The organism is Paracoccus indicus, from assembly GCF_003056335.1.
GTDB lineage: Bacteria > Pseudomonadota > Alphaproteobacteria > Rhodobacterales > Rhodobacteraceae > Paracoccus > Paracoccus indicus.
In genome coordinates this window covers 1-112979 of the sequence record NZ_PYWA01000009.1, presented here as the reverse complement: position 1 = coordinate 112979, position 112979 = coordinate 1, and the positions used below count along the sequence as shown (strand labels likewise).

At 65.4% G+C, this 112979-nt stretch carries 106 protein-coding genes, 4 tRNA genes, 2 pseudogenes and 1 other annotated feature (1 of these 113 running past the window's edge); of the genes and pseudogenes, 64 read left to right on the top strand and 48 right to left on the bottom strand.

What is annotated here, in order from left to right; translation table 11 throughout:
- From DDE75_RS14770 to DDE75_RS17355, 11 genes are all read right to left on the bottom strand, one after another.
- A protein-coding gene (locus tag DDE75_RS14770; protein ID WP_108503150.1) for a SixA phosphatase family protein crosses the window boundary here: on the bottom strand, positions 1-324 show its 5' portion. Its footprint begins 195 nt before the window's first position; the window shows 324 of its 519 coding nt (coding positions 1-324); the start codon lies at positions 322-324; the stop codon falls past the left edge of the window.
- Between the two features lie 119 nt (positions 325-443).
- Positions 444-1343 carry an acetylglutamate kinase gene (gene argB, locus DDE75_RS14765; protein WP_108503149.1) on the bottom strand — a complete coding sequence of 300 codons (900 nt, stop codon included), beginning with the start codon at positions 1341-1343 and terminating at the stop codon, positions 444-446.
- 62 nt (positions 1344-1405) lie between these two features.
- Positions 1406-2056, bottom strand: a complete 651-nt coding sequence (gene yihA / locus DDE75_RS14760; protein WP_108503148.1) for a ribosome biogenesis GTP-binding protein YihA/YsxC — start codon at positions 2054-2056, stop codon at positions 1406-1408.
- Complete coding sequence (locus DDE75_RS14755) at positions 2053-2814, bottom strand: MOSC domain-containing protein (protein ID WP_108503147.1); 762 nt, start codon at positions 2812-2814, stop codon at positions 2053-2055. Before DDE75_RS14755 ends, yihA begins: the two co-directional genes overlap by 4 nt.
- Positions 2811-4658, bottom strand: coding sequence for a membrane protein insertase YidC (yidC, locus tag DDE75_RS14750; protein ID WP_108503146.1), 1848 nt, complete (start codon positions 4656-4658; stop codon positions 2811-2813). Before yidC ends, DDE75_RS14755 begins: the two co-directional genes overlap by 4 nt.
- Positions 4659-4793: 135 nt before the next feature.
- Positions 4794-6134 carry an EAL domain-containing protein gene (locus DDE75_RS14745; protein WP_108503145.1) on the bottom strand — a complete coding sequence of 447 codons (1341 nt, stop codon included), beginning with the start codon at positions 6132-6134 and terminating at the stop codon, positions 4794-4796.
- Between the two features lie 58 nt (positions 6135-6192).
- The gene (gene ttcA, locus DDE75_RS14740) at positions 6193-7080 is read right to left on the bottom strand and encodes a tRNA 2-thiocytidine(32) synthetase TtcA (protein WP_108503144.1); all 888 of its coding nucleotides are present in this window, start codon (positions 7078-7080) and stop codon (positions 6193-6195) included.
- A gap of 10 nt (positions 7081-7090) precedes the next feature.
- Positions 7091-7345 (bottom strand): membrane protein insertion efficiency factor YidD, encoded by a 255-nt coding sequence (gene yidD, locus DDE75_RS14735; RefSeq protein WP_108503143.1) that lies wholly within the window; start codon positions 7343-7345, stop codon positions 7091-7093.
- Entirely contained in the window at positions 7342-7752 is a 411-nt protein-coding gene (rnpA, locus tag DDE75_RS14730; RefSeq protein WP_108503190.1) for a ribonuclease P protein component, read from the bottom strand. Before rnpA ends, yidD begins: the two co-directional genes overlap by 4 nt.
- Positions 7753-7794: 42 nt before the next feature.
- Complete coding sequence (gene rpmH / locus DDE75_RS14725; protein ID WP_072295533.1) at positions 7795-7929, bottom strand: 50S ribosomal protein L34; 135 nt, start codon at positions 7927-7929, stop codon at positions 7795-7797.
- 38 nt (positions 7930-7967) lie between these two features.
- Positions 7968-8246, bottom strand: coding sequence for a hypothetical protein (locus DDE75_RS17355; RefSeq protein WP_162799059.1), 279 nt, complete (start codon positions 8244-8246; stop codon positions 7968-7970).
- On the opposite strand from DDE75_RS17355, the gene DDE75_RS14720 reads away from it, so the two are divergent.
- From DDE75_RS14720 to DDE75_RS14700, 5 genes are all read left to right on the top strand, one after another.
- A complete protein-coding gene (locus DDE75_RS14720) occupies positions 8191-9603 on the top strand; it encodes a sensor histidine kinase (protein WP_108503142.1) in 1413 nt (470 codons plus the stop codon). The two genes, DDE75_RS17355 and DDE75_RS14720, sit on opposite strands and share 56 nt — an antisense overlap.
- Positions 9604-9687: 84 nt before the next feature.
- A tRNA-Arg gene (locus tag DDE75_RS14715) sits at positions 9688-9764 on the top strand.
- A gap of 122 nt (positions 9765-9886) precedes the next feature.
- Positions 9887-9963: transfer RNA gene (locus DDE75_RS14710), tRNA-Arg, on the top strand.
- A gap of 189 nt (positions 9964-10152) precedes the next feature.
- Positions 10153-11247, top strand: a complete 1095-nt coding sequence (locus DDE75_RS14705; RefSeq protein ID WP_211659365.1) for a GSCFA domain-containing protein — start codon at positions 10153-10155, stop codon at positions 11245-11247.
- A complete protein-coding gene (locus DDE75_RS14700) occupies positions 11231-11974 on the top strand; it encodes a hypothetical protein (RefSeq protein ID WP_108503140.1) in 744 nt (247 codons plus the stop codon). The genes DDE75_RS14705 and DDE75_RS14700 overlap by 17 nt, the downstream gene beginning before the upstream one ends.
- A 44-nt stretch (positions 11975-12018) precedes the next feature.
- Here the strand turns inward: DDE75_RS14700 and opgC are convergent, their stop codons facing one another.
- The 8 genes from opgC to DDE75_RS14660 form a co-directional block, all read right to left on the bottom strand.
- Complete coding sequence (opgC, locus tag DDE75_RS14695; protein WP_108503139.1) at positions 12019-13161, bottom strand: OpgC domain-containing protein; 1143 nt, start codon at positions 13159-13161, stop codon at positions 12019-12021.
- A complete protein-coding gene (mdoH, locus tag DDE75_RS14690) occupies positions 13158-15251 on the bottom strand; it encodes a glucans biosynthesis glucosyltransferase MdoH (protein WP_108503138.1) in 2094 nt (697 codons plus the stop codon). Before mdoH ends, opgC begins: the two co-directional genes overlap by 4 nt.
- Positions 15227-16795, bottom strand: a complete 1569-nt coding sequence (locus DDE75_RS14685; protein ID WP_108503137.1) for an OpgD/OpgG family glucan biosynthesis protein — start codon at positions 16793-16795, stop codon at positions 15227-15229. The genes mdoH and DDE75_RS14685 overlap by 25 nt, the downstream gene beginning before the upstream one ends.
- A 130-nt stretch (positions 16796-16925) precedes the next feature.
- Entirely contained in the window at positions 16926-19172 is a 2247-nt protein-coding gene (ptsP, locus tag DDE75_RS14680) for a phosphoenolpyruvate--protein phosphotransferase (RefSeq protein WP_108503189.1), read from the bottom strand.
- 67 nt (positions 19173-19239) lie between these two features.
- The gene (locus DDE75_RS14675; RefSeq protein WP_108503136.1) at positions 19240-20496 is read right to left on the bottom strand and encodes an aspartate kinase; all 1257 of its coding nucleotides are present in this window, start codon (positions 20494-20496) and stop codon (positions 19240-19242) included.
- A gap of 84 nt (positions 20497-20580) precedes the next feature.
- Positions 20581-20988, bottom strand: a complete 408-nt coding sequence (locus tag DDE75_RS14670; protein WP_108503135.1) for a DUF1178 family protein — start codon at positions 20986-20988, stop codon at positions 20581-20583.
- 35 nt (positions 20989-21023) lie between these two features.
- On the bottom strand, positions 21024-22226 hold the full coding sequence (locus tag DDE75_RS14665) for a 3-deoxy-D-manno-octulosonic acid transferase (RefSeq protein WP_108503134.1): 1203 nt from the start codon (positions 22224-22226) through the stop codon (positions 21024-21026).
- A 27-nt stretch (positions 22227-22253) separates the two neighbouring features.
- Positions 22254-22327 (bottom strand) — tRNA-Cys (locus DDE75_RS14660).
- A gap of 149 nt (positions 22328-22476) precedes the next feature.
- Here DDE75_RS14660 and DDE75_RS14655 point away from each other — a divergent pair.
- The 3 genes from DDE75_RS14655 to DDE75_RS14645 are packed head-to-tail and all read left to right on the top strand — an operon-like array spanning position 22477 to position 25084.
- Positions 22477-23130, top strand: coding sequence for a protein-L-isoaspartate O-methyltransferase family protein (locus tag DDE75_RS14655; protein WP_108503133.1), 654 nt, complete (start codon positions 22477-22479; stop codon positions 23128-23130).
- Positions 23127-24512, top strand: coding sequence for a TolC family outer membrane protein (locus tag DDE75_RS14650; RefSeq protein ID WP_245894763.1), 1386 nt, complete (start codon positions 23127-23129; stop codon positions 24510-24512). The genes DDE75_RS14655 and DDE75_RS14650 overlap by 4 nt, the downstream gene beginning before the upstream one ends.
- Before the next feature lie 23 nt (positions 24513-24535).
- Positions 24536-25084 carry a hypothetical protein gene (locus tag DDE75_RS14645; RefSeq protein WP_108503131.1) on the top strand — a complete coding sequence of 183 codons (549 nt, stop codon included), beginning with the start codon at positions 24536-24538 and terminating at the stop codon, positions 25082-25084.
- 10 nt (positions 25085-25094) lie between these two features.
- Here the strand turns inward: DDE75_RS14645 and DDE75_RS14640 are convergent, their stop codons facing one another.
- The 3 genes from DDE75_RS14640 to surE are packed head-to-tail and all read right to left on the bottom strand — an operon-like array spanning position 25095 to position 27709.
- Positions 25095-26201 carry a LysM peptidoglycan-binding domain-containing protein gene (locus DDE75_RS14640; RefSeq protein WP_108503130.1) on the bottom strand — a complete coding sequence of 369 codons (1107 nt, stop codon included), beginning with the start codon at positions 26199-26201 and terminating at the stop codon, positions 25095-25097.
- 36 nt (positions 26202-26237) lie between these two features.
- Positions 26238-26894, bottom strand: a complete 657-nt coding sequence (locus tag DDE75_RS14635; protein ID WP_108503129.1) for a protein-L-isoaspartate(D-aspartate) O-methyltransferase — start codon at positions 26892-26894, stop codon at positions 26238-26240.
- A complete protein-coding gene (gene surE / locus DDE75_RS14630) occupies positions 26891-27709 on the bottom strand; it encodes a 5'/3'-nucleotidase SurE (protein WP_108503128.1) in 819 nt (272 codons plus the stop codon). The genes DDE75_RS14635 and surE overlap by 4 nt, the downstream gene beginning before the upstream one ends.
- 207 nt (positions 27710-27916) lie before the next feature.
- On the opposite strand from surE, the gene DDE75_RS14625 reads away from it, so the two are divergent.
- On the top strand, positions 27917-28831 hold the full coding sequence (locus DDE75_RS14625) for a sulfite exporter TauE/SafE family protein (RefSeq protein ID WP_108503127.1): 915 nt from the start codon (positions 27917-27919) through the stop codon (positions 28829-28831).
- Positions 28831-29712: a TIGR02186 family protein gene (locus DDE75_RS14620; protein WP_108503126.1), complete on the top strand. Its 882-nt coding sequence runs from the start codon at positions 28831-28833 to the stop codon at positions 29710-29712. Before DDE75_RS14625 ends, DDE75_RS14620 begins: the two co-directional genes overlap by 1 nt.
- Before the next feature lie 118 nt (positions 29713-29830).
- On the opposite strand, the gene DDE75_RS14615 is transcribed toward DDE75_RS14620, so the two are convergent.
- Positions 29831-30787: an L-malyl-CoA/beta-methylmalyl-CoA lyase gene (locus tag DDE75_RS14615; RefSeq protein WP_108503125.1), complete on the bottom strand. Its 957-nt coding sequence runs from the start codon at positions 30785-30787 to the stop codon at positions 29831-29833.
- Between the two features lie 167 nt (positions 30788-30954).
- On the opposite strand from DDE75_RS14615, the gene DDE75_RS14610 reads away from it, so the two are divergent.
- Positions 30955-31815, top strand: coding sequence for a D-amino-acid transaminase (locus DDE75_RS14610; RefSeq protein WP_108503124.1), 861 nt, complete (start codon positions 30955-30957; stop codon positions 31813-31815).
- A gap of 76 nt (positions 31816-31891) precedes the next feature.
- Here the strand turns inward: DDE75_RS14610 and DDE75_RS14605 are convergent, their stop codons facing one another.
- Positions 31892-32632, bottom strand: a complete 741-nt coding sequence (locus DDE75_RS14605; RefSeq protein ID WP_108503123.1) for an N-formylglutamate amidohydrolase — start codon at positions 32630-32632, stop codon at positions 31892-31894.
- A 114-nt stretch (positions 32633-32746) separates the two neighbouring features.
- Between DDE75_RS14605 and pyk the strand changes: the two genes are divergently transcribed.
- From pyk to DDE75_RS14560, 9 genes are all read left to right on the top strand, one after another.
- Positions 32747-34192 (top strand): pyruvate kinase, encoded by a 1446-nt coding sequence (gene pyk, locus DDE75_RS14600; protein WP_108503188.1) that lies wholly within the window; start codon positions 32747-32749, stop codon positions 34190-34192.
- On the top strand, positions 34192-34422 hold the full coding sequence (locus DDE75_RS14595; protein WP_162799061.1) for a hypothetical protein: 231 nt from the start codon (positions 34192-34194) through the stop codon (positions 34420-34422). The genes pyk and DDE75_RS14595 overlap by 1 nt, the downstream gene beginning before the upstream one ends.
- Before the next feature lie 113 nt (positions 34423-34535).
- On the top strand, positions 34536-34736 hold the full coding sequence (gene rpmI, locus DDE75_RS14590; RefSeq protein ID WP_108503187.1) for a 50S ribosomal protein L35: 201 nt from the start codon (positions 34536-34538) through the stop codon (positions 34734-34736).
- Between the two features lie 15 nt (positions 34737-34751).
- A complete protein-coding gene (gene rplT, locus DDE75_RS14585) occupies positions 34752-35111 on the top strand; it encodes a 50S ribosomal protein L20 (RefSeq protein ID WP_108503121.1) in 360 nt (119 codons plus the stop codon).
- A gap of 124 nt (positions 35112-35235) precedes the next feature.
- Positions 35236-36333, top strand: coding sequence for a calcium:cation antiporter (locus DDE75_RS14580; protein WP_108503120.1), 1098 nt, complete (start codon positions 35236-35238; stop codon positions 36331-36333).
- A complete protein-coding gene (locus DDE75_RS14575; RefSeq protein ID WP_108503119.1) occupies positions 36333-37673 on the top strand; it encodes a cytochrome P450 in 1341 nt (446 codons plus the stop codon). The genes DDE75_RS14580 and DDE75_RS14575 overlap by 1 nt, the downstream gene beginning before the upstream one ends.
- Positions 37674-37745: 72 nt before the next feature.
- Entirely contained in the window at positions 37746-39152 is a 1407-nt protein-coding gene (locus DDE75_RS14570; protein WP_108503118.1) for an alanine/glycine:cation symporter family protein, read from the top strand.
- Between the two features lie 85 nt (positions 39153-39237).
- Positions 39238-40320 carry a phenylalanine--tRNA ligase subunit alpha gene (gene pheS / locus DDE75_RS14565; protein WP_108503117.1) on the top strand — a complete coding sequence of 361 codons (1083 nt, stop codon included), beginning with the start codon at positions 39238-39240 and terminating at the stop codon, positions 40318-40320.
- Complete coding sequence (locus DDE75_RS14560) at positions 40317-40607, top strand: YrhK family protein (protein WP_108503116.1); 291 nt, start codon at positions 40317-40319, stop codon at positions 40605-40607. The genes pheS and DDE75_RS14560 overlap by 4 nt, the downstream gene beginning before the upstream one ends.
- Positions 40608-40612: 5 nt before the next feature.
- Here the strand turns inward: DDE75_RS14560 and DDE75_RS14555 are convergent, their stop codons facing one another.
- The gene (locus DDE75_RS14555) at positions 40613-40912 is read right to left on the bottom strand and encodes a TM2 domain-containing protein (protein ID WP_108503115.1); all 300 of its coding nucleotides are present in this window, start codon (positions 40910-40912) and stop codon (positions 40613-40615) included.
- A gap of 224 nt (positions 40913-41136) precedes the next feature.
- Here DDE75_RS14555 and pheT point away from each other — a divergent pair, with 224 nt between their 5' ends.
- Positions 41137-43524, top strand: coding sequence for a phenylalanine--tRNA ligase subunit beta (gene pheT / locus DDE75_RS14550; RefSeq protein ID WP_108503114.1), 2388 nt, complete (start codon positions 41137-41139; stop codon positions 43522-43524).
- Positions 43525-43545: 21 nt separating this feature from the next.
- Here pheT and oiaX read toward each other — a convergent pair whose 3' ends face one another.
- Together oiaX and DDE75_RS14540 are read right to left on the bottom strand one after the other, a co-directional pair.
- On the bottom strand, positions 43546-44799 hold the full coding sequence (gene oiaX, locus DDE75_RS14545) for a 3-oxo-isoapionate-4-phosphate decarboxylase OiaX (protein WP_211659364.1): 1254 nt from the start codon (positions 44797-44799) through the stop codon (positions 43546-43548).
- A complete protein-coding gene (locus DDE75_RS14540) occupies positions 44796-46175 on the bottom strand; it encodes a four-carbon acid sugar kinase family protein (RefSeq protein ID WP_211659363.1) in 1380 nt (459 codons plus the stop codon). Before DDE75_RS14540 ends, oiaX begins: the two co-directional genes overlap by 4 nt.
- A gap of 89 nt (positions 46176-46264) precedes the next feature.
- Between DDE75_RS14540 and DDE75_RS14535 the strand changes: the two genes are divergently transcribed.
- From DDE75_RS14535 to DDE75_RS14480, 12 genes are all read left to right on the top strand, one after another.
- Positions 46265-47095 (top strand): phosphogluconate dehydrogenase C-terminal domain-containing protein, encoded by an 831-nt coding sequence (locus DDE75_RS14535; RefSeq protein ID WP_108503111.1) that lies wholly within the window; start codon positions 46265-46267, stop codon positions 47093-47095.
- Positions 47096-47161: 66 nt separating this feature from the next.
- Positions 47162-48139, top strand: a complete 978-nt coding sequence (locus DDE75_RS14530) for a TRAP transporter substrate-binding protein (RefSeq protein ID WP_108503110.1) — start codon at positions 47162-47164, stop codon at positions 48137-48139.
- 51 nt (positions 48140-48190) lie between these two features.
- Entirely contained in the window at positions 48191-48667 is a 477-nt protein-coding gene (locus DDE75_RS14525; RefSeq protein WP_108503109.1) for a TRAP transporter small permease, read from the top strand.
- Positions 48664-49941: a TRAP transporter large permease gene (locus tag DDE75_RS14520; protein ID WP_108503108.1), complete on the top strand. Its 1278-nt coding sequence runs from the start codon at positions 48664-48666 to the stop codon at positions 49939-49941. Before DDE75_RS14525 ends, DDE75_RS14520 begins: the two co-directional genes overlap by 4 nt.
- Positions 49942-50046: 105 nt before the next feature.
- A complete protein-coding gene (locus DDE75_RS14515; protein ID WP_108503107.1) occupies positions 50047-50988 on the top strand; it encodes a D-ribose ABC transporter substrate-binding protein in 942 nt (313 codons plus the stop codon).
- Positions 50989-51051: 63 nt separating this feature from the next.
- Positions 51052-51681: a DUF2291 family protein gene (locus DDE75_RS14510; RefSeq protein WP_108503186.1), complete on the top strand. Its 630-nt coding sequence runs from the start codon at positions 51052-51054 to the stop codon at positions 51679-51681.
- Complete coding sequence (locus tag DDE75_RS14505; protein WP_108503106.1) at positions 51678-53201, top strand: sugar ABC transporter ATP-binding protein; 1524 nt, start codon at positions 51678-51680, stop codon at positions 53199-53201. Before DDE75_RS14510 ends, DDE75_RS14505 begins: the two co-directional genes overlap by 4 nt.
- Positions 53198-54259, top strand: coding sequence for an ABC transporter permease (locus DDE75_RS14500; protein WP_108503105.1), 1062 nt, complete (start codon positions 53198-53200; stop codon positions 54257-54259). The genes DDE75_RS14505 and DDE75_RS14500 overlap by 4 nt, the downstream gene beginning before the upstream one ends.
- Before the next feature lie 4 nt (positions 54260-54263).
- Entirely contained in the window at positions 54264-55286 is a 1023-nt protein-coding gene (locus DDE75_RS14495; protein WP_108503104.1) for a Gfo/Idh/MocA family protein, read from the top strand.
- Positions 55286-57055: a D-apionate lactonase family protein gene (locus DDE75_RS14490; RefSeq protein ID WP_418304190.1), complete on the top strand. Its 1770-nt coding sequence runs from the start codon at positions 55286-55288 to the stop codon at positions 57053-57055. The genes DDE75_RS14495 and DDE75_RS14490 overlap by 1 nt, the downstream gene beginning before the upstream one ends.
- A gap of 23 nt (positions 57056-57078) precedes the next feature.
- A complete protein-coding gene (locus DDE75_RS14485) occupies positions 57079-57804 on the top strand; it encodes a transcriptional regulator NanR (RefSeq protein ID WP_108503103.1) in 726 nt (241 codons plus the stop codon).
- 24 nt (positions 57805-57828) lie between these two features.
- Positions 57829-58686 (top strand): exonuclease domain-containing protein, encoded by an 858-nt coding sequence (locus DDE75_RS14480; RefSeq protein WP_245894762.1) that lies wholly within the window; start codon positions 57829-57831, stop codon positions 58684-58686.
- An 8-nt stretch (positions 58687-58694) separates the two neighbouring features.
- Here DDE75_RS14480 and DDE75_RS14475 read toward each other — a convergent pair.
- Both DDE75_RS14475 and DDE75_RS14470 read right to left on the bottom strand, forming a co-directional pair.
- Positions 58695-58768 (bottom strand) — tRNA-Gly (locus DDE75_RS14475).
- 45 nt (positions 58769-58813) lie between these two features.
- Positions 58814-59266 carry a nucleoside deaminase gene (locus tag DDE75_RS14470; protein WP_108503101.1) on the bottom strand — a complete coding sequence of 151 codons (453 nt, stop codon included), beginning with the start codon at positions 59264-59266 and terminating at the stop codon, positions 58814-58816.
- Between the two features lie 118 nt (positions 59267-59384).
- Here DDE75_RS14470 and DDE75_RS14465 point away from each other — a divergent pair, with 118 nt between their 5' ends.
- Positions 59385-60923, top strand: coding sequence for a pseudouridine synthase (locus DDE75_RS14465; RefSeq protein ID WP_108503100.1), 1539 nt, complete (start codon positions 59385-59387; stop codon positions 60921-60923).
- Positions 60924-60956: 33 nt separating this feature from the next.
- Here DDE75_RS14465 and hemP read toward each other — a convergent pair whose 3' ends face one another.
- Both hemP and DDE75_RS14455 read right to left on the bottom strand, forming a co-directional pair.
- On the bottom strand, positions 60957-61136 hold the full coding sequence (gene hemP, locus DDE75_RS14460; RefSeq protein ID WP_108503099.1) for a hemin uptake protein HemP: 180 nt from the start codon (positions 61134-61136) through the stop codon (positions 60957-60959).
- A gap of 139 nt (positions 61137-61275) precedes the next feature.
- Positions 61276-62259 (bottom strand): zinc ABC transporter substrate-binding protein, encoded by a 984-nt coding sequence (locus tag DDE75_RS14455; protein WP_108503185.1) that lies wholly within the window; start codon positions 62257-62259, stop codon positions 61276-61278.
- A gap of 111 nt (positions 62260-62370) precedes the next feature.
- Between DDE75_RS14455 and DDE75_RS14450 the strand changes: the two genes are divergently transcribed.
- The 4 genes from DDE75_RS14450 to DDE75_RS14435 all read left to right on the top strand — a co-directional run bounded on the left by DDE75_RS14450 (position 62371) and on the right by DDE75_RS14435 (position 64832).
- Entirely contained in the window at positions 62371-62874 is a 504-nt protein-coding gene (locus tag DDE75_RS14450; protein ID WP_108503098.1) for a Fur family transcriptional regulator, read from the top strand.
- A 14-nt stretch (positions 62875-62888) separates the two neighbouring features.
- Positions 62889-63629 (top strand): metal ABC transporter ATP-binding protein, encoded by a 741-nt coding sequence (locus DDE75_RS14445; RefSeq protein WP_108503184.1) that lies wholly within the window; start codon positions 62889-62891, stop codon positions 63627-63629.
- Positions 63630-63646: 17 nt separating this feature from the next.
- Positions 63647-64429 carry a metal ABC transporter permease gene (locus DDE75_RS14440; RefSeq protein WP_108503097.1) on the top strand — a complete coding sequence of 261 codons (783 nt, stop codon included), beginning with the start codon at positions 63647-63649 and terminating at the stop codon, positions 64427-64429.
- A 199-nt stretch (positions 64430-64628) separates the two neighbouring features.
- On the top strand, positions 64629-64832 hold the full coding sequence (locus tag DDE75_RS14435; protein WP_028725626.1) for a hypothetical protein: 204 nt from the start codon (positions 64629-64631) through the stop codon (positions 64830-64832).
- A 145-nt stretch (positions 64833-64977) separates the two neighbouring features.
- On the opposite strand, the gene DDE75_RS14430 is transcribed toward DDE75_RS14435, so the two are convergent.
- The 3 genes from DDE75_RS14430 to DDE75_RS14420 all read right to left on the bottom strand — a co-directional run bounded on the left by DDE75_RS14430 (position 64978) and on the right by DDE75_RS14420 (position 68547).
- Complete coding sequence (locus DDE75_RS14430) at positions 64978-65634, bottom strand: YjbF family lipoprotein (protein WP_108503096.1); 657 nt, start codon at positions 65632-65634, stop codon at positions 64978-64980.
- Complete coding sequence (locus DDE75_RS14425; RefSeq protein WP_108503183.1) at positions 65631-67838, bottom strand: YjbH domain-containing protein; 2208 nt, start codon at positions 67836-67838, stop codon at positions 65631-65633. The genes DDE75_RS14430 and DDE75_RS14425 overlap by 4 nt, the downstream gene beginning before the upstream one ends.
- Before the next feature lie 139 nt (positions 67839-67977).
- Positions 67978-68547: a COG3650 family protein gene (locus DDE75_RS14420; protein WP_162799060.1), complete on the bottom strand. Its 570-nt coding sequence runs from the start codon at positions 68545-68547 to the stop codon at positions 67978-67980.
- A gap of 318 nt (positions 68548-68865) precedes the next feature.
- On the opposite strand from DDE75_RS14420, the gene DDE75_RS14415 reads away from it, so the two are divergent.
- Positions 68866-69939 (top strand): sensor histidine kinase, encoded by a 1074-nt coding sequence (locus DDE75_RS14415; protein WP_211659361.1) that lies wholly within the window; start codon positions 68866-68868, stop codon positions 69937-69939.
- Here DDE75_RS14415 and DDE75_RS14410 read toward each other — a convergent pair.
- Entirely contained in the window at positions 69936-71318 is a 1383-nt protein-coding gene (locus DDE75_RS14410; protein ID WP_108503181.1) for an L-serine ammonia-lyase, read from the bottom strand. The two genes, DDE75_RS14415 and DDE75_RS14410, sit on opposite strands and share 4 nt — an antisense overlap.
- 241 nt (positions 71319-71559) lie before the next feature.
- On the opposite strand from DDE75_RS14410, the gene dusB reads away from it, so the two are divergent.
- From dusB to hflX, 9 genes are all read left to right on the top strand, one after another.
- Positions 71560-72576 (top strand): tRNA dihydrouridine synthase DusB, encoded by a 1017-nt coding sequence (gene dusB / locus DDE75_RS14405; protein WP_108503094.1) that lies wholly within the window; start codon positions 71560-71562, stop codon positions 72574-72576.
- Positions 72573-73685, top strand: coding sequence for a two-component system sensor histidine kinase NtrB (locus DDE75_RS14400; protein ID WP_108503093.1), 1113 nt, complete (start codon positions 72573-72575; stop codon positions 73683-73685). Before dusB ends, DDE75_RS14400 begins: the two co-directional genes overlap by 4 nt.
- A gap of 11 nt (positions 73686-73696) precedes the next feature.
- Positions 73697-75145: a response regulator gene (locus DDE75_RS14395; RefSeq protein WP_108503092.1), complete on the top strand. Its 1449-nt coding sequence runs from the start codon at positions 73697-73699 to the stop codon at positions 75143-75145.
- A gap of 74 nt (positions 75146-75219) precedes the next feature.
- The gene (locus DDE75_RS14390) at positions 75220-77478 is read left to right on the top strand and encodes a sensor histidine kinase NtrY-like (RefSeq protein WP_108503091.1); all 2259 of its coding nucleotides are present in this window, start codon (positions 75220-75222) and stop codon (positions 77476-77478) included.
- A complete protein-coding gene (gene ntrX, locus DDE75_RS14385) occupies positions 77475-78866 on the top strand; it encodes a nitrogen assimilation response regulator NtrX (protein ID WP_108503090.1) in 1392 nt (463 codons plus the stop codon). Before DDE75_RS14390 ends, ntrX begins: the two co-directional genes overlap by 4 nt.
- Positions 78867-78954: 88 nt before the next feature.
- Positions 78955-80331, top strand: coding sequence for a Trk system potassium transporter TrkA (gene trkA / locus DDE75_RS14380; protein WP_108503089.1), 1377 nt, complete (start codon positions 78955-78957; stop codon positions 80329-80331).
- A gap of 9 nt (positions 80332-80340) precedes the next feature.
- Entirely contained in the window at positions 80341-81972 is a 1632-nt protein-coding gene (locus DDE75_RS14375; RefSeq protein ID WP_245894761.1) for a potassium transporter TrkG, read from the top strand.
- Between the two features lie 118 nt (positions 81973-82090).
- Positions 82091-82324, top strand: a complete 234-nt coding sequence (hfq, locus tag DDE75_RS14370) for an RNA chaperone Hfq (protein WP_020949330.1) — start codon at positions 82091-82093, stop codon at positions 82322-82324.
- Positions 82325-83722, top strand: coding sequence for a GTPase HflX (hflX, locus tag DDE75_RS14365; protein WP_108503088.1), 1398 nt, complete (start codon positions 82325-82327; stop codon positions 83720-83722).
- Between the two features lie 105 nt (positions 83723-83827).
- Here the strand turns inward: hflX and DDE75_RS14360 are convergent, their stop codons facing one another.
- From DDE75_RS14360 to DDE75_RS14310, 11 genes are all read right to left on the bottom strand, one after another.
- Positions 83828-84739 carry a carbohydrate kinase family protein gene (locus DDE75_RS14360; RefSeq protein WP_108503087.1) on the bottom strand — a complete coding sequence of 304 codons (912 nt, stop codon included), beginning with the start codon at positions 84737-84739 and terminating at the stop codon, positions 83828-83830.
- Positions 84740-84751: 12 nt separating this feature from the next.
- Complete coding sequence (locus DDE75_RS14355; RefSeq protein WP_108503086.1) at positions 84752-85915, bottom strand: TFIIB-type zinc ribbon-containing protein; 1164 nt, start codon at positions 85913-85915, stop codon at positions 84752-84754.
- Between the two features lie 4 nt (positions 85916-85919).
- Positions 85920-87023, bottom strand: a complete 1104-nt coding sequence (locus DDE75_RS14350; protein WP_108503085.1) for an SPFH domain-containing protein — start codon at positions 87021-87023, stop codon at positions 85920-85922.
- 33 nt (positions 87024-87056) lie between these two features.
- Positions 87057-88082 (bottom strand): DUF2927 domain-containing protein, encoded by a 1026-nt coding sequence (locus DDE75_RS14345; RefSeq protein WP_108503084.1) that lies wholly within the window; start codon positions 88080-88082, stop codon positions 87057-87059.
- A complete protein-coding gene (locus tag DDE75_RS14340; RefSeq protein ID WP_108503083.1) occupies positions 88079-89263 on the bottom strand; it encodes a toxic anion resistance protein in 1185 nt (394 codons plus the stop codon). Before DDE75_RS14340 ends, DDE75_RS14345 begins: the two co-directional genes overlap by 4 nt.
- Positions 89264-89439: 176 nt before the next feature.
- The gene (locus tag DDE75_RS14335) at positions 89440-91626 is read right to left on the bottom strand and encodes a 3-hydroxyacyl-CoA dehydrogenase NAD-binding domain-containing protein (protein WP_108503082.1); all 2187 of its coding nucleotides are present in this window, start codon (positions 91624-91626) and stop codon (positions 89440-89442) included.
- Positions 91627-91637: 11 nt separating this feature from the next.
- On the bottom strand, positions 91638-92849 hold the full coding sequence (locus tag DDE75_RS14330; RefSeq protein WP_108503081.1) for an acetyl-CoA C-acetyltransferase: 1212 nt from the start codon (positions 92847-92849) through the stop codon (positions 91638-91640).
- Positions 92846-93487 carry a glutathione S-transferase family protein gene (locus DDE75_RS14325; RefSeq protein WP_108503080.1) on the bottom strand — a complete coding sequence of 214 codons (642 nt, stop codon included), beginning with the start codon at positions 93485-93487 and terminating at the stop codon, positions 92846-92848. The genes DDE75_RS14330 and DDE75_RS14325 overlap by 4 nt, the downstream gene beginning before the upstream one ends.
- A gap of 276 nt (positions 93488-93763) precedes the next feature.
- Entirely contained in the window at positions 93764-95542 is a 1779-nt protein-coding gene (locus DDE75_RS14320; protein ID WP_108503079.1) for an acyl-CoA dehydrogenase C-terminal domain-containing protein, read from the bottom strand.
- A gap of 4 nt (positions 95543-95546) precedes the next feature.
- Positions 95547-95945 (bottom strand): MerR family transcriptional regulator, encoded by a 399-nt coding sequence (locus DDE75_RS14315; protein WP_108503078.1) that lies wholly within the window; start codon positions 95943-95945, stop codon positions 95547-95549.
- A 113-nt stretch (positions 95946-96058) separates the two neighbouring features.
- Positions 96059-96436 (bottom strand): MerR family transcriptional regulator, encoded by a 378-nt coding sequence (locus DDE75_RS14310; protein WP_108503077.1) that lies wholly within the window; start codon positions 96434-96436, stop codon positions 96059-96061.
- Positions 96437-96578: 142 nt separating this feature from the next.
- Between DDE75_RS14310 and DDE75_RS14305 the strand changes: the two genes are divergently transcribed.
- The 3 genes from DDE75_RS14305 to DDE75_RS14295 are packed head-to-tail and all read left to right on the top strand — an operon-like array spanning position 96579 to position 98867.
- Positions 96579-97019 (top strand): PaaI family thioesterase, encoded by a 441-nt coding sequence (locus DDE75_RS14305; RefSeq protein WP_108503076.1) that lies wholly within the window; start codon positions 96579-96581, stop codon positions 97017-97019.
- A gap of 2 nt (positions 97020-97021) precedes the next feature.
- Positions 97022-97522, top strand: a complete 501-nt coding sequence (locus tag DDE75_RS14300) for a PaaI family thioesterase (RefSeq protein WP_108503075.1) — start codon at positions 97022-97024, stop codon at positions 97520-97522.
- 1 nt (position 97523) lies between these two features.
- Positions 97524-98867 carry an MATE family efflux transporter gene (locus DDE75_RS14295; RefSeq protein ID WP_108503074.1) on the top strand — a complete coding sequence of 448 codons (1344 nt, stop codon included), beginning with the start codon at positions 97524-97526 and terminating at the stop codon, positions 98865-98867.
- Here DDE75_RS14295 and DDE75_RS14290 read toward each other — a convergent pair whose 3' ends face one another.
- Positions 98868-99182 carry a DUF1476 domain-containing protein gene (locus DDE75_RS14290; protein WP_108503073.1) on the bottom strand — a complete coding sequence of 105 codons (315 nt, stop codon included), beginning with the start codon at positions 99180-99182 and terminating at the stop codon, positions 98868-98870. It lies immediately after the preceding gene.
- Positions 99183-99315: 133 nt separating this feature from the next.
- On the opposite strand from DDE75_RS14290, the gene purC reads away from it, so the two are divergent.
- From purC to DDE75_RS14240, 10 genes and pseudogenes are all read left to right on the top strand, one after another.
- Positions 99316-100077 (top strand): phosphoribosylaminoimidazolesuccinocarboxamide synthase, encoded by a 762-nt coding sequence (purC, locus tag DDE75_RS14285; protein ID WP_108503072.1) that lies wholly within the window; start codon positions 99316-99318, stop codon positions 100075-100077.
- A 14-nt stretch (positions 100078-100091) separates the two neighbouring features.
- Complete coding sequence (gene purS, locus DDE75_RS14280) at positions 100092-100331, top strand: phosphoribosylformylglycinamidine synthase subunit PurS (RefSeq protein WP_072295419.1); 240 nt, start codon at positions 100092-100094, stop codon at positions 100329-100331.
- Positions 100332-100428: 97 nt separating this feature from the next.
- Entirely contained in the window at positions 100429-101223 is a 795-nt protein-coding gene (locus DDE75_RS14275) for an ABC transporter ATP-binding protein (RefSeq protein ID WP_162799064.1), read from the top strand.
- Between the two features lie 35 nt (positions 101224-101258).
- On the top strand, positions 101259-101993 hold the full coding sequence (locus DDE75_RS14270) for a transporter substrate-binding domain-containing protein (RefSeq protein WP_108503070.1): 735 nt from the start codon (positions 101259-101261) through the stop codon (positions 101991-101993).
- A gap of 50 nt (positions 101994-102043) precedes the next feature.
- Positions 102044-102910 carry an ABC transporter permease gene (locus tag DDE75_RS14265; RefSeq protein ID WP_108503069.1) on the top strand — a complete coding sequence of 289 codons (867 nt, stop codon included), beginning with the start codon at positions 102044-102046 and terminating at the stop codon, positions 102908-102910.
- The gene (locus tag DDE75_RS14260; RefSeq protein WP_108503068.1) at positions 102907-103731 is read left to right on the top strand and encodes an ABC transporter permease; all 825 of its coding nucleotides are present in this window, start codon (positions 102907-102909) and stop codon (positions 103729-103731) included. The genes DDE75_RS14265 and DDE75_RS14260 overlap by 4 nt, the downstream gene beginning before the upstream one ends.
- A gap of 5 nt (positions 103732-103736) precedes the next feature.
- The gene (locus tag DDE75_RS14255) at positions 103737-105071 is read left to right on the top strand and encodes a glutamine synthetase family protein (protein ID WP_108503179.1); all 1335 of its coding nucleotides are present in this window, start codon (positions 103737-103739) and stop codon (positions 105069-105071) included.
- A gap of 934 nt (positions 105072-106005) precedes the next feature.
- Positions 106006-106428, top strand: coding sequence for a hypothetical protein (locus DDE75_RS14245; RefSeq protein WP_108503066.1), 423 nt, complete (start codon positions 106006-106008; stop codon positions 106426-106428).
- Positions 106416-106997, top strand: coding sequence for a DUF6634 family protein (locus DDE75_RS17875; protein WP_418304189.1), 582 nt, complete (start codon positions 106416-106418; stop codon positions 106995-106997). Before DDE75_RS14245 ends, DDE75_RS17875 begins: the two co-directional genes overlap by 13 nt.
- Before the next feature lie 299 nt (positions 106998-107296).
- Positions 107297-107813, top strand: a pseudogene (locus DDE75_RS14240) (transposase); the annotation flags it as partial.
- Between the two features lie 528 nt (positions 107814-108341).
- On the opposite strand, the gene DDE75_RS14230 reads toward DDE75_RS14240, so the two are convergent.
- Positions 108342-108833, bottom strand: a complete 492-nt coding sequence (locus tag DDE75_RS14230; RefSeq protein ID WP_108503064.1) for a GNAT family N-acetyltransferase — start codon at positions 108831-108833, stop codon at positions 108342-108344.
- 342 nt (positions 108834-109175) lie between these two features.
- Between DDE75_RS14230 and DDE75_RS14225 the strand changes: the two genes are divergently transcribed.
- The 3 genes and pseudogenes from DDE75_RS14225 to DDE75_RS14215 all read left to right on the top strand — a co-directional run.
- Positions 109176-109586, top strand: coding sequence for a VOC family protein (locus tag DDE75_RS14225; protein WP_108503063.1), 411 nt, complete (start codon positions 109176-109178; stop codon positions 109584-109586).
- Positions 109587-109973: 387 nt separating this feature from the next.
- On the top strand, positions 109974-112163 hold the full coding sequence (locus DDE75_RS14220; RefSeq protein WP_108503062.1) for an AAA family ATPase: 2190 nt from the start codon (positions 109974-109976) through the stop codon (positions 112161-112163).
- Between the two features lie 288 nt (positions 112164-112451).
- Positions 112452-112979, top strand: a pseudogene (locus tag DDE75_RS14215) (transposase); the annotation flags it as partial.
- Positions 112775-112891 (top strand) — a sequence feature (AL1L pseudoknot). Its footprint overlaps the pseudogene before it by 117 nt.

Below are 112979 nucleotides of genomic sequence, written 5' to 3'. Positions count from 1 at the left end.
CACCGTGGGCTGCGTCGCTGTGCGCAGAACCGACAGCATCTTGTCGGGCCCGGCCTGATAGAGCGCACGTTCGATGCGGACCTGCGGTCGCACCTCAAGCGCGGCGGCGGCGACGACGTTCCAGGTTTCCTGCGTGCGCGCCGCCGACGAGCACAGCACCTCTTCGGGTTCATAGCCGCGGCTGGCCATCCAGTCGCCCAAGGCCAGCGCCGAACGGCGCCCCCGGTCGTTCAGCGGGCGATCGTGATCGTCCAGCGTCGGGTCGTCCCAGGCCGATTTGGCATGGCGGGTCAGGATCAGGCGTCGATGTCCAAGTGGGGTCATGGGGTGCGGCCTCTTGCTGCCATGCTGTCAGTCTTGGCAGACTGCCACAGGATTTGTGGATACGGCAAGCAAATCAAGGTTGTCGCGGAAAACCCGCGACAACCCGCCTTGCACGCGGACTAGAGGCCCGGATCGACCTGACGCAGACCGCGCGGAACGACGCGCGGCTCGGTCTTGCGGATCAGCGAGCCTGCGCCATGTTCGGTGAACAGCTCCAGCAGGCAGGCGTTGGGCACCCGGCCATCCAGGATGACCACGGCGCGTACGCCTTTTTCGATGGCCTGCAGGGCGGTTTCGGTCTTGGGGATCATGCCTCCCGCGATCTGGCCGTCGGCGATCATCGCGCGGACCTGATCGGGATGCAGCTGGGTCACGACCTCTCCGCTGGCGTCCTTGACGCCCGCGACATCGGTCAGCAGCAGCAGGCGGTCGGCCTGCAGCGCACCCGCGATGGCACCTGCGGCGGTATCGCCGTTGACGTTGAAGGTCTCATTGTCCTCCATCCCCGTCGCCACGGGGGCGATGACCGGGATCATGCCGGCGCCATAGAGGTCGCGGATGATCTGGACGTTCATCTCGATCGGGCGGCCAACAAAGCCCAGTTCGGGGTCGTCGACCTCGCAGACCATCATGTCGTCGTCCTTGCCGGAAATCCCGACCGCGCGACCGCCCGCGTCGTTGATGGCCTGAACGATGCGCTTGTTGACCAGCCCCGACAGCACCATCTCCACCACCTCGACGGTTTCCTTGGTGGTGACGCGCTTGCCGCGGACGAATTTGCTCTCGATGCCCAAGCGGTCCAGCAGATCGTTGATCATCGGGCCGCCGCCATGACAGACGATGGGGTTCATGCCGACCTGCTTCATCAGCACGATGTCGCGGGCGAATTCGGCCATGGCCTCATCGTCGCCCATCGCGTTGCCGCCGAATTTGACCACGACGACCGAATTCGAATAGCGCTGCAGATAGGGCAGGGCTTCGGACAGGGTACGAGCGGTGGCGATCCAGTCACGGTTCATGTTCTGCTTTCTCATCCTCAAGATCCTTGGGCGACGGTCGGACCCTATGGCGCAAGGCCGGGTCAGTCCAGTCCGGCGATGATGGTGCGCAAGGTGGCGATGCCCTCGTTCTTCTCCGAGGATGTCACGACCAGTTCGGGATAGGCGGCGGGGTGCTTCTGCAATTCCTCGGCCACCTGGGCCAGAACGGGCTTCAGCGCGTTCGGACCCAGCTTGTCGGTCTTGGTCATCACCACCTGGAAGGGCACGGCCGAACGGTCCAGCAGCTTCATGATCTCGTGGTCGACTTCCTTGATGCCGTGGCGGGCATCGATCAGGCAGAAGGCACGCTTGAGCGTCTGGCGACCGGCCAGATAGGTCTTTAGAAGCGCCTGCCACTTGGCCACGATCGCCAGGGGGGCCTTGGCATAGCCATAGCCTGGAAGGTCGACCAGGTAGGAATGTTCGCCAAGCGTGAAATAGTTGATTTCCTGCGTGCGGCCCGGCGTGTTCGAGGCGCGGGCCAGCCCCTTGCGACCGGTCAGGGCATTGATCAAGCTGGATTTGCCGACGTTGCTGCGGCCCGCGAAGCAGACCTCGGGGCGGGTGGCGGGGGGCAGGCCGTCCATGTGGACGACGCCCTTCAGGAAATCGACGGGACCGGCGAACAGCAGGCGCGCGGCTTCGGCTGCGGCGGGGTCGGGGGCGGCGGCGACGGGGAAATTGACTTTCATGGGGTGATCCGGTCCTGGAGGCGGATCGCGCCGCCCGTGACGACTTCGGCAAAGACGCCGAAATCCGTATGTCCGTAATGGCGCTGCAAAGCGTCGATCATGTCAAGATCGACGCGCCCCGTGGCCGTGTCGGCGTTGGTGGCGGTGCAGCGGCCGATATGGTCGGTGATGCGCAGCTCGGCCTCTCCGATATGGATGATCTGGCCGATCAGGCTGCGTTCGTGAAAGGGTGCCCATCCCTCGACCCAGAGGTTGCCGCGCCAGCGGTGGGTGCCAAGGCCCAGGCCGGTCCTGGCCGAAAGATCCGCAAGGCTGTCCAGCGACAGGATCGAGATCCAGGGCCATTTCTGGTCGGTCCAGATGGCAGCGCCGCGCACCAGGCGGGTCGGCTGCGGGGCATCGGCGGGCCAGAGCGGACGCAGCCAGGCGACCAGCGCGTCGCTGTCGGTTTCGGGGTCGATGGTGATGGGTGTCTGGCGCGGATGGGACAGGGTCAGCCTGTCGCCCTCCCAACCGCCGGTGACGGCCTGCAGATCGGGGCAGACGGCCCCGCGCAGGAAGCAGGATTTGGGCAGCCAGCGGTCCGGCTGCCCCTCCGATTGGCTGGCGAGCGCGTGACGCTCGCCGTTTTCGGTCAGCACCGCATAGCTACGGTCGCCGGGCAGGCGGCGTGCCGCCTGCAGGGTCACGCCGTCCAGCCCCTCACCACCGACCGATTTGATCGGGTGGCGGCGGATCAGGGCCAGACGCGCGGTCACTTTCCTTTGCCCTTGGCGCCCTTCGCAGAGATCTTGGGCATCGAGGACTTGATGTTGCCGAACAGGTCCGGACGGTGCCCGTGCATCGACATGATCGTGTACTGCTGCAGGATCGTGATCGTGTTGTTGGTGATCCAGTAGAGCACCAGCCCCGAGGCGAAGCCGCCCAGCATGAACATGAAGACCCACGGCATCCAGGCAAAGATCATCTTCTGCGCCGGATCGGCGGGTGCCGGGTTCAGGCGCTGCTGCATCCACATGCTGATGCCCAGCAGGATCGCCAGCGCCGGCAGCGACAGCGAGTGCAGCAGCGTGCCCTGCGCCGGTGCCGCATAGGGCAGCAGGCCGAACAGGTTCAGCAGGCTGGAGGGATCGGGCGCGGAAAGGTCGCGGATCCAGCCGAAGAAGGGCGCGTGGCGCAGCTCGATGGTGACGAAGATCACCTTGTAGAGCGAGAAGAAGATCGGGATCTGCAGCAGCACGGGCAGACAGCCCGCTGCGGGGTTCACCTTCTCGCGCTTGTACAGCTCCATCGTTTCCTTCTGGAACTTCATGCGGTCGTCGCCGGTGCGTTCCTTCAGTTCCTGGATCTGCGGCTGCAATTCCTTCATCTTCGCCATCGAGATGTAGGATTTGCGCGCGAGCGGGAAGACCAGCGTCTTCAGGACGAAGGTCAGCGCGATGATGGCCAGACCCATGTTGCCGATGATGGCATGCAGCCAGTGCAGCAGGCGGAAGATCGGCTTGGTCAGGAAGTAGAACCAGCCCCAATCGATCGAATCGACCAGACCCTTGATGCCGACGCCGTCCTCATAGCCCTTCAGGACTTCCCAGACCTTGGCGCCCGCGAAGAGATAGCTGTCGGCAGTGACCTGCGTGCCCGGCGCGACGGTTTGCATCGGGAAGCGGGCTTCCGTCTGATAGATGTCGGCGCCATCGGCGTATTTCACGACGGCGGTGAAGGCCTGCCCGGGGGCGGGGGCCAGCGTCGTCATCCAGTACTTGTCGGTGAAGCCCACCCAGCCATCCGAGGCGACATCGAAGACTTGCGCGCGGCCCTCGCGGGCGATGGGGTCCAGATCGGCGATGTTCTTGTATTTTTCCTCGATCAGCGTGCCGTCATGCATGCCGACGACGCCTTCGTGCAGGACGAAGAAGTTCTGCGTGTCGGGGCGGCCGTGGCGGGCGATGATGCCATAGGGCGCGGCCACGAAATCCGCGTCGCCATCGTTCTGCAGGCTCTGCGAGACGGTGAACAGGTAGTTGTCATCAAGGCTGAAGGTGCGGCGGAAGATCTGGCCCGCGCCGTTGTCCCAAGCCAGCGTCACCGGCTGGCCGGGGGCCAGGGTCTCGCCCGATTCCTGCGTCCAGACGGTGGTCGGGTTCGGGACCAGCGCGGGATCGGTGCCGGGGCCGGGGGTCCAGCCATAGACGGTGTAATAGGGTTTGGTCACGCCCGTATCGATATTGGCATCCGCCGTCGCCGAGGAGGGCGACAGCAGCCGCACGTCGGGCGAATTCTCGTCCAGCGTTTCCTGGTAGCGCGTCAGCAGCAGGTCGTCGATGCGACCGCCAGCCAGCGAGATCGAGCCTTCCAGTGCCGGCGACTCGATCTGGATGCGGCCCGCGGGCTGCGCCTGATCGGCAAGATCGGCCGGGGCGGCGGTGGTCGTGCCTGCGGGGGCATCCGCCGTCAGGGGCTGACCGCCCACCGATTGTTCGGCCAGGGGCTGGCCCGAAGGTTGGTCGGATACGGGTTCCGGAGCGAAGACCGTATACCAGACCAGGATCACCAGAAACGACAGGACCGTCGCCAGGATCAGATTGCGGTTGTTGTCTTCCATTCCCTCACCACTGTCATCACGTCAGTCGCGCCGGTTCAACAGAACGGACCCCGAAAGGTCAAGCGGATTTGGCCGAATGGGCAGGAATGCTTGGGGTAACGGGCGGATCGGGGCCGTTGTCGGCCGATCGGACCCTCAGCCGCGGCGTGCGATGCTGGGCAGATCGGCCGCGGCGGCGCTGTGACGACGCAGGAAATCCATGGTGGCGGACAGCGGCATGGGGCGGGCGATGGCATAGCCCTGCACCTCGTCGCAGCCCATCTGGGCCAGGAAGGCGTGTTCCTCGCGGGTTTCGACGCCTTCACCCAGGGCCGCGATGCCAAGCCGTTCCGCCAGCGCCAGGATGGCCAGGATCATCCGCTGCTGACCGGGATCGATGTCGCAACCGGTGACGAAGCTGCGGTCCAGCTTGATGCGATGGATGCCGAACTGGCGGATCGCATCCAGACTGGCATAGCCCGTGCCGAAATCGTCCAAGTCGATGTGGCAACCCGCCTTCGACAGCTTGCGCAGGTTGACGCGGACATCGGCGTTGCTTGTGACTGGGCCGACGCTTTCCAGAACCTCGATCACCAGGCGGTCGGGGCGGATCTCGTGGCGGTCCAGCTCCCACAGCAGGCAATCGGCAAAGCCGCGTTCGGACAGTTCCGTGTTCGAGATGTTGACCGAAACCGTGGGCACGTCGAAACCGGCGCCGTCCCATTCCTTCAACGCCATCAGCGATTGGGTCAGCATGGCCTGGGTCAGGGCGGTGTGATCGGCCTCGGACATCTGGGGCATGAAGACGCCGGGCGCCAGGATGCCGCGCGCGGGATGGTTCCAGCGGGCCAGGGCCTCGAAGCCGGTGATGGCGCCCGAATGACAGCAGACCTGTGGCTGGAACCAGGCCTCGACCTGATCGGCATTGATGGCATCGCTGATGGTGGCGACCAGTGGCGCCCCTGCCAGCGTGGTGTCGTAGGGATAAAGCCGCAGCCGTCCAAGATCGCTGTCCGACGTGGCCTGCAGACGTTGGCGGGCGTTGTCGATCAGCGTCTCGATGTCGGGAAGATCGGGGCCGGGCAGGTGGTCACGCGCCAAGTTGGGGCCCGTCAGGCATCCGCCATCGGCATGGACCAGCGCCCCGCTGATCACCGGCGTCAACGTCTGCCCTGCGATCGAGATCTGCGCCTGACCCTTGCGGTGCAGCCTGTGGGCGACCTGCATCGCATCGCGTTCGGTGCGGTTGCGCAGCACGAAGGCGAACAGCCCCGGCGACAGCACCCGCACCGGATCGTAGGGGCGCACGGCGCGGCCCAAGGTCATCGACAGCTGGACCAGCAGATGGCTCATGGCGGCCTTGTCCAGGGTGCGTGACAGCAGTTCGGTGTTTTCAAGCTGAAGCAGCAGGACGCTGCGGGAAAGGTCGCGGGCCTGATCTGGACGGCCCAGCAACCTGAGGATCGGAGCGAAGAGACGCGTTACATTCTTGGACATGCCGGACCTTTCACGGAATCACCGTGGTCCGTCCTAATCCCGAAAGCTTTGCGTTCCGTTAAAGTTCCTGTTCCGACGCGCGCAGATCGGGAACGGCGTCCCCCTCGGGGGTGTTCATGCCGGGAACCAGTGCCGCGAAATCGAACAGTTTGGGGTCCAGCAGATGCGAGGGGCGCACGTTCATCAGCGACCGGAACATCACCTGACGGCGACCGGGGGTCCGCGCCTCCCATTCGTCCAGCAGGCGCTTGACCTGAACCCGCTGCAGCCCTTCCTGGCTGCCGCAGAGATCGCAGGGGATGATAGGATAGTTCATCGCCTTCGAGAACCGCTCGCAATCGGCCTCGGCCACATAGGCCAAGGGGCGCAGCAGGGTCAGGTCGCCCTCTTCGTTCAGCAGCTTGGGCGGCATGGTGGCCAGCCTTCCGCCGTGGAAGAGGTTCATGAAGAAGGTTTCCAGGATGTCGTCGCGGTGATGGCCCAGCACCACGGCGGAACACCCTTCCTCGCGCGCGATGCGATAGAGATTGCCGCGACGCAGGCGCGAACACATGGCGCAATAGGTTCGCCCCGCGGGCGTCTTGTCCTTCACGATGGAATAGGTGTCGCGGTATTCGATGCGATGTTCGACGCCGCGGGCCTTCAGGAACTCCGGCAGCACCGTGGCAGGGAAGTTCGGCTGGCCCTGATCCAGGTTGCAGGCCAGCAGATCGACCGGCAGCAGGCCGCGCCACTTCAATTCGTGCAGGATGGCCAGCAGCGCATAGCTGTCCTTGCCACCCGACAGGCAGACCAGCCAGCGATCGCCGGGGCGGATCATGCCGTAATCCTCGATCGCGGCGCGGGTCTCGCGAACCATGCGCTTGCGCAGCTTGCGGAATTCCGTCGAGGTGGGGGCGCCCGCGAAAAGCGGGTGGATGTCCGTGTCGTCCAGTTCGTCCAGCATGATGGCCCCCTTAGTGGTCGCAGTCGTGAGTGCAGGTGGTGTCGGTTCCCGGCACCGGGTCGAAGCCCGATCCGCCCCAGGGATGGCACCGCCCGATGCGGCGCAGCATCAGCCAGGTGCCACGAAACGGCCCGTGATGCTCCAGCGCCTGCAGGGCATAGGCCGAACAGGTCGGCTGGAACCGGCAGCCGTGCCCGACCCAGGGCGATGCGACCAGCCGATAGGCCCGAACCGGCAAGGCCAGAACCCGAGCCAGCGGTCTCACTTGTGGACCTTGCGCATGGCGCGGGCGAAATCCTCGCAGAGCTGGGTGAAATCCAGACTGGCGGTGGCACCGGGGCGGCCGACCAGCACATAGTCCCACCCCGACTGTGCCGTCTGCGGCATGGTCAGGCGGGCGATCTCGCGCAGGCGACGCTTGGCACGGTTGCGGGCCACTGCATTGCCGACCTTCTTGGAACAGGTGAAGCCGATCCGCGCCGGGCCGTCGTCGTCGCGGCGCCGGGCCTGCAGCAGAAATCCGGGCATCGCCTGTCGACGTGCCTTGGCGGCTGCCAGGAAATCGGCGCGCTTGCCGATCACGGGGGGCATCTTGAAGCCGTCGGCCACGCGAAATGCCGCCCCGCCGGCATCCGTGGGCTGAGTGTCAGCAGGATGGGGCAGTGGCGGCATGTCGAAAGCCTTCATGTGGCAGCGTAAAGCTGCCGGGCGCTATCAAGCCGACAGGCTCTTGCGGCCTTTGGCGCGGCGTGCGTTCAGAATGCGACGGCCGCCTTTGGTGGCCATGCGTGCGCGAAAGCCGTGACGGCGCGCACGAACAAGGTTCGAAGGTTGGAAGGTGCGCTTCATATTCAGTCTCCGGGTCGTATCTTGCGGGTGGCATCAAGTCAGGGCAGGGTAGCAGGATACTGCCCCGCGCGACGGCGCTGGTTGTTCGAAGCCCGCTCATTAGGGGACAAGTACGCCTGCGTCAACCGATTCCGGCAGCAATCGACCGCATCTTCGCGCGAACGCGCAAGATGGAACCATGTCCCGATCACATTCGTTTGATCGACTGAAACACCATTCGTCGGCTGACAAGTTGCACCGGCACAACCATATCCGGAAACCATGCGACTGAACACGATCTCTGGCCGATTCGCCGCGTTGACGATGATGTTCGTCATCTTGGCGGAATTGTTCATCCTTTTGCCATCGCTGGCGTCCTTCCGGCTGGACTACCTCGAATCGCGGTTGGAGCGTGCGCAGATCGCAAGTCTGGCGCTGCTGGCGACGGACGAGTCGCTGGCCGCAGATCTCGAGACTGAACTGCTGCAGAACGCCGATGTCTTCAACGTGGTCCTGCGCCGAAACGACATTCGCCAGCTTGTCCTGTCGTCCCCCATTCCCGGCCCCATCGCGGCCACATACGATTTGCGCGAAGATGGTGTCCTACAGACGATCGACGATTCGCTGGCCACGCTGGTCAGCAGGCAGAATCACGTCGTCCGCGTGATCGGCGCGCCGGTCAACCAGGCCGGCCAGTTGATCGAGATCACGATGCAGACCGCTCCCCTGCGGGAAGCGATGGTGGATTACGGTCTGCGTCTTCTGGGGGTCTCGGCGGCCTTTTCGATCCTGACGGCGGTGCTGCTGTTCCTGGCGGCGCAGCGGCTGATCCTTGTGCCCATGCGGCGCGTCATCAGCCATATGTCTGCCTATGCCAGCGCCCCCGAGGATGCGCGACACATCATCATCCCCGGCGCGCGCCTCGAGGAACTGCGCGAGGCCGAGGACGCGCTGCGGTCGATGCAGCAGACGGTGACCTCGTCCCTGAAGCAGAAGGAACGCATGGCCCAGCTAGGACAGGCCGTCGCCAAGATCAGCCACGATCTGCGCAATATCCTGACCACCGCCCAGATCTTCGCCGACCGGCTGGAGGACAGCGCCGATCCCAAGGTGCGGCGTGCCGCGCCCAAGCTGGTGAACTCGATCACCCGTGCGGTGAACCTCTGCGAGACCACGCTGGCCTTCGGCAAGGCCGAGGAGCCTGCGCCCACCCTGTCGCGCTTCAACCTGCACCAGCTGGCAACCGAGGTGATCGAGGCCGAGGTTCTGGCCGCCGAGGCTGCCGGACAGGTCGATTTCCTGTCCGACATCCCCGCCACGCTGATCATCCGCGCCGACCGCGATCAGCTGTATCGCGTGCTGTCCAACCTGATGCGCAATGCCCGCCAGGCGATCGAGGCCACCGGCAAGCCCGGCACGGTCGAGGTCGGCGCGGGCGAAAACGACACCGACTGGTGGATTCGCGTGGGCGACAGCGGTCCCGGGCTGCCGGACAAGGCCAAGGAATACCTGTTCAAGCCCTTCACCGGCAGCACGCGTCGCGGCGGCACCGGGCTGGGCCTGACCATTGCCGCCGATCTGGTACGCGGCCATGGCGGCACGTTGGAGCTGTTGCGCAGCGATGCCGAGGGCAGCCAGTTCTGTATCCAGATCCCCCGCGGCACGGCGCAATCCGAACCGCGTCAGACCGCCTGAAACAGTTTTTTGACAAAGAGGCGGTTTTTTTGGTTTTCATCCCTTGCACCCCCCGAACACTGCCGCTATTCACCCCGTCATGTTGCACCCGTAGCTCAGCTGGATAGAGCACCAGACTACGAATCTGGGGGCCGGGCGTTCGAATCGCTCCGGGTGCACCATTTCCCATCTCCGCAATTTCCCCCTCTGGGGTCATCTGCCGCAAACGCCCGCCGCCATTTGGCCGCGAGCGTTTTTCGTCTCTTGCATCCTGCGGCGACGGGAGCTATGCAGCGCGCAGGTTGCACCCGTAGCTCAGCTGGATAGAGCACCAGACTACGAATCTGGGGGCCGGGCGTTCGAATCGCTCCGGGTGCACCATTTTTCACACATCATCAGATCGCGGCCGGATGAATTTCCGGGCAGTCGTTTGCGATGTCGCCCTTTCGCGACAGTTGGCGGCAAAAGTTTATCCTTAAGGTTGTAGCAATCTTGAAACGGGTCAGACCCCGTGGAAAATCTGACATACAGGTTTTTCATGCCGTGACGGCACAGGATAAGGGTCTCAGCATGTCCTCGGTCAATCCTTACAGCAGGTTGCCCCGTCGTGCCTATTGGCGGACCTCGGTCGCGCGGGCCGCCAGAACCGGAACGGTGCTGCCAGGCCTTTGGACGCCCAAGTTCAGCCTGACGCGTGATGATCCGATCCTGACCGCAGGGTCCTGCTTTGCCCAGCATATCAGCCGCGCACTGGTGCAGGCAGGCTTCACCTGGCGACAGGCCGAACGCCCGCCCCATGGGCTGAACGACAAGACCGCCCGAGACTTCGGCTATGGCATCTTCTCGTTTCGGACAGGCAACATCTATACCACGCGCATGCTGGCCCAGCTGCTGGATTGGACCTTGGAACCCGACAGCCAGGACCATGAGACGTGGGCCGATGGCGACACGCATCTGGACCCGATCCGGCCGCAGATCGAACCCGGCGGTTTCGAGACCATCGAAGAGCTGTTCATGGCGCGCAGGGCCACGCTGTCGGCCATCCGCCGGGGCGTGCAGGAAAGCAGCGTCTTCATCTTCACCCTTGGCTTGACCGAAGGGTGGATGAACTGCCGGACCGGGTTGCGCTATGCCGCCTGCCCGGGGACGATGGGCGGGCAGTTCGATGCCGAACTGCATCGGTTCGAAAATCTGCAGTATCCCGACATCCTGAACGATCTGGACAAGATCCGCACGCAGCTGCGCCAGATCAATCCTGCCATCAGGATGCTGCTGACCGTCTCGCCCGTGCCGCTGGCTGCCACGGCGGCAGCGGACAGCCATGTCCTGACCGCCACGACCCATTCGAAATCGGTCCTGCGCGCTGCGGCGGGGCATTTCCAGTCCCTGCACCCCGATGTCGACTATTTTCCTTCGTACGAGATCGTCACCAACCCCGGCTTGAACCGGCAGATGTTTCAGGATGACCGCCGTTCGGTGACGGCGGATGGGGTCGATTACGTCATGCAGCATTTTCTGCAGGGCCTCGGTATCGATGGGCCCACGGTCGATCTTCCCGACCTGCAGGACAGCCGCATTCAGGATGCCGTCGCCAAGGCGACCGAAGCCCAGGACATCATCTGCGAGGAAATCGCTCTGGACCGCTTCAATGAAGACCGTGATTGAAGCTGCGCTGGTCGGCGATTCGCATGCTTCGGTGATGATCAAGAGCGGCGAGGCACGAGGGTTGGAATTTCGCCGTGCCATCGCAGCGGCCGCGCCCAACTTCATCGGCGCCGAATTCACCACTGCTCAGGATGGCAGGACCCGTTTCCAGATTTCATCCTTGCGCCAGGACGAGGCCTTGTTCGGTGCCGAGCGGACCGAACGTTTTGCCCGCAAGGCAGCCAAGCTGGACGTGCTTTTCCGGCAGGCCTTCGATCTGCGATTGCCGATCTATGCCAATGTCGGAATGACCGCGATCCATTTCGTGCGCGATCTGACCACGGCGGCCCAGGCAAACGGTCAGGACGGAACATTGATCTCGGCCAGGATCGCACGCGCCGCGGCTCGTGATTACATCGCCGGCTACCTGCGTTTCTATGGCACGCTGGTGCGAATGGCGCCGCAGGTCACCTGCGTCTTCGGGCCGACGCGTTTCCTGCCCGAAAACCGCCATATCTGGATGGCCTATGACCAGGTGATGGCCGGGCACCTGGCCGATATGGGCATCCGTATCCTTGACCTGCGTTCAGCCTTCGGGGGCGACGACCTGCTGCTGGATCGCCGCTACTACAAGGATCCGGGCGATGATCTGGTGCATGCCAACGACCGATGGGGGCTGGAGGTGGTTCAGGCAATTCGCAAAGATCTGGCCGAAGCGGCGCAATCCATGGCGACAGACCACATCTGATTGCCGCCTTGCAGGACTTGCCAGAAAGGTGGCGGTAATACCGGTCAGGCAGCTGTGGCAGGCAGCTTGCGGCGGGCCTTGCGGGCGCGCTGCCAAGGCGCGCCGTACTCCAGCCAAAGGGCCGATGCCCACCAGAGCGTCAGGCAGGCCCACAGATCGATGGCCAGCCTTGCCCCGGCAGATTTGCCCTCGGGGTTCATCTGGAAGGCGTCGCCCGCTACCGAAAGCAGCACGCAGATGGCAAAGGACCACAGGCCGCCGCGCCCGATCTGTTGGAAGGCTACGCCCAGTCTGCTGGCCGAGAGCCACTCCATCGGTCGGGCCAGCGGAACGGCGACCAGCCAAGCGGCCGCGACGATGGCCAGATAGCGGGTGCCGTCCAGGTTCCACTTGTCGACCTCGCCGTAAAGCGTCTTCATGGCGGCACGCAGCGCAAGGGCCGGTTCGCCGATCCGCGCGGCGATGACGATGGTGCAGCCGAAGACGAACATGCCAAGGGCGATGGCCGTCAGGATGTGTCGATAGGGGTGAAGGCGGGGCATCAGGTCCTGTCGGAACAGGCCCATCGCCGTGCCGGTGAAGAACAGCATCTGCCAGCCGAAGGGGTTGAACAGGAAGCCGTTGCGGCTGCTGAAGGTGGGGATCAGCGCGTTCAGCTGCGGGGCGAACCACCACAGCAGGACCGAACCCACGGCGACCAGCAGCGGCCAGCGCATCATCAGCGGCACGACCGCGATCGACGAGGCGATCAGCACCACATAGACTGCCAGCACGTCGATGATGTTGGGCTGCAGCCACATCGAGCCGACACCGGCGATGTAGAACAGCGGGTTCTCGACGATCCAGATGGCGTATTGGTTCCAGATGGCGGTATGCGGCCGCCCCGAAGCCCAAAGGGCCGCAGACAGCGCCGCCATGACCAGCGCGCCCAGAACCATGGCCCGCCAGACCTCGAAGCTGCGGCGGGCGAAGCGGCGGCGGGCGGCGGGGCGACCCTCCTTCGCCTCGACGCTGCGCCAGACCATGCCGACCAGGAAGCCGGACAGCAGGACGAACAGTTCGGAGGCATCGAAGATCGAGAAATTGGGCAGGGTGACAGACCGCAGGACCGACAGCGGCATGTGGTTCACCATGATGCTGAGCAGGGCATAGCCCCGCAGCATGTCAAGCGTGATCAGGCGTTTCATGCGGGTAGGCTGCTCCAACGGGTCAGCAGGGCCGGGTCCAGGACCATGGCATCGGTTTCGGCGCGGTCCATGTCGTCCAGCGCCTGCCCACGGGTGGCGGCATGGGCGATCTTGGCCTCGGCGGTGACGCGGGCAAGGCGCAAGCCGCGGGGCTGGCTGTCGGGCAGTTCGTCCAGCATGGCGATGTGCCGGTCCAGCGCGTGGCGGTCCGATGCCAGCCGCAGCAGGCTGTCGCGACCGGTCACGGGTGCCGGCAGGCGGCGGGTGATGCTGGCCGCCTCGGTCAGGATGGCGGGGGGATTGCGTTCCTCGGGGGTCAGCAGCAGGCCGCGCATCCGGGCCCAACGCCCGAACAACGGGCTGGCCGACAGCCGCGAGGTCAACGGCGACAGGATCAGCCCCGCCAGAATGGGCGACAGCCAGATCAGCTGCTCGGGCGAGAATGTGGCCAGAACGATCAGCGTCCCCAGACCCAAGGCGACATGCGCCCAGTGGTGGCGCAGCACCACGCCCCAGCCCGGCATGTGCCCGGCGCGGACCTGCGCATCCCAGCCACTGTCGCGGCCGCTGAGGATCTCGAAGATCTGGCGGGTCTGAACCAGCATCTGGACAGGCGCGATCAGCGCCGACAGGATGGTTTCGAACAGCGCGCTGGCCAGCACTCGCTTGCGGCCACCCGCCTGCTGGGCAAGGGGCCGAGAGAACGCGCGGAAGGTCGCGATGAACTTGGGCAGCAGCAGCAGCGTCATGGCGGCCACGAACAGCCACAGCATGCGCTGGCTGTCGAAGACCGGCCATTCCGGGAACAGCTGGTACGAATTCGGGAAGTATTCCGGCGTCGACAGCAGCACTGTCGCCGACAGGGCCAGACCGACAAGGATCAGCGCCAGCCACAGCGGGCTCATCATGAAGCCCATGATGCCGATGAAGAAATGTGCCCGGCTGATGCCGCGCAGGCCGCGCATGCCGAAAAGGCGGCTGTGCTGCAGGTTGCCCTGCGCCCAACGCCGTTCGCGGGCGGCCATGTCCAGCAGGGTCGGCGGGCAACCTTCGAAGCTGCCGCGCAGATCGTGGTCCAGCCGCACCTTCCAGCCGGCGCGGCAAAGGGCGGCGGCCTCGACGAAGTCATGCGAGAGGATGGTGCCGCCGAAGGGGGGCTTGCCGGACAGGCGGGGCAGACCGCAGGCCTGCACGAAGGCCTCGACCCGGATCATCGCGTTGTGACCCCAATAATTTCCGGTATCGCCCGACCATGCCGAGACGCCGCGCGCGATCATCGGGCCATAGATGCGGCCCGCGAATTGCGTCAGCCGCGCGAAGATCGTTTCGCCGCCGACCAGCATCGGCATGGTCTGGATCAAGCCCATGCGCGGATCGGCGTTCATGCGCGCCGACATGTGGCGGACCGTGTCGCCCGCGATGACGCTGTCGGCGTCCAGAACGACCATCTGGTCGTAGCGGCCACCCCAGTTGCGGACGAATTCGGCCACATTGCCGGATTTGCGATCCTCGTTCGACAGGCGGCGGCGATACCAGATCGGCAGAGGCGACATCTGCCGGGCCTGATGGACCACCAGTGTCTCGTTCACGGCGATCTCGGGGTCGCGGGTGTCCGAGAGGATGAAGATCTCGGTCCGGTCGGCCATGCCCTCGGCCTGCAGCTGGTTGGCAAGGGCCACCAGCAGGCCGGTGCTGATGGCGACATCCTCGTGATAGATCGGCATGACGATGACGACGCGGGCGTCGTTCGGGCCTTCCGGCGTGGTCAACCGCGGTGCGAACAGCCCGGCCAGCACGCCGCAGAAGGAAAAGCCGACCCATGCGAAGGTGGGTGTGAACAGCACCAGAAGCGCGATCTGCATGACCGTCGGGTCATCGCCGAAGGCCGTCAGCATCTGCGTGAAACCGATGATGGCAATGACCAGCGCGCCGCCGAAGGTCAGCAGCCGCGCCATCCAGGTGCGCAGGTTGTTCATCTGTCGGGCGGGGCCACCCTTGGGCATGGCCTTGAAGTCCTGCACGGGCATCTGCAGGGGGGCCAGGGGCGGGACGCTGCGGGTCACGTTCATGCCGTCCAACGGGTCAACCATGTTTCGCTGAGGGCGACGCCATCCTCGGTCGTCAGCTTGGCCTGAAGTTCCGCGACCTGTTCACGGCCGGGTTCGAATTCAAAGGCCAGCCGCAGGACGTTTTGTTCGACCAGCGGCTTCAGATAGGCATGCACGATCCGCCCGGTCGAGGATTGGACCTGGAACTGGGGCAGCGTTTCGCGGAACAGGCCCAGATCGAAGTCGATGATGAAGCTGCGCGTGGTTTCCACGTTGATCGATCGTCCCGACCGCACCTGACGGACCTTGGCCAACGGCAGATCGCTGGGGGGCAGGGCGGCAAACGACAGGCGATAGCGGAATTCATGCCGCTGCCCGCGAACCAGCGGGTCCTTGGGGGCCCAATAGCTGACGATATTGTCGTTGAACTCGTTTTCCACCGGGATCTCGACCAGGCGGACCTCGCCCTCGCCCCAGTCGCCCTCGGGCTGGATCCAGGCCGAGGGGCGCATGTGATACATCGCCTCGGCGTCCTGATAGGTCTCGAAGTCGCGGGCGCGCTGGACCAGACCGAAGCCCTTGGGGTCCTTGTCCACGAAGCCCGAAATCTGCAGCGTGCGCGGCGCCATCAGGCCGCGCCACAGCGATTGGCCGGCGCCGGTCTGCATCTGCAACCCGTCGCTGTCGTGACAGGCGGGGCGGTAATCATCGACCGCGCGGCGGCTTGCCGGGCTGAACCAGAACATCGAGGTCAAGGGCGCGATGCCCGTCTCGCGCAGATCGACACGTGGGAACAACGCCATGCGCGTGCGCACCATCGTCACGGCACCGGGGGTCACGTCGAACTGGAAGGCCGCCGTGGCCGATTTGCTGTCCAAGACGGCATGGATGCGGACGGTATCGGCATGCTGTTCGGGTTCATGGATCCAGAAATCGGTGAACAGCGGGAATTCCTCGCCGTCGGGGCTGCCGGTCTTGATGGCCAGCCCGCGCGCTGACAGACCATAGAGCGTGTTGCGCGCCACGGCCCGGAAATAGCTTGCCCCCTGGAAGACCAGGAATTCATCCATCACGCCGGGGCGGTTCAGGAAGGTGCGGACGCGAAAGCCCGACCAGCCCATGTTGCCCACGGTTTCCAGATCGGCGCCCTCCGGGAAATGCGAGGGATCGAACTCCAGCATGGAAGGATCGAAGGGGATCGGCTGCGGCATCCCGCCCCGTACCAGGTTGATCTGCACGGGTTCGTAGAAGATCATCCCCGGCGACAGCAGGTCGATCCCGAAGCGGTCGCTTTCAGCCCAGGGATCGCGATCGCGCTTGAAGCGGATGGCGCGATACTTGTCGTAGTTCAGGTCCGCGAAGCTGCCCACCAACTCCGAGACGGGCTGCTTGTAGACCCGCGTCGCCCGATCCTCGGCGATCTTGGCCAAGGTTTCAAAGCTGAAGGCCTCGGGCTTGGCGGGGCCGAAGGCCTGGGCGTCCTTCGCGGGTTGGCCCTTGGGGTCCTGTGCCTGAGCCGGGACCGCCATCAGCGACCCGCCGGCAGCCATCGCGGTGGCAGCATTCAGAAATTGACGACGCTTCATATCGGGGGATATCTCAAGAAAACCGTGTGATCATAGGGTGCCTGCGCGATTGCGGCAAGCATGGGCTGGTCCGGCGCGACGTATCGGCTGATACGCGCCATCTGGGCAACCCGCAAAACTGCGGTTTGGTTCACTGTTTAGCCAGCCATGCCGTGACCGGACCGCGAACGCTGTTCAAACCTTGGGCTTCTGCCTCGGCGATGACCTGCTGCAGTTCGGTGATGGACACCCGGCGGATCAGGTGCTTGACCGGCCCGATCGAGGCAGGGCGCATCGACAGGCGGCGGATGCCGAGGGCGGCGAAGGTCAGTGCCTCGATCGGGCGGCCCGCATCCTCGCCGCAGAAGGATACCGGCACGCGGGCTTCCTCGCATCGCGCGATGATCTGGCGCAGCAGTGCCAGGAAGGACACGTTCAGCGTGTCATAGCGCCGCCGCACCCGTTCGTTTTCGCGGTCCGCCGCGAAGAAGAACTGCTTCAGGTCGTTGCCGCCGATGGAGACGAAATCGCACATCTCGAAGAAGCGCTTGGGGGCGAAGGCCAGCGAGGGCGTTTCCAGCATGGCGCCCACGCGGATGTCGGTGGGCATCTGGTGACCAAGGCGCTGTTCGCGGGCCAGTTCCTGCATCAGGATTCGGTGCGCGGCCTCGTATTCGATGATGTCGGCGACAAAGGGGAACATGACGTGCAGGGGCCGCCCCACCGCCGCACGGATCAGCGCCTGCAGCTGCATGCGCAACACGCCGCGCTTGTCCAGGCCCACGCGGATCGCCCGCCAGCCCATCGCCGGGTTCGGTTCGTCCTGCGGCTTCATGTAGGGCAGCACCTTGTCCGACCCGATGTCCAGCGTGCGGAACATGATCGGCTTGCCTTGGGCGTTATCCATGACGCGGCCATAAAGACCCGCCAGCTCGGCCCGGCGGGGCACATGGTTGCGGATCAGGAACTGCAACTCGGTCCGGAAGAGGCCCACGCCTTCCGCGCCCGACCCTTCCAGCGAGGGCAGGTCGGCCATCAGGCCGGCGTTCATGTACATCTGCACCGTGGTGCCGCAGGTGCCGGTGGCGGGCAGGTTGCGCAGGCTGGCATAGCGGTCCTGCGCCTCGGCCTGCATGGCGATCTTGTCCTGAAAGGCCTTGGCGACCGATTCCTCGGGGCGCAGGTGGACGATGCCCTGATCGCCGTCGATCAGGATGGGGTCGCCGTTCAGCGCCTCGGTCGTGATGCGGGTGGCGTGGATGACCAGCGGAATTGCCAGCGCGCGGGCCACGATGGCGGCGTGGCTGCCGACCGAGCCTTCCTCCAGCACGACGCCCTTCAGGCGGCGACCGTATTCCAGCAGTTCCGCCGGGCCGATGTTGCGGGCGACCAGGATCGGGTTGTCCGGCATCTCGGCACCCGTATCGCTGCCCTGACCGGTCAGGATGCGCAGCAGGCGGTTCGACAGGTCGTCCAGATCATGCAGCCGGTCGCGCAGATAGGGGTCGGCGGCCATCTCCAGTCGCGCGCGGGCGGCGGATTGCTCCTTCTCGACGGCGGCTTCGGCCGAGAGGCCAAGGCGAATATCCTCGGCCATGCGCTTCAGCCAGCTGCGCGAATGGGCGAACATGCGGTATGTTTCCAGCACGGCGGTATGTTCACCGTCGCCGTCCATGTCGGCTGCCGCCACCATCGTATCGACGCGGCTGCGCAGCTTGTCCACGCCCTCGTGCAGGCGGGCCAGTTCGGTTTCCGGATCGTCGCCCACGGGGTTCGCGATCACGACGCGGGGCTCGTGCAGCCAGACGCAGCCGATGGCGGCGCCTTCCTGACCGGTCGCGCCACGGATCATCAGCGGGAAGCGATGGGCCAGCGGCATGCTGTCGGCATTGCTGCCCTGGAAGGCGCCCAGCTCGGTCATCTCGGCCAGGACCATGGCGACGACTTCCAGGCCGTAGACCTCGTCCTCGGTGAACTGGCGGGCGGTGGAACATTGCACCACCAGCACGCCAAGCCGTTCACCGACCCGCTGGATCGGGACGCCCAGAAAGGCGGGAAAGACCTCTTCGCCGGTCTCGGGCATGAAGCGGAAGCCCGCGGCCGAGGGCGCATCGGCGGTATTCACATGACGACCGGTGCGGGCGACGCGGCCCACCAGACCCTCGCCAAGGCGCAGGCGGGTCTGGTGGACGGCTTCGGGGCGCAGACCCTCGGTCGCGCAAAGTTCCAACGTGTCGGCATCGCGGAACAGATAGATGGAACAGACCTGCGTGCCCATCGAATCGGCGATGTGATGGGTGATCTGGTCCAGCCGGTCCTGCCCGCCACCGGCTGCGGCAAGAATTTCCTTCAGCCGCCGCAGCAGCTTGCGCGAGTCGCTGTCCGTGCGATCCTGCATCGCATGTCCGCCTTGTGCCTTGCGCATCAGCCCCGCCCGAGCGGGCGAGGCCCCAGTCGAACGGGCCTTATGCCTGTTCCAGTTCAAAGGCATCATGCAGTGCCTGCACGGCCAGTTCCATATATTTGCGGTCGATCAGCACCGAAATCTTGATTTCGGAGGTGGCGATGACCTTGATGTTGACGTTGTCATCAGCCAGCGCCTTGAACATGCGAGCGGCGACGCCCGTGTGGCTGCGCATCCCGATGCCGACGACGCTGACCTTGGCGACCTCGGTGTCGATGTTCAGATCGTCATAGCTGATGGTGCCGGCGGCGCGGGCCTCTTCCATGGCCTTCTTGGCGCGTTCGACCTGGTTGATCGGAACCGAGAAGGTCATGTCGGTCACCGAACCCGGGTGATCGTCGTAATCCTTTTCCGAGATGTTCTGGACGATCATGTCCACGTTCACGCCAGCATCGGCCAGGGGCGCGAAGATCGCGGCAGAGATGCCGGGGCGGTCCTCGACCGTGACCAGGGTGATCTTGGCTTCGTCGCGCGACGAGGCGATGCCATTAACGACTTTCGATTCCATGATTTCATCCTCATCGCAGATCAGCGTGCCCGAATTGTCGTCCGTATCCTCGAACGAGGAGAGGACGCGCAGCCGGACCTTGTAACGCATGGCCAGTTCGACCGAACGGGTCTGCAGCACCTTGGCACCAAGGCTGGCCAGCTCCAACATCTCCTCGAAGGCGATGCGGTCCAGCTTGCGGGCCTTCGAGGTGATGCGCGGGTCGGTAGTATAGACGCCGTCCACATCGGTATAGATGTCGCAACGCTCGGCGCCGAAGGCGGCGGCGAAGGCCACGGCGGTCGTGTCGCTGCCACCACGGCCAAGCGTGGTGATGCGTCCGTCGGGGGCGACGCCCTGGAAGCCCGCCACGACGGCGACCTTGAAGCCCTCGGCGAACTTCTGGTCAAGGTTGTCGCGCGGAATATCCACGAAGCGGGCGGCGGAATGCGCGGCGGTCGTGTTGATCGGCACCTGCCAGCCCTGCCAGCTGCGCGCCGGAACGCCCATCTCCTGCAGGGTCAGGGCCATCAGACCGGCGGTGACATTCTCGCCCGAGCTGACGATGGCGTCGTATTCGCGCGCATCGAACAGCGGCGAGGTCTGTTCGACCCATCCCACCAGCTCGTTGGTCTTCCCAGACATGGCGCTGACGATGACGATGACGTCATAGCCGCGGTCGACCTCGCGCTGCACCTTGCGGGCGGCGTTCTTGATCCGGTCCAGATCGGCCACAGACGTGCCGCCGAATTTCATCACCAGAAGCGGCATGTTCGGGCCCCCAGCCAAAGGTTGTTTGTCGGCGGGGCTTGTATGGGTGGAAAGGCGAAAGGGCAAGGCCCAGTTCGCGCAAGATCAGTTCGCCTTCTGCCGCGGCAGGAAGGGCAGCGGGGCAATGGGGACGCCATCCTCGATCAGCTTTCGGGCGTCCTCGATGCGGGCCTCGCCGTGGATGGCGCGTTCGGGGCGCTGGCCCTGATGCATGGCGCGGGCTTCCTTGACGAAGTTGCTGCCGACGTAATCCGAGGTCGACTCGACATGGCGTCGCAGCTTTTCCAGTGCTGTCTCGGCGGGCGATGCGGGGGCGCTGATGGGGCGGGGTTCTGACACGGCGGGGGCCATCAGCGTCTTGTCGACATCGGTCGATCCGCAGCTGGTGCATGCCACCTGGCCCGCCGCACGCATGGCGTCATAGCCGTCCGAGGAGCGGAACCAGCTGTCGAAAACATGTCCGTTGGCGCAGCGCAAAGCATAGCGGATCATCGCAGGGCCTCTTGTGTCATGCCGTCTATATCGGGTCAGGCGGGCCGCTGTGCAAGTTCGGCCAGTGCGGCGACAAGTCCCGCCGGATCGCCCGCCCGTGCCAGCAGCAGGTCGCGTGCCGCCCGGCCCATGCGCTGCGCCTGGGCTGGGTCGCGGGTCAGGCGCAGAATTTGGTCGGCCATATCGTCGGCGGTCACGGCGCTTGCCGCCCCCGCCGCCTGCAAGGCGGCCAGTGATTCCACGAAATTGCCGATATGGGGGCCGTGCAGCAGCGCGCAGCCACGTCCCGCCGGTTCCCAGGGCGTGTGGCCGCCGTGATCCTGCAGCGATCCACCGATGATGCAGATGCCGGCGGCGGCATACCAGCGCGGCATCTCGCCCAGGGTATCGGCCAGCAGCACGCCACCGGCGGGGGGCAGGTCGGCCCCCGCGCTGCGCCGCAGAACCGGCAGGCCGCGCGCGGCGATCAGACCCGCGATGGCCTCGCCCCGATCCGGATGGCGCGGCGCAAGGATCAGCCTCAGGTCCGGGCATTCGGCCCGCGCCGCCAGGAAGGCATCGAGGATCGGCGCATCCTCGCCCTCATGGGTCGAGGCGGCCAGAGCCGTCGTCCCCCGCATTGCATCGGGCGCTGGCAAGGGCACCGAGGCCGGGTCCAGCAGCTTCAGGTCCAGCCGCGGCAGCAGCGCCGAGGCATGCAGCCCAAGGTTCAGCAGGCGCGCCTCGCTGGCCTGATCCTGCGCCGACAGCGCGTCGATGCGGCCCAGCATGGGGCGGATGATGCGCGGGAATCGCCCCCAGGTTCCGGCGGAACGCTCGGACAGGCGTGCCCCGATCAGCGCCTGCGCGACGCCGCGTTCGGCCAGCAGGCGTGACCGCAGCGGCCAGAACTCGGCCTCGATGCTGATGGCAAGGCGGGGGCGGCAGGCGTTTAGGAAACGGTCCAGCGATCCCGGCAGGTCCAGCGGTGCGAAAATCGCGGGCAGGCCCCAGCCCGCCGCAAGGTCGCGCCCCGTTTCGCTGTTGGCGGTGATCTGCACGGAATGGTCACGAGCCAGCAGCTCGATCACCTGCCGCGCGGATGTCAGCTCGCCCACGGATGCGCCATGCACCCAGATGTCGGCGGGGCGGGGCCGGGCACCGCAGGCCAGCCGTTCGCGCAGGGCATCCGAACCGCCCAGACCGGCGCGCAACCGCAGCGCAGCTTCGGCGATGCGGGTCGTTGCGGCATAGATCATGGAAAGCACCCTCGGCTGGGGTCGAAGTGGAGGTGGGTACCGGAATCGAACCGGTCTTCACGGATTTGCAATCCGGTGCGTAACCTCTCCGCCAACCCACCGCCGTCGAGAGTGGGCATGGCTTAATGGATTGCGCGGCGCCTTGCAAGACGCGATCTGGATCATGCTGCAACGCGTCATGTCCGGCGTTGCCCAGATCGGCCAAACATGGCAATAAGCGCTCAAAGAGGTCGAGCAGAGGTTCCCCGACATGAGCGATTTCGCCGCCCGGCGCACGATGATGGTGGACACGCAGGTCCGTCCCAGTGACGTGACCAAATTCCCGGTGATCGATGCGATGCTGGACATCCCGCGCGAGGAATTCGTCCCCGCCAGCCGCCGCGCCGTCGCCTATTCCGGTGAAAACCTGGACATCGGCAACGGTCGCGTCCTGCTGGAGCCGCGCACCCTGGCCAAGATGGTCGACGCGCTGGACATCCAGCCCGACGAACTGGTGCTGGATCTGGGCTGCGGCTACGGCTATTCCGCCGCCGTCGTCTCGCGGATGGCCCAGGCCGTCGTTGCCATCGAGGACGACGAGGAACTGGCCACCGAGGCCGAGGCGCGCCTTTCGGCCACCGGCATGCACAATGTCGCCGTCCTGAAGGCAGATCTGACCGAAGGATGCGCCAAGCAGGGCCCCTATGACGTGATTCTGATCGAAGGCGCGGTCGAGGAGGTTCCCCCCGCCATTCTGGATCAGCTGCGCGACGGTGGCCGCATCGCGGCGCTGTTCCGCGAAGGCAACCTGGGCGTGGCCCGCATCGGCCACCGGCTGAACGGCCGTGTCACCTGGCGCTATGCCTTCAACGCGAATGCGCCGATGCTGCGGGGCTTCGAACGCGCGCGCGGGTTCACGCTGTGAGGGTGCTGGCCCGCCTTGCCGGCGTCGCGCTGCTGGGGCTGGTGACCGCCTTGCCCGCGCGGGCCGAATCGCTGGCCGATACCATGGTCGCGGCCTATCGCCACTCGGCCCTGATCGAACAGAACCGCGCCGTGCTGCGGGCCGCCGATGAAGACGTCGCCGCAGCCGTTGCCGCCCTGCGTCCGGTGGTCGAATGGGTCGCCCAATACGGTGCGACCCGCGACGAGGGTTCCACGACCCGCCGCTCGACCTCGCTCAGCATCGATGCGTCGCTGACGCTCTATGATTTCGGGCGTTCGCAGTTGGCCATCGACGGTGCCAAGGAAACGGTGCTGGCCACGCGGCAGGCTTTGGTGGCGATCGAACAGCAGGTGTTGCTGGACGCGGCACTGGCCTATTTCAACGTGCGCGAGGCGATCCAGCAGGTCGCGTTGCAGCAGAACTCGGTCGAGGTTCTGACGCGCGAACGTCAGGCGGCGCAGGACCGATTCGACGTGGGCGAGATCACCGTGACCGACGTCGCCCTGGCCGATGCCCAGCTGGCCGAGACCCGTGCCAGCCTGGCCGCCGCGAACGGCGACCTGGAGGTTCAGCGCGAGGCCTATCTGGCCGCGACGGGCAAGCTGCCCGGCACGCTGTCGGCGCCGCCGCCGCTGCCCAAGCTGCCCGCCAATCTGAACGAGGCGCGTGCCATCGCGCAGCGTAGCCACCCTTCGGTCCTGCAGGCACAGCGTCAGGCCGCCGCCGCCGAAATTGGCGTGGCCGCCGCCGCAGCCGAACGCAATCCGACACTGTCGGGCACTGCCAGCGTCGGCGTCAGTCGTCAGCCGCAGACCGTGTTGAACGGCAATTACGGCAGCACGAACAGCGCCAGCGTCGGGCTGCGGCTGGATCAGACGATCTATTCGGGTGGCCGCCTGTCCGCCTCGCATCGCAAGGCGATGGCGGAACGCGATCAGGCGCGTTCGTCGCTGCTGAACACATCGCGCCAGGTCAGCCAGAGCGTGGGCGAAACCTGGGCGAACATCGCCGTGGCGCGCGCCCAGATCACCGCGATTGCCCAGCAGATCAGCGCGGCGCAGCAAGCCTATGACGGCGTGCGCGAGGAAGCGCTGCTGGGGGCCCGCACGACGCTGGACGTGCTGGACGCGGAACAATCGCTGCTGCAGGCGCGGGCCGATCGGATCACGGCTGAATCCAACCTGCAGTTAGCGCATTATCAACTTCTGGCTGCTATGGGTCTGTTGACGGTAGAAAACCTGAAACTGGGAATTCCGACCTATGACCCATCGCAATACTACAATGCCGTGCGCAATGCGCCGGCCACCAGCAAGCAGGGCGAAAGCCTTGATCGCGTGCTGCGCGCCATTGGCCGCAACTGACACGCCGACCGGCGGTTTGCGGCATGGCTAGGCCGCGCCGCAAACCCGCCCCGGTCCCCGCGCTACGCCTGTCGCGCAAACGTCGCAGCAATCGATCCAGCCGTGCCCAGATCACGCCGCCACCCACCGATGCCGCGCGGCTGCGTGCCGAAATCGGCACCACGGTCCGCAGCATCCGCGAGATGATCGATGCCGACGCTTCGGTGTTCTCGGCGGCAGACGTGCCCGCTGCGGTGATCGCACCACAGGCCCCGCGAAGCCCCAAGTTGATCCGCATCTGGCAGGCATTCCGCGCACCTGTTCAGGTCCAGCCACAGCCGATCGTGGCGGCGCAGCCCGATCCGATGATCGATGCCGCATTCGCCCTGCAGGAACCGGTCCCGCTGCCGCCCCCGACGGCACAGGACGTTGCGCAGATCGTGATGGAACATCCCGCCCTGCAACACCACCTGCATGATGCCGTGCAGCAGCAGCTGGAGGGCGAGATGGGGCAGCGTTTCTCGGCAAACCTGCGGGCTGTGATCCGCGCGCAAGTGGCCATGGCGGTCGAGGATCAGATGGCGGCCATCTGAGCGCTCGCCTTCAGTTCAGCATCTTTTCGGGGTCCACGCTTTCAAAGCCGCGACGGACCTCGAAGTGGACGAAGCCGTCGTCGCCCGCCTTGCCAAGGCTCTGGCCTGCGCTGACGCTGTCGCCCTTGGCGACGTCGACGCCCTCCAGCCCGGTATAGACGGTCATCAGATCGCCTTCGTGCCGGACCACGATGATCGGCACACCGGATGTGTCGCGCGTGATCGCCGCAACGCTGCCCGCGCCCGCCGCCGTCACCGGCGTTCCGGACGGGGCGGCAATGTCGATGCCGTCGTTGCGGCCCTTTTCATAGACGCGGATGATGGACCCGGACACGGGCATCCGCAGCGGTCCCCCGCCGGATGCCGCCGTCCGCGTGGCCCCCAGGTCGGTGGTCGGCGCCTTGGGTGCGGGATCGGCGGCAGGTGCCGTCGTCTCATCGGGCAAGGGGGTGGCGGCGGATGGCGGCTTGGGCGTGGGGCTGCCGGTGCCCGGCACGGTGGTCGCCAAGGCATCGGGTTTCTGGCCGGGCTTCGGCACGATCAGCCGCTGCCCCACGCGCAGGTCCATATTCGCGGGCAGCCCGTTCCAGGCGGCCAAGTCCTGCACCGTCACATCGTATTTGCGCGCGATGGACCAGGCAGTCTCGCCCGAGACCACGACATGTTCCGAAGGCGTCTGCGGCGAAGGCGTGGCGGCTTGGGTCTTGGCCCCCTTGGCGAAGGGATCGGTGACGATGGCCGCGATGCCGCCGGGCTTCGCCACGGTGCCGGGGGCCACCTTGGTGGGCAGGACCAGCACCGCCCCGCTGCGCAGGGGGGCGTCGGCGGGCAGCGCGTTATGGGACGCCAGTTGACCCGCATCCAGCCCCAGGCGGGCGGCGACCGACGCGGGCGTGTCGCCGGCCTGCGCGACGGCCACCTGCCCGTTGGCGAAAGTGATGACGCCGCGGTTGTCGGGCTGGGGGCGGGGGGCTGCCTGCGCTGCGGCGGGTGCGGTATCCAGCCCGCCTTTCATCCAGCCACGCAGGTCGGGGTCGAACCCGCCCTGCGTTCCGCAGGAAGCCAGCGCCAGCGATGCGATCAGACCGCCTGCGACGCGAAACGAGCCATTGTTCATCTTGATATCCTCAGCCTGCCTGTAATCGGCCGGGGGTCATGTCTGGCCCAACCCCTCGACCAGCGGAACGAACCGGACCTGCCGCAATTCGTCGTAATCGAAGCCGGTTTCGGACCGGCTGACGCGGATCAATGTCTGGACCGCATCCGACTGACCGACAGGCACCACCATGATACCGCCGATCTTCAGCTGTGCCAACAAGGGGCCGGGCGGATCCTCGGCGGCGGCGGTCACAAGAATGCGGTCGAATGGCGCCTGATCGGGCAGGCCACGCGATCCGTCACCCACCTGCGCGATGATGTTGTAGAGGCCCAGCTGACGGAAGGTGGCCTCGGCTTCCTGCACAAGACGGCGGTGGCGGTCTACGGTATAGACGCGGCGGCACAGCCCCGAGAGGATCGCCGCCTGATAGCCCGAGCCTGTGCCCACCTCCAGCACCGTATCGCGCGGGCCGACCGACAGCGCCTGCGTCATCAGGCCGACCACCGAGGGTTGGCTGATCGTCTGGCCGCAGGGGATGGGCAGGGGGGTGTCCTCATAGGCGCGGTCGGCGAACTGGCCGCGCACGAACAGTCCGCGGTCGATCCCCTCCATCGCTTCCAGCACGCGGGGATCGGTGACCCCCCGGGTGCGCAACTGGAACAGGAAACGCATCTTGCGTTCGGCGGGGCTCTCCTCGGGCTCGTCGTTCATTCGGCGGCCTCATGGGGCAGGGTCAGGTCGTTCAGCGCCGTTCCCAGATCCGCCAGCGAATCATGGCAGGTCAGATCGGCGCGCATCGGCGTGACCGAGACATAGCCCTGAAGGTTCACCGCGACATCGGTGCCGTCCTGCGCGGGCGCCTGCTGCGATCCGCCCGCGACCCACATGAAGCGCCGTCCGTTCGGCGCGGTCTGCGGCACGACGCCGAAGCGGCTGCCCTTGCGCTTGCCCTGACGCGCGACGCGGATGCCTTGGACATCGGCGGCGGCGACGGGCGGAAAGTTGATGTTGTAGAACAGCCGGAAATCCGCGTCCGAGGTCCAGTCACCGTGATCCAGCAGCCGCCGGATCACCGCCGCGCCATGCAGGCGGGCGGCCTCGAAGGGATCGGCCAGCTTTGCGGTCTGCGGTCCGAGGTATTGCGAAAGGGCGATGGCGGGCAGGCCCTGCAGGGCGGCCTCCATCGCGCCGCCGATGGTGCCGGAATACATCGCGTTCTCGCCTGCATTGTTGCCGCGGTTGACGCCTGACAGCACCAGGTCGGGCAGGGCGTCGGCCATGATGTCGCCCACCGCCGCCAGCACGCAATCGGCCGGGCTGCCCTCGGCGGCGAAGCGGCGCGGGGCCAGTTCGGCGATCATCGTGGGATGGGCATAGCTGATACAATGGCCGACGCCCGATTGCTCGAACGCGGGGGCCACGGTCCAGACCTGCCCGTCGGGTCCGGCAAGCTGCGTCGCGATCTGGTGCAGCACCTCGAGGCCCGGTGCGTTGATGCCGTCGTCATTGGTGATGAGAATACGCATCCTGCCCCCTTTGCGATCAGGCCCTGCAGTTCCGGCACCGGCAGGTTTCTGCCGGCGCACGCGGAAGTGACCTTGTCTTTGCTTAGCCGTCGCATGAACGCGCTTCAACCCGAACATGCGCAACCGTGACCGTTGCGGACCGAAAGCGGTTTGACCTGACATGCGGGGCGTAGCATGCTTGCCCTAACGAAACGGGCCGCGACGCGTATGCAGATATACCTTCCCATCGCCGAGGTCTCGGTCAACGCCTTCACCCTGATGGGTCTTGGCGGCCTTGTCGGCGTCATGAGCGGGTTGTTCGGCGTCGGCGGCGGCTTCCTGATCACGCCGCTGCTGTTCTTCATCGGCATTCCTCCCACCATTGCCGTCGCGACAGGGGCCAATCAGGTCGTGGCATCATCCGTGTCGGGTGTCCTGGCGCATATGAAGCGCAAGACGGTCGATTTCCGCATGGGGGGCGTCCTGCTGGCCGGGGGGCTGATCGGATCGGGACTGGGTGTGCTGGTCTTCAACATCCTGCAGCGGCTGGGCCAGGTCGAGCTGGTCGTCCAGCTGTGCTATGTCGTCTTCCTCGGCCTGATCGGCGGGATGATGCTGCAGGAAAGCCTGCGCGCCCTGCGGCGGTCCCGCCAGGCGACCGGCCGTCGACGGTTGCATCAGCACAATTGGGTCCACCGCCTGCCGTTCAAGATCAAGTTCCGCACCTCGGGGCTCTATATCAGCGTCATCCCGCCGCTGCTGGTCGGGGTGGCCGTGGGTGTGCTGGCGGCGATCATGGGGGTCGGCGGCGGCTTCATCATGGTGCCCGCGATGATCTATCTGCTGGGGATGCCGACCAAGGTGGTGGTGGGGACGTCGCTGTTCCAGATCACCTTCGTGACGGCCTTCACCACGCTGATGCATGCGGTCAGCTACAACACCGTGGACGTGATGCTGGCGCTGCTGCTGATCATCGGGGGGGTCATCGGGGCGCAGATCGGCACAACTCTGGGGGCGAAACTGCGGGCCGAACAGTTGCGCATCCTGCTGGCGCTTCTGGTGCTGGCGGTCTGCGCCAAGCTGGCGCTGGACCTGTTCCTGACGCCCGAGGATGTCTATTCCATCGTGACACGGGCGCGCTGATGACCAGACACCCATGGATTGCCGCCCTGTTCGTCACCCTGCTGCTGCCGACGGCGGTCGCGGCGCAATCGCGCGGGTCGCTGGTGCCACCGGATGAAACGACGGTGGATTACCCGCTGTTCCCGAACCCCGGCCGCCCCCGCAGTGCCATTCCCGAAAACCAGTCCAGCCCGGCCGAACAGGTCGTCGCGGGCCTTTCGGACAACTCCGTCGCCATCACCACCAGCTTCGACGGGTCCGAGATCCTGATCTATGGCGCCGTCCGGCGCGAGGTTCCCATCCCCGACGGGGAATTGGACGTGATCGTCACGATCGAGGCCCCCTCGCAGCCCATGACCATCTGGCGCAAGCAGCGGCGCTTCGGCATCTGGGTCAATACCGAGCGGGTCGAGGTCGGCGCCGCGCCCAGCTATTACGCCGTCGCCAGCACGGGGCCCTTGGATCAGATCCTGCTGCCGGGATGGGACAGCCGCTATCGCATTTCGCTGCCGCAGGCTTTGCGCGCCTTCGAGGGCGCGCCCGACGTTGCCGATGCCCCGGCCTTCACGCAGGCGATGGTGCGGCTGCGTCAGGCCGACGGCCACTTCCGCCTGGACGAGGGCGGGATCGAGCTGGCTGAGGACACGCTGTTCCGCGCCGACATCCGCCTGCCCGCCAACCTGCTGGAGGGCGACTACAAGACCCGCATCTTCCTGCTGCGCGACGGGCAGGTGATCGACGTCCATCGCGCCGCCATCGAGGTGCGCAAGGTCGGTCTGGAACGCTGGCTCTATAACCTGGCCTTCGATCAGCCGCTGATCTACGGGCTGATGTCGCTGGCAGTGGCGGTCTTTGCGGGATGGGGGGCCTCGGCCGCCTTCCGCAAGCTGCGGCGGGCCTGATAGGGGCAGCCGATCCGGGGGCTGGAAATGCGACAGGCCCTGCGACGGTTCGCAGGGCCTGCTCCTCCCCCTTGGTGCGGACCCGACCCCTCCACTGGTCGGTTCCGCGGGGTGTTCCTCAGCCGGCGATCAGTTCGGCCTGACGGACGATGACCTCGGCCTGCTTGATCGAGGCGATGTCGACCAGACGTCCCTTGTACACGGTCGCACCCGCGCCGTCACGTTTTGCCTGCTCCATCGCGGCAAGAATTTCGCGGGCCTCGGTGACGGCGGTCTGATCGGGTGAGAAGACCATGTTGCACAGATCGATCTGGCTGGGGTGGATGGCCCATTTGCCGACCATGCCAAGCGTGGCCGAGCGACGCGCCTGCGCGATGAAGCCCTCCTGATCGCTGAAATCGCCATAGGGACCATCGACCGGCAGCAACCCATGCGTCCGGCAGGCGGCGACAATGGCCGTCTGCGCCCAATGCCAGGGATCGGGCCAGTATTTCTGGCCGTCGCGCACCATGTAGTAATTTTCCTGCGTGCCGCCGATGCCGGTGGTGGCCATGCCCATGGATGCCGCGAAATCGGCGGCGCCGAGGCTGATGGCCTGCATGCGCGGGGATGCGGCGGCGATCTCCTCGACATGGCAGATGCCTGCGGCGGATTCGATGATCACCTCGAAGGCGATGGGTTTCGTGCGACCCTTGGCGCGTTCGACGGCGGTGACCAACGCATCGACGGCATAGATATCCGAGGCGTTCCCGACCTTGGGGATCATGATCTGGTCCAGCCGGTCGCCCGCCTGTTCCAGCAGATCGACCACGTCGCGATACCAATATGGCGTGTCCAGCCCGTTAATGCGCACCGACAGCGTCTTGGTCCCCCAATCCACATCGCCGATGGCCTGAATGATATTGGAACGGGCGCGGTCCTTGTCGTCGGGGGCGACCGAATCTTCCAGATCCAGATTGATCACGTCGGCGGCAGACTTGGCCATCTTCTCGAACAGCGCCTCGCGCGATCCGGGGCCGAAAAGCTGGCAGCGGTTCAGGCGGGCAGGGGGCAGCGGTTGGGAACGAAAGCTCATGCGCGGGTCCAGTTCGGAAAGATTCGGGCCTGAGTTGGTAATAATCTTTCGCTGCGACTGCATCAAGGGTTTTCCTGCGCTGCGGCAAAGCGCCTGCGATGTGCTTGACGGATGGGGCGTTTGGGCGCAGGACCGCCCGCAAGTTGCGACGCCTCAGGAGGGAACAGATGACGCGGACGGTTTATGTGAATGGCGACTATGTGGCCGAGGATCAGGCGACGGTTTCGGTCTTTGATCGCGGCTTCCTGATGGCGGACGGCGTCTATGAGGTCGTCAGCGTCCTGGGCGGCAAGCTGATCGATTTCGACGGCCACATGGTGCGCCTGAAGCGGTCGCTGTCGGAACTGGCCATCTCCAACCCGCTGGATGACGCCGCCTACCTGGAGGCGCATCGCAAGCTGATCGCGGAAAACGGCATCACCGACGGGATGATCTATCTGCAGGTCACGCGCGGCAACCCGGGCGATCGCGATTTCGCCTATCCGTCCGCCGATACCGCGCCGACGGTGGTGATGTTCACGCAGTCCAAGCCCGGCCTGGCCGATGCCCCCGCCGCCAAGACCGGCTGGAAGGTGATCAGCGTCGAGGATCTGCGTTGGGGTCGTCGCGACATCAAGACGGTACAGCTGCTCTACCCCTCGATGGCCAAGATGGAGGCGAAGGCGCGCGGTGCCGACGATGCCTGGATGGTCGAGGATGGCCGCGTGACCGAAGGCACCAGCAACAACGCCTATATCGTCAAGAACGGCACGATCATCACGCGTGAGCTGAGCCATGAAATCCTGCATGGGATCACCCGCGCTGCCGTGCTGCGCTTTGCCGCCGAGGCGCAGATGAAAGTCGAGGAGCGGTCCTTCACGATCGCCGAGGCGCAGGAGGCGGATGAGGCCTTCGTCACCTCGGCCTCGGCCTTCGTGATGCCGGTGGTGCAGATCGACGGTGCGACGGTCGGAGACGGGTCGGTCGGACCGGTCGCGGCACGTCTGCGCGAGATCTATCTGGAAGAGACGATGAAGACCGCCGTCTGATTTATGATCTGATTTGCGTCCCGCGACGCCGGGGGGCTGCTGATCCCCCGGACCCCCCGCAGGGCGCTCTTGTGGGTCAGAGACCGCTGGCCGCCAATGTCGCGGCGATGACCGGCGCAAGGCGCCTTGCCCATTCGGCCTGACCCTCGGGCGTGGCTATCAGGTCGTTCCTGACCTCGATCAGCATGTTGGGGCGGTTGTGCGACAGGGCGTGGCGGTCGATCGAATCGCCCTGAAGATGGCCGGTATAGGGCTGGTTTTCCCCCGTCACCCACCCTTGGTCGCGACAGGCCTGCACCATCGCCGGGCCAAGCCGCGCATCGCGGTGCGAATAGAGGATGCCGACCTGCCAGGGACGCGGCGGCCTGCCGCGCAGTTGCGGCGTGAAGCTGTGGATGGCGCAGATGCAGCGGTCGGGGTGGCGGTCGGCCAGTTCGCCCAAGGCCGCGTGGTAGGGGCGGTGCAGCCGCGCCAGGCGGCGTTCGCGTTCGGCCTGATCGGCGTGCTTGTTGGCCGGAATGACCGTGCCGTCGTAGAGCCGCATCAGCAGGGTCGGGTCGTCCTCGCCCCGGTTGGGGTCGATCACGAGGCGCGAGAAATGCGACAGGATCGCGGGGGCGTCCATGATCCGCGCCAGCTGCCGTGTCAGCCCCGCAGCCCCCACGTCGAAGGCGATATGGCGGGCCATGTCGGCCGGCGCGATGCCCAGATCGCCCCCCGACACCCAATCCGGGACATGATTCGCGGCATGATCGCAGGTGATCAGCCAGCGGGAGGGGCGTGTCGCGCCTTCGATCTGGAAGGGTGGGTGCGTCATTGTCCGGTCATCACTGTTGCTGCAGGTTGTCTACGACGAATGCCCGGCAGAGGCCAGTTGCCGCCCCGCGGCAATTGCGGCATAGATAGCGCTAAATCAAGATAGGGTGGGATGATGAGACGACATCGCAACGTGAAGATCGTGGCAACCCTTGGACCGGCATCTTCGACCAAGGAAGTGATCCGCGACCTGTTCGAGGCGGGGGCCGACGTGTTCCGCCTGAACATGAGCCATGGCAGCCATGACGACCATCGGGAACGGTACAACACCATCCGCGAGATCGAGGCCGAGACCGGACGCCCGATCGCCATTCTTGCAGACCTTCAGGGTCCCAAGCTGCGCGTCGGCCCCTTCGGTTCGGGACCCCAGGATCTGGAGGTGGGCGACAAGTTCCGCTTCGATCTGGAAGATGCTCCGGGCGACAAGACCCGTGTCATGCTGCCCCACCCGGAAATCTTCGCCGCCCTGATCGAAGGCAGCGAACTGCTGGTCAACGACGGCAAGATCCGTCTGACCGTCGAAAGCTGCGGTCCCGATTTCGCCGAATGCGTGGTCACGGTCGCGGGCACCATTTCGGACCGCAAGGGTGTGAACGTCCCCGACGTCGTGCTGCCGCTGGCCGCGCTGTCGGACAAGGACCGCGCCGACCTGGAGTTCGCCTGCGAGCTGGGCGTCGACTGGCTGGCGTTGTCCTTCGTACAGCGTGCCGAGGACGTCGAAGAGGCCATCACCCTTGCCAAGGGTCGGGCCGCCGTTCTTTCTAAGATCGAGAAGCCCGCCGCCGTGCGCGCCTTCGACGAGATCCTGAAGGTCTCGGACGGGATCATGGTCGCGCGTGGCGATCTGGGGGTCGAACTGCCGGTCTATTCCGTGCCGCCGATCCAGAAGCGCCTGGTGCGCCTGTGCCGCAGCGCCGCCAAGCCGGTGATCGTCGCGACCCAGATGCTGGAATCGATGATCGACAGCCCGATGCCGACCCGTGCCGAGGTCAGCGACGTCGCCAACGCCATCTACGAAGGTGCCGACGCAGTCATGCTGTCAGCCGAAAGCGCCGCCGGCGGCTTCCCGATCGAGGCCGTGCAGACGATGGACAACGTCGCCCGCTCGGTCGAGGCGGACAAGAACTATCGCTCGATCATCGAGGCGGCCCGCAACGCCAGCCTGTCCTCGGTCCCCGATGCCATTGTGACCGCCGCGCGCGAGATCGCGGAAACCACGGATGTGGCGGCGATCTGCGCCTTCACCCAATCGGGCAAGACGGTCAGCCTGGTGGCGCGCGAACGCCCCCGCGTGCCGATCATCGCGCTCAGCCCGCTGGAATCGGTGACGCGCCGGATGTGCCTGACCTGGGGGACGCATTGCGTCATCACCCCGCGCCTCAGCCGGTTCAAGGAAGCCGTGGTCAATGCGACCCGCGCCGCACGCGACCACAAGTTCGCCGATGAAACGCGGCAGGTCGTCGTCATCGCGGGCGTGCCCTTCAACGTCGCGGGCAGCACGAACATCATCCGGATCGCGCCCTGTGACGACCGGCTGATCTTCGCCTCGGACGCCGAATGATGCTGGCGGCGGATCTTCTGCTGCTGGGCGGCATCCTGCTGTGCCTGCTGTCGGTGGTTCTGGCCGTCGTGCAGCTGGCGCGCACGCAGGCGCCGCGTGCCGCGATCCTGGTCTTCATGGCCGGGATCGTGGTTCTGGTGCTTGGGGCCTCGGTCGATCCCGACCCCTTCCACCCCGATGATGTCGTCTCGGCGTTCCATCGCGTGACGGGATTGGCCCTGGGCGGCTGATCGGGGGTTGCCAACTTGGGGGCGTCGTCCTATACGGCGCCCTTCCTTACACATGCGGCCGGCCGATCCTGGCATTGCCGAGTCGCATGATCACTCTGACGAAGGAGACGAAAATGCCGAAGATGAAGACCAAGTCGGCCGCGAAAAAGCGGTTCTCGATGACGGCCTCGGGCAAGGTCAAGGCAGCTCAGGCCGGCAAACGCCACGGCATGATCAAGCGCACGACCAAGTTCATCCGCGACGCTCGCGGGACGACGGTGCTCTGCGAAGCAGACGCCAAGATCGTCAAGAAATACATGCCCTACGCTCGCTGATCAGGAGAACCCCATATGTCCCGCGTTAAATCCGGCAAGGTTACCCACGCCCGCCACAAGAAAGTCCTCGATCAAGCCAAGGGCTACTACGGCGCACGGTCGCGCAACTTCCGCACCGCCACCCAGGCCGTCGACAAGGCGAACCAATACGCCACCCGCGACCGCAAGAACCGTAAGCGCAACTTCCGCGCCCTGTGGATCCAGCGCATCAACGCCGCCGTCCGCTTGGTCGACGCCGAGATGACCTATTCGCGCTTCATCAACCTGCTGTCGAAAGCCGGCATCGAGGTTGACCGCAAGGTGCTGGCCGATCTGGCCGTGAACGAGCCCGACGCATTCGCCGCGATCGTGAACCAAGCCAAGACCGCTGCCTGATCCTTCGGGGCAGCAGACGACCTTGAAAGGCCCGTCCCCGCGCAGGGGGCGGGCCTTTTTCGTGCCGCGAACGTGATGGGCCGTGCAGATTGTCCGGGTCGGACCGCCCGCGTATCTTCCCCGCATGAGAACCCTGAACAAGCTGTCGCGGGAAACCGCGATCCTGGCCGTGATCGCCACATTGGCGGTCTTCAACCTGTTCGGCCATGGCGCGCTGGCCCCCGCAGCCGGGATCGGCGGCGCATTGTCCTTCCTGTGGCTGATGGGGGTGATGGTCTGGGGCGCATCCGCCGTCGTCCGCCACGCCGAGGCCTTGGCCGAACGCCTTGGCGAACCCTATGGCACGCTGATCCTGACGCTGGCCGTCGTCTGCATCGAGGTCGCCCTGATCGGCTCGGTGATGCTGTCGGGCGATGGCGGCCCGACCCTGGCCCGCGACACGATGTTCGCCGTGGTGATGATCGTGCTGAACGGGTTGGTGGGGCTGTCGTTGCTGCTGGGCGCGCTGCGGCATGGCGAACAGAGCTATAATTTCGCGGGCGCATCCTCTTTCCTGACGGTGCTGGTGCCCTTGGCGGTCTTTGCGCTGGTGCTGCCGGATTATACCATCTCGAGTCGTGACGGCAGCTTCACGGGCGGGCAGGCGCTGTTCTTTTCCATCGTGACCTTTGCATTGTATCTGGTCTTCCTGTCCATCCAGACCGTGCGCCACCGCGGCTTCTTCACCGAGCCCGAGGACCCGCCCGTCATCCGCCACGGCCATGTCCGCTATGCCACATGGGCGCATGGGCTGCTGCTGATCGCGACCCTGCTGCCCATCGTGCTGCTGTCCAAGAAGATGGCGGGCTTCGTCGACCACGGCATCAACGCCATGTCGCTGCCTGCGGCACTTGGCGGCGTTGTCATCGCCACCATCGTTCTGGCATCAGAGGGCATGTCGGCGGTCCGTGCCGCCCTGTCGAACCGCCTGCAACGTGCGGTGAACCTCTGCCTTGGGGCGGCGTTGTCCACCATCGGGCTGACGGTTCCGGCGGTGCTGATCATCGGCATGGCGACGGGGCAGGGGGTGATCCTTGGCCTTGGGCCGCAGATGCAGGTGCTGCTGGCGCTGACGCTGCTGACCTGCGTGCAGACCTTCGGCGCGCGCCGGACCAATGTTCTGCATGGCGCCGTCCACCTGGTGCTGTTCCTGGCCTATTTGGCCCTGATCCTGGAGCCGTGATGACAACCGAACCCGTCAAGGTGCCGCTGGCCGTCCGCCCCCTGGGGGCAATCGGCACGGTGATGACCGCCCGCCGCAACTTGTTGGAGCTGATCCCCGCCATCGCGGTCCGCCAGCCCATCGTCTCGGGCAAGACGGGGCTGCGCTGGCACATGGTCATGGACCCCGGCGCGCTGCGTCACATCCTGAAGGACCGGGTCGAGGACTACCCGAAGTCCGTGACGACCAAGCTGATCCTGGAACCCGCCATCGGCAGCAGCATGTTCGTGGCCGAAGGCGCGCATTGGCGCTGGCAGCGCCGCGCCGCCGCCCCCGCATTCGCCCATCGCCACGTCGAGGCGCTTGGCCCCGTCATGACCGCCGCCGCCGAGGCATCCTGCCGCCGCCTGAGCGCCGCGCAGGGGCCGGTCGATCTGTTCGAGGAAACCGTCGCAGCGACTTTCGAGGTGATCTCTGACGTCACATTTTCCGGCGACGGGATGTTCGACCGCGATCACGTCCACAAGTCCATCGACGCCTATATCGCGCAGACGGCCAAGGTATCATTGATGGATGTGCTGGGCCTGCCCGCATGGCTGCCGCGTCCGGGGCGGCTGTTCGCGGGGCCGGGGCTGAAGCGCATGAAGGCGGTGGCGGATCAGGCCATTGCCGCCCGCGCGAAGGCGCCCAAGGATGGCGCGCCCGATCTTCTGGACCTGCTGCTGGACGCAGAGGACCCCGAGACTGGCCGCGCCATGAACCGCGACGAGCTGCGCGACAACCTCTTGACCTTCATCGTGGCGGGGCATGAAACCACCGCACTGACCCTGGGCTGGGCGCTGTATCTGATGGCCTTCGACCCCGCCATCCAGGAACGCGCAGCCTCCGAGGCCCGCGCCGTTCTGGGCGACCGCGCCGCCACCGCCGCCGACTACGGGCAGTTGCCCCTGATCCAGCGCATCGTGAACGAGACGCTGCGCCTCTATCCGCCCGCCGCCTTCCTGTCGCGGACCGCGCAGGCGCCGGACACGCTCTGCGGACGGCAGGTCAAGCCCGGCGACACGGTGATGATCCCGGTCTATGCGCTGCACCGCCATCACCTGCTGTGGGACCGGCCCGATGCCTTCGCCCCCGACCGCTTCCTGACCACGCCCGACCGCTATGCCTTCCTGCCCTTCGGGGCAGGGCCGCGCATCTGCATCGGCGCCAGCTTCGCCCTGCAAGAGGCGGTGATCATCCTCTCGACCCTGCTGGCCCGCTTCCGGTTCAAATCCGTTCCGGGCCGCGATCCGCGCCCTCAAATGATCCTGACACTGCGCCCCGAGGGCGGGGTCTGGCTGCAGGCCGAACCCCGCCGCTGACCAGGCCGAACCTTGCGTCTGCTCACATGAGTGTTACAGACTGCGCAAAGTTTTAGCAGTCTGGGGACCGTGATGAACGCCATCATCGACTTTCTGAACAACATCTTCTGGGGTTACGTCCTGATCTACGGCCTGCTGGCCGTCGGTCTCTATTTCACCTTCCGCCTCGGGCTGCTGCAGTTCGTGCATTTCGCCGAGATGTGGCGCTGCATCCGCGGTTCGGACGAAACCGACCGCAACGGCATCTCGCCGTTCCAGGCGCTCTCGGTCTCGCTGGCCAGCCGCGTGGGCACCGGCAACATCGCGGGCGTCGCCGTGGCGCTGACGCTTGGCGGGCCGGGGGCGATCTTCTGGATGTGGATGGTGGCGCTGGTCGGCATGGCCACGGCCTATGCGGAATCAACGTTGGCCCAGCTTTACAAAGTGCATGGCAGCGACGGCATGTACCGTGGCGGTCCGGCCTATTACATCTCGCGCGGGCTCAGGATGAACTGGCTGGCTGGGCTCTTCGCGGTGTCGCTGATCATCTCGTTCGGGCTGGTCTTCAACGCGGTCCAGGCCAATTCGATCGCGCAGGCGGTGGACGTGGCCTTCGGCATCAGCCCCGCGCTGGTCGGCGTGATCGTCGCGGTCCTTTCGGGCGTCATCATCTTCGGCGGCATTCCCCAGATCGCGCGCACCGCACAGATGGTGGTCCCGGCGATGGCGGGCCTGTACCTGCTGGCGGCGATCATCGTTCTGGCGATGAACCTGCCCGCCGTGCCGGGCATCCTGTCGGGCATCGTGAAATCCGCCTTCGGCCTGCAAGAGGCTGTCGGCGGCGTGACCGGCGGCGTCATGGCGGCGGCGATGAACGGCATCAAGCGCGGCCTTTTCTCGAACGAGGCGGGCATGGGGTCCGCCCCCAACATCGCGGCCGTGGCCGTTCCCGCACCGCATCACCCGTCAAGCCAGGGCTTCGTGCAGGCGCTTGGCGTATTCATCGACACCATCCTGGTCTGCACGGCGACGGCGGTGATGATCCTGCTGGCCGATGTCATGCCCTCGCAGGAACTGACGGGCGTAAACCTGACGCAGGCGGCGCTGGCCGATCACTTCGGCGGCTTCGGGCATATCTTCGTGGCGGTGGCGATCTTCTTCTTCGCCTTCACCTCGATCATCGGGAACTACAGCTATGCCGAAAATGCCCTGTCCTTCCTGGGCGCGGGCAAGCCGGGCATCCTGGTCCTGCGTCTGGCGGCGCTGGCCATGGTGATCTGGGGATCGCTGCAGGCCGTCACCACGGTCTTCAACTTTGCCGATGCCAGCATGGGGCTGATGGCCACCATCAACCTGATCGCCATCGTCGCGCTGTCGGGCACGGTCGCGCATGTCACGCGCGACTATCTTCGCCAGCGCAAGGCCGGCAAGGAGCCCGAATTCCACATCGCCGACCACCCCGGCATCGCGCCGGGCGTCAAGGGCGACATCTGGAACTGAGCGAACTTGGGTCGCGCGGGTTGGCCAAGGCTTCCCCCGCGCGGCCCTGCGTGCTAACGCGTGGCCAACTGGAATGAGGCCCCCGATGGACGATCTGACCCCGCTGCGCCAGCTTTGGCTTGACCGCATCAACTCTGCCACCGATCCCGCCGCCATCGAGGAGGTGCGTCTTGCCGCCCTTGGCAAGAAGGGCGAGATCAGCCTGAAGATGCGCGAACTGGGCAAGATGACGCCCGAGGAACGCCAGACCATCGGCCGCAGCCTGAACGAGCTGCGCGACGAGATCGACGCCGCCCTGCGCGCCCGCAAGCTGTCGCTGGAAGATGCCGCCTTGGAAGCGCGACTGGCCGAGGAATGGCTGGATGTCACCCTGCCGGGCCGCCCGCGTCCCCGCGGCACCATCCACCCGATCAGCCAGGTCACCGAGGAAATCACCGAGATCTTCGCCGACATGGGCTTTGCCGTGGCCGAAGGCCCGCAGGTCGAAAGCGACTGGTACAACTTCGACGCGCTGAACATCGCGCCCGAACATCCCGCGCGTCAGGAACACGACACCTTCTTCATGCACCGCGAGCCGGGCGACGACCGCCCGCCGCATGTGCTGCGCACCCATACCAGCCCCGTGCAGATCCGCGCCATGCAGGATCAGGGCGCGCCGATCCGCGTCATCGCGCCGGGCCGCGTCTATCGCATGGACATGGACCAGACGCATACGCCGATGTTCCACCAGATCGAGGGGCTGGCCATCGGTCGCGACATCAGCATGGCGCAGCTGAAATGGACGCTGGAGGAATTCTGCCGCGCCTTCTTCGAGGTCGACGAGGTCGAGCTGCGCTTCCGCGCCAGCCACTTCCCCTTCACCGAACCCTCGGCCGAGGTGGACATCCGCTGTTCTTGGGAAGGTGGTCAGCTGAAGGTCGGCCAGGGCGATTCCTGGTTGGAGATCCTGGGATCCGGCATGGTGCATCCGCATGTGCTGCGGTCGGCTGGCATCAATCCCGACGAATGGCAGGGCTTTGCCTTCGGCATCGGCATCGACCGCCTGGCGATGCTGAAATACGGCATCCCCGACCTGCGCGCCTTCTTCGAAAGCGACCTGCGCTGGCTGCGCAACTATGGCTTTGCGGCCGGTGACACGCCCAGCCTGTCGGGTGGTCTGTCCGCATGAGCCTCTGGGGCGGCATCTTCCAGCATCACCGGCGCGAGGCATCCGATGCAACGCGCCGCACCTATGCCCGGTTCGAGATCGCCCATACCATCGTCGATTTCGGAGCGGCGCTCTGCTTCATCATCGGTTCGATCATGTTCTTTTCGGACGCATGGCAGACACCGGCGACATGGTTCTTCACCATCGGCTCGTTCCTCTTCGCGGCAAAGCCGACGCTGAAGCTGTGGCGGGAAATCAAGCTCTATCACATGGGCAAGACCGAGAAGCTGGCCGACCGCATCGGCTGAAGCGCTCAGGCCAAGCGGCGCCTGATGTCGTTCTTGTCGCGGTCGATCATGCCGGGGATCAGGAACAGGTCGATCACGCACCAGAGCGCGACGAAGGCCACCGGGATCCAGCCGATCAGGATCGGCGTCATCAACCAGCCCAGGCCCCATGTGACCAGCATCAGCAGCCCGCTGATCCAGCGGCCCAGATACATGCGGTGCACGCCGAACCCCCACAGGAAGATCAGCAGCAGATAGGCCACGAAGGGCGATTTCGCCTCGTTCGCGACGCGCTGTTCGATCAGAAGCTGTCGGTCGGTCTGCATCCTGTGTCGGCCTTTCTCATGGCGGGCCCAAAGCGACCCCCTTATCAGTTAGGCGCGAAACGCCGCCGCACAAGGTCCCTCGGACTGTGCCAAGGGCCGCGGAACCCGCCGATGGGGGCAAAAAACCACGATCCGTCTTGACCCTTGGCCCCTTGCGCGGTTCAAGGCTGCAAACCCATCCCCGCCACATGCCTGCGCGGGCCGGAACCCGGAAAGCCACAGTCATGAAGTTCACCCTGTCCTGGCTCAGAGAGCACCTCGAGACCACCGCCACCGTCGATCAGATCGCCGAGGCGTTGACCGACATGGGGCTGGAGGTCGAAGAGATCGTCGACCCCGCTGCCAAGCTGGGCAGCTTCACGCTGGCGCGGGTCGAACATGCCGAACAGCATCCCGACGCCGACCGGTTGCGCGTCTGCCGCGTGATGACGGATGAGGGCGAAAAGCAGATCGTCTGCGGCGCACCCAACGCACGGGCGGGCATCACGGTGGTTCTGGCCAAGCCGGGCGATTACGTGCCGGGTCTGGATGTCACCCTCAGCGTCGGCAAGATCCGCGGCGTGGAAAGCCACGGCATGATGGCATCCGAGCGCGAGATGGAGCTGTCGGACGAACATGACGGCATCATCGAGCTGCCCTCGGGCGAGGTCGGCCAGCGCTATGTCGACTGGCTGGCGCAGAACGCGCCCGACAAGATCGACCCGATGATCGACATCGCCATCACCCCGAACCGCCCCGATGCGCTTGGGGTCCATGGCATCGCCCGCGATCTGGCGGCGCGGGGCCTGGGCGTCCTGAAGCCGGTCAAGCAGGCCAATGTCACCGCCGGTTTCGACTGCCCCATCAGCGTGACCATCGCCGATGAGGTGGCCGCCAAGGCACCCTTCTTCGCGGGCCGCATGGTGCGCGGCATCAAGAACGGTCCCAGCCCCGAATGGCTGCGCAAGCGCCTTACCGCCATCGGCCTGCGCCCGATCAACACGCTGGTGGACATCACCAATTACTTCACCTTCGACCTGAACCGCCCGCTGCATGTCTTCGACGCGGCCAGGGTTTCGGGCAATCTGACCCTGCGCGGCGCGCGTGCGGGCGAGGAGCTGGTGGCGCTGGACGACAAGACCTATGCCCTGCCCGAAGGCGCCGTCGTCATCTGCGACGACAAGGGCGTGGAAAGCATCGCCGGCATCATGGGCGGCGCGGCCTCGGGCGCGCAGGACGACACCGTCGACGTCTTCATCGAGGCGGCCTATTTCGATCCCATCGCCACCGCCACGGCCGGCCGCGCGCTGAAGATCAACAGCGACGCCCGCTATCGCTTCGAACGCGGCATCGACCCTGCCTTCACGCTGCACGGGCTGGACCTGGCCACTCAGATGGTCCTGGACCTCTGCGGGGGCGAGGCTTCGACGGTCGTGACGGCAGGCCAGATGCCGCAGCCGGACCGCGCCTATCGCCTGGACCCGGCGCGCACCACCCGCCTGATCGGCATGGACATCCCCGAGGACCAGCAGCGCGCCACGCTGGAGGCGCTTGGCTTCCGGTTGGAAGGCGACATGGCGCATGTGCCGTCCTGGCGTCCCGACGTCTTGGGCGAGGCCGATCTGATCGAGGAGATCGCCCGCATCGTCAGCCTGTCCAAGCTGCAGGGCAAGCCGCTGGCGCGTCCGCAGGCCGGTGTTCCCAAGCCCGTGCTGACCCCCTTGCAGATGCGCGAACGGACCGCGCGGCGCATGGCGGCATCGCTTGGCTACAACGAATGCGTGACCTACAGCTTCATCGACCAGCCCTCGGCGGCGCTGTTCGGGGGCGGGCAGGACGCCGTTCGGGTCGAAAACCCCATCAGCAGTGAAATGTCGCACCTGCGTCCCGACCTGCTGCCCGGCCTGCTGGCCGCTGCCGCCCGCAACCAGGCACGCGGGGCCGCCGATCTGGCCCTGTTCGAGATGGGCCCCGTCTTCACCGGCGGCGAGCCGGGCGATCAGGCCATGCGTATCACCGGCCTGCTGGTCGGTCATAACGCCGTCCGCGATCCCTATGGCAGCCGCCGCAAGGTGGATCTCTATGACGCCAAGGCCGATGTCGAGGCGATCCTGCAGGCTATCGGCGCCCCCGCCAAGGCCCAGATCAACCGCAAGCTGGACGTATGGTGGCATCCGGGTCGCGCGGGCAATATCGCGCTTGGCCCGAACGTGCTGGCGACCTTCGGCGAGGTTCACCCCCGCGTCCTGCGCGAGATGGGCGTCAAGGGACCGGCGGTCGCCTTCACGGTGAACCTGGCCGCGGTGCCCTTCCCCAAGACGCGCACGACAACCCGTCCGGCGCTGGACGCCGCGGGCCTGCAGGCCGTCGACCGCGATTTCGCCTTCGTGGTCGATCCCAAGGTCGAGGCGCTGACCCTGGTCAATGCCGCGGCAGGGGCCGACAAGGCGCTGATCCAGTCGGTCTCGGTCTTCGACCAGTTCACGGGGCTGGAAGATGGCCGCAAGTCCATCGCCATCACCGTGCGCCTGCAGCCGCGCGACAAGACCCTGACCGACGCCGATATCGAGGCGGTCGCCGCCAAGGTCATCGAAAAGGTCCAGAAGGCCACCGGCGGCACGCTGCGCGCCTGATGCAACCGACGGGGCTGCCCTTCAGGGGCGGCCCCATTTTTCATAGGCGGCCCTGAAATCGGGGTCCTCGGCGGCGGCCTGCTGGATTGTCAGCCCCGCTTGGGCCGCCTGCCATGCATGCCGGATCGATCTGACGCCCGCAGCGGGACCGTTCGGATGGCCGTGGATGCCGCCTCCGCCCAGATACATCAGGTCCAGCGTCTGGCCGGTGCGCCGCCATGTCTCGAAGGCCTGTCCGCCCCATTGCCCCGAGCAGACGACCGGCAGGGGGCGGTCGGCATCGCTAAAGATCGGGCGGCTGACATCGGCGAAGGATTGCACGAAGCTGTCGTCGGGTTCCCAGTATTTCGCGCCGATGCCGTTGATCTGGAACTGATCGAGGCCCAGCAGCCGCCAGATCTGCTGATAGGGGCCGAAGTCGTATCCCAGCCCCGGGTGGCGGGTCAGCAGGTCCCACCCGTTGCGATGTGCATGCAGGCACAGCTGCGACCGTTTGCGCAAGAAGCTGAAGCCTCCGTGCCCGACCGAGTTGATGTTGACGACCGCCGCATTGCCGCCCTGCGCCACGACGTGATCATGGTTGCGCATCATCACGTCGGGATCGGCGGATGAGATGCCAAAGGCATACATCACCTTCTTGCCCGTGCGGTCGGCGTGGTCGCGGATCACCGGCATGATCGCATCGACGCGGGCCTTCAGCGGGGCATAGGCGGGCGACATCATCTTTTCATCGTCCTTGATGAAATCGACGCCCGCCTCGCAGAGCATCCTGACGACCTGCGCGGTGTCTTCGGGCGACAGCCCGAGCGAGGGCTTGATGATCGAGGCGATCATCGGCCCCTGCGGCACGCCCATCAGTCGGCGCGAGCCTTCGATGCCGAACTGCGGGCCGGGGTGGCAGGCGAACGCTTGCGGCAGGTCCAGTCCCACGACGCGGATGCCGGTCAGGCCGCGCATGGCGAAGACCCCGCCGGTGGTGACGGTTATCAGGGCCGCGATGTCGGTGCCGATCGACTCCAGCGGATAGGCGATGGTGGCGCGGGCGCGGCGGAACGGGCCGGTGATGCCCGCCCCTTGCGGGATCGCGGGCTGGTCGTGATCGGGCAGGGGGGTGAGGCTTTCGACGCGGGCTGCGTGGCGGGCGCGCAGGGCTTCGGTCTCGCCGGGAAGCTCGGTGAAGGTGCCGGTGGACTGATCGGCGGCGATCTTGGCGGCGATGGCCTCGGGGTCGCCCGGCGTTTCGATCAGATAGGTGACGCGGATCATCTGGGTCATGCCTGGGCCTTTCGGGTCGTGTCGCGGGGGCCGCCGCCGTCGCGGATCCAGCCGAAGTAGTCCTGCGACCCCATCTGGCCGCCTTTCAAGGCGATCTCCAAGCCGTCATGGGTGCCGTCGCCATAGGCCTGGCACAGCGCCGCGCCGGGAATGGTGGGGGCCTTGGCGACCAGCGCCGACAGCCCAAGCTGGCGCATGGCATGGCCCGAACTGTCGCCACCGGAAATCACCGCGCGCCTGATGCCCGATCCGCGCAAGGTGGCGTCAAGGATGCGGCCAAGGGCCTGCCCGATGCGGCGGTTGGCGATTTCCGGGTCCATGCCGCTGGCAGCCAAGGCATCGCGGAAGGCGGCCACCTGCGGTCCCTGATGACCAGTGGCGGAATGCACCAGCGGGCTGAGGCCATCAGCCGCAGCCTGCAATGCGGCGCGGGTTGCACGGGCTTCCTCGGCCGCCAGATCGGCGTCGGATCCGCAGGCAGCGCGGGCATCGAAGGGGATCATCGCAAAGCCGTTCTGCCCCGCCCAGTCCAACTGCGCCGCCGTCACCGGCGACACCGATCCTGACACGGCGGCGATCCGGTCAACCCTGCCTGCCGATGCGGGGGGCGGGGCCGGTGGGATCATCCCAATGTTCTGCCAATGCCGGACCAGCGCATATTCGATGCCCTGGCTGCCCGCGACCAGCCCCATCCGGTCGCGGTTATCCCAGATCAGGCGGCCTGCGGCAGCCTCGGATGCGGGCTCCATGCTGTCGATGGAGAGGATGCGCGCGCCTTGGGCAATCAGCGCATCGAGGCGGGGCTGGGGGTCGGCCAGCGCCTCGAGGTCGATCAGGCCCATGGGCAGATCGGTTTGGGCGGACAGATGGCGCAGCAGGTCGGATTCGGTCATTGGCGTGACGGGGTGATGGGCCATGACCGGATGACGGTCCAACCGGAAGACCCCATCGGGCGTACCCGCAAACAGATGCCCGAACGCCTGAAAGCGCCGCATCTGAGGGGCCGCCGTCAGCAGCGGCACGGCCTGCGAGGGGCGGACGCGCAGCCCCGCCTCGATCGCAGCGCCGATGGATCCGCTGTTCGGGGCCGAATCGAAGGTCGAACAGATCTTGTAATGCAGCAGGTCGGGGGACAGCCCGTCCAGCACGGCGAACAGATCGGGCAGGTGGTCCCGCATCCAGTCGGGGCCGTGCGCGCGTGCCGTGGTGGCGATGCCGATGCCCCGCGCATCGGTGAAGCGGTCCAGCAGAGCCCTGGACGGCACATCCGTGAACAGGACCGAGGCGATACCTGCGAATTGCAGAACCTCCATCACGGCGGCGGAGCCGGTGAAATCGTCGCCCAGCCATGCGACCAGCGGCGTGTTTTTTCGCATATGCCCCCCGAGCCATGCTTGACATGATGCCATTATTATCATCTCATCATACCAGTTAAAGCAAGATCTGATTCCGATGGGGGGATGACATGACAAAAGTGGCGCTGTTCGGGGCTGGCGGGAAAATGGGCGTGCGCCTGGCCACCAACCTGGCCAAGACCGACTTCCGGGTGGCCCATGTCGAGGCCAGCCCGATCGGTCGCGACCGCCTGAAATCGGAAACCGGTCTGGATTGCGTGGCGCAGGACGCCGCGCTGCAGGATGCGCAGGTGGTCATTCTGGCGGTGCCCGATACCGTGATCGGCAAGGTCGCCGCGCAGGTGGTGCCGACGCTGGCACCCGGCACGATGGTCGTCGTGCTGGATGCAGCGGCACCATTTGCGGGCCATCTGCCGGAGCGCGACGACATCACCTACTTCGTGACCCATCCCTGTCATCCGCCCATCTTCAACGACGAATCCACCCCCGAGGGCCGCGCCGACCATTTCGGCGGGGTGGCGGCGCAGCAGGGCGTGGTCAACGCGCTGATGCAGGGCCCGCGCGAACACTACGAGTTGGGTGACCGGATCGCCCGCGCCATCTATGCCCCCGTCGCCCGCACCTATGAGGTCACCGTCAAGCAGATGGCCATGCTGGAGCCGGGCCTGTCGGAAACCGTCTGCGCCTCGCTGCTGACCGTCATGCGCGAGGCGATGGATGAAACCGTCCGCCGCAGCGGTGTCAGCCATGAATGCGCCCGCGACTTCCTGCTGGGGCACATGAACATCCTTGGCGCGGTGATCTTCGAGGAACGCCAGGGCGCGTTTTCCGACGCCTGCAACAAGGCCATCGAGTTCGGCGTGCCGATGCTGATGCGCGACGACTGGAAGCGCGTCTTCGAATGGGACGAGATCGAGGCCAGCATCCATCGCATCACCTGACGACCAACCCGGCGCCCGCGGGAGGGCGCGCGCCGGGTCTTATCATCCAAGGGGGGAAACACCGACATGACCAGATACGCCAGCCTCGGCCTTGCCATGGCCGCCATGATTGCCGCCATCCCGATGGGGGCGCAGGCGCGCACGATGAACATGGCCTTCACGCCGCCCGCCGACAGCCACTACGGCGATGCGGGCCGCGCCTTCGCCGAAAAGATCGCCGAACTCTCGGATGGCGAATTCGAGGTTGCCCTGCGTCCGGCGGGTGCCCTTGGCGGCGAACGCGACGTGATCGAGGGGCTGCAGATCGGCACGGTGGAACTGACAATTTCGTCCACAGGCCCCATCGGGAATTTTGTGCCAGCCGTCTATGCGCTGGATTTCCCGTTCCTGTTCAAGGATTACGACAGCGCCCACCAGGTCCTGGACGGAGAGATCGGGCAGGATATCCTTGACCAGTTCAGCGATCACGGGTTGGTCGGTCTGGCCTGGGCCGAAAACGGGTTCCGGCATGTGACGAACTCGATCCGGCCCATTGAGACGCCCGAGGACCTTGAGGGGCTGAAGCTGCGCACCATGGAGAACGAGGTTCATATCGCCGCCTTCGAGGCCGCCGGTGCCGCCCCCACCCCCATGAGCTGGACCGAGGTTCTGACATCGCTGCAACAGGGCACGATCGACGGGCAGGAAAACCCCATCACCATCGTCACGGCGAACAACATGTGGGAAATCCAAGACAACATCACGCTGACGGGCCATGTCTATTCGCCCGCCGTCGTCGCCATGTCCGCGATCCATTACGATGCGCTGACCCCCGAACAGCAGGGCTGGTTCCGCGAGGCCGCCCATGCCGCGGCCGAGGCATCCCGTGCCACCGTCGCCAAGAACGAGGTCGAGGGCATCGCGCTGATGAAGGAAAACGGCATGAACGTCGTGGAGGACATCGACAAGGATGCCTTCATCAAGGCCGTCCAGCCCGCCTATGACCAATATGCCGATCAGTATTCGCCCGAGCTGATCCAGCGTATCCGCGACGCGCAGCAGTAAGCCCGACCGGACCGGGGCAGCCCGGTCCGCCCATCCTGCACGGGGAACATCATGACACCACTCCGGTCCACGGGCGAGGTCATCGTCCGGATTGCGCATAACCTCTCGGCGCTGCTTCTGGCGGTCGCGACGGCGCTGGTCTTCTTTCAGGTCGTGACGCGTTTTGTCCTCGGCGACGCCGTCGGCTGGTCCGAGGTTCTGGCCCGCGGGCTGATCGTCTGGTCCACCCTGCTGGCCGCCGCCGCCGGCTTCCGGCTGGGCGCGATGATCCCCATCGATTTCCTGCGCAGCCTGCTGCCCGCGAACCTGCAGATCTGGGTGATCCGGCTGGTCACGGTGCTGACGCTGACGCTGCTGGTGATCCTTGTCTGGCAGGGCTGGGCCATGACCATGCGCGTGCAGGCGCAGCGGGTCGCCATGCTGGGCACCTCGATGAGCTGGTTCTACGCCGCCATCCCCATGGGCGCCTTGGCCGCGATCGCGGGCGTGATCCTGCACCATCTGGACCAGGAAAGGCAGCAGCCATGAACGCCGCCCTTGCCACGGCGCTGATCGCACTCTTTGCCCTGTCGGTTCCGGTGGCGGTCTCCATCGGGCTGGCCTCGGTCTTTGCGATCCATTTCCATTCGAACCTGCCCTTGCTGGTCGTCCCGCAGAAGATGTTCACGGGGCTGGACAGCTTTCCGCTGATGGCGGTGCCCTTCTTCATCCTAGCGGGCGCGATCATGACGCATGGAGGCATCTCGGCGCGACTGGTCGATCTGGTGAAATCCTTGGTCGGCAACGTGCAGGGCGGGCTGGCCAGCTGCTGCGTGCTGACCTGCATGCTGTTCGCCGCGATCTCGGGGTCGTCCGTGGCCACGACCTTCGCGGTGGGGTCGATCCTGATCCCGGCGATGATGCGCCACGGCTATCCGGTCGGAATGGCGGGGGCGATCCAGGCGTCATCTGCGGAACTCGGGGTGATCATCCCGCCCTCGGTGCCGCTGATCCTCTATGCTGTCTCGACCGAGACCTCGATCACGCGGCTGTTCCTGGCGGGGCTGGTGCCGGGCCTGCTGATCGCGGGCGGGCTGGTCGTGATGGTGCAGATCTGGTGCCGCGTCAAAGGTTACGGCCTGCGCGACGCCGAGGGTCGCCAGCCGATCCTGCCCGCGTTGCGCCGGTCCTTCGGGGCGCTGATGATGCCGGTGATCATCGTCGGCGGCATCTATGGCGGCATCTTCACCCCGACCGAGGCCGCCGCCGTATCGGTGATCTATGCGCTGATCCTCAGCCTGATCGTCTATCGCGAGATCGGCTGGCGCGACCTGCCGGGGATATTCCGTGGCGCGGCCGTGTCATCGGGCGCGATCATGCTGATCATCTCGGCGGCGGCTCTGTTCAGCTTCCTGATCAGCCTGTCGGGTCTGCCCAATGCCATCGGGGATTGGGCGCAGGACAATTTCGCCTCGGCGCTGACCTTCCTGCTGGGGGTGAACCTGCTGCTGCTGGTCGTCGGCATGTTCATCGAGACATCGGCCGCCATCCTGGTGCTGGCCCCGATCCTGACGCCGGTGGCGATCGGCTATGGCATCGATCCGGTGCATTTCGGCATCGTCATCGTGGTGAACCTGGCGCTTGGCATGATCACGCCGCCCTTGGGGGTGAACCTCTTCGCCGCCGCTGCCGTGGCCCGCGTGCCGGTGCAGGCGCTGTTCGGGTCGCTGGTCTGGCCGATCCTCGTGGTCGTGTCGCTGCTGATGGCGATCACCTATGTGCCGATGATCTCGCTTGGGATCGGCTGGATCGTCATGCCTTAGGTCAGCATGTTATCATACCTGTTGACATGATGATGATTCGTGACCAGCATTCGGGATGTCAGAGAGGAACGGGCAGCAAGCCCGGCTGACCACAGGGAGGAAAACATGACACTGAAATCCAGGCTGATCAGTTCAGCTATCGGGCTTGCCATGGCCGCCGCCATGCCCGCCCTTGCCTACGCCGAGGGCCTGATCGCCATCATCACCCCCAGCCACGACAACCCCTTCTTCAAGGCCGAGGCCGTGGGTGCGGAACAGCGCGCGCAGGAGCTGGGCTATGAAACCGTCGTGATGGTTCATGACGACGACCCCAACAAGCAGTCCGAGCTGTACAACACCGCCGTCGCCCGCGGCGCCAAGGCGATCATCCTGGACAATGCCGGGGCCGATGCCACGGTCGCCGCCGTCCAGAGCGCCAAGGATGCGGGCGTGCCATCCTTCCTGATCGACCGCGAGATCAAGGAATCCGGCATCGCCGTCAGCCAGATCGTCTCGAACAACTATCAGGGCGCGCAGCTGGGGGCCGAGGAATTCGTCCGTCTGATGGGCGAAGAGGGCAAATATGCCGAACTGCTGGGCCGCGAGGCGGATACCAACGCGGGCATCCGATCCTCGGGCTATCACGACATCATCGACCAGTATCCGGATCTGGAGATGGTCGCCCAGCAGACCGCCAATTGGTCCCAGACCGAGGCCTATGAGCGGATGGAGACCATCCTTCAGGCCCATCCCGACATCAGCGGCGTGATTTCCGGCAATGACACCATGGCGATGGGTGCATGGGCCGCGCTGGAAGCTGCGGGCCGGACCGATGTGATCGTCGTGGGCTTCGACGGTTCGAACGACGTGCGCGATTCCATCAAGGCGGGCGGCATCAAGGCCACCGTGCTGCAGCCAGCCTATCGCCAAGCGCAGCTGGCCGTCGAACAGGCGGACGAATACCTCAAGAACGGCAGCACCGGGCTGGACGAAAAGCAGCTGATGGATTGCGTGCTGATCAATGCCGACAACGCCGACAAGCTGGAAACCTTCGCGCTTGCCGAGTGACACCTGCGGCCCGGCGCGATGCCGGGCCATTCCCCAACCCCGGAGCGACGCATGACCCATGCGATGACCGCAGGCCTGGCCCTGATGCTGGCTCTGGGCGGCCTGACCGCCTGCAAGATCGTCCCCGATCCCGACCCGGAAACCACCGCCGCGCCGATGGATGACGCGCAGCGCATGGCGCAGCTGGCGGGGCAGATCTTCGACGACAAGCTGGTGCCCTTCGTGGCCGACCGCGCCGTCGATACCGCAAGGCTGAAATCCGCGCTGGCGGGCGGGCTGGACGCGGCGGGCAAGGCTCATGGCGTCCGCCCGAGGTCCGAGGGCAGCCCGTGGAACTTCCTGCTGGCCGATCAGGGCAGCGTCGTCGCCTCTGACCGCGAATCCCGTGCGGCGACCATGGCGCTGGATACCGATGGCGACGGGCAGGGCGATGTGACCGTGCAGCTGGGTCCGGTGATCCGTGGCACCTCGCTGCGCGATGCAGCGGATTTCTTGGTCTTCACCGATTTCCGCGACCAGATCGAATTCGCCAAGCTGGCCCGCGCCTTGAACGACGCGGCCTTCGAACGGATCACGCTGCCCGAGGGCGACCTGACAGGCACGATCTTCCGGTTCCAGGGCGCCGCCACCCTGCGCAGCGCGGGTGACGACATCGTCATCGTGCCGACGATGTTGCAGCAGGTGACGCCATGACCATCGGGCTGCAGATCCGCGGCGGCACCAAGGTCTATCCCGGCACGCGGGCGCTGAAATCGGTGGATTTCGACCTGCACATGGGGGCGGTCAACGTGCTGGTCGGGGAAAACGGCGCGGGCAAGTCGACGATGATGAAGGTCATCGCGGGCGTCGAGCAGCTGACCGAGGGCCAGATCCTGATGGAGGGTCGCCCCGTCCATTTCGCCGGCACGCAGGATGCCCGCCGCCACGGCATCGGCATCGTCTTTCAGGAATTGAACCTGTTTCCGAACCTGACCGTCGCCGAGAACATCTTCATCGGCCGCGAAATGACCCGCGCGGGCGTCGATATCGACATGGCCGCGCAGCGCCGCGCCACGCGCGATCTGATGGCACGGCTGGAACACGACATCTCGCCCGATGCCCTAGTGGGTGATCTGCGGGTGGGTCAGCAGCAGATCGTCGAAATCGCCAAGAGCTTAGCGCAGGACGCCCGCATCCTGATCCTGGACGAGCCGACCTCGGCCCTCTCCGCCGCCGAGGTCGAGATCCTGTTCCGCGTCATCGACGACCTGCGCCGCGACGGGGTGGGCATCGTCTATATCTCGCACCGGCTGGAGGAGTTGCTGCGGATCGGCGATTACATCACGGTGCTGCGCGACGGCGCGATCACCGGCGCCCGCCCGATGGAGGGCGTCGATCTGGCGTGGATCGTGCGCAGCATGATCGGCGGGGCCTCGAAAGATTACGCCAAGACCGACGATCACCCCTTCGGCGACGAGATCTTCCGCGCCGAGGATGTCTGCCTGCCCCGACCGGGTGGCGGGCTGGCAGTGGATCACGTGTCGATGTCGCTGCGGGCGGGGGAGATCCTTGGCGTCTATGGGCTGATGGGCGCGGGCCGCAGCGAGTTTCTGGAATGCGTCATCGGGCGGCACGGCCACGCGGCGGGCCGGTTCTTCGTCGCGGGCGAACCGCTGCGCAGCCGCAGCGTCGCGGGCCGCATCCGCCAAGGCATCGCCCTGATCCCCGAGGATCGCAAGAACGACGGCCTTGTCCAGATGCTGTCGATCCGGGAAAACATGACGCTCTCCAGTCTGGATGCCATCACCACCGGTTTCCACATGGACCTGGGCGCGGAAAAACGCAGGGTCGCGGATTTCGTCAAGCGGCTGACGGTCAAGATCGCCTCGATGGAAAACCCGGTCTCCAGCCTGTCGGGGGGCAACCAGCAGAAGGTGGTGATCGGCAAGGCGCTGATGACCAGGCCGCGCATCCTGCTGATGGATGAACCCTCGCGCGGGATCGATATCGGCGCCAAGGCCGAAGTCTTTCGCACCATGCGCCAACTGGCTGCCGAAGGGCTGGGCATCATCTTCGTCACCTCGGACCTGGAGGAGCTGATGGCCCTGTCGGACCGCATCATCGTCATGTCCAACGGGCGCGTGACCGGCGAATTCGACCGGCATGACGCCACCGAAACCGCCGTGGTCGCGGCCTCGGCCAAGGGCCACAGCACAGACAGGAACGTCGCATGACCCATATCGCAACGCAGGCCCCGCGGGGTCAATCCGGGCAGGCCCTTCTGGTGCTGCTGAAGGCGCGGACCTTCATCGCGCTGATCCTGGTCTTCGCCTTCTTCGCCTTCGCCGCGCCGAACTTCCTGTCGACCGCGAACATGGTGATCATGTCGAAACATGTCGCGCTGAACGCCTTTCTGGCGATCGGCATGACCTTCGTCATCATCTCGGGGGGGATCGACCTGTCGGTGGGGTCCATCGTGGGGCTGTGTGGCATGGTTGCGGGCTGGCTGGTGCTTTACGGCATCGATCTGGGCCTTGGCTGGTCGATCCAGTTCAACACGATCGAGATCTGCCTGCTGGTCATGGCCGTGGGTATTGGCGTCGGCGCGGTGAACGGCTTTCTGATCACCAAGCTGAACGTCGCCCCCTTCATCGCCACGCTTGGCACGCTCTACGTCTGTCGCGGGGCGGCCATGCTGTCATCCGATGGCCGCACCTTTCCGAACCTGAACGGCAATCCCGAATACGGCTCCGATACCTTCCGCCTGATTGGGGCGGGCAATTTCCTGGGCCTGCCGGTGTCGATCTGGATGCTGATCGTCGTGGCCATGGTCGCGGCCTATGTCGCGCGGCGGACACCGCTTGGGCGCTATGTCTATGCGGTGGGCGGGAACGAGCGCGGGGCGGCGCTGTCGGGCGTCAAGGTCAACCGCATCAAGATGTTCGTCTATATGTTCAGCGGGCTCTGCGCGGCGCTGGTCGGGCTGATCGTGTCATCGCAACTGGTCGCGGCGCATCCCGCCACCGGTCAGGCGTTCGAGCTGAACGCCATTGCCGCAGCCGTGCTTGGCGGCACGTCGATGTCGGGCGGGCGGGGCCGGATCGGCGGCACCATCGTCGGGGCCTTCGTCATCGGCGTCCTCTCGGACGGGCTGGTGATGATGGGCGTGTCGTCATTCTGGCAGACCGTCATCAAGGGGCTTGTCATCATCGCCGCGGTGGTGGTCGATCAGGCGCAACAGAAACTTCAGGCTCGGGTCGCGCTGCAATCCGAAGCCGCAATGGGAAAGTGACGTCATGCTGAAAGGTGCCTTGATCGGCTGCGGGTTCTTTGCGCAAAACCAGATGCACGCGTGGCAGATGATCGAGGGCGTGCAGATCGTCGCCCTCTGCGACATGGATCAGGACCGCTGCGACCGGACCGCCCGTGATTTCGGCGTGGCAAGGACCTATGCCGACGCCGTGCAGATGATGGCGGCCGAGGATCTGGATTTCGTCGATATCGCCACCACCGTCGGCTCGCACCGGATGCTGGTGCAGGCGGCGGCCGATGCGGGGTTGCACGTCATCTGCCAGAAGCCCTTCGCCGAAACGATGGAGGATGCCCGCGCCATGGTTGCCGCCGTCGAGGGCGCGGGCCGCACGCTGATGGTGCACGAGAACTTCCGCTGGCAATCGGCCATCCGCGCCGCCATCGCCACGCTGAACGATGGCGCCATCGGCACGCCGTTCTTCGGGCGGGTCAGCTTCCGGTCGGGCTATGACGTGTTTTCGGGCCAGCCCTATCTGGCGACGGACCCGCGGTTCATCATCCAGGATCTGGGCATCCATATCCTGGACATCTCTCGCGCGCTGTTTGGCGATGTGGCGCGGATCTCGGCCAGCACCACCCGCATCAACCCCGCCATCAAGGGCGAGGATGTGGCCACGATGATGCTGGACCACGAAGGCGGCGTCACCTCGGTCGTCGATTGTTCCTATGCCACCCGCCGCACACCGGAAACCTTCCCGCAAACCCTCTTGGAGATCGACGGCGACCAAGGCACGCTGCGGCTGGACGCGGGTTATCGTCTGGTGATCCAGAACGCGGCGGGCGAGGACATCCGCGATGTCGCACCGCCGCTGCTGCCTTGGGCCGAACGTCCCTGGCACAACATCCAGGAAAGCGTCCATCTGATCCAGGCGCATTTCGTCGACTGCCTGCGGGCGGGCAGGCAGCCGGAAACCTCGGGCCACGACAACCTGAAGACGCTGGCCCTGGTCGAAGCCGCCTATGCCTCGGCCCGTGACGGATCGCGGGTGGATATGGCGGGCTGGTGATGGATCTGCGGGCGCTTTACGGGACCGATATTCCCCCCGTGCAGGGTCGGCGGCTGGTGGCGGGCGATGCCGCCGTCACGCTGGAAAGCGGCCAGCTGCGCCATCTGACCGTTGCGGGGGTCGAGGCGATCCGTGCTGTGTCCTTTCTGGTCCGCGACCGCGATTGGGGGACCGTGACGCCCCGTATCGACGATCTGACCATCACCGACGGTTGCAACGTCACCTATCGCGCCACCTATGACATGGGCACGGGTCGGATCGTGGCCGATGTCGCGCTGCGCCTGCGTCCGGACGGGATGGAGGCGCAGGTGACGGCGCGCTGCTCGGGGCAGGTCTGGACCAATCGCGCGGGCTTTACCGTGCTGCATCCGATCGACGGTGTCGCAGGTGCGCCCGTCAAGGTCGAACACGCCGATGGCAGCGTGACGGACGGGTATTTCCCCGACCTGATCGCGCCGTGGCAGCCCTTCCAGCAGATCACCGGCCTGATCCACCGCGCAGGCGACAGAATGATCACCTGCCGCCTGACCGGCGACGTCTTCGAGATGGAGGATCAGCGCCAATGGGGCGATGCCTCGTTCAAGACCTATAACCGCCCGCTGGCCTTGCCCTGGCCCTATCAACCCGATGCGGTCTTTCGGCAGGCCGTGCGCGTGACATGGCAGCCTGCGCAGGACGTCGCCCCACCTGCATGGGTGCCGCCGACCCGCACGGCGGTCTTTCCACAGACGGCGCTGGTCCTGACGGGCCGTGATGCCGGACGCGCCGCCCGCACCCCCGGCGATCTGCGCAACATCGATCCATCGCGCATCCTGTGCCATCTGGACGCCGCAGCGGGTCCGCTTGGGCCCGATCTGGCGGGTTTCGCGCGGCTTCAGGCGGAATTCCCCGATCTGCCGATGGATCTGGAGCTGATCGCGCTTTGCCCCCCGGGCGGCGATCTGGAGGCGGAATTCGCCGCCTATGCGCAGGCGGTGCGGGATGCGGGGTTGCGTGCGGCTTCGGTCATGGTGACGCCCTCGGTCGATCGGCAATCGACGCCGCCGGGGTCCGAGTGGCCGCCATGCCCGCCCATCGCCGATATCCACGCCGCCGCCCGCCGCGCCTTTCCCGATCTGCCCCTTGGCGGCGGTGCCGCCAGCTTCTTCCCCGAGCTGAACCGCAAGCCCGCGCTAGCAGGGGATGCGGATTTCGTGACCCACGGGTTGTGCCCCATCGTCCATGCCGCGGATGATCTCTCGGTGATCGAGACCCTGCAGGCGGTGCCGCATATCCTGGCCTCGGGGCGGGGGATCATCGGCGCGCGCGATTACAGGCTGGGGCCGTCCACCATCGCCATGCGCCAGAACCCCTATGGCAGCCGGACGATCCCCAATCCGGACCGTGATCGCATCTGCATGGCCGATGACGATCCGCGTCAGGACGGCGCTTTCGCCGCCGCCTGGACCTTGGGACTGGCCACGGCCATGGCGGGGGCGGGGCTGACGGTCTGGACGCCCGCCGCGCTCTATGGCCCGCGCGGGCTGATCCGCGAAGATGGCACCGCCCGCCCGCTTGCGGCATTGGTCGCGGCACTGGCGGCCTGTGCGGGCCAGCCGGTGCTGCGGGCCGAAGTGACGGATCACCGTGCCGAACTGGATCTGCGCGATGTCGGCTTCCTTGCCAATCTGTGTCCGCAGCCCGATGAGGCGGCGGATCTTGTCGGCTTCGGATGGCGGCAAACTGCCGCTAAGGATTTGCACAGCCCCGCCGCAACGCCTAGGTCTTGAGGGACGCAGCCAAGAGGCGATTGATGAAGAAAGATGCAGCCCCCGTGGCTCAGGACCGGATCGTCAGGCGCAAGCTGTCGGACGAGGTCTTCGACCGCCTTCGCGCGATGATGGCCAGCGGCGAACTGCCCCCCGGCGCGCCCATGCCGTCCGAACGCGACCTGATGGAGCGTTTCGGCGTCGGCCGCCCCGCCGTGCGCGAGGCCTTGCAGCACATGCACACGATGGGGCTGATCACCATCAGCCACGGCGAACGCAGCCGGGTGAACGAACTCAGCGCCGACAGCGTCCTCAGCCGCGTCGACGACGTGGCCCGCATGCTGCTGTCGTCGGAACCCGAACAGCTGGAGCATCTGAAGATGGCGCGTCGCATGTTCGAATGCGGGCTGGTTCGCGTTGCGGCACAGAGGGCCACGGCCAAGGACATTGCCGACCTGCGCGATCTGGTGTCCCGGCAGCGCGACCAGATGGGCGATGCCTCGGCCTTCGTGACCACCGACATGGCCTTTCACGCCCGCATCGCCGCCATTTCGGAAAACCCGATCCTGATCGCGACCAGCCAGTCGCTGCTGCGCTGGCTGTTCCATTACCACGGGCTGCTGCTTCATTGGTCGGGAAACGAGGATGTGACCCTGCGCGAACACGACCACATCATCGACCTGCTGGAGGCCCATGACGACGAGGCTGCCGTGACGGCGATGCAGGCGCATCTGGACCGATCCAACACGCTCTACCGGCACCACCACTGACGCCGCGGGCGGATGGAACCGAACATGCACTTCATCGACCGCGATTATCGCTTCGTCGCCATCGACGTCGAGACCGCCAATGGCAACCGCCACAGTATCTGCCAGGTGGGCATGGCGATGGTGGCCCATGATGGGCGCATCGACACCCATGGCTTCTTCGTCGATCCCGCCGAGCCTTTTCAAAGCTTCAATTCGCAGCTGCACGGGATCGACGCGGATACCGTGCGCGGCAGCCCGCGATTCGCCGAGGCCCTGGCCCCGGTCCGTGCGTTTCTGGAGCGCCACGCGCTGGTCCAGCACAGCAATTTCGACAAGATGGCGTTTGACGCCGCCTGCGCACGCGACGGGCTGGCCCCCTTGGCCAGCGCGTGGTCCGACAGCGTGCGCATCGCCCGCAAGGCCTGGCCGGAACTGCGCGGCTATGGCGGGCATGGGCTGGGGAACCTGAAGGAGGTGCTGAAGCTGGACTTCAAGCATCATGACGCGGTCGAGGATGCCTGGGCGGCCGCGCAGGTGGTGATGCTGGCTGAACAGCGCACCGGGCAGGGGTTCGCGGAACTGGGGGCGACGGCGGCCTCGAAGTCGCGCTATCCCGCCAGCATCGGCTTGCCGGGGAACGAACAGGGGCCGTTCTTCGGCCAATCGGTTTGCTTCACGGGGCGCTTGGGGCTGGACCGGATGCAGGCCTCGCGCATGGCGGCAGAGGCGGGGTTCGAGGTGCGAACCGGCGTCACCAAGGCACTGACCCTGCTGGTCGTCGGCGATCAGGATGCGGATGCTGCCGTCACCACGAAACAACGCCGCGCGCAGGATCTGATCGCGAAGGGCGCGGACCTGCGCATCCTGACCGAAACCGAGTTCGGCGATCTGCTGACGATGTGAGGGGTCTTTGGAGCGGGCGGCGGGAATCGAACCCGCGTCTCTTGCTTGGAAGGCAAGGGTCTTACCATTACACAACGCCCGCGTCGGGGTGACTTATATGCGGCCCTTGCGCGGGGTTCAAGCGGCCCTAGCGACGCGCGGCAAAGAAATCGCGCAAAATATCGCGGGCGGCATCGGCGGCCAGCCCGTCATAGACCTGCGGGCGGTGATGGCATTGCGCGTGATCGAAGACACGCGCCCCATGCGCAACGCCACCCATCCGCTGATCGCCCGCACCGTAATACAAGCGGTTGATTCGCGCCGCCGAAATGGCCGCGGCACACATGGGGCAGGGCTCCAGCGTCACCCAGAGGTCATGGCCGATCAGCCGTTCCGACCCGATGGCCGCGCAGGCGGCGCGGATGGCCAGAACCTCGGCATGGGCCGTGGGGTCGCATAATTCGCGGGTCCGGTTGCCCGCGGCCGCCACGACGCGCCCCTGCGGATCGGTGATCACGGCGCCCACCGGCACCTCGCCGCGCAGGGCGGCGGCGCGGGCTTGATCCAGCGCCATGGGCATGTGACTGATGAAGGCGGCCATGAGATGCTTGTGGCAAGTCCCGCCCATCCGCGCAAGCCGGGGAAAGAAACGCTTCCCTCGGGGCGGTTCAGGGCGTAGAAGCCCCTCTTTGCCCCGCAGAGATGCGAAGGAGACGCGCATGAGCGACGAAAACACCCCCAAGAAGAACGAACTCGCCAAGGCTGACGGCACCGACCGTATCGCCAAGGTCATGGCACGCGCAGGCGTCGCCAGCCGCCGCGAGGCCGAGCGCATGATCGTCGAAGGTCGCGTGACGGTGAACGGCAAGAAGATCACCAGCCCCGCGCTGGACGTGAAGCCCACCGATCAGATCGTCGTGGACGGCAAGAAGCTGGACGAGCCGCAGGAAACGCGACTGTGGCTCTATTACAAGCCGATCGGGCTGATCACCTCGGAATCGGACGAGCTGGGCCGCCAGACGGTCTTCGACGCCCTGCCGCGCGATCTGCCGCGCGTCATGACCGTGGGACGGCTGGATTTGAATTCCGAAGGTCTGCTGCTGCTGACCAATGACGGCGACCTGAAGCGCCGGTTGGAGCTGCCCTCGACCGGATGGCTGCGCCGTTACCGCGTGCGCGTCAACGGCACGCCAAGCGACATGACCTTCGATCCGCTGCGCCGAGGCGTCAAGATCGAGGGCGAGGATTTCGCCCCGATGGAGATCAAGCTGGACAGCCAGCAGGGCGCGAACGCCTGGCTGAGCGTCGGCATCCGCGAGGGCAAGAACCGAGAGATCCGCCGCGCCATGGCCCATGTCGGCCTGCAGGTGAACCGACTGATCCGCATCGGTTACGGCCCCTTCAAGCTGACAGGCATGGACAAGAACGAGGTGACCGAGGTCAAGCGCAAGGTTCTGCGCGACCAGTTGGGCGGTCTGCTGACCGGCGAGGCCGAGGACAAGCCGCGCGAGATGCGCCCCCGTGGCGCCGAAAGCCGCTTTGCCCGCTCCGAGGGTCGCGGCGATGCAGGCCCGCGCAGCTTTGGCAGCAAGCCGGGCGGCAAGGTCTTCGGCGCGCGGTCGCGTGACGATGATCGCGGGGACCGTGGCGATCGTCCGGCCCGCAGCTGGGGCGACAAGCCTGCCCGTCAGGCCGACGGCGAGCGTCCGCGCTTCGCCGGCAAACCCGGCGGCTCGCGCCCCGAGTTCGGCGACCGTCCCCGTCCCGCAGGCGACAAGCCGCGTTGGAGCAAATCGGGTGGCGACGACCGCAAGCCCTATGGCAAGCCGCGCGACGGCGACGACAGCCGCCCCTCGCGCTTTGCAGGCAAGCCGGGGGGCGACCGCAAGCCCTGGGGTGCACGTGACAATGCCGATGGCCCGAAGAAGCCCTACGCCCCCCGTGATGGCGGCGACCGCAAGCCCTGGGGTGCGCGTGATAATGCGGATGGTCCGAAGAAGCCCTACGCCCCGCGTGATGGCGGCGACCGCAAGCCTTGGGGTGCGCGTGATAACGCGGATGGCCCGAAGAAGCCCTATGCGCCGCGTGATGGCGGTGACCGAAAGCCCTATGCGCCGCGTGGCGAAGGGGGCGGCAAGCCGCGTCCCGCCGGGGGTGGCAAGGGCTTTGGTGGACCGCGGGGTGATCGGCCCTCGGGTGGGGGCTTCAAGCCGGGCGGAAAGCCCGGTGGTGGCAAACCGCGCGGACCGCGGGGCTGAATAAAAAAGCCGGGCCATATGGCCCGGCTTTTGTCATTTCGTCAGGATCAGTTTGCCTGCCCGGGTGATGCGCAGCTGATAGACCTGATCGTCCAGCGTGATCAGGGCCTGATTGCCGCCCTGCGTCAGCTGTTCGGCATCATGCAGCGGCAGATGCGAGAAAACCGAGGTCGAACCGGGGCGGGAGAAGTCTGCAGGGCGGGTTGCGGTCATGATCAGCCTCTTGGTGTGGCGCGTGTATGGCCTAAAGCTGACAAATTCGTTCAGGAATGTCAAAGTGTTTTGGTCGGGTTTCTTTCGAAAAGGCAGAGGTTCGCCGTAATCCATTGAATCTTCTGCCTTCGCTATGCCTTCAGCCTTCGAAGCACTCGACCAAAGTATCGGCAAGACCCGTCAAGATATCGTCGTATCGCGTGGCGTCGTCGTCGGCGCCCTCGGGGCTCAGTTCGCCACCGATGCGGGTGCTGGTGCCCTCGACGACCGTCGTCAGCAGGGCCGGGTCATGGGCGTATTCCGGAAAGGCGCAGACCGCACCCGACTCCACGACCTGATCGCGCACCATCTGCACACGGGCCGCCGATGGCGTCGTCGCATCGCCAAGCGACAGCGCCACCGCCGACTTCAGCCCGAAATGCTTGGTGAAATAGGAATAGGCATCGTGAAAGACCACGAAGCTGGCATCGGACCAAGGTGCAAGCTGATCGAACAGCGTGGCGTCCAGTTCGGCGATCCGCTTGGCGGCGGCATCGGCGTTGGCCTGATAGGTCGAGGCGTTGTCCGGGTCCTGTTCGGCCAAGGCTGCGGCAATGCCCTGAAGCCAAGGTGCAGCGTTCTGCGGGTTCAGCCATGCATGGGGGTCGACGCCGTGGTGATCATGGCCCTCATGGTCATGGTCATGGTCATGGTCATGGTCATGGTCGTGGGCTTCGTGTTCGTGGTCGTCATGGTCGTCATGCGCACCATGGTCGTCATGTCCGGCGTGATCATCCTCGTCCTGGGCGTAATCCTGCAGGATCGTGCCCTCGACGCGCAGCAGACGCAGCTGTTGCGTCTGATCGGCAAGGTTCGCCGCCGATTTGTCCAGCCAAGGCGTCAGCTCGGGGCCCATCCAGACCAGCAGGTCGGCCCTCTGAAGGGCGCGGGCATCCGACGGGCGCATCGTGTATTGGTGCGCGCTGGCGGCACGGGGCAACAGGACGTGAACCTCGCCCAGATCGCCCATCACCTCTTGGACCAGGGCGCCAGTGGGGGACATGTCGGTGACGACCTTCGGGGCTGCCAGGGCGGGCAGGGCGGTCATCGTCAGGGCGGCGGCAAGGATGGGAAGGCGGGGCATCGACATCTCCGATCGGGGTTTGTTGCGATGGGCGGGTTCTGTGTGTTACAGAGTAACGAGTCAACCGAAATGTAATATAGTAACGACGCCGCCTGAAAGGCAGATCACCCCGTGACCGATGATGCAATCGCCGCCGCCTTCGCGCCGCACGATCACCAGCAATGCGTCCATCGCGCCTTGGACGAGGCCGCCGTCCGCCTGAAGGATCAAGGCGCACGGCTGACCCCCGTTCGCCGGCGGACGCTGGAAATCCTGCTGGAAAGCCACCGCGCCATGGGCGCCTACGAGGTGCTGGACCGCCTTGCCGCCGAAGGCTTCGGTCGCCAGCCCCCCGTCGCCTATCGCGCGCTGGAGTTTCTGGTCCAGCACGGGCTGGCGCATCGCTTGCAGCGGCTGAACGCCTTTGCCGCCTGTCTGCATCCAGGGGACGATCACCATCCGGTCTTCCTGATCTGCCGCAGCTGCGACAAGGTCGCCGAGGCGCCGTTCACCCCCATTCGCGACGCCCTTTCCGCCGTCGCGCGTGAGGGTGGCTTCCATGTGGAACGTGCCACCGTCGAGGCCTTGGGCCTTTGTGCCGCCTGCGCCGAAACCGAGGGTCAGGCCCCGTGCTGATCCGCGCCGACGGCATGACCATCCACCGCCCCGGCACGCAAGAGGCGGTCTTGTCAGGCATAGACTTTCGCATCGCCGCCGGAGAGATCGTGACCGTGGTCGGCCCCAACGGGTCGGGCAAGTCGTCGCTGATCCGGGCGCTGCTGGGACAGATGGGTCTGGCCGAGGGCAGCGTGACGCGGCAGCAGGGGCTGCGCATCGGCTATGTTCCGCAGCGCGTGCAGCTGGACACCGCGATCCCCATGACCGTTCGGCGCTTTCTGTCGCTGCCGACCCGGGTGACGGACGCCGAGGCCTCTGCCGCGCTGGAGCGCACGGGCGTTCCCGGACTTGGCGCCCGTCAGCTGACCCAATTGTCGGGCGGGCAGTTCCAGCGGGTGCTGCTGGCCCGCGCGCTGCTGCGTGCGCCGCATCTGCTGGTGCTGGACGAACCGACGCAGGGGCTGGACCAACCCGGCATCGTCGCCTTCTATCAGCTGATCGAGGATGTGCGTCGCGAGACCGGCGCCGCCGTTCTGATGGTCAGCCACGACCTGCTGGTGGTGATGCGATCCTCGGACCGGGTGGTCTGCCTGAACGGCCATATCTGCTGCGAGGGCACGCCCCAGCATGTCAGCGGTGCGCCGGAATACCGCGCCCTGTTTGGCGCCGAGGCGCAGGGCATGCTGGCCCTTTACCAGCATCACCATGATCACGACCACGACCATGACTGCGATCACGACCATGGCCATGCGCCATCGGCCCTGCCGCATTAGCCTGACGAAAGACCAAGATGCTTGACGATTTTTTCTTCCGCGCGGTGCTGGCCGGATTGGGGCTGGCGCTGGTTGCCGGACCTTTGGGCAGTTTCGTGGTCTGGCGCCGCATGGCCTACTTCGGTGATTCGACCGCCCATGCGGCGATCCTGGGCGTGGCGATGGCACTGGCCTTCGACATCTCGATCTATGCGGGCACGCTGGCGGTCGCGACGGCCATGGCCTGCCTGGTCTCGGCGCTGGTGGCGCGGGGGCAGGCGATGGACACGATGCTGGGGGTGCTGTCGCATTCGGCGCTGGCCTTCGGGCTGGTCGCCATCAGCTTCGTGCCAAGCGCGCGGTCCGACCTCAGCGGCTATCTGTTCGGCGACATCCTGGCGGTCGGTCGGCTGGACCTGGCGCTGATCTGGACGGGCGCCGCGCTGGTTCTGGCGCTTTTGATCCTGCGTTGGCAAAGGCTTGTGACCAGCAGCCTGAACGAGGAACTGGCGATGGCCGCGGGCATCGACCCGCGGACCGAGCGTCTGGTCCTGTCGCTGGCCCTGGCCATCGTGGTCGCCCTGGCGATTCGAGTGGTCGGTTCGCTGCTGATTTCCGCCATGCTGATCGTCCCGGCGGCGGCGGCCCGCGGATGGGCGCGATCCCCCGAGCGGATGGCCGCCGTCGCTGCGCTGATTGCCGCCGCCTCGGTCATCGCAGGGTTGTTCTCCAGTCTGCATCTGGACACGCCCGCAGGTCCCTCGATCGTTGCATCGGCGGCGATATTTTTCCTGCTGTCGCAGGCGCTTCGCCGCGCCTAGTGCCGATATGTCACAGTAATTTCCGGCGTTTGCGAATGCCGGGAACGATAGGCCGAAAAGGGGGTTGGCCAATATGCAACAGTGCATGCAGCCCCACGATTGATTCATTTCAATCCAGCTTTTCAAGTGACGGGGTTTGTGTAACTGTCGCAGCGATGTTGCCGGAAACGGCAGCCTTCAATCGAAACGGAGCATGATCATGACCAAATTCGCTACTTTCGCTGCCGCCCTCGGCCTGACCGCAACCTCGGCTCTGGCCGGTGGCTACGTCGCACCCGTCGTCGAAGTTGAGCCCGTCGTCGTCGAGGAGCAAGCCGCTTCCTCGAACGCCGGTCTGGTTGTCCCCGCCCTGCTGCTGCTGGGCGTCATCGCTGCAGTCGCTTCGGACGACGACGACAGCTGATCTCGAAGCGGATCTTCCTGATCCGTTTCCAAAAGGGCTGGCCATTGGTCAGCCCTTTTTCTTTTGCCTAATTGCCTGCCAGGCGGGGCGCATGACATGAAAAAGCCGGCCCCACAGGGCCGGCTTTTCGCGTTTCGGCACAGGCTCAGGGGCGCAGGGTCTGCACGGTGATGTATCCCAGGCCCGGTCCCACCCATTGGCGCGACACGGGGATCTGCCCGCCTTGCACCATATAGCTGTTCTGGAAGGTCACGCCGTGACCCGCGCAATCCTCGACGACGACGCCGGGGTTCGGGCCGGGGCCGGTGGTGCAGTCGAACTGCAGTGGGCGTTCCAGCCCGTCACCGCCCAGATAGCGCATGATGCGCGTGCCGCGCCCCGACTGGCCCGCGCGGATCAGTGCCTCGGTTCCCGGTTCGGCCACGGCCAGATCGCGACCCAGCCCCTTGGTGCCGACCAGCATGCCGTCGCGCAGAATCACGGCCTCCTCGGCGGGGGTCATATAGGTCCGCATCGCGCCGTTCTGGCCGGTCATGGCCATGATCTGCGTGCGGCCCAGCCCTTCGAAGCCCACCTGGATCAGCGGGCCGGGATTGACGCGCAGCGCCTCGGCCACGCGTTCCTGCGCGGATTTCGGGGCCGCTGCCGGGGCCGGATCGGCGGTGCGGGCGCTGACGGCCTGTTGCACCGTGCGCGCCAGAACCGAGGCCGGGGTCGACCCGCCCTCGTCCGGTCCCTGGTTGCTGCAGGCGGCCAGCGCGGCCAGCAGGGTCAGCGCCATCGCGCCATGTGCCTTGTTCATCGCCAGAAGCTCCCCCAGCCTTGATAGAGTTTGACGGTCTGGCTGTCGCGGACCTTGTCGTACAGACGGTCGTTGACCTCCAACCTGGCGCCGCCATCGCGCGACAGCGACCGGATCGTGGTGCTGGCGCGGTCGCGGGTCGGCGTGCCGGTGGCCCAGCTGATCGGGATCGACAGGGTGATGCCCTTGTCGAAGCTGCCCTCGCCGAATTCCTCGGCACTGAGGTCGGTCTTGGTGGCGAAGGCGCCGACGCGCCAGCCGTTCTCGAATTCGCGGGTCAGGGTGACGGTCGCGCCCTTGTCGCCCGCCAGATACTGGCCGACATCCAGCTGCGCCGTGAAGCCTTGGCTGAATTCGTAATAGGCCGAGACATGGCCGGTGGTGACCTCGTAATCTCGGAAGTCGAACAGCCCGTCGAAGTCGCGCTTGCGGACGCGGTTCACCTCGGCTCCGAAGGCCAGGGGCGAATTGGCGGGCTTCCACAGTACCTCGGCCGAAACACCGCCATAGGCCTGTTCCAGCAGGCCGACGGTCACGCGGCTGTACACCTGTTCGGTGGGCCGGGCGAACCAGGCCAGCGTCAGTTCGGGGATGACCGGGCTGGTGTTTCCCGAATACATCCGCGTGTCCGACCGCACGCGCGGCACGCCTTCGGGCGTGGTCTCCAGGCTGGGATCGGCCAGATATTCCTCGGCGGTATAGTGATCGCCACGCACGCCGCCATTTTCGGATGCGGGGATGCCCGGGCCGCGCTGTTCCTTGTCACCGAAGGCGCGCTGCTTGATCGCGCCCGTCAGGACCAGCCCGGGGGTGATCTCGTAACTTGCGCGGGCCTCGGCGCCGACCTCATAGCGCAGCGGTTCTTCGGGGTCGAAGAGGCCAAGGTCCAGATAGGGTCCAACGCGCCAGCGGAATCGCGGGAACAGATCCTCGGTCATGGTCAGATCGCCCCGGCGCAGCGGCGCGTCGGACAGCGCGCTGGCGGCGGCGATCTTGCCGGCCTCGGTGTTTTCCAACCGTTCCACGTCCGACCGGCGCAGCGTGACGGATGACGCCGGCACCCCATCGGCCGAGGAGGTAATGACGAAGGTTTCCACCGAGGGCGGCAGCGCCCGCGTCATCAGGCGCGCGGTGCGGCCGATGGCCTGTGCCTGCTGGATGTAACGCTGGTTGCGGATGCGAACCTCGGCGCGATTGGGCGACAGGGCCATGCTTTCCAGCAGCTGGCCTTCGCCTGCCAGCGCGTCCGACAACGCCTTCTGGATGGCGGGTTGGGCGGTCGGGTCCTGCGCCCATTGGCCGGACCAGCCTTCGGGATCGGCATCGCGGGCAGGGCGCGGACGGACTGGTGCCGGGGCCTTTTCCAGCCCCGAGGGATAGACAGATTCGCGGGGGTTCAGCGCGACGGTGAACTGCGCGCCCACGGTCTCGCCGCCGATGACATAGGCGCCGACCTCATAGTTGCGACCGAACTTGTAGTTGGCGCCGAAGTTCAGGTTGCCCGGTTCCTTGTCGCCCTGCTGGAAGGTGTTCAGGTTGCCGTTCCGCAGGCGATAACTGCTGCGATAGACATCGTTGGAATACTCCGCCGTCACGCTCAGCTTGTCGTTGACCTGCATGCTGACCGAGGCGAAAGGCTTGGCCCCGCCGCTGAACCAGTTTTCGACATTGGCCGTGCCCCCTTCGTCGGTGGCATCGATGACGCGCGGCTTGCCCGCCAGCGTCCCCCAGCCAAGGCCCGCGCTGGCGCGGATGCGGGGGGTGATGTCGCGGGTGGCGACAATATATTCGCCCGAATAGACGCCGGTGCCCAAGAAATCCTGCACGCCCACGGCAACGGCAGGCCGCCAGCCGTCCTGTTCGACCACCTGGTAACGCAGGTCGAACGACCGGTCATAGATGAAGCCGTCATCGCGAAAATCGCTGATGCCTTCCACGCGGCTGTAACGCAGAGCGGCGGTCAGCTGCGGCAGCGCCTGGAAGACGACGTTGGTGCGCAGCGCATAGTCCGATTTCGAGATGGTGGCCCCCAGGGTGCCCTCGGGCAGGGTCTCGGCGGTGGGGGTGTCGATCCCGCCCGGCATGCCATAGGTGGACATGTTTCGGGCCAGCATCGGATCGGCGATGGCATAGCCTGCACCGACCACGAGGGCCAGGGGCAGGGTGGTGGCCATCAGCTGGCTGGTCAGGCGCGAGCGGCGCATCGGCGTCATCCTTTCGGCGGGCGGGGCTTTCGGCAGGTTAAATGGGCGGGTTGCATTGCAGATGCTGTCGGGGGACCGGCCCCCAGCAACGGTCGCGGCGCGCATCGACGCATGGCTGCGTGATCGCGCCGCGACAGGTTCAGCCCGCGGCTGCGGGGGCGTCTGCCGCGGCTGCGGCGGCAGGTTGGGCGACCGATGCGCAGCCCATATGGGTCTGGCCGCTGACCGTCAGGCGGGCCGTCAGCGGGAATTTCTGATCGGCCATGGTATCCTGGCATTCGGTCGCCGTCATGTTGACCACGAAGGGCCGACCGTTCAGCACGCCGATGTATTCCACGCCCCGGTCGAAGACCAGACGATTGACCGGGATGCTGCGGCCCGACTGGTTTTCAGGCGTTCGATAGGTCGCGGTATTGCCCGCGATCTCAACGTTCCAAAAGGGCTCGTTTCCACGGGCGACGAAATTCGTGGCGCGATAGGTCAGCGGCTCGGCGGTGGGGATGGGCGTGCCGGGGGTGCCGGTCTCGATCGGCTGGACCAGCGGCGACACGGCGGGCGCCCGCGGCTTGGCGGGTTCCTCGGGCTCGGGTTCGGGCTGGTCGAGGCCGATGTTGCGGCGCAGGTCGGTCATCGTCTGCGTGTCGCAGGCCGTCAGGGGAAGGCTGATCAGCGCAAGAAGCGCAAGACGGATGGGCAGTTGGGGGAACATGGGGTTCGGGCCTTCTGGTTCGGTCTGGATCACTGTCGCTTCAGCGATACCAATCACGCAGCCGTGGGGCAAGCGTCACGCCCCCGCCCGCGCGATCCGCCGCCGTCATGGCACGGGGTTGGGATGCCTGCGCGGAGGGATCGCGGCTTCGGAATAACAAATGATAAACCGTACTGCGCCAACTGTCCGGATATCATGCGATTTTGTGCTTAAACGGGCATAGCGGCGCGGTCGGGCATTGATTTTCAAGGGAAAGGGGGAAAGGGTCGGGGTATCAATCTTGTCTTGCTTCAGGTCTTGCCAGTCATGTCACCATCAGTGGGCCAGGAGCCACGCAGCCTTCAGTCGCCGAACGGCCTTGCCTGGGATGACGGGCCGATGGGGCGCGCCGTCAGGAATTTCGACTGGTCGCGCACCCCCTTGGGACCGATCGAGGGGTGGTCGACCTCGCTGTTGACGGCTGTGCGGATCCTGCTTGGGCAAAAGCATGCCGCCTGCATGTTCTGGGGGCCGGAACTGACGATGCTTTACAACGATGCCTATGCGCCGGCCTTGGGCAAGAAGGAATGCCGTGCCTTGGGCCAGCCCTTCCGGCGCATCTGGGCGGATGTCTGGAACGACGTTCAGCCGCTGGTGAACCAGGCCTTGTCCGGCAAGGGCACCTACAACGAGGAAATGCGCCTTGTCATGACCCGCAACGGGTTCGACGAGGAGACCTTCTGGACCTTCAGCCACAGCCCGCTGTTTGACGACGACGGCAGCATCGCGGGGCTGATCAACATTACCGTGGACGTGACCGAGGTCGTGCAGGCGCGGCGCAACCAGCAGATCATGCAGCAGGAACTGCTGCACCGGATCAAGAACATCCTGTCGGTCACCTCGACGGTGGTATCGGCAAGCCTGCGCAACGCGGACTCGATCCAGGAGGCGCGCGATACCGTCGGTGCGCGCATCATGGCGCTGGCGCGTGCGCAGGGGCTGTTCACCGGTCTGGGCGACAGCGCCTTCATCACCGACGTGGTGTCGCGGTCCCTGGGTGCGCATCTGGACGGCAGCGACCGCATCAGGCTGGACGGCCCGCCGCTGCGGCTGAGCAGCCAGCAGGCCGTGGGACTGTCGCTGGCACTCTACGAGCTGGCGACCAATGCGGCGAAATACGGTGCGCTGTCGGTTCCCGAAGGCGCGGTCGATCTGACCTGGTCGGTCGCGGGTGACGACTTCGCGCTGGACTGGGTCGAAACCGGCGGCGCCCCCGTTCACCCGCCCGCGCGCGAAGGCTTCGGATCGAAGCTGGTGAACATGATCGTCCCTGCCTATTTCGAAGGCGAGGGCGAGGCCGTCTTCGACCCCGCCGGCCTGCATTACCGCCTACGCGGCAGGCTCAGCGCCTAGCAGTTCGGCACGTTCACGGCCAAACCGCCAAGCGATGTTTCCTTGTACTTCTCGGACATGTCGCGGCCGGTCTGGCGCATGGTCTCGATGGCGGCATCCAGCGACACGATGTGATGCCCGTCGCCCCGCAGGGCCAGGCTGGCCGCGCTGACGGCCTTGATGGCGCCCAAGCCGTTTCGCTCGATGCAGGGAACCTGCACCAGCCCTGCGACCGGGTCGCAGGTCATCCCCAGGTGATGTTCCAGCGCGATCTCGGCGGCATTCTCGATCTGGCGCGGGGTACCGCCCAAGACGGCGGCAAGCCCTGCGGCGGCCATGGCCGAGGCCGACCCGACCTCGGCCTGGCAGCCGCATTCCGCCCCCGAGATCGAGGCATTGTGCTTGACCAGCCCGCCCACCGCCGCCGCCGTCAGCAGGAAGTCGGGCAGGGCGCGTTCGGATGCCCCCGGCACATGGTCCAGCCAGTATCGGATCACCGCAGGCATGGTGCCCGCCGCGCCATTGGTGGGGGCGGTGACGACCTGACCGCCGGCGGCGTTCTCCTCGTTCACGGCCATGGCATAGGTGGACATCCAATCGTTGATGACATGAGGCGCGGTCATGTTCATCCCGCGTTCGGCCATCAGCTTGTCATGGATGGCCTTGGCACGGCGGCGCACCTTCAGCCCGCCCGGCAGGATGCCATCCGTCGTCAGCCCGCGATCCATGCAGTCGCGCATCACCTGCCAGATCCCCATCAGCCCGTCGTGCAGTTCGGGACGCGAGCGGAAGCACAGCTCGTTCTCCTCCTTCATGCGGGCGATGGATTTGCCCGAGGCCTCGGCCATCGCCAGCATCTGTTCGGCTGTCGCGAAGGGGAAGGGCACGCTGGCGCTGGCATCGCTGCGGTCTTCGGTGTGGCGACGCTCCAGCTCTTCCTCGGTCATGACGAAGCCGCCGCCGATCGAGTAATAGACATGGTGGAAGATCACGTCCCCCTGCGCATCGGTCGCCGAGATGGTCATCCCGTTGGCATGCCCCGGCAGCACGGTGTCGTAATCGAAGCGAAGATCGGTGTCGGGATCGAACTTCAGCGCATCCAGCCGGGGCGGGGTGATCTGCCGTGTCTTGCGGATCTGCTGCAGGGTGCTTTCGGCGGCGTCGGGGTCCATGGTGGCAGGGGTGAAACCCGCCAGCCCCAGGATGGTGGCGCGGTCGGTGGCATGACCCTTGCCGGTGAAGGCAAGACTGCCGTGCAGGCTGGCACGCAGGCCATGTGCCTTGAAGGGTTGCAGTCGCAGCGCATCCAGAAAACGCGACGCCGCCACCATCGGCCCCATCGTGTGCGACGACGACGGGCCGACGCCCACCTTCAGCAGATCGAAGACCGACAGAAACATGAAACCCCCTTGCATTTGTCGCCCCATCTAAGCAGGACGGCGCCGAAGCCGCCATGTCCGGACGCGACCTTTTCGCGGTCCGGTTGCGACATGCCCAAGCTGTCCCGCGTGGCGCGGTATATGGTGAAAATCATAGCAACATGCTAATCAATTAGGCAATGAGGGGCCGCCTGCGAAATGGGCAGGGCAGGGGTCCGCTGCCCTTCTTGCGGGCGGCCCGTCATCGGTAAAGGAACAGGATATGGATATGCCAGCCCCGATCATTCTTGGCGACACGCGCCTTGGGCCGCCGGTTTTCCTGGCGCCGATGGCCGGGATCACCGATGTGCCCTTCCGGCGGGCGGTCGCGCGCTTCGGCGCCGGTCTTCTGGTCAGCGAGATGGTCGCCTCATCCGAAATGGTCACGACGCGGCCTTCGAACCGGGCATCCGTGCGCGCCAAGGCCCTGACCGAGGGTGCGCTTCCCGTCAGCGTGCAGATCGCGGGACGTGAGCCCGGCCCCATGGCCGAAACCGCCCGCATCGTCGAGGGCATGGGCGCACGCGTCATCGACATCAACATGGGCTGCCCCGCCAAGAAGGTCACGGGCGGTCTGTCGGGCGCGGCGCTGATGCGCGACCTGGATCTGGCGCTGTCGCTGATCGATGCGGTCGTGGGCGCGGTCGAGGTGCCGGTGACGCTGAAGATGCGCTTGGGTTGGGACGATGATTGCCTGAATGCGGCGGAATTGTCGGCGCGGGCCCGCGATGCCGGTGTCGCCATGCTGACGGTGCATGGCCGCACGCGGGCGCAGTTCTACAAGGGTCGCGCCGATTGGACCGCCATCCGCGCGGTGGCTGATTTGTCAGGCCGTCCGCCGCTGGTCGCCAATGGCGATGTGGTCGATGCCGAAAGCGCGCGTCAAGCCTTGGCGCAATCGGGGGCCGAGGCCGTGATGGTCGGGCGTGGCGCGCAGGGTGCGCCCTGGCGGCTGGCGCAGATCGCGCATCGACTGTGGGATGCGCCCGCGCCGATGGTCCCGCAGGGGCAGGCGCTGGCCGATCTGGTGGCCGAGCATTACGAGGACATGATGGACTTCTATGGCCCCGAGCTGGGCCTGCGCGTCGCCCGCAAGCATCTGGGCTGGTACGCCGAGGCGAATGACGCGCCGCTGCGTGCGCAGATGCTGCGGGCCGAGACGCCGGCACAGACCCTTGCCCTGATCCGGCAGGCCTTTGCCGATGCGCCAGGCGATGGCGCGGGACAGGTGGCCGCATGACACAGCGCCCAAGGGATTTCGTCGATGCGGTGACCGGCCCCGGGCTGGATGCGCTGCCCATGCCGGCGTTGATCCTGGATGCGCAGGGCCGCGTGGCGGCCATGAACGACGCGGCGGAAATCTGGCTGAACATGTCGCGCACCTCGACCTTAGGCAAGGCGCTGGACGGCGACGACATGGCGACCCGCCTGCGCATCGCGCCCAGCCTGCGCCCGCTGATGGGCCGCGTGCTGGCCAGCGACGAGGCGCTCTATCAGAACGCCGTCCGCTTCGAGATCGGCGACCGTGCAGGCGGCCATCAGGCCCGCCGCGCCGCCGTTCATGCCGCCCCCGCACCCGAAACCGGCGGCGCGGTGATTTTCCTGATCGTGCCGCAGGATGACGACAGCCTGCACCAGAGCCGCAGCGTCCGCAGCGCCGCACGCAGCGCCATCGGCATGTCCGAGATGCTGGCCCATGAGATCAAGAACCCGCTTGCGGGCATCCGCGGTGCCGCCCAGCTGATGGCGATGAACGCCACCCCCGAGGATCGGGAAATGGCCGAGATGATCGTCAGCGAATCCCGCCGGATCGTGGCGCTGCTGGAACAGGTGGAACGCTTCGGCGACACCTCGGCGCCCAAGCTGGCGGCGCTGAATGTCCATGACGTGCTGGAGCAGGTGCGCCGGTCCTCGGCGGTGGGTTTCGGACGCGAGGTGGCGATCGTGACCGATTACGACCCCTCCCTGCCGCCCGCCATGGCCGATGCCGACCAGTTGACCCAGGTCTGCCTGAACCTGGTCAAGAATGCCTCCGAGGCGCTGGCGGGCAAGGCGGGCGGGACGATCAAGCTGCGCAGCTTCTACGACCACACCCTGCGCCTTCCCCCCGACGAGACCGATCCCACGGGCCGCCCGCTGCCCCTGCAGATCGAGATCGAGGACAACGGCCCCGGCTTTCCCGACAACATCGCCGACCAGGTGTTCGAGCCCTTCGTCTCGGGCCGTGAAAACGGCACCGGCCTGGGGCTGGCGCTGGTCAGCAAGATCATCACCGACCATGGCGCGCTGATCCGCGTGGACAGCCGCCCCGGTCGCACCGTGTTTCGCATATCACTGCCCAAGGCATAAGGACCGACCCCATGGACGGAACCGTTCTGATCGCTGACGATGACCGCACCATCCGCACGGTGCTGACGCAGGCGCTGACGCGCGCGGGGTGCCGCGTCCATGCGACCGGCAGCCTGGCGCAGCTGTCCAAATGGGTCGAGGAAGGCCGCGGCGACCTGGTCATCACCGACGTGATGATGCCCGACGGCAATGGCATCGACCGCATCCCCGCCATCCGCGATGCGCGCCCCGACCTGCCGGTCATCGTGATCTCGGCGCAGAACACCATCGTGACGGCGATCCGCGCGACCGAGGCCGAGGCCTTCGAATATCTGCCCAAGCCCTTCGACCTGCCGGACCTGATGGGCAAGGCCAACCAGGCCCTGTCGCGCCGTCCGCGCAAGTCCGACCCGGTCCCCGAGGCGCTGCCCGTCCCGCGCGAGGCCGCCGACCCCGCCATGCCGCTGATCGGGCATGCGCCCAGCATGCAGGCGCTGTTCCGCATGGTGGCGCGGGTGCTGAACGCCGATCTGCCGGTGATCATCGCGGGCGAGGCGGGGGTGGGCAAGACCACCATCGCGCGGTCCTTCCACGACCTGTCGGACCGTCGCGACCGGGGGCTGGCGATCCTGACATCCTCGGATGCCAGCGAGGATGCGATCAACCGCGCCGCCGAAAAGGCCCGTGGCGGCACCATCATCATCGAGAACCCCGCGGGCTTCGATCCCGCGGCACAGGCCCGCCTGATCGGCATGATCGAGGTGTTGGAATCCGGTCCCGACCGCGCCAGCGCGCCCCGCATCGTCACCACGACCGGCCCCGATCCGCAGGCGGATGTCAGCAACGGGCGGCTGCGGTCGGATTTGTACTACCGTCTCGCCGGGGTGACGGTCAGCGTGCCGCCGCTGCGGGCGCGGGTGGACGACATCCTGCCGCTGGCAGCGCATCTGCTGGCGCGGGCTGCCGCGCAGGGCCTGCCGGAACGCGACCTGGCCGATGATGCGGCCGCCGCACTGCGGGCCCATCCCTTCCCCGGCAACGTGCGCGAGCTGGAGAACATGATGCGCCGCCTGGCCCTGACCGCCAGCGGCGCCACCATCAGCCTGCCCGAAATGCGCGAGGCGCTGGCCCAGCAGTCGGGCAATCGCCAGCCGGTCGCGGCCCCCGTCAGCATGGTGACCCCCATGGCCGCCGAACCCGCCAGCGCCGCCCCCGCAGCCCAGGGCAATTCCCGCCTTTCGGATTCGGTCGAGGCGCATCTGCAGCGTTACTTCGACCTGCATGGCGATGCGCTGCCGCCTCCGGGCCTTTACGACCGCATCCTGCGCGAGGTTGAACGTCCGCTTTTGCAGGTGGCGCTGGATGCGACGGGGGGCAATCAGCTGCGCTGTGCCGATCTTTTGGGGATCAACCGCAATACGCTGCGCAAGAAACTGACCGAGCTGAATATCGAGGTGACACGGCGCCGCAAACTGATGTAAAACCGCCACAGGGCGCAGCGACAAGGTCACGCGCTGCCCGCCAATTAAAGCCGCGAAGACGGCGAGTGGGGGTTATGACAGGCCTGGCGACAGGGCTCAGCTGGGACAGGCTGGCCCGCATCCGGATGCCGCGGCAATGGCGCGGTTTTCTGACCTGGGGCATCGTGCTTTCAGGCGTGGTGCTGGCCATTGCCACCTTTGCCGTCATGGGACCCTTCGGGCGCGGGATGCAGGGGGAAACGCTGCGGCTGGTCCTGCTGGCGGATCTGGTCTTCCTGCTCGTCCTGATCGCTTTCATCGTGGCGCGGATGGCCCGTCTGATCGCCGCGCGCAGGCGTGCGGGGCCCGCCTCCAAGCTGCATGGCCGGCTGGTCATGATCTTCGGCGGGCTGGCGCTGGTGCCGACGGTGCTGGTCGCGCTGTTCGCGGGGTTCCTGGTCAACATCGGGCTCGAGGGATGGTTCTCGGACCGCGTGCAGCAGGTCGTCACCACGTCCCAAGCCGCGGCCGAAGCCTATCAGGCCGAACACCGCCGCGATCTGTCCCAGGATGCCCGCGCGCTGGCCAACATCCTGACCCAGGCCGGTCGCGCCAATCCCCTGATCGAGGACGGAGAGATGCGCCAGCTGCTGGCGCAGGGGCAGGGGCTGATCCAGCGCGGCTTGCGCGAAGCCTATATCATCAATGGCAACGCAGAGATCAGGGCGCGCGGCGAACGCAGCTATCTGTTCTGGTACGAGGCCCCCACCAGCGACCAGCTGGACCTGGCCCAATCCGACGGGCTGACCCTGATCGAGGATTGGGACAACGACGAATTCCGCGCCCTCGTCGCGCTGCCGCCCTTGGCCGACCGCTATCTCTATGTCACGCGCGACGTGGACGGCAGCCTGCTGGGCCTGTTGGACGACACCCGCGCCACTGTCGGCGATTATCGCCAGCTGGAGGAGATGCGGTCACAGGTCCTGCTGGAGTTTTCGCTGGTCTACCTAGGGTTTGCGCTGCTGCTGGTCGCGGCGGCGATCTGGCTGGGCTTGTGGTTCGCCAGCCGGTTGTCGCGCCCCATCGGCCTTCTGGCGCGGGCCAGCGAACAGGTGGGTCGGGGCGATCTGGACCTGCAGATCCCCGAACCCAAGACCGGAGACGAGATCCAGACGCTGGGCCAATCCTTCAACCGCATGACCCGGCAGCTGAAGGCGCAGCGCGAGGAGCTGATCGAGAGCTATCGCGTCAGCGACGAACAGCGGCGTCTGTTCGACAACGTGCTGACCTCGGTCACGTCGGGGGTGATCGGGCTGGATGCGGCGGGCGAGATCGACTTCGTGAACCGCTCGGCCAGCCGACTGCTGGGGCTGGACCCCAAGGCCGATATCGACGCGCTGCTGTCGCAGGCGGTGCCGGAATTCGCGCCCCTGTTCGAGCGCCTGTCGGGATCGGTCGCCGAAACCATTCAGGACGAGGTCCGCATCCTGCGCGAAGGGCGCGCCGAAAGCCTGCTGGTGCGCATGGCCGTGCGCCGCAATGCCGAAGGCGCGCTGGAGGGCTTCGTGGTGGCCTTCGACGACGTGACCGAACTGGTCAGCGCGCAGCGCATGGCCGCATGGGGCGATGTCGCCCGCCGCGTCGCCCATGAGATCAAGAACCCGCTGACGCCGATCCAGCTGTCGGCCGAACGCCTGCGCCGCAAGTTCGGCCCCTTGGCACCCCAGGCTGAACGCGCGGCGCTGGAACAATATACCGATGTGATCATCCGCCAGACGGGCGACCTGCGCCGGATCGTCGACGAATTCAGCCGCTTTGCCCGCATGCCCGAACCCGACCGCGCCGAGACCGACATGGCGGCCCTGCTGCGCGATGTCGTGCTGTTGCAGCAGGACGCGCTGAACGACGCGTTGATCGTCGACATTCCCGCCGATCCCGTGATCGTGGATTGCGACGGCGGCATGCTGCGCCAGGCGCTGACCAACCTGCTGAAGAACGCGGGCGAGGCGGTCGAGGAACGCGTGGCCGCCGAACCGGACATCCAGCCGCGCGTCAGCGTCCAGATGGAGGTGCAGCCCGATCTGGTCTGCATCCGCATCACCGACAACGGGCCGGGGCTTCCCGCCGACCGGTCGCGGCTGTTCGAACCCTATGTCACGATGAAGAGCCAAGGTACCGGCCTTGGTCTGCCCATCGTCAAGAAGATCGTCGAGGAGCATGGCGGCAGCCTGTCCCTGACGGATGCGCCCGACAGGCCGGGCGCCATGGCCGAGATCCGGCTGCCACGGGAGCGGCACCCCACGCGCGCGCCCCAACGCAAGAGCAGACAAGAAAAAGACGAGGCGACACTATGAGCGATATTCTGATCGTCGACGACGAACGGGACATCCGCGAACTGATCGCGGACATCCTGAAGGACGAGGGGTTCGAGACCCGACTGGCGGCCAATTCCGACGATGCGGTGGCGGCGCTGAACGAACGCGAACCCTCGCTGATGATCCTGGACATCTGGCTGAAGGACAGCCGCATGGACGGGATCGACATCCTGAAGCAGGTCAAGCGCAACAACCCCGACGTGCCGGTGATCATCATCTCGGGTCACGGCAATATCGAGATCGCGGTCGCGGCCATCAAGCAGGGGGCCTATGACTTCATCGAAAAACCCTTCAACATCGACCAGCTGATGGTCGTGATCAACCGCGCCATGGAAACCAGCCGGTTGCGCCGTGAAAACAGCACCCTGCGGCGCGGTGGCGACAAGGCGACGGAAATGCTGGGCCATTCGGTCGCCTTCAAGCGGTTGCGCGACGGGCTGGACAAGGTCGCACGGTCCAATGGTCGCGTAATGCTGGCGGGCGAGCCCGGCACCGGCAAGGAAATGGCCGCGCGCTATATCCACGCCCACAGCCCGCGCGCATCCGCGCCTTTCATCACCGTCCCCTGCGCCACGATCGAGCCGGAGCGGATGGAGGAGGTGCTGTTCGGCCGCGAGACCCCCGAACGCGGCATCGAGCCGGGTCTGCTGGAGCAGGCGCATGGCGGCATCATCTATTTCGACGAAGTGGGCGACATGCCCTTGGGCACCCAACCCAAGATCCTGCGCGTGCTGACCGAACAGCAATTCGTGCGGGCAGGGGGCGCCGACCGGGTCCGGGTGGACCTGCGGGTGCTGTCATCCACGAACCGCGACCTGGTCGCGGAAATCGCCGCGGGGCGCTTCCGGCAGGAACTGTTCGACCGGCTGAACGTGGTGCCTCTGGCGGTGCCCTCGCTGGCCGATCGTCGTGACGACATCGCGCTGCTGGCCGAACATTTCATCCAGCATTTCCACAAGACCCAAGGCCTGCCCCCGCGCGACCTGCCCGAGGATACGGTCGCCGCGCTGCAATCGATGCGCTGGCCCGGCAACATCCGCCAGCTGCGCAACGTGATCGAGCGCGTGCTGATCCTGGCCGAGGAGACGGGCCCGATCCAGCCCTCGGAACTGGAACCGCAGGGCGCGACCCCTGACAATGCCGAGGCCCTCAGCCTTGGTCCGCAGGTCACCGCCATGGCCCTGCGCGAGGCGCGCGAGATGTTCGAACGCGAATACCTGGTCGCCCAGATCAACCGCTTTGGCGGCAACATCAGCCGCACCGCGCAATTCGTGGGGATGGAGCGCAGCGCCCTGCATCGCAAGCTGAAATCCCTTGGTGTCGTCGGCGGCATGCGCAGCGACGAGGATATGGTGCTGGGCAAGTGACGGGTTCGGGGCGCTTGCGCGTCACGCCGCCCCGGCATAGGCATGGGTGGCGTCCCCTGATCGGGCGCATGCGGCAAGAGGGCTGTGGATGAAAATCATCATTTGCGGGGCCGGACAGGTCGGCTGGCAGATTGCCCGCCACCTGTCGGGGGAACGAAACGATGTCACGGTCATCGACAACAATCCCGACCTGATCCGCCGCGCCACCGATGCGCTGGACGTGCAGGGCGTCACGGGCTTTGGCAGCCATCCCGACGTGCTGGACCGCGCAGGCGCGCGCGATGCCGATCTGATCATCGCCGCCACCCATTCGGACGAGGTGAACATGGTCACCTGCCAGGTGGCCCATTCCGTCTTTCAGGTGCCGCGCAAGATCGCGCGCCTGCGGTCGGGGGCCTATCTGGACGCGATCTACTCCGACCTCTACCGCACCGAACATCTGCCGATCGACGTGGTCATCAGCCCGGAACGCGAAGTCGCGCTGGCTGCCTTGCAGCGGCTGTCGGCGCCCTCGACCTTCGATGTCGAGACCTTCATGGACGACCAGATCCACATGCTGGGCATCGATCTGGAGCCCGATTGCCCGGCACTGAACACGCCCCTGCGCCAGTTGACGGAACTGTTTTCCAGCCTGCGCGCCATCGTCGCCGGTGTTCGCCGCGAAGGCCGCCTGTTCGCCCCCGAGGCGGGCGACCAGCTGTTCGCGGGCGACCAGATCTATGTCTTCAGCCATGTCGACGATGTGCCGCGCACGCTGGATATCTTCGGCAAGCCGCCGCAGAAGCAGGAACGCGTCACCATCATCGGCGCAGGCAACGTCGGTCTGGCCGTGGCTCAGACGCTGGAAAACCGCGCCGACCGCATCCGCGCCAAGCTGATCGAGCGCGACCGCACCCGCGCCGAATTCGCCGCCGACCGGTTGGAGCGCACCATCGTGCTGAACGGCGACGGGCTGTCGGCCGAACTGCTGGACGAGGCGGGCGTGCCGCAAGCCGATGCCGTGCTGGCCGTGACCGATGACGACAAGACCAACATCCTGGCATCCGTGCGCGCCAAGCAGGCGGGTGCCAAGATGGCCATCGCGCTGATCAACGACCCGACGCTGGTGCCCCTGATGGGGGCGCTGGACATCGACGCCTATATCAACCCGCGCGCGACGACCGTCTCCACCATCCTGCGCCACATCCGCCACGGGCGGGTGCGCGACATCTATTCCATCGGCGACGCCGAGGCCGAGGTGATGGAGGCGCAGGTTCTGTCCACCAGCCCCATGTCGGGCCGCGCCATCCGCGATATCGAATTTCCCGAAGGTGCCCTGCTTGGTGCCGTCCGCAAGGGCGACAAGGTCATCAAGCCCATGGCCGACACTAGGATCGAGGAAGGCGACATCGTCCTGATCTTCGCGCTGACCAAGGACGTCCACGAGGTCGAGCGTCTGCTGCAAGTCTCAATCGACTTCTTCTAGGGGCGCGCGATGATCCGCATCCTGCAACGTCTGCCGCTTCTGGTCCTGCTGAGCGGGATCGTCGCGCTGACGATGCTGGTCCCGGCCTCCTTCGCATCGGTCCGCAACGAGGACGTCATCGCCCGCACCTTCTTCTATGCGGCGCTGTTCATCCTGACCTTCTGCGGGCTGATCGGGCTGGCGACCCATGCCAACCCGCGCCCGCAAAGGTCGCGCGAAACGCTGCTGACCATGCTGGGGGTCTTCGGGTTCCTGCCGTTGCTGATGGCGCTGCCCTTCGCCGAAAGCCTGCCCGATACCGGCTTCTTCAACGCCTGGTGGGAAATGGTGTCCTCGCTGACGACGACGGGGGCCTCGCTCTATTCGGCGGACCTGCTGCCCGCGCCGCTGCATCTGTGGCGGTCGCTGGTGGGCTGGATGGGCGGGTTCTTCGTGCTGATCTCGGCGGTGGCGATCCTGGCGCCGCTGCGCGTGGGCGGGTTCGAGATCATGTCCAGCCCCTATGGCCGCGACGAACACGTCCAGAAGCTGCCGCGATCCGCCGATCCGCGCCAGCCGGTCTCGCATCTGTCGGACCCGCGCCACGACAGCCGCACCTCGGACCCCGGTGTGCGGCTGATGCGGGCGGCACGGCTGGTGGGGCCGGTCTATGTCGTGCTGACGCTGATCCTGTGGATCGGGCTGCTGCTGCTGGGCGATCCGTCCTTCCTGGCACTGACGCGGGCGATGGGCACGCTGTCCACCTCGGGCATCTCGCCGGTCATCGGCCAGACCGGAGAGATGTCGGGCGTCGCGGGCGAGATGCTGATCTTCGTCTTCCTGATCCCCGCCCTGTCGCGCCGCTTCTGGCCGGGGGGCAGCGAATTGCGCGCCACCGAACGCCTGCGCGAGGACCCCGAGCTGCAGATGGCCGTCGCCATGGTCGTGCTGGTCAGCGCCGTCCTGTTCCTGCGCCACTTCCTGGGGGCCATCGACGTGGCCAGCACCGGACCCAAGATGCCGCTGATGCTGGCCGATCTGGTCAACGGGCTTTCGGCGCTTTGGGGGGTGATGTTCAACGCGCTCAGCTATCTGACGACGACGGGGTGGAACTCGGTCGATTGGCAGGGGGCGCGGGCATGGTCGGGGCTGAATGCGCCGGGGCTGATCCTTGCGGGGCTGGCGATGATGGGCGGCGGCATCGCCACCACGGCGGGGGGCGTCAAGCTGCTGCGGGTCTATGCCCTGGCCCGCCACGGAGAGCGCGAGATGGAGCGGATCATCCACCCCAGCAGCGTCTCGGGCGGGGGGCGGATCGCGCGGCGTCTGCGGCGCGAGGGGGCCTATCTGGCCTTCATCTTCTTCATGCTGTTCGCCATGTCCATCGCCGCCGTGGTCACCTTAGTGTCCATCCACGCCATCGAGTTCGAGACGGCGACCATCCTCTCGATCGCGGCGCTGACGAACACCGGACCCCTTGCGGGCGCCATCCCCCTGACCCCCGCATTCGAGGCCAGCGCCGGCATCGCATCCGCCCCCTGGGAGGGGTGGTCGGGCCTGCCGGTCTTCACCAAGGTCGTCCTGGCCTTCGCCATGATCCTTGGCCGCATCGAGACGCTGGCCATGCTGGCCCTGTTTTCCCCTGAATTCTGGCGCCGCTGATCACGGGTGTTGCCTAAATGTTGACCCCATGGGTCGGCGGACGGGCGCGCGCTTGCATGGCCATCGGCAACTCCTTAGATGTTGACGGGACGGGGAACAGTGAAAAACGGAATAAGAAATGGCTGGCGACAAGCAGAACCTGCAGGACGCATTCCTGAACCATGTCCGCAAAGCGAAGGTGCCGGTCACCATATTCCTGATCAACGGCGTCAAACTGCAAGGCGTCATCACCTGGTTCGATAACTTCTGCGTATTGCTGCGTCGTGACGGGCAATCGCAGCTGGTCTACAAGCATGCGATCAGCACGATCATGCCGGGCCAGCCCATAAGCCTGTATGAAGGCGAGGATTGATTGGCGGAACTGACATCTACCGAAATTAAACCGACCCGCGCTTACGTCATCCACCCCGACCTCGGTCGCGCGCGCACGCAGCGGCGCGAACCGGAACATTCCCTGGCCGAGGCCGTGGCGCTTGCCCACGCCCTGCCGGGGATCGAACTGGTCGGGCAGGAAGTCGCGAATGTGCGTGAACCCAACCCCGGAAAGCTGTTCGGCAAGGGCAAGCTGGCCGAAATAGGCGAGCGTCTGGAACAGGCCGAGGCCGAGCTTGTCCTGATCGACGGCCCCGTGACCCCCGTGCAACAGCGCAACCTGGAAAAGGACTGGGGCGTCAAGCTGCTGGACCGGACCGGGCTTATCCTTGAAATCTTTGCCGACCGTGCGCGGACGCGCGAAGGTGTGCTGCAGGTCGAGCTGGCGGCGCTGTCCTATCAGCGGACGCGTCTTGTGCGGGCCTGGACCCACCTTGAGCGCCAGCGCGGCGGTCTTGGCTTTGTCGGCGGTCCCGGCGAAACCCAGATCGAGGCCGACCGCCGGGCCATCGACGAACAGATGACGCGGCTGCGCCGTCAGCTGGAACGCGTGGTCAAGACCCGCACGCTGCACCGTGCCGCACGCGCCAAGGTACCTTACCCCATCGTCGCGCTGGTGGGCTATACCAACGCGGGCAAATCGACCCTGTTCAACCGCCTGACGGGCGCCGAGGTTTTTGCCAAGGACATGCTGTTTGCGACCTTGGACCCGACCATGCGCGCCATCCGTCTTCCGGATGCTGCGGGGGGCAGCTCGGGGCGCAAGATCATCCTGTCGGACACGGTGGGCTTCATCAGCGATCTGCCGACCGAACTGGTCGCCGCCTTCCGCGCCACGCTGGAGGAGGTGCTGGAGGCCGATCTGATCCTGCACGTCCGCGACATCAGCCACCCCGAGACCGAAGAGCAGGCGTCGGATGTCGCCGAGATCCTGGACAGTTTGGGGGTCGAAGACGATGTCGCCGCCATCGAGGTCTGGAACAAGATCGATGCCCTTGGGGCGGATACCCGCGCAGCCTTGCGCCGCACCGATGCCCGCACCGAAGGCGTGCAGGCCGTCAGCGCCTTGTCAGGCGAGGGGCTTGAGGATCTGATCGGCGCCATCGACCACAGTCTGGGCGAGGTTCTGGACGAACATCGCTTCGATGAGAGCGTGGTGCTGGACTTCGCCGATGGTCGCAGCCGTGCCTGGCTGCATGAGGCCGGCGTCGTCGAGAGCGAAGAGGCCGGCGAGGACGGGTTGAACCTGAACCTGCGCTGGACCGCCCGCCAGAAGGGCGCCTTCGAGGCTTTCACCGGTACCGCCACCGAGGTCGAGCCGGATGAGGACGACGATCAGGAGCCGATGAGACCGGGCGGCTGGCACCCGGCGGACTGACCGCATTTGCGTCCCGCGACAGGGGCGGGGGGCCAGCCCCCCGTAGCCCCCCGCCGGGTGGGGCTGCGCCCCTCCCGGACCCGCCTGCCCGGACCCGCCTGCAGGTCAGGCGGTCATTTCATGTGCCCAGGGCGGGTTTGCGCCGGGGCGTGATACGGTGACGGCAGCGGCCTTGGCCCCAAGCGTCAGGGCACTGTGGATCTGATCGGCCGTGACCGAGGCAAGCCCCGATTTGGTCAGAACACCCTGACGATCGAAGCTGGCCAGAACGCCCGCATTGAAGGTATCGCCCGCGCCGATGGTGTCCGACACCGTGGTGCGCACGGCGGGGGCGCTGACCGTCGGGCCGTCCCAGATCGCTTTCGCTCCGGCCTCGCCGCCGGTCTGCAGCACCATTTTCGGCCCCGTGGCCAGAACCTTGCGGGCGGCATCCTCGGGGGGCATGCCGGGATAGAGCCATTCGAGGTCGTCCGCCGACAGCTTGACGATATCGGCCATCGGCAGCATCCGGTCCAGACGGGCGCGATAGCTGTCGGGATCGGTGATGAAGAACGGGCGGATGTTCGGGTCGATCATCACCGGCAGGCGGTCGTGATGCTGGGCGATCAGCGCCTCGATCGCGGCACCGCAGGGGTCGGGCACCAGGCTGATGCCGCCTGCGAAGAGCGCGGTGATGCTGGCGGGCAGTGGGGCGATGTCCTCGCTGGTCATCATCCGCCCTGCCGAGCCTTCGTCGTAGAAGGAATAGAGCGCCTCGCCATTCGTCAGGGTCACCAGCGCCAGCGTCGTCAGCCGGTCGGTGCGCGGGCAGAGGTCGATGTTCACCCCCGCCTCGGCCAGGGGGCGCATGATCACGTCGCCGAAGGGGTCGCGGCTGATAGGCCAGAGATAGCCGGTGTCCTGACCAAGGCGGCCAAGCGCGATGGCGGTGTTATAGACCGCTCCGCCGGCAAGGGGCCGGAAGGCGCCGTTCTCCGGCACCATGTCGATCAGCGATTCTCCTGCGCACAAAATCATGGCGTGCCCCTTTCAGATCTGTCCTGAGTTGGCCAGATACATGAAAACTGCTAACGCTACCAGCGCGACGAAAGCGGCGGCAGCGATTTTCCAGACCGACCACGGGCGCTGTCCCGTCACCCGTCCCGACTGGCCGTTGACGACGAAGCGATAGCTTTTGCCGTTGTAGCGATAGGCCGCCGTCCAGATCGGCAGCAGGATGTGCTTGAAGGTCTCGGCCGAGAAATCGCTGTCGATGGCGTCGATGCGTTGGTGGTCGCCGCCGATGGCGCGTCGGGCGTCCCCGGCGATGACCTGCGCCATCTGGGCGCGGGCCGCCTGATGACCCTGGGCCAGGGGGGTGGTGTATCCCTCGGCCTCGAAGCCCGAGAGGAAGGCGGGGCGGTAGTCGGTCAGCTGCGCCAGATCCCATGGCATCAGCGCCTGCGTCATGGCGGGGGGCAGGGCGGTCGATGCGGGCACCAGGACATCGTTGAAGTCCCGTGCGACCTGACCCGACACGGGCCGCCAGCGGATCTTGGGGACCTGCCGTGCGACCCGTTGATTGCGGCCATTGACCTGCTGGGTGACATAGACGGTTTCGTAATAGGTATCGCCGCGCTGACCGCGATAGCGGCTGCGACTGCTGGCGTCGAAGGTCCAGAAGGGAGAATAGATCCCGGTCAGCCGCCGATCTTTGCGGGCATAGGCCGTCAGCCCCGACGGCGCGAACCACAGGCTGCCCAGCCAGTCGCGCATCGCCTCGCGGGCCTGCTGTTCGGTCAGGGCGAAGGGCAGCACGCCCTGCGGCTTGATCCGGCGGGTCGCCCCGGTATCGGTGACCACCGGCGTGGCGCAGAAGGGGCAGCGGCTGGCGTGGTGGTCGTCGTCCAGATCCACGCGCGCCCCGCAATTCGGGCAGGACAGGGTGCGCACGGTCTGGGTGATGTCGGCGGAGCCCGCATCCAGATGCAGGCCCTTCTGCAGCGGGATCTCGACCAGTTGCGGGGCCTTGTGGCTGGCGTCCCACTGCAGGCTTCCCTTGGGCGCGGGCTGATGGCCGGGTGCGCGAGAGGGGCCGGGACCGATGTCCTGCCGATGCCCGCAATAGTCGCAGACCAGCACCTGCTGGCCTGGCTGAAAGCGCAGGCTGGCCCCGCATTGCGCGCAGGGAAAGCGGTGTTCCATCGCGGGCATCGGCTCAGCCGGGCAGGGGCGGCGGCATCATGGTGAACAGCTGCGCCAGTTCCGGCACATCCTCGGCGGGCAGCCAGCCGTCCTGACCCGGCGTCCAGACCAATGTGTCGCGGGAAAAGCTGCCATCGGCCACCAGCCGTCCCAGATGACCGCGACCGAAGGGCCCCTGAGCCTGACCGCCGATGGCCACATGCCAGACGGTTTCGACCGCGCGACCAGGCAGGGGGGGCGGTGCTGCGGGGGCGGGCTGGGGCGCTGCGCCCCAGGGGCCGCTGCGCGCCATGCCCATCGCCGCACCCATCGCGGCCCCGAAACCGGCCCCGGCACCGCCTTGGTTCTGGGCGGCGTTCATCATCGCCTCGGAGGCGGCATATTGGCTGAAGCGGTCCAGATCGCCGACGATCCCCATCGAGGTGCGCTTGTCCAGCATCGCCTCGACCTCGGAGGGAAGGCTGACATTCTCGATATAGAATTCGGGCAGGGTCAGGCCATAGGTCTCGATCACCGGGGCGATGGCCTTGGCGACCAGCGTGGCCAGCTGGCCGGTATTGGCCGCCATGTCCAAAACGGGGATGTTGGCGGCGGCGATGGCACGGGAAAATTCCTGCACGATGACGTTGCGGATCTGCAGGGTGATCTCATCCTTGGTGAAATCGCCGTCGGTGCCGACGATCTCGGACATGAAGCGCGCAGGGTCCGTGACGCGCATGGAATATGTGCCGAAGGCGCGCAGGCGCACGGGGCCGAATTCCGGGTCGCGGGCGATGATCGGGTTGCGCGTGCCCCATTTCAGGTCGTTGAAGCGGGTCTTGTTGACGAAATAAATTTCCGACTTGAAGGGGCTGCGGAAGCCGTGGTCCCAGTGCTGTAGCCGTGTCAGGATCGGCAGGTTGTTCGTCTCCAGCAGGTAAAGCCCCGGCCCGAAGACATCGGCCAGCTGGCCTTCATGGACGAAGACCGCCGCCTGGCCTTCGCGAACGGTCAGCTTGGCACCGTATTTGATGGCATGGCCGACCGTATCGAAGCGCCAGACCATCGTGTCGCGGTCGTCTGCGGTCCATTCGATGACGTCGATGAATTCGCCGCCGAGGATGTCGAAGATGGACATGGGCATTTTCCTTTCTGATGCCTGCGGGCGGGCTCAGGCGGCCTCGCCCAGCAGTTCCGAGGCGATCTGGCGAACGATGGGGGCGGCCTGCGCGTCCGACATGCCGGGACGCAGGCGCGGATCATAGAGAATCTGCAGCAGCAGTTCGTCATGGCGCGTCAGCAGGGCGAATTCCTCGTCGTCGTTGAAGATCGAGGGGCGCGCGGCGGGGCTGTCGTTGGCCAGTCCCATGCCTTGGGCGATCTCCTCGTGGATGCAGGAGGTGCGCAGCAGCGGCGGCAGCTCGGACCGGATGACGGCGACGGCATGGGCGTATTCGCTGGCGCTGCCCTTGGAATAGGCGAAGACCGTGCAGCTGATTGCAGGGGGCAGGTTTTCCAGCATCGCCGCATCTTGGGTGGGGATGCCGGGGACCAGTTCGGTCAGCCGAGGACCGATGGAGCGGCGTTCATCCTCGGACAGGATCAGCACGGCGAAATTGCCACCGCTCGCCGTCAGCGCGACAGGGTGGTTGGTGGCCGAGGAAAGGCGGTTCCCGAAGCCCGCGACCTCGGACCGCCAGGCGGCACGTTCGGCGATCTGGGTCGAGGGGCCGAATTCCAGCTGCAAGCGCACCGGCTGTTCCCACCGGCGCAGGGGGGCGCTGCGGGCCTGCGACACAAGCGCGTCGCCGCTGCGGCTGTATTCGTCGCGAAGCGCGATGGCCATGAAATCGCGGGTCAGCGTTTCGGCGGTGATGGGGGCGTCCTGCGGAACGCGATCACGCCGCAGCTTGCCCTGCGCGATCAGGCGGCGCTGCATGGCGGCGTAATAGTCGCTCTGCGACTGGCTGGCCGCGCTGGCCGAGGTCTGGACCGCATTGGCCGCACGGTTGCGTTCGGCCCGCGCCTTTCGCAATTCGGCCTGCGACGGAGCAGCGGGTTCCTGCACTGCCGGTCGCGGATCGGGACGGTCCGATGAAAGCGGCGCAGTCGCGGTTTCCTGCCTGCCGCAGGCCGTCGTCAGCAAACCCGCCAGCAGAACGGCGCCCGAGGCGCGGAACAGGGCCGATCGCTTCATCGACGTCCCCCGGCAGGCGCGGTCTTGTCCAGACGTGGGGCGGATGCGGCGGCCAGCGTGTCGCGCAGTTCCGCCTCCATCTGGGTCAGGTCGCTTTCGGCGGCGGCGCGGCGGGCGCGGCCTTCGTCGGCGATGCGCAGGCTGTCCTCGATGGTGGCGATCAGCTGGGCATTGGCGGTCCGGACGGATTCGATGTCGAAGACGCCGCGTTCGGTTTCCGCGCGGATGGTGGCATTGGCCTGACGAAGGTTGTCGGCATTGCGGGTCAGCAGTTCGTTGGTCAGATCGCTGGCCTCGCGCACGGCACGGGCAGCCTCGGAGCTGCGTTGGATGGTGACCGCCTGCGCCAGCTGGGTTTCCCACAAGGGCACCGTGTTCACCAGGGTCGAGTTGATCTTGGTCACCAGCGACTTGTCGTTTTCCTGCACCAGCCGGATCGAGGGCAGGGATTGCATCGTCACCTGCCGCGTCAACTTCAGGTCGTGGACCCTGCGTTCCAGATCGTCGCGCAGCGCGCGCAGGTCGCGCAGCTCCTGCGCCTCGATCATCTGGTGGCCTTCGGGCTTGGCGGCGACCTCGGCCTCCTTGGCGGGGATGATGGTGCTGTCCAACTCGTGCAGCTTCTCGGTCCCGGCGGCGATATAGAGCGCCAGTTCGTCATAGAAAGTCAGCGTGCGGTCATAGAGCAGGTCCAGCGACTTGATGTCCTTCAGCAGCGTCTGCTCATGTGCCTCCAGCTCGACCGAGATGCGGTCGATCTGGGTCTGGACGTTTTCATAGTTGGCGACGAACTTGGCAAAGGGGGCCGAACGCCCCAGCAGCTTTTCCCACCAGCTGCGGGTCCGGCGCACGTCCAGTTCCGAGGTTGAGAAGCCGCGGATGGTGGTCACGACCTCGCGCAGGCTGTCGCCGGCGGGGCCTGCCTCCTTGGATTTCACATCGGCCAGCATCTGCTGGCTGATCTGCTGCAGCCCGGATTGGGCGCGCGTGCCGAACCGCAGGATCGAGCCGCTGTCGCCCAGGTCGATCTCGGACATGCGGCTGCGGATCGCCTGCGCGGTCGCCTCATCGGCCTCGGCCAGGGCGACGGGGGCCTCGGCCGGTTGTGCAGGAAGATCCGCGGCAAGCGTCTCGATCTCTTTCTGGGTCGCTTCGGCGCGGCGTCGGGTGTCGTCGGTCATCAGAATGTCCCCTTGTCGGCGATCCGGACGGTCAGGCTGTTTCTGCACAGCAGCATATGCCGGAATCGCTGCACTTCAACGACATAGCACAGGGAAAGTTTCGCGTCATTCACGCCGTGGCACGCGAAAGGGGCCGCGGATCGCCGCGGCCCCTTCGTCACGTCCTGCCCTTGGGATCAGGCGGCCTTCTTGCCCGCTCCGAAGCGGCCATAGAAGCTGTCGCCCTTGTCGGCCATATCGCGCAGCAGGGCGGGGGCGGCGAAACGGTCGCCATGTTCCGCCGTCAGACGGTCGCAGATCTCGACCGCGCGGGCCGCGCCCAGCATGTCCAGCCAGCCGAAGGGACCGCCCGACCAAGGCGCAAAGCCCCAGCCAAGGATCGCGCCGACATCGCCTTCGCGGATGTCTTCCAGTACGCCTTCCTCAAGCGCGCGGACGGCCTCCAGCGATTGGGCGAACATCAGGCGGTGCTGGACGTCGTGCAGTTCCGGCTGATCGGGGCTGCGCGGATATTGCGGGTCCAGACCCTCCCACAGGCCCTGGCGCTTGCCGTCGTCGCCGTAAGCGTAGAAGCCCGATTTCGACTTGCGGCCCATGCGGCCCTGATCGGCCATCCAGAACAGCACCTCGTCGACGGCACCATCGGGATAATCCTCGCCCATGGCGGCGCGGGTGGCCTTGGCGATCTTCACGCCCAGGTCGATCGAGGTTTCATCGACCAGCTGCAACGGCCCAAGCGGCATCCCCATCAGCTTGGCGGCATTCTCGATCAGCGTGGGGTTCACGCCCTCGCCGACCATGCGGATGCCTTCGTTGATATAGGGAATGATGCAGCGGTTGGCATAGAAGAACCGCGCATCGTTCACCACGATCGGCGTCTTGCGGATCTGGCGCACGAAATCCAGCGCCTTGGCCACGGCGACGGGACCGGTCTGCTTGCCCTTGATGATCTCGACCAGCAGCATCTTGTCGACGGGGCTGAAGAAATGGATGCCGATGAACTGCTCGGGGCGGCTGCTGGCCTTCGCCAGATCGCTGATCGGCAGGGTCGAGGTGTTGGTTGCAAAAATCGCATCCTGCGGGATCACGGCCTCGGCCTTCTTCGTGACCTCGGCCTTGACGGACGGGTCCTCGAACACGGCCTCGACGATCAGGTCGCAGCCTTCCAGCGCGGCGTAATCGGTGGTCGCGGTGATGCGATCCAGAACCTCGGCCTTCTTCTCCTCGGTCGATTTCTTCCGGCTGATGGCCTTGTCCAGCAGGCCCGCGGAATAGGATTTGCCCTTGTCGGCGCTGTCCTGGGCCGCATCGATCAGAACGACCTCGATGCCCGCCATGGCGCTGACATAGGCGATGCCCGCGCCCATCATGCCCGCACCAAGGATGCCGACCTTCTTGACCTTCTGGTCCGGTGCCTCGGGGCGGTTCGCGCCTTTCTCAAGGGCTTCCTTGTTGATGAACAGGCTGCGGATCATCGCGGTGCTGGAGGGGTTCATCAGCACGTTGGTGAACCAGCGCGCCTCGATCTTCAGGGCGGTGTCGAAGGGCACCATCGCGCCCTCGTAGACCGCCGACAGAAGCGCCTTGGCCGCCGGATAGACCCCCATCGTCTTGCCATGAACCATGGCCGATGCGCCGACGAAGGTCATGAAGCCCGCCGGATGGAAGGGTTCCCCGCCGGGCATCTTGTAGCCCTTGGCATCCCAAGGCTTCACCAGATCGGCGTCCTGTGCGTTCAGCACCCAGTCCCGCGCGGCGGCGACCGGATCGGCCACGACCTCGTCGATCAGGCCCGCCGCCTTGGCCTTCCTGGGGTCCGACAGCTTGCCTTCCAGCAGGAAGGGTGCCGCGACCATCGCGCCCAGCTTGCGGACAAGGCGCGTCGTGCCGCCCGAGCCGGGGAAGATGCCGACCATGATCTCGGGCAGGCCGATCTTGGCCTTGGCATTGTCGGCGGCAAAGATGCGATGCGTTGCCAGCGGCAATTCCAGTCCGATGCCAAGCGCGGTGCCGGGCAGGGCGGCCGCGATGGGCTTGCCGCCCTTCTTGGTCTTGCGGTCCATGCCCGCCAGTTCGATCTTGCGCAGCATGTGGTGCAGGCCCATCACGCCGTCGAAGACGCCCTGCGCGCCTCCCGCTTCCTTCATGCCGGCGATGACGTTCAGGTCCATGCCCCCGGCGAAGTCCTTCTTGCCGCTGGTGATGACGATGCCCTTGATGGCATCATCGGCCAGCGCGCTGTCGATCAGCCCGTCCAGCGTGGTCGCACCCTCCATCGACAGCACGTTCATGGATTTGCCTTGAACGTCCCAGGTGATGATCGCGACGCCGTCGGCGTCCGTCTGCATCGTGAAATCGGTCATGTCCGGGTTCCTCACACGCGTTCGATGATGGTGGCCGCGCCCATGCCGGACGCGATGCACAGGGTGGCAAGGCCGATCTGCTTGTCCTGACGCTCAAGCTCGTCCAGCAGGGTGCCGATGATGATGGCGCCGGTCGCGCCAAGCGGGTGGCCCATGGCGATGGCGCCGCCATTCACGTTGACCTTCGCGTGGTCCACGTCGAAGGCCTGCATGAAGCGCAGCACGACCGAGGCGAAAGCCTCGTTCACCTCGAAGAGGTCGATGTCGCCGATCGCCATGCCGCTGTCCTTCAGGATCTTCTCGGTCACGGGCACCGGGCCGGTCAGCATGATCGTGGGATCGGTGCCGATCTTGGCGGTGGCGCGGATGCGGGCGCGAGGCTTCAACCCGTGGGCCTCGCCGAACTCCTTGCTGCCGATCAGAACGGCGGCGGCGCCGTCGACGATCCCGCTGGAGTTGCCCGCATGGTGGATGTGGTCGACATGGGTCAGATGCGGGTATTTCAGCATGGCGACCTTGTCGAAGCCGGGCATCATCTCGCCCATCTCCTTGAAGGAGGGCTTCAGCTTGGCCAGATCCTCGGGCGTGGTGCCGGGGCGCATGTATTCGTCGCGATCCAGAATGGTCAGGCCGTTCTGGTCCAGAACCGGGACGATGGATTTGCTGAAACGGCCCTCTTCCCATGCCTGCGCGGCGCGGCGCTGGCTTTCCAGCGCCAGCTTGTCGGCATCCTCGCGGGTGAAGCCGTATTCGGTGGCGATGATATCGGCGCTGATGCCCTGCGGCACGAAATAGGACCGCATGGCCAAGCCGGGATCGACCGCAATGGCGGCACCGTCGCTGCCCATGGCGACGCGGCCCATCATCTCGACCCCGCCGGCGATATAGGCTTGGCCCGCGCCGCCCTTGATCTGGTTGGCGGCCAGGTTCACGGCCTCCATGCCGGATGCGCAGAAGCGGTTGATCGACAGGCCGGGGATGCGCTGGTCCAGATCCGAGGCCAGCACGGCGCTGCGCGCCAGACAGCCGCCTTGTTCCTTGACCTGGGTGACATTGCCCCAGATCACGTCCTCGACCGCATGGCCTTCCAGCCCGTTACGTTCCTTGACGGCGTTCAGCAAGCGCGCCGATAGCGCCAGCGAGGTGACCTCGTGCAGGCTGCCGTCGGGGCGGCCCTTGCCGCGCGGCGTGCGGGCGGCATCATAGATGTAAGCGTCGGTCATATGTCCTCCTTGGGTGCCCGGTCGGACGGTTTGCCGGGCATCAGATCATAGGGGTGTTTCCAGCCGGGCAGGCCTTGGATGGCTTGCAGCCAGCGGTCGATATGGGGCCAGTCCTTGCGGTCGAAGCCGAAGGGTTCGGGGTAATAGAGATAACCGCAGAGCGCTAAATCGGCGATGGTGGGGTCCGCGTCGGCGACCCATTCGCGGTCGGTCAGATGGGCTTCCAAGACCTGCAATGCGCCCTTCAGGCGTGCTTGCAGAAATTCGGCGGCACCCAAGGGGCGCTTCTCGGCTGGCAGGAAATTCAGCAGGAAGCGCGCAGGTCCGGCCTGGGCCGAGACCTTGTGGTTGTCGAACATCAGCCAGCGCAGGGTCTCATTGCGATCGCGGCCCATGAAACGCCCGGTCTTTTCGGCGACATGCAACTGGATGACCGCCGATTGCGACAGGGTCAGGTCGCCTTCGCGAAACACGGGAACCTCGCCCATCTGGTTGATGGCCTTGAATTCCGGGCTGCGGGCTTCGCCGTTGAAGAAGTCGACGAAAACCGGCGACCAGTCGTAGCCGGCAAGTTCCAAGGTCAGTGCAGCCTTATAGGCATTGCCGGATTCACCGAAGCACCAGAGTTGCGCCGTCATTCTTCCTCCTCACCGCCGGGGGCTTCGCGCCCCCGGACCCCCGCGGGGTATTTTTGCAACCAAGAAAAGGCGGGTTCACCCTTTCTTAACCGGTCGGGATTAGTTCTGGTCCTGCGGTACAGGCCGGGGGGCCGATGACCGCCAACCGAGAAGTCGCCCCGGTCCTTGGGCCGTTAACGTCTGACCTGCCGGAAGGCGGGAGGGGTCGGGGCGCAACCTCGGATTTCTCGGTTGCGCAAATACCCATATCCCCCGCCCTCGGCATCTGGCGCCGGATCAGAAGGCTTCCTGATCCAGTTCCATCACTGTCTCCGCACCCGATTGGATGCGAGCCAGATGCGTTGCAGTCATCGGCAATTGACGCTTCATGTAGTAGCGCCCGGTGGCAAGTTTGGTCTTCAGGAAATCCGCGTCGCCGGTTCCTGTATCCAACCCGGATTGTGCCGCGACTGCCATTCGAGCCCACATGAAGCCGAGCGTCACATGGCCGAAGAGGTGCATGAAGTCGTAGGACCCCGAGAGCGCGTCGTTGGGGTTCTTCATGCCGCGCTCCATAAAGAACATGGCCGCCGTCTGCAGGTCCTTCGAGGCCGCCTTGAGGGGGGCGATGAAGTCGGTTGCGATGGCCTCGTTCTGGGCGTTGTCCTTGCAGAAGGTCTTGATCATCGCGAAGAAGGCCATGACGTGCTTGCCGCCGTCCTGCGCCAGCTTGCGGCCGACCAGGTCCAGCGCCTGCACGCCGTTCGCGCCTTCGTAGATCATGGTGATGCGCGCGTCGCGGACGAATTGGCTCATGCCCCATTCCTCGACGTAGCCGTGGCCGCCGAAGACCTGCTGGGCCAGCACGGTCGCCTCGAAGCCCTTGTCCGTCAGGAAGCCCTTGATGACCGGCGTCATCAGCGAGATCAGCCCTTCGGCATCGGCGTCATTGCCCAGGTGGCTGCGATCGATCAGATGCGCACCCCAGAGCGACAGGGCGCGGGCGCCTTCCAGGAAGGACTTCTGGTCCATCAGGCTGCGGCGGATGTCGGGGTGAACGATCAGCGGATCGGCGGGTCCCGAGGGGTTCTTGGCACCCGTCACCGAACGCCCCTGCAGGCGGTCCTTGGCATAGGCGACGGCGTTCTGATAGGCGGGGACGGCCCCGGCATAGCCCTGCAGGCCGACACCGATGCGGGCTTCGTTCATCATGGTGAACATGGCGCGCATGCCCTTGTGCAGGTCGCCCAGCAGCCAGCCCTTGGCGCCGTCATAGTTCATGACGCAGGTTGCATTGGCGTGGATGCCCATCTTGTGTTCCAGCGCACCGACCGAGACGCCGTTGCGTTCGCCAAGCGAGCCGTCCTCGTTGACCAGGAACTTCGGGACGATGAACAGGCTGATGCCCTTGGTGCCCTCGCCGCCGCCGGGGGCCTTGGCCAGCACCAGGTGGATGACGTTTTCCGCCAGATCATGATCGCCGGCCGAGATGAAGATCTTCTGGCCCGTGATCAGATAGCTGCCGTCGTCCTGGGGTTCGGCCTTGGTGCGCAGCATGCCCAGATCGGTGCCGCAATGCGGTTCCGTCAGGTTCATCGTGCCGGTCCAGTCGCAGCTGACCATCTTGGGCAGATAGGTCTGCTTCTGGTCGTCGGTGCCATGGGCGTGGATGGCGGAATAGGCGCCATGGGTCAGGCCCTGATACATGTTGAAGGCCATGTTCGCGGAAACGAACATCTCTCCGGTGGCGACGCCCATGGTATAGGGCATGCCCTGACCGCCGTATTCGGGGTCGCAGTCCAGCGCGGTCCAGCCGCCTTCCTTCACGGCCTCGAAGGCCTTCCCGAACCCGTCAGGGGTGCGCACGACGCCGTTTTCCAGCATGCAGCCCTGCTGATCGCCGGGCAGGTTCAGCGGCGCCAGCACCTCGGAGGACAGCTTGCCTGCCGCCTCGAGGATGGCCTCGGTGAATTCGGGGTCCAGGTCGTCGTGACCGGGCAGGTCGGATTGCGACAGCTTCAGCACATCGTGCAGCACGAATTGCAGGTCGCGGATCGGCGGATTGTAGATCGGCATGGCGTTATCCTGTGGGCTGTTCGTGGGACGCGGCGGCAAGCCGGATCTGCGCGTCGGAGAGCTGCTTCCTGAGATCGGCGATGGCCTCGCTCAGTTCCGCATATTGCCGTTCCATGTCGGCCAGCCGTTCCTCGCCCACCGTGATCGTCGCGGCGATCTGGGTGCGGTTGGTGCTGCCGGGGGCATAAAGCTCCAGCAACTGGCGGATCTGTTCCAGGCTGAAACCAAAGCGCTTGCCCCGCAGGATCAGCGTCAGCCTTGCCCGGTCGCGCCGGTCGTAAAGGCGGTGCTGGCCCCTGCGCTGGGGAAAGATCAACTCGCGCGCCTCGTAGAAGCGAAGCGTGCGGGGCGTGACGTCGAATGCGTCGCACATCTGGCGAATGGTCATCAGCTCATCGGACATGGTGGGCGGCTCCTCCTCCTGAAACCTGGCGTTCCGTCCTTGGCTTGAAGATAGGATCAAGTTGACGCGAACGTAAGCAAGACGCGGCGTCACGACAGTTCCCTGCCGTGGCGTCATTCCATGCGGGCCAGCTCGTCCTCTCCGGTCTGGCGCAGCTGGGCAAGGTCGGCGCGGGCCGCCTGCATGTCGGCGATCTGCTGGTCCAGCACGTCCAGCTGCCGTTGGGCCATCTCGATCCAGACCTGATACTGTTCGCGCGATCCCTTCTTGTCGTAGATCAGCAGCCACTGGCGGATATCCTCGAGCGAGAAGCCGAAGCGGCGGCCGCGCAGGATCAGCGTCATCCGCGCCACCTCGCGCGGGCCATAGAAGCGGGCGCGGCCTTCCTTGTGGGGCTTCAGCAGTTCGATGTATTCGTAATAGCGCAGCGTTCGCGGCGTCACGTCGAAGCGCGCGCACATATCCTTGAAGCTGATCCGTTCCTCGGTCATTGGCGCCTCCTCTCCGAGTTCCCTTTGCGTAAACTTAGGTGGTGTCGCTCATATTCTCAACCGAATCGCGCAACCGTGGTTCATTGGGGTTGAGCATGCGCCCGACGGGCAGCTAAGCATCAACAAAGACAAGGAGAGGCCGATGCCCGACCAGACCGAAGGCCCCCAGGACGATCGCACCCGCATCGCCCAGCAGTTCATCGAAGCCATCCCCCATGCGCGCGCCCTGGGCATGCGGGTGGACGAACTGGGGCAGGGGCGTGCCGTCATCAGCATGCCCTGGGCCGAACATCTGGTGGGTGACCCGCGCACGGGCGTCATCCACGGCGGCGTCGTCTCGGCGCTGATGGACACCTGCTGCGGGGCGGCGGTGATGGTGCATCCCAGCAATCCGACCTCGACCGCGACGATCGACCTGCGCATCGACTACATGCGGGCGGCCAAGCCCGGGCAGCGCATCACCGCGCGTGCCGAGTGTTACCACATGACCCGCAGCGTGGCCTTCCTGCGGGCGGTGGCGCTGGACGAGGATGGCGAAAACCCCGTGGCGACCGCGACCGGCGCCTTCACGGCCGAGAGGTGAACATGGGCGACCGCAACGAACCACTGCACCAGATCAAGTCGCGCCGCGATTCGGCGCTGAAGGCGCTGGTCACCGGCGTTCCCTACATGAACTGGCTGGGCATCACCTTCGACCGGCGCGGCGACGAACTGACCGCCATCCTGCCCTATGACGAAAAGCTGATCGGCAACCCGCGACTGCCCGCCATCCATGGCGGCGTGACGGCGGCTTTCCTGGAAGTCACGGCCATCATCGAGCTGTCTTGGTCGGTCATGTGGGAGGATCTGGAGTCGGGCCGCATCGCGCCCGATGCGGCAGTCCCCGACAGCCTGCCGCGCCTGCCCAAGACCATCGATTTCACCGTCGACTACCTGCGCTCGGGCCTGCCGCGCGACGCCTATGCGCGGGCGCGGGTGGTGCGGTCTGGTCGGCGCTATGCCTCGGTCCATGTCGAGGCGTGGCAGGACAACCGCGCCCGCCTGATCGCGCAGGCGACCGGGCATTTCCTGATGCCGCAGCCCTGACATGGAAGGCCCTCTGCTGACGCATCGGCGCGTGCTGAACATCGCGCTGCCCATCGTGCTGTCGAACCTGACCGTTCCGCTGCTGGGGCTGGTCGATACCGGCGTCGTGGGCCAGCTGGGCCTACCCGAGGCGATCGGTGCGGTGGGCATTGGCGCGGTCATTCTGACCTCGATCTATTGGGTGTTCGGGTTTTTGCGGATGGGGACATCCGGGCTGGTGGCGCAAAGCCACGGCGCGGGCGATGAGGCCGAGGTCGGTGCCCATCTGCTGCGCGCGCTGGCCATTGCGGGGGCGGCGGGGGCGGTCTTCATCGCGCTGCAGGTGCCGATCTTCTGGGCGGCGTTCCGGCTGGCACCTGCATCGGATGCGGTGGAAACACTGGCCCGCGATTACCTGGCCATCCGCATCTGGGGGGCGCCTGCGACCATCGGGCTTTACGCGATCACCGGCTGGCTGATCGCGGTCGAACGCACCCGTGCGGTGCTGGGGCTGCAACTGCTGCAGAACGGGCTGAACGTGGGTCTGGACATCTGGTTCGTGCTGGGGCTGGGCCTGGGGGTCAGCGGCGTGGCCTGGGCCACGCTGGCGGCCGAGCTGGCGGGGCTGACCGTCGGGCTGTGGCTGGCGCGCCATGTGCTGGCGCGTGCCATCACGGCGGCTCGCGATACGGCCAGCCTGTTTGCGCGGGCCAAGATCGACCGGCTGGCGCGGGTGAACACCGACATCATGATCCGTTCGGTGCTGCTGCAGGGCTGCATGACCAGCTTTCTGTTCCTGGGGGCGGGGCAAGGCGACGTGCCACTGGCCGCCAATCAGGTGCTGCTGCAATTCGTGGCGCTGACGGCCTTTGCGCTGGACGGCTTTGCTTTCGCCGCCGAAAGCCTTGTGGGGCAGGCGGTGGGCGCGCATCGGCCCGACCGCGTGCGCCGGGCATCCATCCTGACCTCGCAATGGGGGTTGGGGGGCGCGGTCGTGCTGGGGCTGGTCTTCATCATCGCGGGCGGGGCGATCATCGACATCTTGACGACCTCGCCGCAGGTCCGGGCCGAGGCGCGGGTCTATCTGCCGTGGCTGGGGCTTGCGCCGCTGATCGGCGTGGCGGGCTGGATGCTGGACGGCATCTTCATCGGGGCGACCCTGACGCGGGACATGCGCAACGCGATGATCCGCTCGGTCGCGGTCTTCGTTGTGGCGGTGCTGATCCTGCCGCCGATCTGGGGCAATCACGGCCTGTGGGCAGCGCTGATGGCGTTGAACACCGCGCGCGCCATCACCATGCTGCGCCGTTACGGCCATGCCGAGGATGCCGCGACGCCCCCGCAGGGCGACGCGGCCGTCGCGTGATCAGCTTTCCTCGGCGACCTGACGGCGGGCCTCGGTCATCAGTTCGGCCATCTTGGCGCGGATGGTGGCGTCGTCGCTGACGTCCTGCAGGTCGGTCTGGACCTTGCGGAAGACGTCTTCCTCGCCCGGTTCCTCGAAGTCCGAGGTGACGACGGTCATGGCATAGGCGCGGGCATCGTCGCCGGTCTTGCCCAGCTGCTCGGCCGCCCATTCGCCCAGAAGGCGGTTCCGGCGTGCTTCGGCCTTGAAGCGCAGATCGGCGTCATGGGCGAATTTCGCCTCATAGGCGCGTTCTCGGTCGTCAAACGTGGTCATCGGTCCACCTCCTGCTGTGACTTGAGGAAGATAAGAGCCTTTCGCACCTCATGTCGCAACCCTCGTATTGCCCCCAGATGCCTTTCTGCGTTAAGCCGCCTCATTGAGAGACATCCGAAAGGACGGTGGGGCCATGGCACCGCGGCGCAAGAAGATTTACGAAGGTAAAGCCAAGATCCTGTACGAAGGTACGGAACCCGGCACGCTGGTCCAGTACTTCAAGGACGATGCGACGGCGTTCAATGCCCAGAAGAAGGCGACGATCGAAGGCAAGGGTGTGCTGAACAACCGCCTGTCGGAATTCTTCATGCAGGGGTTGACCAACATCGGCGTGCCCAACCACTTCATCCGCCGCATCAACATGCGCGAACAACTGATCCGCCAGGTCGAGATCATCCCGCTGGAAGTGATCGTGCGCAACTTTGCCGCCGGGTCGCTGTCCAAGCGTCTGGGCCTCGAGGAAGGTGCGCTGCTGCCCCGTCCGATCGTCGAATACAGCTACAAGAACGACGAGTTGGGCGATCCGATGGTTTCCGAGGAATATGTCATCGCCTTCGGTTGGGCCAGCCAGCAGGATCTGGACGACATCGTGTCGCTGGCCCTGCGCGTGAACGACTTCCTGTCGGGCGTCTTCTATGGCGCGGGCATCAAGCTGATCGACTTCAAGATCGAGATCGGCCGCGTCTGGGACAACGACTTCATGCGCCTGATCGTCGCCGACGAAATCAGCCCCGACAGCTGTCGCCTGTGGGACGTCAAGACCGGCCAGAAGCTGGACAAGGACGTCTTCCGCCGCGATCTGGGCAACCTGACAGACGCCTATACCGAGGTGGCGCGCAGGCTGGGCCTGATGCCCGCCAATACGACCAGCCTGAAACCGACCGCGATCAACTGAGAGGGAAGCCCGCGATGAAAGCCCGTGTCACCATCATGCTGAAGGACGGTGTTCTGGACCCGCAGGGCGAGGCGATCCGCCACGCGCTTGGCGGTCTGGGCCATGACGGCGTTTCCGGCGTCCGTCAGGGCAAGCTGATCGAACTGGACCTGGCCGCCACCGACGCCGAGGCCGCCCGCGCGGAAGTGGCGAAGATGTGCGAGGGCCTGCTGGCCAATACCGTGATCGAAAAATACTCGATCGAGATTGCCTGACAGGCTGCGATGACGTTGCGGCAGCTTGGCCTTATGGTCAGGTTGCCCGCAAGTCCCCGTTGCAAATTCGTGGCGTTTGACGCCCAATGCGCGGATGATGAACAAGACCCCGACCCCCTCCGACAAGACCGTGCCGGTCATCCAGATCAACGGGCTGCACAAGTCCTATGGCCAGCTCGACGTGCTGAAGGGCGTGTCGATGACCGCTCCGCGCGGTCATGTCATCAGCCTGATCGGATCATCGGGTTCCGGCAAATCCACCCTTCTGCGCTGTTGCAATTTGCTCGAGAACAGCCAGGCGGGCGATATCCTGTTCGACGGCGAGGCCGTGCGCTGGAAGGGCCTCGGTCAGGACCGTGCGCCCGCCGACCGGGCGCAGGTGACGCGGTTCCGCACCAACCTGTCGATGGTCTTCCAGCAGTTCAACCTATGGGCCCATATGACGATCCTGCAGAACGTCATGGAGGCGCCGCTGACGGTTCTGGGCGAGGATTGCGCCGAGGTGGAAGCCCGCGCCCGCGCCCTGCTGGACAAGGTCGGCATCGGCGACAAATGCGACGCTTGGCCCGCGCAATTGTCGGGCGGCCAGCAGCAGCGCGCGGCCATCGCACGCGCGCTTTGCATGCAGCCGACCGCGCTGCTGTTCGACGAACCGACCAGCGCGCTGGACCCGGAATTGCAGCAAGAGGTCGTCAAGGTCATCAAGGATCTGGCCGGTGAACATCGCACGATGATCATGGTCACCCATGACATGCGGTTGGCCGCCGATGTCAGCGATCACGTCGTCTTCCTGCACCAGGGCGTGATCTGCGAAGAAGGCCCGCCTTCGCAGCTGTTCGGGAACCCGCAGACCGACCGTCTGCGCCAGTTCCTGTCGGCCACGATGGCTTAATAAAAAAACGAACACCAACAGGAGAGTATGTCAGCATGAAGACTCTGATGATTGCCGCCGCCGCCATGGCACTGACCGCCGGTCTGGCGAATGCCGAAACCATCCGCATGGGCACCGAGGGCGCCTATGCCCCCTACAACTTCATCGACGATGCGACCGGCGAAGTCACCGGCTTCGAGATCGAGCTGGGCAATGAGCTTTGCGCCCGCGCCGAGCTGGAGTGCACCTGGGTCCGCAACGATTGGGACTCGATCATTCCGAACCTCGTGTCCTCGAACTATGACACGATCATGGCCGGCATGAACATCAACGAGGAACGCAAGCAGGTCATACAGTTCACGCAGCCCTATACGCCCGCGATGCCTTCGGCCTATGCGGCGCTGTCGGCTGACGTGGACGTCGAAGGCGGCATCATCGCCGCCCAGACCAGCACCATCCAGGCTGGTCATGTGGCCGAGACCGGCGCGACCCTGCTGGAATACCCCAATCCCGACCAGACCGTCGCCGCCGTCCGCAATGGCGAGGCTGACGCCGTCTTCGCCGACCGCGACTTCCTGGCCCCCATCGTCGAGGAATCGGGCGGAGAGCTGGTCTGGGTCGACGGCAAGGATGCCGTTCCCCTGGGCGAAGGCATCGGCATGGGCCTGCGCCAGTCCGACACCGAGCTGAAGGACAAGTTCGACGCCGTCATCACCGAGATGAAGGAAGACGGCAGCCTGAACGAGCTGATCGTCAAGTGGTTCGGCGACGACGCCCTGACCTTCGAGTGACATGACCCGCCGCCGCGGTCACGCACCGCGGCGGCCATCCGGGATATCCGATGTTTTCCTATTGCACCGATCCGTCCTCGCTTGAGGGGCTTGCCTGGCTGTCATGCTATCTGACCTCGGGCACCCATTTGCTGTTCTATGGCAGCTTCGGAACGGTGCTGCTGCTGCTGGCGATCACCGCGCCGGTCGCGCTGCTGTTCGGTTTTGGCGGAGCCATGGCCTCGCGGTCGCGGGTCGCGCCGCTGCGCTGGTTCGGCAAGATCTATACCTCTATGGTGCGGGGCATTCCCGACATCCTGTTCTTCCTGTTCGTGCCGATCGCGCTGGACCAGGGCTTCGAATGGCTGCGCGCCAAGATGCTGTGCGAAAGCGATGCCCCCATCCGTCAGGGCAATGATTTCGTGGTCTGCGCCGCGGCCAAGCTGCCGCTCAGCACCAGCCCGCCCTGGGTGCATGACGCCTATGGCATCTTCCTGGCGGTCATCGCCTTTTCCGTAGTTTTCGGGGCCTTCGCCGCCAACGTGCTCTACGGCGCGATGCAGGCGGTGCCTCATTCGCAGCTGGAAACGGCCGAGGCCTATGGCATGACGCAGCGCCAGGTGACGCGCCGCGTCCTGATCCCGCAGATGTGGACCTATGCCCTGCCGGGGCTGTCGAACCTGTGGATGATCCTGATCAAGGCCACGCCGCTGCTGTTCCTGCTGGGGGTCGAGGACATCGTCTATTGGGCGCGTGAGCTGGGCGGGTCCAAGACCAGTGCCTTCACCTATCCTCATCCCGACTGGCGGCTCTATTACTTCCTTGGCATTCTGGTCTTCTACCTGCTGATGACCTTCATCTCGGAACGCGTGCTGGCGCGGGTCACGCGCCGCCTGTCGCGCGGGCAGGCCACGATGGGCGCGGGGGTGTCGGCATGACCTGCGCGCAGACGATCACCGATTACGCGCTGCGGTCCATCGGCATGGGCGAACGCCTGCTGCCACGCGCCGATTACACCCTGTGCCAACAGTTCACGCTGATCGGATCGGGGCTGATCTGGAACCTCTATTTCGCGTTCCTGGCGCTGGCCTTCGGCTTCGTGCTGGCCAATGGGCTGGCGGTCGCCAAGGCCAGCCGGCATCCTTGGGCGCGCGGTCCTGCCAATGCCTTCATCTTCGTCTTCCGCGGCAGCCCGCTGTTCATCCAGTTCTTCATCGCCTACGAGGCGCTGGTCCTGCTGCCCCGCGCTGGCGTCGACATCTTGGGCATCACGGTCCAGACCAGCTGGATGACGCGGGCCTGGGCGGGGGGGCTGTTCGTCCTGATCCTGAACACCGCCGCCTATTCCGCGCAGATCTTCCACGGGGCCCTGATGTCGGTCCCCAAGGGCGATGTCGAGGCCGCCGATGCCTATGGCATGACCGGTTGGACGCGGTTCCGGCGCATCATCTGGCCGACGATGATGCGGCTGGCCTGGCCCAGCTATACCAACGAGGCGATCTTCCTGTTCCACGCCACGACGCTGGTCTATTTCAGCGGCTTCCCGGCGTTCCAGCAGCGCGGCGATGCGCTTTATTATGCCAGCTATTTCGCCGACAAGACCTTCAACCCCTTCGTGGCCTATCCGATCGCGGCGGCTTATTTCGTCGCTGCCACCTTGGCTTTGATCTGGCTGTTTGGCAGGGTGAACCGGCGCCTGAACCGACACCTTCCGGGGCAGGTCCGGCGTGTCAAGTATCGCCCCCAGATAGTGAGATGATCCAGATGGAATGGCTGCGCGAACACCCCGAGGTCCGGACGATCCGCGTCGCGGCCGCCGACCTGAACGGCGTGGCAAGGGGCAAGCGTCTGCCCGCGAAATACGCCGACAAGCTGGTCGAGGAGGGCACCAAGTTCCCCTATTCGGTGCTGAACCTGGACATCTGGGGCGAGGACGTCGAGGACAGCCCCTTGGTCTTCGAATCCGGCGACCCCGACGGGCTGCTGCTGCCGACCGAACGCGGTTTCGTCCCCATGCCATGGCTGGAAGCCTCGCCCACCGCGCTGCTGCCCCTGTGGATGTTCCACCCCGACGGTACCCCCTATGATGGCGATCCGCGTCAGGCGCTGGCCCGCGTGGTCGAACGCTATGACGCGGCAGGGCTGGTGCCCGTCGTCGCGACCGAGCTGGAATTCTTCCTGATCGACGACAGCGGCCGCCAGCTGCGCGTGCCGCCCAGCCCGCGGTCCGGCAAGCGCCGCACCGGCGGCGAGGTTCTGTCGCTGCGCGCGCTGGACACCTTCGACCAGTTCTTCACCACGCTCTATGACGCCTGCGAATCGATGGACATCCCCGCCGATACCGCGATTTCCGAAGCAGGCCCCGGCCAGTTCGAGATCAACCTGATGCATCAGGCCGATCCCCTGAAGGCCGCCGACGACACTTGGCTGTTCAAGACGCTGGTCAAGGGCGTCGCCCGCAACTACGGTTTTGCGGCCAGCTTCATGGCCAAACCCTATGAGCAGTTTTCCGGCAACGGGCTGCACATGCATTTCTCGATCCTGACCAAGGACGGGCGCAACATCTTCGACAACGGCGGCGAGGAGGGGACCGAGGAGTTGCGCCAGGCCGTCGCCGGTTGCCTGCGTGCCATGCCCGGATCGACGCTGCTGTTTGCGCCGCATGAAAACAGCTATGATCGGCTGGTGCCCAATGCCCATGCGCCGACCGGCATCGGTTGGGCCTATGAGAACCGCACGGCAGCGATCCGCATTCCGTCATCGGGCCCCAAGGCGCGGCGGATCGAACACCGCGTGGCGGGGGGCGACGTTAACCCCTATCTGACCGTCGCGGCCATCCTTGGCGCAGCCCTGAACGGCATCGAGGACAAGCTGGAGGCGCCCGCCCCCTTCAAGGGCAACGCCTATGACAAGAACCTGGCCCAGCTGCCCGGTGACTGGGGCGCAGCGATCGAGGCCTTCGACAAATGCCCCGAAATCCGCCGCATCCTGCCTGCTCATCTGGTCGAGAACTACCTGATGACCAAGCGCCAGGAACTGCACTACATGGCGGAACTCTCGGACGAAGAGACTGTCGAGCTGTATCTCGACACGGTCTGATTGTAATGACCGCCGTAAAACTGCCTTTTGCAGGGTTTTTTGCCATTCCGACACGCAAAAAACTGCCACTACGAAGGCGTTAAGTAGTGGTATCGTTTTGATTCAGATGTTTAGCCAAGTTTGAACTCTATGTGTTGACGACGCACGCCTCAGGGTGGCGTTTCCTGACGTCTGCTTGACGGCGGTGCATCCGAAACTCATGACTAATTGCTGACCCGGGTCCTTCTGAAACACGCGTTCGTCCCCCTTGGATGAACGTCTCCAGCCGCGAATGTGCGGTTAGTTCAATCAAGGACCAGTCATGACCAGATTTACCTCTATCAAGGCAACGCTCCCCAACCACGACTTGCCTCCCCGCAGAGTGGGCAGCCGCCTATTGGTGTATTTCATGTCACAGCGTGTCACGAGTGCCGGCGTCGCCATGCCAGAGCGTGTCAACGAGAGGTTCCAAATTATGGCTCACCAGAACAGGGCCGGGGGCGTAAAGTTGACGAAACTGGATCACAAGCGGGCGAATTTGTGGGCTAACCACCTCTACCCTAGTATTCTGAGTGAGGCCGACAAAGACTTGGCCGAGGGTCCGGTGTTGGCCTTGGAGCCTACCGCCGACCCAGACTGGACTTGCTCCGATTTTAGCGTGCGCCCTGGCAACGCCTTGGTCATCTGGGCGGTGCCGACGAAGACGTTGTCTTGGCTACCAGAGTTGCGGTTCAGCTTTCGCATGATCCCGCGCCGGAAGAATGCGGATCTTCCCCACTTGATCCGCTTCGCAAAGCAGGAAGGTCTGGCCCTGGTGCCCTCGGGGGCTTCAGTTTATTCCATTGCGGATGCCCTTGCAGCTGTCGCGCCCCGGGCATCGGCACGCTTGCTCCACTGTCATAGGGATGCTCGGCCGAGCATCCGACCCGAAAAAGCCAACCGGTGGTGACATGAGATGACCGCGGGTCATGAAAAGCGCCGTCGCGAGGCCAAACTCCGCCGCGCGCTTTGCCGGCAAATTCTGAGCGGTGTGCTGATGTTGGATGAGACTGAGGTTTACCAGCTGCTATGCGCTGCGTCCACGGATGCAGCGTGGTCCTCTGTTCAGCTTCAAGGCAAGCTTTTGCGGTTCCGCATTGCTGGCAGGTGGAATTATCCCGCCTTCCAGTTCGACATGAGTAGCTGCAGGCCCTATCCCGGCCTTGTCCAAATTGTCGCTGCATCCAAGGCCGCCGGGTGGAGCAACTTCCGACTGCTGAACTGGATGATGCGTCCACATCTGGATTTCGACGGGGTGCCGGCCGACGCTCTGAAAAACTTGGACGGTGAGGTGCTCGAGGCATTCCTTCGGGACAGCGAGCCCCAATGCCATGGATAGGTGTAGAGGCACAGCCGACCCACCGCCGATTGCAACAATGCGGAAGCACGAGGCATCCCGTTTGTTGCAAGGTGGCAGTAGCCACAACCATACAAAACGGACACACCGTCATAGAGCCTCAAATGCTTGAAAATCAGTTTTTCATTCGGCGTTCCAGAGCCGCACTTGCCGCACTGGAGCGTGGCCCAACAGCCGAGGACTTGGTAGATGCGCCGTTGGCCGAACTTTGGATCCCCGCTATCAAAGACGGAACGAACCTGCCAGTTCTTTGGGGACATGTGACAGGGCATCCCCTTCTCGGAACTTGTTCCGTCCGGACGTCCCCGCTGCTCGGCCTGAGCCGTAAAGCCGGATGGGCAAGGACATTCAGCCAATGGTATCGGCTCGGCGAACCCATTCCCATCATGCAGGGCATGTCTGACATTGATCTGGGGGATCTCGCCGAGGATCCCCTCTCCCGGCCCTTTGGGCCAACGGGCTATAAAGCTATCGTATATGAGGCATTCTTGGAGACCCTCATGACGAATGTCATAGCGCAGCTAAGGAATTTACACGCGACCGGGTCGTAACAAGCATAAAGAACGTCCATTTCGCCATAAGATGACGATACGACCACCGCGGGAAAGCAAGAATTTCAGCGGCGATGTTTTTTGCATCGCATGCGGACTGCAAATCCCGCCGGGGCGACGCTCCTTGATCCGTATTGAACGAAAGCTGACCTTGCAATGGCATTGCGATACCTGCCTGATGCTAAAGGTATGACCTAAGCTGAGGTCCGACGCATTTTGGCGTAACTTAGCCGGAACATGACGCGGTCAACGGCTCCCAGGCGGGGAATGACGAGTTGGTTTTCCAATCTCAGGGCTACCGTTCGCTACGGGTCATCCCGATCGCGATCGTGAACGGCCTGAAGGGTTTCCCGGAGGCCATCACGGCGGCCTTCTCGGACGCTACAGTTCAGACATGCATTGTTTACCCGATCCGTCATTCCATGAATTTCTGCAGCCGGAAGGACCGCAAGGCCGTGGCCGCCGATCTGCGCCCGATCTACCAAGCCCGGACGGCTGAGGAGCCCGCCCGACAGCTCGACCTATTCTAGGAGAAATGGGCCGGGAAATATCCCTCTATCGCCCCGGCTTGGCGCCGGGCCTGGGCCGAAGTGATCCCGTTCTTTGCCTTCGGTGCAGCGATCCGGAGAATCATCGATACGACGAACACTGTGGAAGGCGCTGAAGACCAAGGGGTCAGTCCCCACCGAGGAGGCGGCGACCAATCTGATCTTATTAGCGATCCGCATCTTCGAGAAGGGTGGCCGCGCTGTTCGCGAATGGGTTGCGGCCCGCAATCAGCTGGCCATAATGTTTACCGGGCGCTTCGAAGCCTGACCGTATCTGACAACCGCACGGGCCATGTCAGATACACAAAGTCTCAGACACTCCTCCACTCCGCGTGCCGCGGCCCTCTGACATAGATCGATTTACCCCCTTCAATAAGGGACTTCGGCACGACGAAGCCTGAACCGTCTGTCGAAAGTTCCCGCGGCACTGTGAAGAGCCCCAACTTTCCCGGGGACCAGTAAAGCTGGTCCAGGTTGTCAAGGACTTTCTTGTTCCAAGGCATGGTGCTCTCCATCTCGCTCACTACTCGGATGATTGCCGCCGCTGCCGCCCGCAGCGCAAACTAGCACTGGAAAACTGCGAAGTCCCCCGACCTTGTGACCAGACACAGAAACGCATCCGCTGGCCCATTGTCCCGAACCACAAGATTGAGTCTAAACATCCTCGGCCCATTGCCGCCGGTCGGTCTCTGACTGGCGCTGCGGTGCAGCTTCCCCAGAGCGGACGTTTGTGTCTAGCTAAGCGAGATCGGCGGGTCACAGTTTGCTATGCGGGACGAAGCGGACATTAGCTACCTCACCGATGAACCATGATCAGCTCATCCACTTTGCGGCCATCGTCGATCAGCGCCGCAGGAATTTTCCCTACCCTCTCGAAGCCATGGCGCTCATAGAAGCGGATGGCCCTGGCGTTGGTGTGGTTGACGTTCAGTTCGAATTGGCGCACGCCGCATTCCTTCGCAAAGGCCATAACTGCTTGGAGGAGATCACTAGCCAAGCCGGATCCGCGCTCGCTTTCGCGCAGGTAGACCATAATGATTGTTGCGCGGTGAGACCGTTTTTCTCCGCGCTGACGCATCAGGCCCATGATTCCGACAGGTTCCTGCCCCTTCAGCATCGCGAAGACAGGGATCTTCATTCGATCGAGCCACTCTTCGTCTGACAGGGACGACCAATCTGCGAAGGTGTTGGCAAACGCTGTCGGAGCCATCCTCAAAGACTCCAACCGGATCGCTTTGAAGACTGCTAGATCTTCAGCTTCCAGCTTCACTACCCGCATATCGTCCATAGCTTCTCCCAATCTTGCGAGAGCCAGTTTTGAGATTGGGGGCGCAAGTCACAAGGCTTCAACTTCCACAAAGGGCTCTTCACGTCGATCTGTCACCCTAGGCGCCGGGACGCGTTCGTGGGAGGCTGCAACGGCGCAGTCGGCCCAAAGCGGCCAGACGATCGCTGTCAGGCGCTGCCTTGCAGCATCCCCAGACCGGACGTTCATGCTTGTCGCGGCGCGATTGACCAAGCAGAGTCTGCTTTGCGGGAAAAGCTGTCATCCAGAATTTCGGAACGGTGCAAGCCAAGCGAAACTGTGCTTAAAAACTACTCTCTCAGCATCCTATCGCGAGTCCCATTCATGCCCGCCCGCATCGCCCACTTTTCATTGCTCGTCCCAGACTACGACGCAGCCCTCGATTTCTTCTGTCGCATAGGCTTTGAGTGCCGGGAAGATACCGATCTTGGAAACGGCAAACGATGGGTGCGGATCGCACCGCCAGGCGCAGAAACCGAGATTTTGCTCGCCCGCGCGACTGGAGACCGACAGTCTGGGTCAGTTGGAGAGCAAGGCGGTGGACGCGTTTGGCTTTTCCTGGAAACGAAAAATTTCGTAGGTGACTGTCAGCGCCTTCAAGCGGCAGGCGCCAGGTTCGAGACGCCCCCGCGCGACGAATCTTACGGGCGCGTGGTCGTCTGGAGAGATCCGTGGGGAAACCGTTGGGATCTGATTGAGTATGCTTATCCTGACCGGAGCGGAACAGGCAGCTAAAGGCTCCTTCACGTCGATCGGCCGCGCCTGGCGAGGGCACGGAGGCGCGGCAACCTTCAACCCGTGCACTCGGCCCATAGCTGCCGCTCGAATTTCTAAACAACGCTGCGGAACAGCTTCCCCGAACTGGTCGCCCGTCGCATCTTGCAGCATAAAATACGGCAAGCTAACTTGGAGTGGTAGATAAAATGCGGCTTCGCGGTTGGCGAAGAAATCAGGTCTAATCGGCCTAATTGGAGGGACCCCTCCGCGATGAGGTATTTTTTCTTGCACCAGTCTTCGGTGGCGCCAATTCGAGACGATATCACCGAAAAGTCATAGAGCGCCTGTCTTTAGAGCGGAACGTCTCGTTGAGGGCTGACAAATTTTGAGGAAGACCATTTAACGATGCTGACTTTTGTTGAAATTCGTTCTGAAGCTTCTTTTTCCGATACTGGTATCCGGCTCGACGACCTTGGGCCTTGCAACGTCATCTTTGGACCCAATGGTTCAGGTAAATCGACCATCAGTCGGGTGCTCGCAGACTTGATGTCATATCCATCGTGCGCCACGGGATGGGCTTCAGGGCCAAAGGAAGTGATCGTTTTTGGGCGAGACTACATCGCCCGCAACTGCCATCCATCACGGGCGATGCCCGGCATCTACACTCTCGGTGATGACGCGGCTGCGGCGCGGGAGGTGGAGCAGAAGGAGGGCGAGCGAGATGATGAATATGAAAGATTGAAGTCTGCAAAGGGGCGCCTGGAGGGACCACAAGGTGAACCTGCACTTAAAGCTGAGAATGCAGATTTTAGTAAGAAAATCTGGAATAAGAGAAAGGAAGTATGGACGCCGCACAAATCTTTGACGTTCGTCGGCACATGGAGCGCCGAGGCCCGCTTCGCAACCGAATACTATGACCGTGCAGAAAGGTGGTCTGGCGGAGAACCGAAGTCTCTCGCCGACCTTCTCGAGCAGGCGCAGACCTTTGCAGGTAATCCGCCAGCGGTAGCCGAACGCCTGCCTTTACCACCCAGGCCATCGGCCGAAGAAACCGTCCAAGAGCGCCTACGCAGACCTCTTGTGCCGGCGAGCGACCAACCAATCGCTGAATTGGTCGCAGAACTCGGAAGTGCTGACTGGGTGAAGGCGGGCCTCCCCCTCTTGCGGCAGTCTTCCGGCCGGTGTCCATTCTGCCAACAGCCTGTCGACCACTCCCTTTCGACCCGCATCGCTGCAATTTTCGACGCTACCTATGAAAGCGGGATTGAGGCAATCCGTCGGGACAGAGCCATCTATGCTAAAGATATCGAGGCTATTGGCGGATGGATCGCCGCGGTGGCTGGCTCGTCACTTTTGGATGCAGATGCCAGCAAGGCATTTTCCACATGGCTAGAACTCCACCGTCGCAATCTCGAAGCCATTGATCGCAAGCTGTCGGCTCCATCGTCCGAGATCGATTTGGAAGCGGTTGATGACGCTTTCGGGATGGTCCTGTCATTCATGCATGGGGCTAACGCCAAGGCTGATCATCAAACGAATCTATCTGAAAATTTCGCCCGAGAACGCTCTGCGTGGCAGGAGGAGGTGTGGTGCCGTTTCCTCGCAGACACGCGGTCCGAATACATAGGCCACGATGCGCGCCGAGAGCCGCTTCTGAAAAAGGTTGAGGGTCTCAGCAATACAATCGAGCAGCGCGAAGCCAAAGTCGCACAGTTGAATGGAGAAATATCTGTTCTTCGGCGCGGCATCACGGGCATTGAGGCAACCGCCGACGCGATCAATGAGCTGCTGCGACTACAGGGGCATAATGGCTTTCACCTTCGCCCCACATCGGGTGATGGCACCTACGCCGTTCATCGCGCCGATGGGTCGCCGACTGGCGACACGCTTTCGGAAGGTGAGCGTTCTTTCCTTGCCTTCGTATATCTCTACCACCACTTGGCGGGCGACCATGACGAAGCAGAGAAAAATCTAGGACGTGTCGTGGTGATCGACGACCCGATGACAAGCCAAGACGCAGCCGCCGTGCATACGGTCGCAGCCATGGTCCGAAAGCTGTTCGAGGACGCGTGTGCCCCGGGCGGTCGGATCTCTCAAGTCATTGTCCTAACCCACAATGCGCATTTCCATCACGAGATCAGTAGCTATTGGAAGGGTAAAGCCCCAGATCCAAAGCATTGGATCCTCCGAAAGCCCGCTGGAGTTTCGTCGGTGACGAGCCATGGGACGAATACTCCGATCATGACAGCCTATCGTGCGCTTTGGGACGAGGTGAATGATCCAGCGACAGTCCCGGTGGCTCTCTGCAATGCGATGCGGCGCATCTTGGAACACTACTTCAAGTTTATCGGCAACAGAGATTGGATGTCAGGCCTCAACAACCTTGATGGAGCGGACGCCTTTGCCTTTGGTGCACTTCGACGCTCTCTCAACGACGGGTCACATGGCTACCTTGGCGCGGAGGAATTCTACTTTGATGCAGATTCGGGCGAACGCCTTCGCAGTGTTTTCCGTCGCGTATTTGAATTCTACGAACAGGGTCCACATTATGAGATGATGTCCGGTGCCAGCCATCGGCTCGTGCCTAATTCATAACAGGAAATGCCATTTCGGATGTGCCAACTCGTTAAAAGCCCGGAGCATTAAAAGCTTCGATTTGGGGTAACTCTGAGCGTCCGCTTCCATTATTTGGGATGATCTTATTGGAAGCGCAGCGAAGGACCGCTTTCCGCCCTTCGCGTCGTCCCGCATCCGAGATAGATAGTCTGCGTCTCTCGCCTTGCTTATCGGAAGTCCTTTGACCTCACCCTGACTGTATCGATATTGAGATCTGAACCGCGCCGGGTTTGCCGGAGGCTCCAACTCCTAGTAGGATGGAGCATCATGAGCAAGACGTGGAACAAGTTTTCCCCCGAAGTGCGTGAACGCGCGGTGCGGTTGGTCTTTGATAACGAGGGTCGCCATGAGTCGCGGTGGCAGGCAGTCATGTCGATTTCCGCGAAGATCGGCTGTGCGCCCCAGACCTTGAACGAGTGGATCAAGAAGGCCGAGGTCGACAGCGGCAAGCGGGCTGGCATCCCGACCGACATGACCGAGAAGATGAAGGCGCTGGAACGAGAGAACCGGGAGCTGCGCCAGGGTGAGGAGGGTCAGAAAACAGTCCGGGGGACTGTTTTCCCGACGAACGAGATCCTGCGCAAGGCGAGCGCATATTTTGCGATGGCGGAGCTCGACCGCCGGTCGAAGTGATGGTCGGCTTCATCGACGATCAGCGTGAGGCGCACGGGGTCGAGCCGATCTGCAGGGTTCTGCCGATCGCCCCATCCACCTACTACGATCACCTGGCGAAGCGGGCCGATCCGGCCCGGTTGTCGGATCGTGCCCGGCGCGACGCAGTCCTGCGGCCCGAGA

Bases quoted from the DNA above. Each gene is read 5' to 3' on its own strand.
- argB (WP_108503149.1), bottom strand. From the start codon at position 1,343: ATGAACCGTGACTGGATCGCCACCGCTCGTACCCTGTCCGAAGCCCTG.
- yihA (WP_108503148.1), bottom strand. From the start codon at position 2,056: ATGAAAGTCAATTTCCCCGTCGCCGCCGCCCCCGACCCCGCCGCAGCC.
- yidC (WP_108503146.1), bottom strand. From the start codon at position 4,658: ATGGAAGACAACAACCGCAATCTGATCCTGGCGACGGTCCTGTCGTTT.
- DDE75_RS14745 (WP_108503145.1), bottom strand. From the start codon at position 6,134: ATGTCCAAGAATGTAACGCGTCTCTTCGCTCCGATCCTCAGGTTGCTG.
- ttcA (WP_108503144.1), bottom strand. From the start codon at position 7,080: ATGCTGGACGAACTGGACGACACGGACATCCACCCGCTTTTCGCGGGC.
- rnpA (WP_108503190.1), bottom strand. From the start codon at position 7,752: ATGCCGCCACTGCCCCATCCTGCTGACACTCAGCCCACGGATGCCGGC.
- rpmH (WP_072295533.1), bottom strand. From the start codon at position 7,929: ATGAAGCGCACCTTCCAACCTTCGAACCTTGTTCGTGCGCGCCGTCAC.
- DDE75_RS14720 (WP_108503142.1), top strand. From the start codon at position 8,191: ATGCGACTGAACACGATCTCTGGCCGATTCGCCGCGTTGACGATGATG.
- DDE75_RS17355 (WP_162799059.1), bottom strand. From the start codon at position 8,246: ATGACGAACATCATCGTCAACGCGGCGAATCGGCCAGAGATCGTGTTC.
- DDE75_RS14705 (WP_211659365.1), top strand. From the start codon at position 10,153: ATGTCCTCGGTCAATCCTTACAGCAGGTTGCCCCGTCGTGCCTATTGG.
- DDE75_RS14700 (WP_108503140.1), top strand. From the start codon at position 11,231: ATGAAGACCGTGATTGAAGCTGCGCTGGTCGGCGATTCGCATGCTTCG.
- opgC (WP_108503139.1), bottom strand. From the start codon at position 13,161: ATGAAACGCCTGATCACGCTTGACATGCTGCGGGGCTATGCCCTGCTC.
- mdoH (WP_108503138.1), bottom strand. From the start codon at position 15,251: ATGGTTGACCCGTTGGACGGCATGAACGTGACCCGCAGCGTCCCGCCC.
- DDE75_RS14685 (WP_108503137.1), bottom strand. From the start codon at position 16,795: ATGAAGCGTCGTCAATTTCTGAATGCTGCCACCGCGATGGCTGCCGGC.
- ptsP (WP_108503189.1), bottom strand. From the start codon at position 19,172: ATGCAGGATCGCACGGACAGCGACTCGCGCAAGCTGCTGCGGCGGCTG.
- DDE75_RS14675 (WP_108503136.1), bottom strand. From the start codon at position 20,496: ATGCCGCTTCTGGTGATGAAATTCGGCGGCACGTCTGTGGCCGATCTG.
- DDE75_RS14670 (WP_108503135.1), bottom strand. From the start codon at position 20,988: ATGATCCGCTATGCTTTGCGCTGCGCCAACGGACATGTTTTCGACAGC.
- DDE75_RS14665 (WP_108503134.1), bottom strand. From the start codon at position 22,226: ATGATCTATGCCGCAACGACCCGCATCGCCGAAGCTGCGCTGCGGTTG.
- DDE75_RS14655 (WP_108503133.1), top strand. From the start codon at position 22,477: ATGAGCGATTTCGCCGCCCGGCGCACGATGATGGTGGACACGCAGGTC.
- DDE75_RS14645 (WP_108503131.1), top strand. From the start codon at position 24,536: ATGGCTAGGCCGCGCCGCAAACCCGCCCCGGTCCCCGCGCTACGCCTG.
- DDE75_RS14640 (WP_108503130.1), bottom strand. From the start codon at position 26,201: ATGAACAATGGCTCGTTTCGCGTCGCAGGCGGTCTGATCGCATCGCTG.
- DDE75_RS14635 (WP_108503129.1), bottom strand. From the start codon at position 26,894: ATGAACGACGAGCCCGAGGAGAGCCCCGCCGAACGCAAGATGCGTTTC.
- surE (WP_108503128.1), bottom strand. From the start codon at position 27,709: ATGCGTATTCTCATCACCAATGACGACGGCATCAACGCACCGGGCCTC.
- DDE75_RS14625 (WP_108503127.1), top strand. From the start codon at position 27,917: ATGCAGATATACCTTCCCATCGCCGAGGTCTCGGTCAACGCCTTCACC.
- DDE75_RS14620 (WP_108503126.1), top strand. From the start codon at position 28,831: ATGACCAGACACCCATGGATTGCCGCCCTGTTCGTCACCCTGCTGCTG.
- DDE75_RS14615 (WP_108503125.1), bottom strand. From the start codon at position 30,787: ATGAGCTTTCGTTCCCAACCGCTGCCCCCTGCCCGCCTGAACCGCTGC.
- DDE75_RS14610 (WP_108503124.1), top strand. From the start codon at position 30,955: ATGACGCGGACGGTTTATGTGAATGGCGACTATGTGGCCGAGGATCAG.
- DDE75_RS14605 (WP_108503123.1), bottom strand. From the start codon at position 32,632: ATGACGCACCCACCCTTCCAGATCGAAGGCGCGACACGCCCCTCCCGC.
- pyk (WP_108503188.1), top strand. From the start codon at position 32,747: ATGAGACGACATCGCAACGTGAAGATCGTGGCAACCCTTGGACCGGCA.
- DDE75_RS14595 (WP_162799061.1), top strand. From the start codon at position 34,192: ATGCTGGCGGCGGATCTTCTGCTGCTGGGCGGCATCCTGCTGTGCCTG.
- rpmI (WP_108503187.1), top strand. From the start codon at position 34,536: ATGCCGAAGATGAAGACCAAGTCGGCCGCGAAAAAGCGGTTCTCGATG.
- rplT (WP_108503121.1), top strand. From the start codon at position 34,752: ATGTCCCGCGTTAAATCCGGCAAGGTTACCCACGCCCGCCACAAGAAA.
- DDE75_RS14580 (WP_108503120.1), top strand. From the start codon at position 35,236: ATGAGAACCCTGAACAAGCTGTCGCGGGAAACCGCGATCCTGGCCGTG.
- DDE75_RS14575 (WP_108503119.1), top strand. From the start codon at position 36,333: ATGACAACCGAACCCGTCAAGGTGCCGCTGGCCGTCCGCCCCCTGGGG.
- DDE75_RS14570 (WP_108503118.1), top strand. From the start codon at position 37,746: ATGAACGCCATCATCGACTTTCTGAACAACATCTTCTGGGGTTACGTC.
- pheS (WP_108503117.1), top strand. From the start codon at position 39,238: ATGGACGATCTGACCCCGCTGCGCCAGCTTTGGCTTGACCGCATCAAC.
- DDE75_RS14560 (WP_108503116.1), top strand. From the start codon at position 40,317: ATGAGCCTCTGGGGCGGCATCTTCCAGCATCACCGGCGCGAGGCATCC.
- DDE75_RS14555 (WP_108503115.1), bottom strand. From the start codon at position 40,912: ATGCAGACCGACCGACAGCTTCTGATCGAACAGCGCGTCGCGAACGAG.
- pheT (WP_108503114.1), top strand. From the start codon at position 41,137: ATGAAGTTCACCCTGTCCTGGCTCAGAGAGCACCTCGAGACCACCGCC.
- oiaX (WP_211659364.1), bottom strand. From the start codon at position 44,799: ATGACCCAGATGATCCGCGTCACCTATCTGATCGAAACGCCGGGCGAC.
- DDE75_RS14540 (WP_211659363.1), bottom strand. From the start codon at position 46,175: ATGCGAAAAAACACGCCGCTGGTCGCATGGCTGGGCGACGATTTCACC.
- DDE75_RS14535 (WP_108503111.1), top strand. From the start codon at position 46,265: ATGACAAAAGTGGCGCTGTTCGGGGCTGGCGGGAAAATGGGCGTGCGC.
- DDE75_RS14530 (WP_108503110.1), top strand. From the start codon at position 47,162: ATGACCAGATACGCCAGCCTCGGCCTTGCCATGGCCGCCATGATTGCC.
- DDE75_RS14525 (WP_108503109.1), top strand. From the start codon at position 48,191: ATGACACCACTCCGGTCCACGGGCGAGGTCATCGTCCGGATTGCGCAT.
- DDE75_RS14520 (WP_108503108.1), top strand. From the start codon at position 48,664: ATGAACGCCGCCCTTGCCACGGCGCTGATCGCACTCTTTGCCCTGTCG.
- DDE75_RS14515 (WP_108503107.1), top strand. From the start codon at position 50,047: ATGACACTGAAATCCAGGCTGATCAGTTCAGCTATCGGGCTTGCCATG.
- DDE75_RS14510 (WP_108503186.1), top strand. From the start codon at position 51,052: ATGACCGCAGGCCTGGCCCTGATGCTGGCTCTGGGCGGCCTGACCGCC.
- DDE75_RS14505 (WP_108503106.1), top strand. From the start codon at position 51,678: ATGACCATCGGGCTGCAGATCCGCGGCGGCACCAAGGTCTATCCCGGC.
- DDE75_RS14500 (WP_108503105.1), top strand. From the start codon at position 53,198: ATGACCCATATCGCAACGCAGGCCCCGCGGGGTCAATCCGGGCAGGCC.
- DDE75_RS14495 (WP_108503104.1), top strand. From the start codon at position 54,264: ATGCTGAAAGGTGCCTTGATCGGCTGCGGGTTCTTTGCGCAAAACCAG.
- DDE75_RS14490 (WP_418304190.1), top strand. From the start codon at position 55,286: ATGGATCTGCGGGCGCTTTACGGGACCGATATTCCCCCCGTGCAGGGT.
- DDE75_RS14485 (WP_108503103.1), top strand. From the start codon at position 57,079: ATGAAGAAAGATGCAGCCCCCGTGGCTCAGGACCGGATCGTCAGGCGC.
- DDE75_RS14480 (WP_245894762.1), top strand. From the start codon at position 57,829: ATGCACTTCATCGACCGCGATTATCGCTTCGTCGCCATCGACGTCGAG.
- DDE75_RS14470 (WP_108503101.1), bottom strand. From the start codon at position 59,266: ATGGCCGCCTTCATCAGTCACATGCCCATGGCGCTGGATCAAGCCCGC.
- DDE75_RS14465 (WP_108503100.1), top strand. From the start codon at position 59,385: ATGAGCGACGAAAACACCCCCAAGAAGAACGAACTCGCCAAGGCTGAC.
- hemP (WP_108503099.1), bottom strand. From the start codon at position 61,136: ATGACCGCAACCCGCCCTGCAGACTTCTCCCGCCCCGGTTCGACCTCG.
- DDE75_RS14455 (WP_108503185.1), bottom strand. From the start codon at position 62,259: ATGCCCCGCCTTCCCATCCTTGCCGCCGCCCTGACGATGACCGCCCTG.
- DDE75_RS14445 (WP_108503184.1), top strand. From the start codon at position 62,889: ATGACCATCCACCGCCCCGGCACGCAAGAGGCGGTCTTGTCAGGCATA.
- DDE75_RS14440 (WP_108503097.1), top strand. From the start codon at position 63,647: ATGCTTGACGATTTTTTCTTCCGCGCGGTGCTGGCCGGATTGGGGCTG.
- DDE75_RS14435 (WP_028725626.1), top strand. From the start codon at position 64,629: ATGACCAAATTCGCTACTTTCGCTGCCGCCCTCGGCCTGACCGCAACC.
- DDE75_RS14430 (WP_108503096.1), bottom strand. From the start codon at position 65,634: ATGAACAAGGCACATGGCGCGATGGCGCTGACCCTGCTGGCCGCGCTG.
- DDE75_RS14425 (WP_108503183.1), bottom strand. From the start codon at position 67,838: ATGCGCCGCTCGCGCCTGACCAGCCAGCTGATGGCCACCACCCTGCCC.
- DDE75_RS14420 (WP_162799060.1), bottom strand. From the start codon at position 68,547: ATGTTCCCCCAACTGCCCATCCGTCTTGCGCTTCTTGCGCTGATCAGC.
- DDE75_RS14410 (WP_108503181.1), bottom strand. From the start codon at position 71,318: ATGTTTCTGTCGGTCTTCGATCTGCTGAAGGTGGGCGTCGGCCCGTCG.
- dusB (WP_108503094.1), top strand. From the start codon at position 71,560: ATGGATATGCCAGCCCCGATCATTCTTGGCGACACGCGCCTTGGGCCG.
- DDE75_RS14400 (WP_108503093.1), top strand. From the start codon at position 72,573: ATGACACAGCGCCCAAGGGATTTCGTCGATGCGGTGACCGGCCCCGGG.
- DDE75_RS14395 (WP_108503092.1), top strand. From the start codon at position 73,697: ATGGACGGAACCGTTCTGATCGCTGACGATGACCGCACCATCCGCACG.
- DDE75_RS14390 (WP_108503091.1), top strand. From the start codon at position 75,220: ATGACAGGCCTGGCGACAGGGCTCAGCTGGGACAGGCTGGCCCGCATC.
- ntrX (WP_108503090.1), top strand. From the start codon at position 77,475: ATGAGCGATATTCTGATCGTCGACGACGAACGGGACATCCGCGAACTG.
- trkA (WP_108503089.1), top strand. From the start codon at position 78,955: ATGAAAATCATCATTTGCGGGGCCGGACAGGTCGGCTGGCAGATTGCC.
- DDE75_RS14375 (WP_245894761.1), top strand. From the start codon at position 80,341: ATGATCCGCATCCTGCAACGTCTGCCGCTTCTGGTCCTGCTGAGCGGG.
- hfq (WP_020949330.1), top strand. From the start codon at position 82,091: ATGGCTGGCGACAAGCAGAACCTGCAGGACGCATTCCTGAACCATGTC.
- DDE75_RS14360 (WP_108503087.1), bottom strand. From the start codon at position 84,739: ATGATTTTGTGCGCAGGAGAATCGCTGATCGACATGGTGCCGGAGAAC.
- DDE75_RS14355 (WP_108503086.1), bottom strand. From the start codon at position 85,915: ATGCCCGCGATGGAACACCGCTTTCCCTGCGCGCAATGCGGGGCCAGC.
- DDE75_RS14350 (WP_108503085.1), bottom strand. From the start codon at position 87,023: ATGTCCATCTTCGACATCCTCGGCGGCGAATTCATCGACGTCATCGAA.
- DDE75_RS14345 (WP_108503084.1), bottom strand. From the start codon at position 88,082: ATGAAGCGATCGGCCCTGTTCCGCGCCTCGGGCGCCGTTCTGCTGGCG.
- DDE75_RS14340 (WP_108503083.1), bottom strand. From the start codon at position 89,263: ATGACCGACGACACCCGACGCCGCGCCGAAGCGACCCAGAAAGAGATC.
- DDE75_RS14335 (WP_108503082.1), bottom strand. From the start codon at position 91,626: ATGACCGATTTCACGATGCAGACGGACGCCGACGGCGTCGCGATCATC.
- DDE75_RS14330 (WP_108503081.1), bottom strand. From the start codon at position 92,849: ATGACCGACGCTTACATCTATGATGCCGCCCGCACGCCGCGCGGCAAG.
- DDE75_RS14325 (WP_108503080.1), bottom strand. From the start codon at position 93,487: ATGACGGCGCAACTCTGGTGCTTCGGTGAATCCGGCAATGCCTATAAG.
- DDE75_RS14320 (WP_108503079.1), bottom strand. From the start codon at position 95,542: ATGCCGATCTACAATCCGCCGATCCGCGACCTGCAATTCGTGCTGCAC.
- DDE75_RS14315 (WP_108503078.1), bottom strand. From the start codon at position 95,945: ATGTCCGATGAGCTGATGACCATTCGCCAGATGTGCGACGCATTCGAC.
- DDE75_RS14310 (WP_108503077.1), bottom strand. From the start codon at position 96,436: ATGACCGAGGAACGGATCAGCTTCAAGGATATGTGCGCGCGCTTCGAC.
- DDE75_RS14305 (WP_108503076.1), top strand. From the start codon at position 96,579: ATGCCCGACCAGACCGAAGGCCCCCAGGACGATCGCACCCGCATCGCC.
- DDE75_RS14300 (WP_108503075.1), top strand. From the start codon at position 97,022: ATGGGCGACCGCAACGAACCACTGCACCAGATCAAGTCGCGCCGCGAT.
- DDE75_RS14295 (WP_108503074.1), top strand. From the start codon at position 97,524: ATGGAAGGCCCTCTGCTGACGCATCGGCGCGTGCTGAACATCGCGCTG.
- DDE75_RS14290 (WP_108503073.1), bottom strand. From the start codon at position 99,182: ATGACCACGTTTGACGACCGAGAACGCGCCTATGAGGCGAAATTCGCC.
- purC (WP_108503072.1), top strand. From the start codon at position 99,316: ATGGCACCGCGGCGCAAGAAGATTTACGAAGGTAAAGCCAAGATCCTG.
- purS (WP_072295419.1), top strand. From the start codon at position 100,092: ATGAAAGCCCGTGTCACCATCATGCTGAAGGACGGTGTTCTGGACCCG.
- DDE75_RS14275 (WP_162799064.1), top strand. From the start codon at position 100,429: ATGAACAAGACCCCGACCCCCTCCGACAAGACCGTGCCGGTCATCCAG.
- DDE75_RS14270 (WP_108503070.1), top strand. From the start codon at position 101,259: ATGAAGACTCTGATGATTGCCGCCGCCGCCATGGCACTGACCGCCGGT.
- DDE75_RS14265 (WP_108503069.1), top strand. From the start codon at position 102,044: ATGTTTTCCTATTGCACCGATCCGTCCTCGCTTGAGGGGCTTGCCTGG.
- DDE75_RS14260 (WP_108503068.1), top strand. From the start codon at position 102,907: ATGACCTGCGCGCAGACGATCACCGATTACGCGCTGCGGTCCATCGGC.
- DDE75_RS14255 (WP_108503179.1), top strand. From the start codon at position 103,737: ATGGAATGGCTGCGCGAACACCCCGAGGTCCGGACGATCCGCGTCGCG.
- DDE75_RS14245 (WP_108503066.1), top strand. From the start codon at position 106,006: ATGACCGCGGGTCATGAAAAGCGCCGTCGCGAGGCCAAACTCCGCCGC.
- DDE75_RS17875 (WP_418304189.1), top strand. From the start codon at position 106,416: ATGCCATGGATAGGTGTAGAGGCACAGCCGACCCACCGCCGATTGCAA.
- DDE75_RS14230 (WP_108503064.1), bottom strand. From the start codon at position 108,833: ATGGACGATATGCGGGTAGTGAAGCTGGAAGCTGAAGATCTAGCAGTC.
- DDE75_RS14225 (WP_108503063.1), top strand. From the start codon at position 109,176: ATGCCCGCCCGCATCGCCCACTTTTCATTGCTCGTCCCAGACTACGAC.
- DDE75_RS14220 (WP_108503062.1), top strand. From the start codon at position 109,974: ATGCTGACTTTTGTTGAAATTCGTTCTGAAGCTTCTTTTTCCGATACT.